This window comes from Neorhizobium sp. P1_A6 (assembly GCF_056406795.1).
Map to the genome: position 1 here is coordinate 1 of NZ_JBFTZM010000003.1, position 114,507 is coordinate 114,507.

The following is a 114,507-nucleotide window of genomic DNA, read 5'->3' on the forward strand; positions in this document are numbered from 1 at the left end:
GTCCCGGGCGTCCCGGGCAGCGGCTCGGCGTCGAGCTTCTTTTCAAGATTGAAGAGTTTTCCCTCGGCGCGGCGGCGGTCCATCCGGCCCTCGTGGACGGTCGCCGCGCCGGCGGAATCATAACCGCGGTATTCGAGCCTTCGCAACGCATCGACGAGACGCGCCGCCACCGGCGAATTTCCGACGATCCCGACAATTCCGCACATGAACGACCCTCTTCGCTTCGTGGAACCCGCGCGAACTCCTAGCCGATTGCAGGTTTTGCGCAATCGGCCCGCCGGTCACTTTCGATGTCGGAAAGTAACGCGCAAATGTTAATGGCCGGGCTACTTTTGCGCCTTCCTGGCGAGCTTGAGGGCGAGTGCCCGCTCGCGGAGGATTTTTGCGCGGTCCGGCTTCATCTCCTGGCGGGCACGGCCGAGGGCGAGCGCATCGGCCGGGACATTTTCGGTGATGACGCTTCCCGAAGCGACATAGGCGCCGGCGCCGATCGAGACGGGTGCGACGAGCGACGAGTTCGAACCAACAAAAGCGTTGGCGCCGATGCGGGTCTCGTGCTTGTTGACGCCGTCGTAGTTGCAGGTGATCGTGCCGGCGCCGATATTGGCATGGGCGCCGACAAAGGCATCGCCGATATAGGTCAGGTGGTTGACCTTGGCGCCTTCGTCGATCCTGGCATTCTTGACCTCGCAGAAATTCCCGACCTTGGAGCCGGCGGCAAGATCGGCACCGGGGCGAAGCCGCGCGAAAGGTCCGACGGTCGCGCCGCCTGCCACATGGGCGCCTTCGATATGCGAAAAGGCGTGGATCACGGCCCCGCCGTCGATCCGAACGCCCGGACCAAACACAACGTTGGGCTCGATCAACACGTCCTGACCGATCTGCGTATCATATGAAAGGAACACGGTTTCCGGCGCAATCATGCTGACGCCCGAGATCATCAGTTCGTGGCGGCGGCGTTCCTGCCAGAGCCTTTCGAGCATGGCCAGTTCGGCGCGGTTGTTGCAGCCGGCGACTTCCGTTTCCGGCGCATCGACCGCCACGACCTTGCCGCCCGTGGCACGGGCGATCTCGACGATGTCCGTCAGATAATATTCGCCCTTGACGTTCTGATTGGTGATGCTCTCGAGCAGCGCAAGCGCCTTGCGCCCGTTGATCGCCATCAGGCCGCTATTACACCAGGTGACCTTGCGCTCTTCTTCCGTCGCATCCTTCTCTTCGCGGATGGCGATCAGCTCGCCGCCTTCGACCAGCAGGCGGCCGTAACCGGTCGGCTTGTCCGTATGAAAACCAATCACCACGACATCCGCGCCGGCGGCAAGCTTTTCCCGCGCCTCGGCGAAGGGCGCGGAAGTGATCAGCGGCACGTCGCCATAGGCGACCAGGATGTCGTCGTAACCGCGGACAATCGCTTGTTTCGCCGTCAGGACCGCATGGCCGGTGCCGCGGCGCTCCGCCTGCAGAAAAGCCTCGACGGAAACGCCTTCGACCGCGCCGGCCCTGGCCACTCCGTCTGCGTCGCGGCCGACGACCAGAGCCGCCTCGGTCACGCCGGTCGATGCCACCGCCGCCATCACATGCGCGATCATCGGACGGCCGGCAATTGGATGCAGCACCTTCGACATCGACGATTTCATGCGTGTGCTGTCGCCGGCGGCGAGGATGACGGCAAGGCAGGAACGGCTCATGGGGATTCTCCTTCTCAGGCGATTTGCCGCTTCATACCAGCAAGATGATTGACGGGCGATAAAAGCCTTATGTGCGCCGGAAACAAAAAGGGCGCCCCGAAAAGCGCCCTCCATTCTGTGAACTCGACCACTGCCCGTCGCTTAGCTCCGGACGTTCGTCGCTCGAAACGATCCGCTGATCGTTTCGTCGGCCGGGCCGACCAATCCTCGTTACTTCGGCAGTTTGTCGTCCACGCCTTCGACGTAGAAGTTCATGCCGAGCAAGGTGCCGTCATCCGACTTCTCGCCGGCCTTCAGCCATGCGCTGCCGTCCTGCTTGTTGATCGGGCCGGTGAACGGATGCAGTTCGCCCGACTTGATCTTGGCTTCGGTCTCCTCGGCCATGGCCTTCACGTCATCCGGCATGTTGGTATAGGGCGCCATGGTCAGGATGCCGTCCTTCAGGCCGTCCCAGATCTGCTCCGACTTCCAGGTGCCGTCGAGCAGCGCCTTGGTGCGCTTGATGTAATACGCACCCCAGGTGTCGACGATGGCGGTCAGCTGCGTCTTCGGGCCGGCCGCGATCATGTCGGAGGCCTGGCCGAAGGCGAGGATGCCGCGCTCGGAGGCGACCTGCATCGGAGCGGTCGTGTCGGTGTGCTGGGTCAGGATATCAACGCCCTGGTCGATCAGCGCCTTGGCGGCATCGGCTTCCTTGCCCGGGTCGAACCAGGTATTGGCCCAGACGACCTTCAGCTTGAAGTTCGGGTTGATCGACTTCGCGCCGAGTTCGAAGGCGTTGATGCCCATTACCACTTCCGGGATCGGGAAGGAGGCGATGTAACCGGCAACGCCCTTCTTCGACATCTTCGCGGCGATCTGGCCCTGGATGTATCGGCCTTCATAGAAGCGCGAATTGTAGGTGGCGAGATTCGGAGCGGCCTTGAAGCCGGTCGCATGCTCGAACTTCACATCCGGGAATTTCGCGGCGACCTTGACGGTGGCGTCCATGAAACCGAAGGAGGTGGTGAAGACCAGAGAGCAACCGGAGCGAGCCATGCGCTCGATGGCGCGTTCCGCATCCGGGCCTTCCGGAACGTTTTCGAGGAAGGGCGTTTCAACCTTGGTGCCGAGTGCCTTGTCGAGCTGCTGGCGGCCAAGTTCATGCGCCTGGGTCCAGCCACCATCCGTCTTTGAACCGACGTAGATGAAGCAGACCTTCTTCTTCTCCTGGGCTTGGGCGCCTGTCGAAAAACCGCCCATCAGGGCGGCCGATGCGGCAAGGGCGATAATCAGTTTCTTCATTTCCTGACCTCTATTGGCTTGAAGACGTTTTGTTTTTGGTTCCGCGGTCACCGGTCGGGGACAAAGGGTTTCCCGAGCGAAGCCGGCGTATTGATGAGCGTCGTGCGACGATTATGCGAAATGATGATCAGCACGACAATAGTCGCCGCATAAGGAAGTGCGGACAGGAACTGAGACGGGATGACGATGCCGAGGTTCTGCGCCAGGATCTGGGCATGCAACTGGCCGATGCCGACTGCGCCGAACAGGTAACCGCCGGCCAGAACCCGCCACGGCCGCCAGGAGGCGAAGACGACGAGCGCGAGCGCGATCCAACCGCGGCCGGCGGACATGTTCTCCACCCATTGCGGCGTGTAGACGAGCGAAAGCTGCGCGCCTGCCAGCCCGGCACAGGCACCACCGAACATGACCGCCAGATAACGGGTGCGGATGACGTTGATGCCGAGTGCATGGGCGGAGGCATGGCTGTCGCCGATCGCCCGCAGCTTAAGACCGGTCCGGCTCCTGAACAGGAACCAGTTGATGCCGATCACGAGCACAACCGAGAGATAGAAGGTGAGGTCCTGCGCGAACAGGACGCGGCCGAAGAACGGGATGTCGGAGAGAAGCGGGAAGACGATCGGCTGCAGCTTGATGCCGGGCTGGCCGACGAAAGCCTCGCCAATCTGGCCGGAAAGCCCGAGCCCCAGGATGGTGAGCGCAAGCCCGGTCGCGACCTGATTGGCCACCAGCGTCAGCGTCAGTAATCCGAAGAGCAGCGAGAACACCCCTCCGCCCAAAATGCCGGCGAGGAGGCCGACATAGGGGGAACCAGTCAGTTGCGCGGCAACGAAAGCGCAGGCGGCGCCCATGATCATCATGCCTTCGACGCCGAGGTTCAGCACGCCGGAGCGTTCGGTCACCAGCTCGCCGAGAGCTGCCAGAACCAGCGGGGTCGATGCGGTGATGACGGTAAGAAGGATCGCCTCGAACATCAGCCCTTCACCTCCGCCGTTTTCGCGCCCGCAAAGATCAGCCGGATCTTGTAGTGGATCAGCGTATCGCAGGAGAGCACGAAGAAGAGCAGCAACCCTTGAAAGACGCGGCTGACCTTGTCCGAAATGCCGATCGACAGCTGCGCCGCTTCTCCACCGAGATAGGTGAGCGCCAGCACGAGCCCGGAAGCAATGATCCCAAGAGGATTGAGCCGCCCCAGGAAGGCGACGATGATCGCCGTGAAGCCGTAGCCCGGCGAGATAACCGGCTGCAGGTGGCCGATCGAGCCGGAGACCTCCGAAATGCCGGCAAGGCCCGCGAGCGCGCCCGACAGCAGCATCGAGAACCACACCATCCGGCGGGCGGAGAAGCCTGCGAACCGCCCTGCCCGCTCCGACTGGCCGAGCACCGAGACCTCGAAGCCCTTCAGCATGAAGCGCATCATGAACCATAACGCCACGGCGGCGACGATGGCGAAGACGAAGGCCCAGTGGGCGCGGCCGGACGACGACAGAATTTCCGGCACGACGGCCTCGATCTGGAACGTCTTCGTGATCGGGAAATTGTTGCCCTGCGGATCACGCCATGGTCCGCGTACCAGCCAATCGAGATAAAGCTGGGCGATATAGACCAGCATCAGGCTGGTCAGGATTTCGTTGGTGTTGAACCTCGTCTTCAAAAGTGCCGGGATGCCTGCATAAAGCGCCCCACCGACCATGCCGAGGATCAGCATCAGCGGCAGGATCATCGGCGAGTGCCAGGCCGGATACATGACCGGCAGGATCGATCCGGTAATCGCGCCTATTGTGAACTGGCCTTCGGCGCCGATATTCCAATTGTTGGACCGGTAACAGACAGCAAGCCCGACAGCGATGAGGATCAGCGGGGCTGCTTTCACAGCCAGTTCGTGCAGCGACCACACCTCCAGCAACGGCTCGACGAAATATATGTAGAGCGCGCTCAGCGGGTTCTTGCCGAGCAGCCAGAACATGATCGCGCCGAAAAGCAGCGTCAGCACCAAGGCGAGCAGCGGCGAGAGGATCGAGAACAGCGTCGAGACGCGGGCGCGCTTCTGGAGCTCAATGCGCATGCGCCGCCTCCGGATTGGAGTGGCTTTCGTGGATACCGCCCATCAGCAGACCGATACGTTCCAACGTCAGCGTGCCGGCCGGATGGGGCTCGGAAAGACGACCTTCCGAGATCACCGCGATATTCGTCGCCACCTCAAAGATCTCATCGAGATCCTGGCTGATCACCACCACCGCCGAGCCCGACTTGGCGAGATCGATCAGCGCCTGGCGGATGCGGCTTGCCGCACCGGCATCGACACCCCAGGTCGGCTGGTTGACGACGAGCACCGATGGCTGGCGGTCAAGCTCGCGCCCGACGATGAATTTCTGAAGATTGCCGCCGGAGAGCGAGCCCGCCTGCGGATCTTCGCCGCTCTTGCGGACATCCATCGCCTCGCAGATGCGGCGGGTGGCGGAGCGGATCGCATCGAAGCGGATGACGGAAAAGGCACCGCCGGACAGAAAGGCCTTTTTGTCCGACTGGCTGCGGGCAAGCAGGAGATTGTCCGAAAGCACCATAGCGGAGACGGCGGCGTGGCCGTGGCGTTCTTCCGGCACGAAGCCGGCGCCAAGCAGGCGGCGGCCGTTGATGCCGGTGCGGCCAATCGCCTTGCCCCGGATGCGGATCGCCTCGTCTTCGGCGACCGGATATTCGCCCGAGAGCGCATCGAAGAGTTCGCCCTGTCCGTTGCCCGCAACACCGGCGATCGCCAGCACTTCGCCGGCTCGGACCTTCATGGCGACGTTCTTCAGCGAGACCGCAAAAGGCGTGCGCGCCGGCACCGACAGATTGCTGACCTCGATGCGGATATCGCCGAGTGCTGCTGCGCTGTCGCGATGGACTTCGGCGACGTCGGAGCCGACCATCATGCGGGCGAGCGAGGCCGGCGTCTCCTTTTTCGGATCGCAGGCGCCCGTGACCTTGCCATGGCGCAGAACCGTGGCGCGGTCGCAGATGCGGCGCACTTCCTCCAGCCTGTGGCTGATATAGAGCACCGACCGACCCTCGGCCTTCAGCTTGAACAGGGTCTCGAACAGCCGGTCCGCTTCCTGCGGCGTCAAGACCGATGTGGGCTCGTCGAGGATGATCAGCTTGGGGTTTTGAAGCAGAGCCCGGACGATCTCGATGCGCTGGCGCTCGCCGACGGAAAGGTCCGCCACATGCGCCTTGGGATCGAGCGGCAGGCCGTATGCCTTGGAAAGCGATGCCGCCTCGTCCGAGATCCTGGCGAGCGAAATCTTCGGGTCGAGCGACAGCGCGATGTTTTCCGCCACCGTCAGCGCCTCGAACAGCGAGAAATGCTGGAAGACCATGCCGATGCCGAGCTGACGGGCCTCGCCCGGCGAAGCGATCGTCACCGGCGTGCCCTGCCAGAGGATCTGGCCGGCGCTCGGCTGCAGCACGCCAAACAGCATTTTTACCAGCGTCGACTTGCCGGCGCCGTTTTCGCCGAGCAATGCGTGGATTTCGCCGGGCGCGATATCCAGATCGATCGCGTTGCAGGCCGCGAAGCTGCCGAAAAGCTTGGTCAAACCTCGAACCGACAGAAGCGGACCGGTCGCGGGACCCTCGGATAACGTCACTGAACCCCCTCGTTCACCGCGGGCCGACCTTCTTCGAGGTTTTTCAGGGCGACGCGGCGTATTGATTTTCCCGACATCCGGCGATCACTCCGGACATTCGACTGATATTGATACCGTATTTGTTGCTTCGCACAACACTAAAGAAAGGGGGTTGCAGGAAGGTCCAACTATTTTCCGAGACTGGGGAAAAGCTGCAGCACGCTGCCGATGCAATAGAGATAGATACCGCTCAGGACGACGCCGTAAACGACCCAGGCGGGCGTCTCGAAATGCAGGAGCAGCGAATAGCCGCCGAGGGCGCACCAGATGAGGCAGACAGCCAGATTGAGCGGACGGAGCCGTTTGACGCGCACTGGGTGCAGGAAGTTGATCGGCAGGAAGGTGAGAATGACAGAGACCGAGACGAGGACCAGAGCCGCCGTTGCGCTCGCGTCGACGACGAACAGTGTGAAGACCACCATGTTCCAGACGACCGGAAAACCGGAGAAAAAGTACTCGTCCGTCTTCATGCCCATGTCGGCATAATAAACCGCGCTCGAGACGACGATCGCGCCTGCGGCAACGAAGGACCAAGGTTCGCCGATCATGCCGCTCTGATAAAGTGCAAACGCCGGAAGCAGCACGTAGGTCACGTAGTCGATGATGTTGTCGAGCGTATCGCCCGACCAGTTGGGCAGGACTTCCTTGACCCGGACCTTGCGAGCGATCGGCCCGTCGATGCCATCGACGAGAAGCGCAAGGCCGAGCCACCAGAACATGTCGACGAAACGATGCTCGGCTGCAGCGACGACGCCGAGGAAAGCAAGGAACGAGCCGGACGCCGTCAGCAGATGAACCGAGAAGGCGCGGATTTCAGCATACGGGACTTTTTTGTAATTGAAGATTCGTCTGATCACGCGTCAGTCCCGTCTTTCCCTCATCCGGCGAGATATGCGGCCAATCACCGCGCATTGCAACCGGCTTGGGGGCGCCGCCAGACATAAAGCATTGCTTTTTCTATGCTGCGCTGCCGTGCCCCATGGATATGCTCGCCCCGAAGCTCTAGATAATCCACCGTACATTTGCAGCGCAGGACGACGGACATGCAGCATTTCGAGATTGCGGTGGTGGGCGGAGGACTTTCCGGATCGGTTGCCGCCCTGGCGCTCGCGCGCGCCGGCCGCAAGGTGGCGCTGATCGCACCGCCATCCGAAAAGACCGATGAACGCACGACCGCGCTGATGGATCAGTCCATCCGTTTTCTCGAACGGCTTGGCGTCTGGGAGGACATTGCGGCTTCAGCCGCCCCGCTTTCGATGATGCAGATCATCGACGGCACCAAACGGCTGCTGCGCGCACCGACGGCGCAGTTCCGGGCGCAGGATGTCGGACTCTACGCCTTCGGCTACAACATTCCCAACCGCGCGCTGTCGGAAACGCTGGATGCCGCCGTTGCCGCCGAACCCAATATCAGCAGGATCGCGCAAAACGTCGAGACGTTCGACTTCTCGGCCGAACGAGCCATGCTGACGCTGTCGGACGGCGCCTCGATCGGTGCCGACTTCGTGGCTGCCGCCGATGGACGCAATTCGAAAGCCCGTGAGACCGCCGGCATCGGCGTGCGTCGCTGGTCCTATCCACAGTCGGCGGTGGTGTTGAATTTCGCCCACAGCGTGCCACACGGCAATATCTCGACCGAATTCCATACCGAAAGCGGGCCGTTCACGCAGGTTCCCCTGCCGGGCCTGCGTTCCAGCCTCGTTTGGGTGGTGAAGCCGGATGAAGCTCGCCGACTTGTCGAACTTCCGACCGGGGAACTGTCGCGGCTGGTCGAAAACCGCATGCAATCGGTGCTCGGCAAGGTGACTGTCGAAGGCACTGCGCAGGCCTGGCCGCTCTCCAGCCTGATGGCAGAGCGGTTCGGCAAGGGTCGGCTGGCGCTGATCGGCGAGGCCGCGCATGCCTTTCCGCCGATCGGAGCGCAGGGCCTCAACCTGTCGCTGCGCGATATCATCGCCGTTTCGGAACTGCTCGTCGCAACCAGCGACCGCGCGATTGCAGCCGATGCCGGCGATCGCTTCAGCCGGCGCCGCGGGCCGGACATCGTCAGCCGCACGGTCGGCGTCGATCTTCTCAACCGTTCGCTGCTGTCGGATTTCCTGCCGGTGCAGATGCTGCGGGCCGCCGGCCTGCACATCCTTACCTATGCACCGCCGCTGCGCAATCTGCTGATGCGCGAAGGGATCGAGCCCGGCCGGGGCCTGCGCGCTGTCGTCGATGCCTTACGGAAAGAGATCCGGCGGTAACGTTCCGGAATTGATGAGGTATAACAATACCGGCAAGGTCCCCACTGACGCAACGGTGATGATCAGGATGCTGGCCGACGCCCTCTCCTGCCAGACGCCGTATTGCTGGCTGATGACGAAGACATTGGTCGCTGTCGGCAGCGCCGAAAGCAGCGTCGCGGAATAGATCCACACCGGATCGAAATTGCCGATCAGTGACAGGACCATATAGGTCGTCATCGGCAGCAGGATCAGCTTGAAGACCGCGATATAACCGATCTCCACCGGCACACGTTTGATCGGCCTCAGCGCCAGCGTCACTCCCATGGCAAATAGCGCGCACGGTGCTGCAGCCTGCGCGAGATAATCGACGAGCCGCTGGAAGGCTGCCGGCGGCTGCACCGCAAATGCCGCGAAGCAGAAGCCCAGCGCCGTTGAGATGATGAACGGATGCATCACCACTTTCCGGACAATATCGGCAACCACATGGGCGGCTGGGCGTTTGTCGCCGCCGGCCATTGCCATCATCGCCGGTGCGACGATGAAATGCGCGGCGTTCTCGAAACAGACGATCAGCGCCACCGGCACCGCCGCCGCCTCGCCGAAAGCAAGTAGCGCCAGGCCAGGCCCCATATAACCGATATTGCCGTAGGCGCCGGCAAACGACTGGATGGTGCAATCGGCAAAGGAATTGCGGCGGATGAAGAAGCCGATCAGAAAGAGAACCAGGAAGACCAGGTAGGTCGCGCCGATCTCGCCGAAAATGAAGTCGGCCCGGGTCAGCTGCTCGACCGGCGTGCGGGACACGAGCTTGAAGAAGAGCGCCGGCAGGGCCGCGTAGATGATGAACGTATTCATCCAGCCGAGCGCTTCAGCCGGCTGTTTCGTCACCCTTGCGGCAAGATAACCGATGAAGATCAGCCCGAAGAAGGGCAACAGCAATGCAATGATATCGGTCATCGGTACCCTGCCCGCTGACCGGGCCGTATTGGAAGACGGTTTTCCGTTAGCCGATTTGCGTCAGGATTGGAAAGGTCTGCTGGAACCAGATTGCGGCGGACGTGACGAAACCGAAGATGAAGGCAAGCCCGGTGAGGATCAGGAAGACTCCCATGACCTTCTCGACCATGCCGAGATGGCGGCGGAAGCGGGTGAGGAACCGCATGAAGGCACCGGAGAAACCGGCGGCGATCCAGAACGGTACGGCAAGGCCGAGCGAATAGATGGCGAGCAGCGCCGCCCCCTCGCCGACCGTATCGCGCGATGCGGCGACCCCAAGGATGGCGCCAAGCACCGGACCGATGCAGGGCGTCCAGCCGAACGCGAAGGCGAGTCCCATGACATAGGCGCCGGACAGTGTCGCCGGCTGCCCGCCGCCCTGGAAACGCGCTTCGCGGGCGAGAATACCAATCCGGAAGACGCCGAGAAAATTCAGGCCCATGACGATGATGATCAGGCCACCGAGTTTGGACAGGAGATCGAGATGCTGGCGCAGGAGCACGCCGATCGTCGAGGCGCCGGCTCCGAGCGCTACGAACACAGTCGCAAACCCGAGGGTGAAGAACAGCGCCGACTTCAGCACCGCGCGACGCGTGCCGCTCCGCGATTCGATGACCGCCGCACCCCCGCCGCCGCGGAACTGCTCGACCGAAATGCCCGCCATGTAACAAAGATAAGGCGGCACGAGGGGCAGCACGCAGGGAGAAAGAAACGATAGGGCGCCGGCAAGAAGCGCGCTCAACAGGGATATTTCGGCAATCGACACGTGCGGCTCCGGCTGGCGGGCCTTTTGCGAGCCCGCGTCTTGCGCTTGAGGTAATGGCCCGACGCGGCGAATGCCAATCACCTTTTCGCATTGCCGTGAAAAAGCGGCAGATAGCCGCATTTTTGCTGTTTTTGCGGGTTGACCGCAAGAGGTCACCTGCCTATGTTCCGCGCACTTTCAAGGACGCGCTCATCCGCGGCCGCGGGAGAGCGTAGCTCAGCCGGTAGAGCAACTGACTTTTAATCAGTAGGTCTCGGGTTCGAACCCCGACGCTCTCACCACAATATACATAGCATTATCAATAGGTTGTGGTAGTTTCCTCAGAAATTGCATGCTGTTGATTTTCGCCCTTAGGGTCAGCATAGGGTCAGCAGCTTAAAAACCGTGCATTGTCCACAGGCCTTTTCAAGAGCCTAGCAACGAGCGAATCTCGGGCTTTTCAGTGGTATTGAACGCGGGCCAACCTACGCCGTCCAGGCAGAAACAAAGCCGGGCATCTCGGCGGTGTCCTCGATGCCGAGCATTTCCTGACCCTTTTCGGGGGTCAGAGTGCCTTCGAGGATACGACGCGCGACGTCCCCAGGACGAAACCGAATTTCGACATCATGTTCGCGAACTAGGCGATAGAGGTAGCCGTAGGATCTAGCGCCTGTGCGGCGGCGGGCTTCTTGGCCCGATATCTCGCCGCGCTGCCATGCGTCCAAGACGTCCGCGATCTCACTCATAGCCGAGCCGCCTGAAATCCTCGCGGAGAGGCTCGCAGGTGTCCCCCGAACGGTGAGCTGTCAGCCTCTCACCGTTCTGGAACGCGATGAGCAGAGCGTGGACGGCAACCACGAATGCCTCGTGTTCGGCATCCTCCTCGTGGACCCGACGGACAGCAGTCTCGAGCGGGACAAGACGGCCCCGGCCGAGTGACGCCCAAATGTAGTGAGCGGCCGCCTTGGCAATATCCGAGTCTTGCAATTGAGACATGTTAGCTACCCTCGCGCTTTGCAGATCTCGAGAAAGCGGGACCGCGCCGCCTCGTCGAGACCCTCGATGGCAGCGCCATTGCGGAACACTCGCACGCGCTCGACGACGAGTTCGACATACGACACCTGGGTCCAAGCATCGTCGTCGACGCCCGCGAACACGACGTGGCGGAAGTCGACGATGCGGCGACCAATAAGACACTCCGCTACGTAGCGCGCGGCGTCGGCATTGATCTGCTCGGCGCGCTGACGGCCCAGCTCCTCTTTCTCGGCCTCCCCGCATGCGTACTGTGCGTGCGCCAACGCGCCCATAATCGCCTGCTGCCCACGGCCGCGAGCTGTGGGCGCATGGACTTCGAAGCCGACCGTCGGGCGGCCGCTGGCGCGAAATCGACGCTGGACCGATCGGATGCCGCGGACATGAAGATCGACCGCAGGCGTGTCCGGAAACAGGGAGCCTTCCTTGATGCGACGAAGCTCTGACAGGCAGCGCTTGATCGATGCCAGCCAGATGTCTGGCATCGTCTCTTCGATTCCCGTCGACGATGTCATGATCTCCGGGTAGTCCGTGCGCAGCTGCGCGATGTCTTCAGGCCTCATGACGACGCACCTCCAGGCCCAGGTCACTCTGGCAGCCAGGGCAAAGCACCGTCTGCCCCTTCGGCCCGTCCACCGGCCATGCCGGGCGTCCGTCCCTCGAGCAGGTCCACGCCGAAAGCGTTCGGGCATCCGTGACGATTCCGAGGACGCTGTCGATGATGTCCTCGGGATAGACGGCTGTGTCGTATCCGACGTCGAGCCACATCAGGCCACGGTTGCGGGAGATCGCTCCGACGCGCAGACCCGGATGCAGCTCTTTGAGGGCGTGGATCGCGCGATCGGCGATCCCGAAGTGACCGACAGCGATGTCTACGACCGCGCCAGGAACGAAGACTTCGCGATACTTGTTGACGAGAACACGGCTCATGAGATTGTCCATCAGTGCAGGCTCCCCTTAACGGCGTGCAGGGTGACATCGATGATGCCGCGCAGCTGACGCATGCCTTCTGAGCCGATGAAAGCCGGAAGACCGGCCGTGGAAAATACGAGGTCTCCTTCGGCGTCCTGTCCGATGGCAACGATGATGAAGAATGCCCGGATTTCCGACGGCAAATCCGCGATATCCTGAAGCGCTTTGTGGATTGCGGGCATCCATTCCGTCGGAACGGAAACCCGTGCGTCAGGCGCGATGATGCTGCCATACATCTGGTTGAGTTCGTCTCCGGTCATCGTTAGCCCTCCAGGTCCATCCGAGCGGTCAGCTCTTTAAAGGTCCGCGGGGCATAGCCCACGCCGAACGCGTCCACGCCCACGTCGCGGCTGAGACCGACACCCGTGAGCTTTCCATGTGAGTGGCCGTAGAAATGGACAGACCCCTTGTGAGAGCCGGGCCAGACGCGATGAGAGTAGTGCGAAAGAAAGACGCGATGGCCTTCGTCGGTCGTCTCGAGAGCAGTCGTTGGTGTCCCCAACCAGTCGAGACGCGCCAGCGTCGGGTGCAGAGCGTTGGGTTTCTTGTAATCGTGATTCCCGAGGATCAGGATCTTGGAACCCATGAGACGGCTGAAAATGGAGCGGACGCGGTCCTCGTCGCCGAGGTTCATCGCGAAGTCGCCGAGGTGGTAGACGATGTCGTCGGGACGGACGACGGCGTTCCAGTTGCGGATGAGCGCCTCGTCCATCTCGTCGGCGGACTTGTATGGACGGTTGCACGAGGTGAGCATCAGCCCGTGGCCGAAATGCGTGTCGGACGTGTAGAACTTGCGGCGGAAGTAGGACATGCGGTCTCCTGCGTATAACGGATAGCGGCGTCGGCCCTTGCGAGCGTTCAGACAGCTATGGCTATTCGCAGTGCGTTCATGTTCTTGGTCCTCAATTCGACGCAACCATGCCGCGTATGAATTTCGCTGTCAACGCGACATCCGGGTGTTCAGTTAATGGAGTGCGATCGAAGGTCAGAACGGGATGTCCGCATCATCGATGTCTTCCGCTTCGACGAGCGCGGGCGCTTCGACGTCTCCGTATTCCAAGGACTGGTAGTCGGCAGCCATGGTGACGTCGTCGTCAGGAACAGACTCTTCCTCGACGGTCTCGGGTTCGATGATGTCAGGCGCGGCCGGTGCGGCGGCCCTAGTCGGAACGAACGGCGGCCGTTCAAGGCCATGGCGGACCCGCAGACCGTTCGGGGCAAAGACAAGCCTGTCGATCCACCAGTCGAACATGTCCTCGACGCCCTTGTCATGCAGCGCCTTCAGGAACGTTGAGCCGTCCATGCCGCCGACACTCGCGTCGTGATGCGTCGCGCCCCATACATCAGTCCGCCATTCGTGCGAAATAAGCTTCGCGGGCTTTTCGATGAGCGTGGCCGCCCGGCGCAGGAGGGTAACCGACGGATACTGATGATCTTCGAGCGGAAGGACGTCGCGCTTGTAGATGGCTTCGTACTCGTCGTCCGGGATTTCTGCAGGGCTGACTTCAGCTACGCGCCTCGCCGAGCCGCCGACGGTGATCATGTATTCGGCGCTGTATTCGTCCGGTGCAATGACATCGAACTGAAAGCGGCGGTGCAGCTTGGACAGTCCGTTGATCTCGTCGATCGCCAATGCCACGGCCCTCGTCAGATGAAGCTTGCGAAACCCCTTCGTCGGGAACGACAGGTGCGCTGCCAGCTTCGCGACATCGACGTTCCAGCTGGGCCTGGCGACGTCGTTCATGCCTGCGAGATAGCAGAGGCGGATGAAGAGCGTGACGGCGTATCGGGACCGTAGGCGTGGCAATGCGTTGATATCGACCAGCGCGTAGTCCTTGGACTTCATCACTGCGCGGCGCAGAACGTCGGGAAGCTCGAAATGAACGAGATTGCGCGCTTTTACGGGTACGTCGCGGTCAGTCTCGGCGATATCGATGAGCTTTGAGGTCTGCTTCCTCGTGCCGTCCTGATTGCAGTCATAGCGGACGTCTGCCCCGCCGAGCCTGTCCAGCGAGGCCTGGATACGAGAAAGGTGACGGACGCCGAGGAACTTCGCGATAGCGCCGAGAGTCACAGCATGACGCTCACGATGGATGCCTTGCTGACGGGCGTTCGCAAAGAGGAACCAGTAGACTGCCAGGTCCGTACCGGTCAGGTGTTCGAAGTTGACGAGACGCATGGTCTTCACGATTACCCTGGGGATTTCAATCCGAGGGCTGTTCTTTTCGTTCGTGTAGACGGCTTCTTCTGCCCACTTGCCCGCGGCAATCCCTTCACGCTCCGAGCCGACAACGGCAAGCGACGGCGGCCGCTTGTTGATGTACACGCGCTTCGGTGTCTTCAGGATCGGAACGAAGATTTCTGCTCTCATACTTCAAGGATTGCTGCCGGCGACGCCTGACACAAGTGATTTGTGACGGTGAGCAACTATAAAATTCCGCCTAAACCCGCACTGGCACTGTAACATCGGCGATCCGCATACCGGGGTAATACATATTTGAGACTACAAATTTTTACTACTTGGTTTTATAGGGGTTAGAAGACGACAGCGCGATACCTTTGCTAGAGAAGTCTTGGGTTCTCCGGGCCTCCGCGTAACTGGTTTCTGTCAGTCTACGAAAGAAAGGACGGGGCGCTACGCTTGTCTAGGGTTTAGAGTGCCCATCGGTGAAGCCTGGTGCAAGCGGCAATCGCCGAGCCGCCCAAGATGCGTCAGCGTCCATGAGGCAACGTGCTGGCCCTGATTCCTCAGGGTTCTGGATTGCGGAGCCCTTCGGGTTTCGTTCGCGAATGCGGCCATGAGCCCTTGGTGCCGTGTCGGGTTTTGGGCTGAGCCCTGCTAGTGCGCCAGCCTGTTTTTATATCGCGTTCTACAAGTATAACAAGAAATCAGAAAAGACTTGCGCCAGGATCGGCCGACAGGCACGGTTCTACATGTAGATCACGAAATCATGTTCCACATGTAGAACGGGTACAAAGATGAGTTTGACGATTGAACTGCTCAGGGAGCTGATTTCCGACGATAGCCCGCTCAAGGCGAAGAAGCCTACTTCGGTGCCCGTGCGCGATCTTCCGGATGAGGAACGGAAGGCTTACAAGGCGGCAAGGCAAGCCGAGCGGCGGGCGAAGCTGAAAGAACGCGCCGATGGTGGGAGCGTCAAGTTCGACATGATCAGTGCCCGCGAGGCCCTGGCAGATGCAGCTATCATGTTGCTGGCGTCCGGCGCTGACGGCTCGGCGGCTATCGAGAAGTATTTAGAGAGGGTCTTTTCGGACCAGGCAGGCGCTCCCCTAACGATCAAGGCACGAGCGAAAGCTGGCCTGCTGAAGCCGAAGCTTCTGAAGTTCGCCCGCACGTCTTCTTAATTTGCCAATGGGACATCGGTGTCCCATTTCCACTTTGTTTCGATTACGGCGACCACCACCACGGTCGCCGTTTTGTCGCTTGCACCGAAACGTCGTTTCGTAAGCTCGGGAAACGTCGTTTCGGGAGTATTGAGCGATGGCAAGGGATTTCTATCGGACGACAGAGCGCCAGCGGACATCTGCCCAGCGCACTCGCAAACGTAGGCTGGACGTCGGCAAGCCTCAGCCCGTGGCAATCGATGAGGCGCTGTCGGCAGCGGTCCGGGCGGCGCTGAAGTCCATGAAGCGCGACGGAGACCGCCAGGTCCTGACGTCGACGTTCCTGAACTCGCTGTTCGACAGCGCGCTCGATCATCTCGTTGAGGTTCGGGGCYTTGACCGCCAGCAGTCATGGACGGCTCTGACAGCTCGGCTCGTTAAGCGCCGTCGGTACTCGTCCTTGCTTGCTGATAAAGGATGATGCGCGGGTCATCTTCTCGCTTCGACCATATCTGGCGGGCTTCCCTGCCTCGCGTTTGCGTGCGTTTTTCCTGTTTCCCCCCATTACTCATCAAATATGAATCCCCGAATCGTAGAAACACGGCGTTTCGATTTCGACCGGCGGACGCCGTGTCGCGATCCGCCGAGGTATCCTCGCACATCCGTATATCCTTGATACTCCAGTTCAACGCGACGAAGTGTGCCGCCTGGATGGGCATCGCCGCGCGGCTCTTGATGCGGTCGGTATTTCGAAAGAGCTCCAGCGTACCAACGAATGGGACGCGCGCGATCGCACTCAAAAGGTGTTGTTCGGCCCCAAATATCAAACCGTCGGCGTCTACGAATCCATCATCCATGTTGACGCGCAGGAGGAGAAGGTGGCCGCCTGAGCCCGTCGTTAACCGTGAAATCACAAGTGCCGCCTCCGGGCGGCTTTTTCTATGCATGGCCCCGGACATCATCGGTCCACCAGGATAATCGACGGCGAACGGGAGAGCGGCGATGCGGATGACCGATGCGGAGAAGATGGGAATGCACGTCCTTGCGCGCCGTCTCGACATCGGCCCGCGGCTGGACTCCCTTCGCAATGCCTCATCGATCGACGAACTCTTTTTCGCATCCGTCGGCCGGATTTTCCTCAAGGACGTCCGCATCCGCGACGCCAGGATCGGTCACCCCGGGCCGAACAGCTTCAGCACGTTCGAAAAGCTGTCTTGGTACTGGCACTCAGCCGTTGACGACTATGCCGGCCGCTACGAGCAGTCTCTCATTCACATCGTTGACTGGCTTTGGTCCGCGTCCGTGGAAAACCACGCGTGGCTCAAGAACCGGGACGATCATGGGCGTCCAAAGAAGCTCATGAAGTGCGGCACGGTCAAGCGCCTGCTGCACGAAGCAGACAAGGCCGAGCGCCGCCTGCAGCGCCAGCCGCTGCCTCACTATCTCACACTGACGTCCGCCGACGAGCGCCACGAGATGGACCTCGGCGCCGAGTATTCGCTGGTCCGCCTCCTCTCACCTGCTGCCTTCGACGTCGAAGGCGCGGAGATGGCGCATTGCATCGGGCGCGGGTCATACGACGAAGACCTGCTGGTCGGCGGGCATGAGTTCTACAGTGTCCGTGACGCGGACGGTGGCCGCCGTGCGACGATCCAGATTGTGCCGAAGGAAATCGACGGCCAGGTCTACGGCCAGATCAGGCAATTCGTTGGTTTCGCCAATGAGGTCCCGGAGCCGCAAATCGTCGACCTCGTGAACGGCGTCATGACGGACCTACGCTGGATCGAGAAGCCGCGGACGAAGAGCGAAGTCGCGTCCGACGCCGATATCCGCGACGCCTTCGTCCGCGGACTCGCCCTATGATGAGCTACGAGAATAAGCCTCTCGCCCCTGGTGCCAAATGCATACACGCGACGCCCACTATAGAACCGAGTTGACGCTGCTTGTTGGCTTCTGAGCGACAGAAACGATGTCTCGCTGTGTAATTAAGCGAGCACTGTGCTGGCGCGAGAAGGATATCCAGAGCCAACTCATCGCAACTGCTAGGCGACTCCGCGTACCGATCAAGAAATAGATATGGGCGACGCCCCAGATCCACCAGGCAAGCCATCCTCGAATTTTAAGGTTACCAAATTCGATTACCGCTGAGTTGCGTCCAATCGTGGCCAGATTTCCAAGATGGCGATACCTGAACTCATCACGGGAAGCTTTGCCTAGCAACTCCGCTCGAATGCGCCGAGCTACGTAATATCCCTGCTGCTTCGCAGCCGGCGCGATTGCCGGAACATTTGCACCGTCTTTCCATACAACGGCTGCAGTATCGCCGATCACGTAGATGTTCGTTGCGCCGTCAATTGTTAGATCAGATTTCACGATCACACGCCCGGCGCGATCGTTTGGAACCCCTAACCACTGCGCTGCATCAGATGCTTTCACACCCGCTGCCCAAATGATTGTTTCGCAAGCGATAAAGCTTGAACCGACATTTATGCCGGTTGAGGTGCAAGCCGTGACCGGGTGGCCTTTGTGGATTTCGACGCCCAGCTTGCTCAGGGATTTCTCAGCGTAGAAAGACAGATCCTCCGAAAACGTGGGAAGAAGTCTTGACCCCGCCTCAATAAGCAAGACTCTAGCTGCTCGACTATCGATAGCCCGGAATTCATCGACTAGCGTTCGCTGGGCAAGCTCCGCGATCATACCGGCTAGCTCAACACCTGTTGGGCCAGCCCCGACAATGCAGAGTGTGAGCAGTGCATTGCGGCGCTCTTCGTCACGTTCGACCTCTGCTTTTTCGAAAGCCATGAGGATTCGACGCCGAATAGTCGTTGCATCTTCAAGTGTCTTTAGCCCTGGAGCGGGCATTTCCCATTCATCGTGACCGAAGTACATGTGCCGCGCACCAGTCGCCAAAACGAGGGTATCGAAGGCAAGAACAGTCCCGTCTGCTAATGATACGACCTGCTGATTGCGATCGATCCCAACAACCTCGCCAAGCAACGTGCGTACATTGGGACTTCCTCGGAACATCTGCCGAATTGGCCATGCGATCTCTGAAGTTGCTAGGACCGACGTGGCAACTTGGTATAAAAGCGGCTGAAAAAGATGATGATTTCGCCGATCGACTATCGTCACGTCGACTTCCAGGCCACGGAGCTGCTTGGCGACCTGAAGGCCGCCGAAGCCGGCCCCCACTATTACGATGTTGCGCCTGATCATTACGAACTCGCTTTATGAGGGATAAGATCGCCCTATTTTCTCAGTCACTCGTCAAGGAACGAGTCCCCGAGATTGCTTGGCGTCGGTAATGCGCTGCACTCCAATTGTGATCGCCCCCCATCTCTTGCATCTACCTGCGCGACAGAGCTTCCAGCTCACGAATTGAAAGCTGTCGAGGGTCAACCGTGATGCCGCCTTTGGCTCCCCCGTAGGGAAGTCCGGCAAGCGCGCATTTCCAACTCATCCAAACGGCCAAGGCCGCGACTTCGCCGCTGTCGAGATGGATAGGACAAGAGATCGTTATCGCCCTTTTCGGATAGAGAAGGCGATTGCGCTGACCGTCTGGGAGATCCAGACGGTCAGCAGTACGATTGAACTGGATCCTCGCCATCTCAAAGACAGGCCCCGGATAGATGTCTGTCATTTTGAAATCCAGTTGGATGACTTCTTATGCAGTAGGCGGTGCGGGATGGATGAAGGGCCAGGGGCTTGCTTCGGATCCCTTCTCGATTGGCACTTCAATGAGAACGGGAGCGTTCAGTTCCAGAGCCTCGCTGACAGCCGATTTCAGTTCACCTGGGGACGACACGCGATATGTTTTCACGCCAAAACTCTCGCCGAGTTTTACGAAATCAGGATTGGTGAGATCTGAGCCAATGTACCGGCCGGAATAGGCTTGCTTCTGATCGCGCAATACGTTTCCGTAGGCATTGTTGTTGAACACGATTGCGACGACCGCGATGTTATGCTGCACGGCTGTGGCCAACTCCTGCACACCGAACATGAAACCACCATCGCCGGACACTGAAACGACTGCCTTATCCGGATTGCCGACCTTGACTCCAAGCGCGGTATTGAAGCCGAATCCGAGGTTGTCCTGATAGCCACAAGTCACATACTGTCGGGGGCCGTAGACGGGGAAAGCAAACCGGGCGGTGAAGCCCATCTGACTAACTTCTTCGACAAAGAAACCATCGCGCGGCAGTGCCTCCCGGATCGCATTCAAATAATCGACCTGAGGCTGAACGGCTGAGAACCGTTCTTTCGCGTTGCGATTCAGGGCCGCGAACTCATCAGTTCGCGCCGCTCTGTCCGATGGTCCCACAGCTTTGGTCAAAGCTGCGGTGCCCGCCTTTGCGTCCGCGACAATTCCGACGTCCGGCTTCAACCGGACCATTTCCGTTGGATCGATATCGATCCGGATAACCTTGAGTCCCTTGGGAAGCCACTTCCACCGCATGAATTCGAGTTCAAGACGGCTACCGATACCGATGAGCACATCGGTATCTTTCCAGTAATCGAACGCAGCGACAAAATTCAGATAGTTGGGATGCTCGTCGCTTACGACGCCCTTTCCCGATCGATGGGACGTCACCGGCGCTTTAAGCGCTTTGGCCAATTCAGCAACTTCCGCCCCCGCATCAACAGCGCCTCCGCCTACCATAATCAGAGGGTTTTTGGCATTTGCCAGGATAGCAGCCGCAGCCTGAATACTGTCAGGATTGACTTGGGGGTCCGCGGCGCGTCTGGTTTCAGGAAGATCGAGCTCCGGGCCTGTCATTCCAAAGACATCCCAAGGCGCCTCGACCGCTCCGGGTCCCTGACGTCCGGAGAGCATTTTTCCGATCACCTCGGCCATGACCGTTCCGGTCTGGGACTGATGATCAATCCGCTCTGCGACCTTCGTGATCCCACGCATGGTCGCCAGCTGGTCGGGCAGCTCGTGGAGCTGGCCACGGCCCTGGCCGATCAAGTGCGACATGATATTGCCCGTCAAACACAGGACCGGGGAATTCGCTCCATAGGCAGTGCATAGGGCGGCGCCGGAATTGAGAACACCTGGGCCGGGCACAACCGTATAGGCGCCGATGCGTCCAGTGGACTTCGCGTAACCGTATGCCATGTAGCCCGCACCCTGCTCGTGGCGGGTATGGATAAAACGGATCTCGTTGCGCTTTTCATAGAGAGCATCGTTGAAGTCGTACATATGGGCGCCGGGGATGCCGAAGACAGTGTCCACACCGTTTTCGAGGAGTGAACGAGCGATGGCCTGCCCTGTGGTCTCTTTGTTTTTCATGATGATGTCCAAACCTGTTTTTTTAGGAATGCTCAGGCCGCCGAGCGGGCGCTCAGCGTGCCTTCCGCCGACAGAGCCTTGACGATCGCGCACGCATCAGAAGGCTGCATCCCCGCCAAATTCATGCGACCGGAATCGGCCATGTAGATCCCGTGTTTGTGGCGCAATCCGACTGCCGTGTCTTTCGACATCGCCAGGTTCGAGAAGAGCCCTCGCTGGTTTGCGATAAAGCTCAGTTCCTGATGGGCCGCTGCAAGGGCGGCGCGGTTACCATTGACCCGAGCACACATTTCAACCAGCTCCTGCTTCCAGATTTGGGTAAGCTCCATGCTCTCCAGAATCACGCGTACGATGGCAGCGCCGTGGTCCGGGGGCATCGACCAGTTGACACGTGCCAACGACGCCATGTTGCCATCGGCGATTTTGAGCTGCTCCGCATTGCGGCTCACAAGGTAAAGGGCACCAACACGCTCGCGATAAAGACCAAAATTCTTGTCACACGAGTAGGCAACAAGCGCTTCGTCTACTGCCTCGAGGATAAGGCGGGTCGGCTCCGCGTCCGCTTCGAGGCCATCGCCCAGGCCTTGGTAGGCAAGATCGATAAAGGGAAGGAGCTTGCGCTCTACGAGCGTTGCTGCGATCTGCTTCCACTGGTCGATATCAAAATCAATGCCAGTTGGGTTGTGGCAGCAGCCGTGTAGCAGGATCACATCACCAGCCTCGGCCGCGTCGAGAGCCTCCAGAACACGATCGAAGTCAATTTGCTGCTTGGCAAGGTCGACGAAACGATAGTCTTTGACGGTCAAGCGCGCCGACTCGAAAATTGGAGCATGATTGGGCCAGCTGGGTGTACCAAGCCAGACCTTCGCACCGGGTCTGGCTGAGGCGATGAGTTCAGCGCCCAGTCGCAGAGCACCGCTTCCACCTGGCGTCTGAATGCCTACAACCTTGCCGGCATCATGATTTGCGCCGAAAATAATCGGTTTCAGGAGGTTGACGAAATTCAGGTCCCCTTCAGGCCCGAGATACCGCTTGCTGTCCTGGGTCTCCAGGAGCTGCTTTTCAGCGAGCTTGACGGCCCGCATAACCGGGGTCCGCCCTTGTTCATCTCTGTAGACGCCGACGCCGAGGTCGACTTTGTAGCCTCTGGGATCGGCTTGAAACGCCTTGATGAGCGCAAGTAGGCTGTCGGCTGGTTGCGCGGTGAGTTTCTCAAACATGTTGTCTACCTCCTAAGAACGTGGCCTAAGCGTACAGGCGCCTCAGTGAGGTAAGTTTGCAATTTTCAGCATACAGAGATATTATCTTACATGAAAATCACCAATTTTCCGCAAATTATGCAGATATTTTGACATGACCTCAAAGTTACATACCCTAGATCAATTCGATATCCGTCTTCTCGCGGCTATTCAAAGCAATGCTGAGCTGACACAGACTGAACTGTCGCAAGTCGTCAATCTGTCAGCAGCTCAATGCTCGCGGCGGCTTGACCGGCTGAGAAGCGAGGGTCTGATCCAGAACGTTGTAGCGATTTTGAACCCGGAAAAACTCGGCTTTTCCGTTGTTGCGCACACGCTGGTTAGCCTTCGGTCCCACACAGAGGAAGGGAATGCTCAACTGCACCGCTTCATCGAAACGGCGCCAGAGATCCTGGAATGCTACTCCCAGACGGGCGATGCGGATTTCCTGATGAAGATTGTGGCCAGCGATCTTGACCACCTCAGCATCTTTTTGGAGCGTATGATCAAGGTGACGGGTGGACTGGCGTCGGTCACCTCCAGCATCGTGCTACGGACCCTTAAGAAGAGTACCGAACTCCCGTTGCAGATTATTCAGACCTAGCGGGATCAACTACAACGCCAAAAGCAGGCTATCGGCTACCTTCGATATCGCGGCTCGGTCGACGATTGCAATGACAGAACCTGAGGCTATGACCATTCCTCCAACTGAAGCTGTCAGACGAATATAGCGACTTCTCCACCAAACCGACGCTTCAAGCTCGAATTTGGTGAACGCACTCGCTACAAAAATCATCCCAACGACCGCGGGAGCGGTCGCTACGGATAAAGCATCCGGACGATAGGCCAGGATGAGCGAGCATATCGTAAAGGTGACCGACCCGAGGACCGCCAGAAAGTAACATACCCACCAGTCTTGCCGGGCGCGTACACGGTCTGCCCTGGTTTTTCCCAGATATGACATCAGTATACGCAGCCTGAGCTCGCAGTACCGGGGCTGGAAGCGGTACGACCGAATTCCTCAATCAGCCGTGTCGTGGCGTTCGCAAATAAAGTGACATCATTTCCAATGGCAACGAATGTTGCACCGAGATCGACGTAGCGCCTGGCAAGCGACAGATCGGCGGTCAAGATTCCTGCAGCTTTTCCATGGGACTGGATGCGCAGGAGAGCCTTCTCAACTTCTTCTTGGACTTCCGGGGCTCCCGGCTTACCAAGATAGCCCATGTCAGCTGCGAGATCAGCCGGGCCGATGAACACGCCGTCGACGCCGTCGATCGATGCGATTTCATCTAGCGCGGCCAAACCTGCGCGGCTTTCGATCTGAAGCAAGAGACAGATTTCGTCGTTTGCCGTCTGGAGGTAGTCCGGAATCCGGTTGAAGCGTGAGGCACGAGCCAGCGCTGCACCAACGCCCCGGACCCCGCGCGGGGGATAAGACACGGCCTTTACCAAATTCTCGGCGACCTCTTTGCTGTCAACCATCGGGATCAGGAGTGTTTGCGCGCCGATGTCGAGCAGCTGTTTTATGATGTATGTCTCGCCAATTGGCGGCCTGATAACCGCGTGACTGGCTGAACCTTTCATCGCCTGTAGCTGGGCGACCAGGAGCGGGATGTCGTTTGGCGCATGTTCGGCATCGAGAAGGAGCCAGTCGAAGCCGGCGTCCGCTGATATTTCGACCGTGTAAGGATTTGCTAGAGCTTGCCAAAATCCGGTTTGAAGCCGCTTTTCCTGAAGCGCCCTTTTGAAGGTGTTGGTTGGAGCTGGCATGGTTTTCCCCTATTCGAAATACAGGCTTACAGTTCCGTAGGGCCCGAAATCGCCTACGATCGTGTCTCCATGACGTGCCTCAATCGGTCGAATGAACGAGCCGGCGAGGACCACCTGCCCTGCTTCTATTCCGTCTCCATATTGCGACAGCCGATTGGCAAGCCACGCAACACCACGAGCAGGTTGATTGAGGACGCCCGCGCCAAGCCCAGTCTCTTCGACCTCCGCGTTGCGAGACACTATGGCACCCATCCAACGCATATCCAGTTGATCCGGGCGCACAGCGCGGCCGCCCGTTACGATGCCGGCGTTCGCAGCATTGTCAGAGATCGTATCGAGGACGTTACGGGTTTTTTTCGTCTGGGGATCCACCCGAAGAATCCGCGTGTCGAGAATTTCGAGGGCTGGAGTGACATAATCGGTGGCATTGAGTACATCGACGACGGTCACGTTCGGCCCCTTTAGAGGCGCTTTCATGATAAAGGCGATTTCAGCTTCGATCCTCGGCTGAATAAACCGGTCTTTTGGGACGACCGAACTGTCCTCAAAGACCATGTCGTCCAGCAATACCCCAGAGTCTGGAATGTTGATGTTGAGGGCATATTGCATCGCCTTCGATGTGAGACCAATTTTCCAGCCCACCACCTGACGTCCGTCGGATACTTTCTTTTTTACCCACGCAGACTGGATCGCATAAGCGTCATCCATCACCATGTCCGGATGCTGCAGTGACAAAAGTCCGGTCTGAACGCGAGTCCGTTCGGCTTCGTCCAGCGCGGCAACAGCTGTTTCTATGTCTGCGGTGGAAAGCATCTCAGATCCTCTCGTCGGCAATGGTGTTGCGCAACAGACCGATACCGTCGGCCTCGACCTCAACGATATCGCCCGGCTTCAACCAAATTGGCGGATCGAAGCGTGCTCCAGCGCCAGTAGGTGTTCCGCAGACGATTACGTCGCCTGGCACAAGTGTCGTAAAGGTTGAGACGTAATTGATGATCTTGCGGAATGAGAAAATCATTCGACTGGTCCGATCACTCTGGCGGACCTCGCCGTTGACCCGCGTCTCCAGCTTGATGTCCGCCAGCTGACTTTCGTCAGTATAAGGAACTATCCATGGCCCAATCGAGCCCGAGGCATCGAAATTCTTGCCTTGAGTAACGTTGAATTTGGCGTGGCGGACCCAATCCCGCAGCGTCCCTTCGTTGCAGAGCGACAGAGCCGCTATGTGTGAGAGAGCCTCGCTTTCTGGAATGCGTCGGCCTTCTTTTCCGATGACGACAACTATTTCCCCCTCATAATCGAGTTGAGGGCTCTCCGGTGGCCGGATCAGCGGCTGATCGTGACTCGTGAAGGATCGCGGGAAGCGGATAAACAGCGACGGATTGGTGGGCGCTGTCTGCCCATCTTTGTATTCCTCGTTACGGTCCGGAAAATTGACGCCGACGCAGATGATCTTTTCCGGCGACGGGATTGGAATGTCCAATGTAACCGCAGCCAGGGGATAGTCGACGGGGGCCGATTGACCTTTCTCGGCCAACATGTCCAAAGCACCTGCGGCGATAACTTCGCGCAGGGTCGGAAAACGCGGGCGGAACCTGACGGACAGGTCCACCACGCCATCTTCGCGGATTAGGCCGTAACCCTGGCGACCGGAATTGGAAAAAGATGCAAAACGGGGACGCATACGGACTTTCCTTTATTATTCTTTTGTTGTGATGCCACCAAGGCATACGTATTTGAGCTCGAGGTAGTCATCGATGCCGTATTTGGAGCCTTCACGGCCTAGCCCGGAGGACTTTACGCCGCCGAACGGTGCTTCAGCAGTGGATATCAGGCCGGTATTCACGCCAACCATTCCATATTCGAGGGCCTCGGCAACTCGAAACACCCGCGACAGATCCTTCGCGTAGAAATAGGAGGCGAGACCGAATTCCGTGTCATTCGCCTTTTCAACCACATCAGTCTCATTCTCGAAGCGAAAGAGCGGCGCGATAGGCCCAAAGGTTTCTTCGGATGCCACGGCCATGTCTTGCGTGACGCCTGTGAGAACAGTCGCTTCGTAGAAGGTGCCGCCAAGTTCATGCGCTTTTCCGCCTTGAATGACGGTTGCGCCCTTCGATACGGCATCCTGAACGTGCTCTTCGACTTTCTTGAGAGCCGCTTCATCGATCAAGGGTCCGAGCGCAACACCCTCCTCGAACCCGTTTCCGGTCCGAAGCTTACTAACGGCTTTGGCCAGCTTTTCAGCGAACGCGTCATAGACCGTATCCTGGACGTACAGGCGATTGGCGCAAACGCAGGTCTGACCATTGTTCCTGAACTTCGCGATCAAGGCGCCTTCGACGGCTGCGTCGAGATCTGCATCATCGAACACGATGAAGGGCGCATTGCCGCCCAGCTCCAGACCAAGTTTTTTGATCGTGGGAGCAGACTGACGGTAAAGTTCGGCACCAACTTCCGTCGACCCAGTGAATGTGAGTTTACGTACGATGGGATTTGAGGTCATCTCGGCGCCGATTTCGCGAGATGAACCGGTGATCACGCTGAACAATCCTGCCGGCAATCCTGCCCGCTCCCCCAGTACCGCCAAAGCGATCGCGGAAAATGGCGTCTGAGCAGCGGGTTTCAATACCATTGCACATCCGGCTGCGAGCGCCGGGCCAGCTTTTCGTGTAATCATCGCGTTCGGAAAATTCCAAGGGGTAATGGCTGCAACGACGCCAATCGGCTGCTTCATCACCAGAATGCGTTTGTCTCGCTGATGGCCGGATATAATGTCGCCGTTGATGCGTCTGGCTTCTTCGGCGAACCACTCGATGAAACTTGCCCCATAGGCGATCTCACCCTTTGCTTCGAGAAGCGGCTTTCCCTGTTCGAGTGTGAGAATGTGCGCCAAGTCATCCTGGTTGGACATCATCAACTCAAACCACTTGCGCAGGATTACGCTACGCTCCTTCGCGGTTCGCGCTGCCCATTCCTTCTGCGTATCTTCGGCATGCGCGATCGCCGCACGTGCTTCTGCCGCCCCCAGTTTGGGAACGGAGCCGATCTTCTCACCAGTTGCGGGGTTTGTGACCGCGATGGCATCCGTATCGTTTGCTTCGATCCAGTCGCCACCAATGTAAGCGGCCTGGCGGAATAACGTTGGGTCTTTCAGGTGCATCGCTTGGTCACTCCGTGTGGGCTAAGAGAAAAGGGACACAGGACTTGCCAATGTCCCTCGCCGTCTGTGTTCGCAACGAGATCAGGGCGCGATGATCGGTTGAGCCTTTAGAAGCGGCTCCTGGGTTGGAAGGTCGGTGAACAAACTGCCGTGTTCGAACCAAGACCTCGGCGCAGGTGCCCCCCACAGTGTCTGACGCTGTGGATCCTTCAGGTCCCATTTGATCGGCTCGAGATCGGGATCGACAGTCTGGTAGTCCGAGCAGTAAATCTCGATGCGGTGGCCGTCCGGATCAAGGATGTAGAGGAAAAATGCATTAGAGATGCCGTGACGGCCTGGACCCCGTTCGATGTTTGCGAGGTATCCAGTGGTCGACATAAGATCGAGGAGATCGATGATGTTCAAAGGTGTTGGAACCCAGAATGCTGTGTGATGCAGTCGCGGGCCGACGCCGTTTGTGAACGCCATGTCATGGACGCCACCCTTTCGATGCAACCAGGCGGCAAACAGTTTTTTGCTTTCTGCATCCTCGGTGTATTCCGTAACACGGAAACCAATATCGTTGTAAAAGGCGACGGATGCATCGACGTCTGGCGTGAAGCAGTTGAAGTGGTCGATCCGGAGTGGTTTGACCCCGTGATAAAGCGCGTACTTTTGATGGATGGGGGTCAGGCGATCCATCTTGAAATAGAATTCGAGCGGGATGCCGAAGTTGTCATGGGTGCGCAGGGTGCGTCCCTGGAAAGGGCGCTCCACCCATGCCGTCTTCTGACCTTTTGTATCGAAATAGGCCTTGGCTTTGTCGAGATCTTCCTCGGAATAGACCTTCAAGGCGAGGTAACTGATTGCCGAAGTATCGCTCTTCTTGAGCACCATGCAGTGATGGCCGCGTTCTTCCATGGCACGCAGGTAGACAGTATCAGAATCTTCGTCTGTGACCTGAAGGCCGAGCATGTCCACATAGAAGGCACGGCTGGCAGCGAGATCCTTAACAAGGAATTCGACATGGCTAAGCCGAACCGTGTTGAACGCTGGATAGAGATTGAATTGCGGGAGCGGCATGGTTTCCTCCTCGGGGCCGAAACAGCCCGTGTTCGGCGCTTTGTTGTTACGAAGCGGCCGCGTCTTTTGTTGACGCGGCCAGAGTGTCGCGAAATCCCGTCAGCCGCCCAATTTCTGGATCGCATGGGCAGTCGTGGCGAAAGCGATGTTCTTGGTTTCCATGTAGAAATCGAACGACCAGTCTCCGCCGTCTCGTCCGATACCGGAATTCTTGACGCCGCCGAATGGGGTCGGCAGGTGGCGGACGTTCTCTGAATTGACCCAGATCATGCCAGCCTCGAGCTGGTCGGTCAGCCTGAAAGCGCGCGTGACATCGGAAGTCCAAAGATAACCGGTCAAACCGTATTGGACATCGTTGGCAATCTTCAAAGCATCCGCTTCGTCCTTGAACGGGATTGCGGTCAGAACCGGACCAAAGATCTCTTCCTGGGCGATCCGCATTCCATTGTCGGCACTGGTAAAGAGCGTAGGAGCGACGTAGCATCCGCCTCCCGGTCCATCGACCTTATAGCCACCGGCGGCGACAGTTGCGCCTTCGGCTTTGCCGATCTCGACGTATTCCAACACTTTGCGTTCATGGACAGGGTGAATCAGAGGTCCGACGACCGTCTGCGGATCGAGCGGGTGACCGACCTTGATACGTTTGGCCCTCTCGGCGACCATTTCAGTGAACTTACTGTAGATGCTGTCCTCGACCAGCAATCGGGATGAGGACGTGCAGCGTTCGCCGTTGAGCGAATAGATCATGAATACGGCAGCATCCGCCGCTCGCTCCAGATCAGCGTCAGCGAAAACAATGACCGGGTTTTTGCCACCGAGCTCGAAGTGGACGCGCTTGAGCGTGTCGGCACCCTGCTTCATGATCATTGAGCCCGTCCGGCTTTCGCCAACAAAACCGATCGCCTTGATCAATGGATGTTCTGTCAGCGCTTTACCGGCGTCCTCTCCCAAACCATTGACGAGGTTCCAAACACCTTTGGGAAGGCCGGCGCTTTCGGCAATCTCGACCAGCAGGCGTGCTGTAAGCGGCGAGAATTCCGCCGGCTTGTGGACGATCGTGCAACCGGCCGCCAGGGCCGGTGCAATCTTCCAGGTGGATAGCATGAATGGCGTGTTCCAAGGCGTGATCACACCGACCGGGCCTATGGGGTTCCGCGTTGTTACGTTTACCTGGCCTGGAATACGGATCGATTTGCCGTCTCTTGCTTCTGGTGCTCGGTCTGCGAAGAAACGAAAGTTCTCTGCGCCACGTAGTGCCGCCTTCGCCATGAATTTCAGGGACTGTCCGGTGTCCATGCACTCGACGAAGGCGATCTCCTCGGCGCGGGCAACGATCGCGTCAGCGATCTTGTGCAGGAGCGCCTTGCGAGCGTCACCAGGCATTGCCGCCCAGGCGGGAAATGCCTCGGATGCGGCTTTGGCGGCACGATCGATGTCTGCCGCTTTGCCATGGGCGACCTGCGCCAGAGGCTGCAAGTCGACGGGCGAGATTGTTTCGAACGTGGCACCATCTAAAGCAGGGACAGCCTCTCCGGCAATGTGGTTGAGGACGCCGCCGGCGCGAAACCGGGCAAGATAGGCATCGGCCTTTTTCTTGTTGTCTTCAAAATTCGTCATGAGATCTCCATCTCGAATGCAGCAGCATTCGCTCAGCCAATGTTCAATGGTGTTTTCTAAGTCCCCGCCCGAAGGCGCGCATGCATCGCATTGTCTTTCCAGCTTAGGGCTGGATCTATCTCGCGCACCTCAAGGGAGAGGGCAAAATGTGGCTCGCTGAAAAGGTCCAGCAGCTCGGCCTTGACGACTGCCGCGATCGCGTTGCCAACACGCTTCTTTTCTTCTGAAGATCTGCCCGCGCCAATACGAAAGCTCATGTCGATGAAAGAATTGCGCTCGTCGAGGTCAGCGATCGCGTAGTCATCGCTAAGCAAAACTCGGACACGAACCGCGCCACGTTCGAACAGCCCACTGTCGAGGATCGCTTTATGAATGACCTCACACAGCGATTTGAAATCGACGCGCGGTTTCAGGTTCGCGGACCCTTCAATGACGAAATGTGGCATTTATCGCTCCTCCGATACTTAACACGTTAACAATTATTGAGCCTTTGTCAACCCACCGTCGGGTGATCTCGGCCTGATCGAATATTGACGGGCCGGTAAATTCTCACTTAGACACCTCATATGGATCAGGATAAAAATCACCCTCGCCTTCTGCGTAGCACCCGTCAGGCGCTTCCAATCGCACTATTGAAGGCGCGAGAAGCAGTGATGGGTCATTTTCGACCGATGCTTGCGCAGCACAATGTGACGGAGCAGCAATGGCGTGTGCTGCGGCTTTTGAGGGAGCGGGGGCAGATCGATGCCACCGAATTGGCGCAAGGTGCCGCGCTCCTTGCCCCCAGCCTGACAAGGATGATCAAGACGCTTGAGGACCGTAAGCTCATCAGGACGACGAAGGATACTGCAGATGGCCGACGTCTGCTTGTCCGGATTGATGACGCAGGCGCTAAGCTCCTCGAAGAAGTGCGGCCCGAAAGTCTTAAAATTTATGAAGAGCTTGAGCTTCGCATTGGCCACGACAAGATCGAAGCCCTGATTGCACTGCTTAACGAGGTCACGGACAAGGCGACGACGCGTTAGTCGAGTTTGCGCCCTTGCTTTCCCTCGCTGATTTACTTAACATGTTTAATAATTCAGCGACGGAAATAGGAGGAGTTTTCCCATGGTGGACCACCAATACAGGCTCGTTATCAACGGCCAGTCGATCGCAACCCAAGAAACATTCGAGGTGCTAAATCCCTCAGATGGTCAAGTCGTGGGGGCAGCGCCAAAGGCAACCGTGGCCCAGTTGGACCAGGCGGTTTCCGCGGCGCAAACAGCTTACGAAAAGTGGAGCAAAGCTGACGACGCGACGCGCCGGAAGGCCTGTGTCGCAATCGCTGACACCTTGCACGATCATGCGGAGGAGCTGGCCCAGCTTCTCACCCTGGAACAGGGAAAACCCTTGAATGGAATGGGCTCCCGGTATGAGCTCGGAGGGGCCGAAGCTTGGGCGCGATACACTGCCGGTCTGGAGCTGCCGGTCAAGGTTTTGCAGGATGACAATCAGGGCCGGGTGGAACTGCACCGCAAACCGGTGGGCGTTGTAGGATCAATTACGCCCTGGAACTGGCCGTTGATGATTGCGATCTGGCACATTGTACCGGCCATACGAACCGGGAACACCGTTGTGATCAAGCCCTCCCCGCTCACCCCGCTGTCGACCATCCGGATGATCGAACTGCTCAACACAGTTCTACCCGCAGGTGTGTTGAATTGCGTGACGGGTGAAAACGACATCGGGGCCGCGATGTCCTCCCACCCTGGTATTGCCAAGATCGTTTTCACGGGCTCGACCGAGACCGGCAAAAAAATCATGGCAGGCGCTGCGGCGACATTGAAACGCCTGACTCTTGAACTCGGTGGTAATGATGCCGGCATTGTCCTGCCCGATTGCGATCCCCGCCAGATTGCCGAGGGACTGTTCTGGGGCGCTTTCATCAATGGCGGGCAAACCTGTGCGGCATTGAAGAGACTTTATGTTCACGAGGACATCTACGAGGACGTTTGCCGCGAGCTGACAAGCTTTGCAGCGACAGTCAAAGTCGGTGATGGACTTTCGGAAGATAGTGTCCTGGGTCCGGTCCAGAACCGCATGCAGTACCAGAAGGTCAAAGACCTGGTGAACGACGCGAAGGGGCGTGGCGGGCGCATTCTCATTGGAGGGGATTCTGACGACAACGCTCCTGGGAATTTCTATCCCGTGACGCTGGTCGCGGACCTTAATAACGGTGATCGTCTGGTGGACGAGGAACAGTTTGGGCCGGCTCTCCCGATCATCAAGTATTCTGATCTCGACGAAGTCATCAGGCGCGCGAATGACAACCCGAACGGTCTTGGTGGTTCCGTCTGGGGCAGAGACATTGCAAAAGCAAAGAAAGTGGCAAGCCAGCTGGAATGTGGATCCGTATGGATCAACAAGCATGGGGCTATCCAGCCGAACGTGCCGTTCGGTGGCGTGAAGGGCTCCGGTCTGGGCGTAGAATTTGCTGAAGAGGGCCTGGCGGAATACACGACGATCCAGGTCATTTTTCAGTAAGAGCCTGGAGCGCGAGAAAAGAAAGGGACGCCGGGTTCGCCGGCGTCCCTTTTCTTATGTTGTTCCGGGATCGAAGGCTCCGAATTCTACCGACAGAGTGACCGTGTGCGCCCTAAGACTTCAAGCGATCTCAGATAGGAACCGTTGAGCACGTTCGGTCTTTGGGTTGTCGAGGAAATCGTTCGAAAGCCCCTCCTCGATGATTTCACCGCTTTCGAGGAACACGATGTGGTTCCCGACTGCCCGCGCAAAACCCATCTCGTGCGTGACCACGACCATGGTCATGCCTTCCTTGGCGAGATCTTGCATCACCGCCAAAACGCTTCCTCGCAGCTCGGGATCAAGGGCTGACGTGGGTTCGTCGAACAACATCGCCAGCGGTTTGGTGGCGATGGCGCGGGCAATGGCAACCCGCTGCTTTTGACCGCCCGACAATTGCCCGGGGTAATGTCCTTCTCTGTCGTCCAAACCGACTTTTGCGATCTCCTCGCGCGCGATTTCACGCGCTTCGTCTTTCGACATCCCCTTGCTGTGCACCAAGCCACACATCACGTTCTCTAAAACGGTCATGTGCGGGAAGAGATTGAAGTGCTGAAAGACCATGCCCGTCTCGCGACGAAGCCGCTGAAAATCACGGCTGTAACGGCGCTCTCGTGAGCGTGCCGAAAAATAGGCTTTGGCATCCCATTCTACAGAGCCGACCCGTAGTTGTCCCTCGTCGGGAATATTGAGCAGGTTCAAACACCTCAAAAGTGTGCTTTTGCCTGAGCCACTTGGTCCGAGCAAGACGACGACATCGCCTTCAAGAACGTCAAGCGATACCGAATTCAGCCCCCTCACATTGGGAAGGTCGCGACTGGGGAACCACTTGCTCGCATTCCGCAGTGAGATGACTGTTTTTCTTTCTTCTGAATTTTCCATGTTCCGCTCCTCGAAGAAGCGGGGCGGCCACTCGGCCGCCCCGACACGAATCTCACGCGTCCACTTTGAGAGGGCTGCCGCCCGGACCAACCGCAAGGTAAGGAAGGCCTGCGGCGATCGCATCTTTGCCGACATACTCGCGGAATACGGAGTTGAGGATCCCGCCTGCTGCATTGAAAAGCAACCAGTTGGTCACGAACATGTACATCTTCATGTCTCCCGTCGGCATGAAGAAGGTATTGTGATCGACATAAGCCGGTTCCTTGCCGATTATCTGAAGCGCGACACCCTGTTTCTTGGTGTTCACGATAGTGAACAGCGACTGCAAGGTTGCGTTCGCACGTCCTGACATGACCTGACCGATGGCGCCCGTCTGGTCAGGGAATACCGACACGTTTGCCTTCGGGTAGAGCGCCCGGATCTTCGCTTCCTGCGAGCTTCCCTGAAGAGCGGCGAACTTGAACTCCGGCGAGTTCATCTGTTCGAAAGTCAAGTCTGACGCGTCGCGTCCAACGACGTAGACCGGTTGAAACGTCACGGCACAGCCGGCAAACCAGCCACGCAGCGAACGTGATGGCAAGATCGTTCCCGTTGTCATGATATCGGCACGGCCGGATTCGACGGCTGCAAACATCTGACCGAAATCCATGTCTGCGAATTCTACCTGGATATCAGGCGAGACATCTTTCATCATTCGACGGATGAGAGCGATCTCGTAGCCGTCCGGCTCACCCTTGTCATTGATGTACAGGTTTGGCGGATATTTGAGGCTCGCCGCGACCACGATTTTTTTGGTGCGGATCGCTTTGTCCAGGACGGATTCCTTCGCGGCATCCTGCGCGGCGGCCGGTGTCGTTGCACCAAGTGCAACAGCAGCTGCGCCGCCCACGAACAAACCTGCTGTCAGTAGCGAACGGCGGTTTGCCTGCATTCCATTATCTTGCTTCGTATCCATGAGCATTCCCCTTGTTGTTTCCACGATGAAATTTTCGGCCTGGAACCCACGATCCGTGGGGTACAGCTTGTGTTAGGCGGTAAGACCGCCATCGACTGTCAGCTGCGCGCCATTCACGTAGCTGGCATCCTCACTCGCCAAGAAAAGCGTGGCTTTGGCGATTTCTTCGTATGTCCCAAGGCGACCGAGAGGGACCGTCGGCGCAAAGCGCTGGTCACGTGCTGCGACCTGTTCGGCCGACATTCGGGTCAATCTGTCTGCCATGACACTTTCAAGGACGCCGGGGCAGATCGCATTTGCGCGAATCCCTTTTGCTCCGTAGTCCCGCGCGATGGTGCGCGTCAGCATGATCAATCCGGCTTTGGAAACCCCGTATACCGCCTCGGCTGTCGAGGCCCGTTGACCCGCGATAGAGGCCGTGTTGACGATCACACCCTTGCCCGCCTCCACCATGTGCGGGATCGCTTCCCGGCAGAAGAGATAAGCTGACTTCAGATTTATGTCCAAAGCCTGCTGCCACATCGCGGGATCGGTCTGCGAGATCGTGCCTGTAGGATTGATGCCGGCATTGTTGATCAAGATGTCCAGGGATGAGAAGCGTGACCGGGCCAGTGCGACTGCTTGCTGTGAGGTTTCCTCGCGGGAAACATCGCCCACGAGTTCGGCGACGTCCGCTCCCTCTCCGCGTAGAAGCAGCACCAAGTTTTCCAGCTGATCTTTTGCGCGATCAACGAGAACAAGCCTCGCGCCTTCATTCGCCAGTGCCTGCGCAACGGCGCGCCCGAGCCCACTTGCGACCCCGGTTACGAGGGCCGTTTTTCCTGAAAACCGCATGTCTGACTTCCCATTATTTGCTTTTTTGCGACCGCTTGGGACCGCTTTTTGACATCTATGACCTGAATCTATCTGTCTTGCAATATGAAATCATATATGATGTTGACGAAGCTCGCGCTCGGGTTTATCGATTGAGTCAGTACCGGAGAAGAAGCCGAGTAAAGAAAAAGGGAACGTCATGAACCTCGATTTCTCGATCATCCTGGCGCAATGGCCCCGGTTCCTATGGGGATTAGGGTATGATCTCTATTTCGCATTCGCGGGATTCGCGCTGGGCTGCGTTATCGGGTTCATCTCCTATCTTGGCTCGGCCTCCCGCTCAAAAATCGCCCGCGCAGTGTCTTACACCTACGTGCAGATCGTTCGGGGCCTGCCGATGTATCTGCTGCTGTTGTGGATTTACTTCGGGCTCGCAACAAAATTCGGCCTGGCACTGACGGGGCCTCAAGCGATAGTCATCGCCATCGCCATCATGAGCTCGGCGTTTGCTTCCGAGATTTTCAGGACCGGCTATAATTCGATTGACGTCGGCCAGATTGAAGCCGGCAAGGCGCTCGGTCTTTCCGACCTCCGGATCAATCGCACTATCCTTTTTCCACAGGTCATTCGGGTCGTGATCCCGCCCCTGCTGAACGTCTTCGTGATCTGCTTCAAAGCGGCGACTTACGCGGCAGTGGTTGCTGTCCCGGAACTCGTCTTCACGGCCCAGGACATCAGTCTCAACCAATATAGGCCGTTCGAAGCCTATATCTCGGTCGCCGTCCTACTCATCGCGACGATGCTGGTTTTATCTTTGCTGGTCAAAGTCGTCGAAGACCGTCTCAATGACGGCAAAGGGGCTTGAAGCTCATGAATAGCTGGTACGTTGTCCTCAACCACCTGCCCGACATGCTCTACGGGCTTCGTTACACATTCCTGATCGCAATCGTCTCGCTCGCACTTGCAATGGTCTTCGGAGGGCTAGTGGTATCCCTTCTCAGGAGCAAATCTGCAGCCATCCGAGCGGTAGGATTTCTCTACATCCAGGTCTTCCGCTCACTATCGCCATATGTTTACGTTCTGCTCGTCTATTTTGCCCTCGCCGGAGCAACAGGCTGGAAAATGGATCCGATCACAGCCGCTATCATATCCCTGACGCTTCTGAATACCGCTTATGTTGCAGAAATCTATCGGTCCGTGTTGCTCACCATTGATGGCGGGCAATGGGAAGCGGCCGCCGCAATGGGTCTGTCACCCTGGAAAACAAACTCGATCATTATCTGGCCGCAGGCGCTACGGACTGCAATTCCACTCCTTCTGAACCAATTCATCGTCATCTTGAAGGATTCCGCGATCGTGGGCGTGATTGGTGTCAAGGACATCCTCTATGTGGCGAATGCCCAGGCATCGATCACCTACAAGCAGTTCGAGTATCTGACGGCGGTTGGGGTGATCTTCATCCTGATTGTCTTCGTCCTGTCGCGGTTGAGTATGAGCCTTGAGCGGCGACTGGCCTGGAAGCACTAGCACTTGCCGAAACCACCCGAAGTCATTAGGTCGAAAAGGAAATCAAATCTGATTTTCAATTTGATCACCGTTGGAGAGTGACGCATGGCAAAGGTGGTGGCACCCGTCACAGAAGCTAGAAGCAAACAGCAACTTGCTTACGATTATCTCAAGGCTGGGATAGATCGCGGCCTCTATGCACCCAAACAGCGGCTTGTAATTGACACACTCGCGAAGGAGCTATCGATCAGCCCTGTACCGGTGCGCGAGGCGATCCGTCGGTTGGAAGCAGAAGGCCTGATCATATTCAGTAAAAACTCCGGCGCAATCGTGGCTGGAGCCGATCCGGATCTCTGGGCTGAGCAGATGGAACTTCTGGCATTGCTTGAGGGCTACGTAACCGGCGCCGCCGCGCCGAGGATTACTGCCAGCGACATCAAGCAGCTTCAGAAAATCAACGAGGGCATGGAACAGGCGCTAGCTTCCTTCGACCTTTCGGGATGGACTCAGGGCAACCTGGACTTCCACTCCGTGATAAATCGGAGGTGCCCTAACGAAACAATCGTCGAGCAGATCGCGCAATTAAGATCGCGAATTGCGATGATCAATCGCTTCATCCAGCCGCGGACGGAAGCGACCATCTTGCATACTCTTGGAAAGGATAGCGGGAAGTCGACGCTTCAAGGGCACGAGTGGATCATTGCGGCCTATATCGCCAAAAAATCTCCCGCCGAGATCGAAGCGCATGTTCGCACGAATATCATTCTGCTCACTACAGAAACGCACCGCAATCTGGTCAACAACCATGATCGGCGAGTAAGCAGATCGCAGGGATAGTCATATGCAACCGTCGGAATATGATGTCGTCGTCCTTGGTAGCGGTGGTGCAGGTCTACTCACGGCGCTTTCAGCTGCAATTCAGGGCCTGTCAGTCGGTGTTTTCGAAAAGTCCCATCTAATCGGTGGCACCACCGCGATCTCCGGTGGCGGCATCTGGATTCCAAAAAACCACGTGATGCAAAAGTCCGGTTTTGAGGACCTGGAGACAGACGGTATCACCTATCTGACGCGACTGACCCTTGGCGAGATCGACAACAGCCTTCTGGTCGATTTTCTAAAAACCGGGCCTGAAATGTTGTTGTTTCTGGAGAAACACTCGGAGCTGCGCTTCTTCAGTGTAGATCGCCCGGACTACCATCCCGGCTGGCCCGGCGCACGTTCCGGCCGATCGGTCGAACCGCTACCTTTCGCGCCAGCAATGGACGAGACTCTATTTCAGACGCTTCGGTATTCGCACCTGCGTCAGCCGGTGACATCGTCCGAGAGCCGCAAAGGTCTGCCATCAGAGATCATCGAAGACCGTCAGAAGCGTCGAATGCGCACGCAAGGAGCAGCCCTGGTCGCTGGGCTGGCGCAGGCTTGCGCCAAACATGGTGTTCAATTTCACCTTAATGAAGCCGCCGCGGGTCTATCGTTCGACGGAGAGCGCTGTGTAGGAGTCGAAACCGTTTCGGGTTCAACATCTGCCCGGCTCGGTGTTGTCCTCTCCACAGGCGGGTTCGAGTGGAATTCGTCCCTCGTCTCGGCTTACCTGCCTGGATTTTCAAGTGCACCGACCACACCGCCTGGTAATGAGGGAGACGGCCTGCGATTTGGTCTTCGGGCCGGCGCGGCAGTGGCCAATATGACTGAAGCATGGTGGACCGCTGCATATCGAATTCCGGGGGATGCCCTTGATGGAGAACCACTAACACGCAACATGGTGCGTGAACTGGCATTGCCAGGCTCCATTATGGTCAACCGGAAAGGTGAGCGTTTCGTGAACGAAGCGAGCTCATACAATGACCTCGGTATGGCGTTCAACGCTTTTGATCCCGGCTCGTTTTCTTACCCAAACAGGCCTGCCTGGCTTATTTTCGATCACGCCTTCAAGTCGCGTTATCCCGTCGCGTCCGTTTCCCCGCAACAAACCGCACCGGAATGGATGATCAGTGCGGGTTCGGCGGCCGAACTCGCTCAGAAGCTTGGCGTTTCGGTTGAAGGCCTAACCGCAACAGTCGAACGATTCAATCAGTATGCTCGCGGGGGCCATGATCCAGATTTCGCACGCGGTGAGGACGTTCATGGTCTTTATTATGGAGATTCTGGCCATGCGCCAAATCCATGCCTGGGGAAGCTCAATGTTGCTCCCCTCTACGCAGTTGAAGTTCTACCAGGAAACAATGGCACAAAGGGCGGGTTGAAGACGAAATCTCGCGGTAGCGTTGTTCGTGATGACGGATCCGCGATTGAAGGACTTTTTGCGTGCGGGAATGTTGCAGCAAGTATATTCGGAAAAGGATATCCCGGCCACGGTGGCTCGCTCGGTCCCATTCTAACGGCGGCATACATTGTCGGTTTGGAAATCAGCGCCAATCAGCGGCGATGATTAATCCGTTTTGGAACATTCAATCCTCAAGTCCCGGAATTGGGTAAGGATGGACCGACACCAGCGTGCCATCAAAAATGGTGTCGGGCTTGGCATCCCGTGCCTGCCCAGCGCATCGGCAATGAAGCCGTCCACTTTCACACGCTCGACAAAATCAGACAACTGCACCTCGGCGGCGCGATCATGCGACCGGGCCACGGATTGGTCACTGCGGAACCCGGGCGGCACATCTCAAATTAAATGCCAAGAACCGCTCGAACGGGCGCATTCTCACGATTAGCCGCCAAGCGACACAAAGACTCAAACAGGAACAATCATGGCAAAGCTCCAGCGCTCGACCATTCGGCAGGGATGGCATCAAAAACACGGAGCATGTCTGAAGTAACGTTCGGCATCAAGAACGAAAGCTGCCATGGGGTCAGATGGCCGAAACGATCGAGCACTGTAGATGACAAATCCAATCCGAAAATCGTCCTGAACGCCGCCGAGAGCCGGGCGTCCTTAACAACCTCGTTTAGCGTTAATCTGACGCAACGGTGGTAGCTTGGACTGTCATCGTTGCGCTGTGACAGCCGCTCGCCATTCTTGACCTGCGCCCATTGCCGGTCGATCAGCAGATGCTCGGGACCGACGGCGCCCACCAGGGGCAGGCCAAGTCGTTCGAACTGCGAGGCCGGCGTGTGATTGGCGCGCATGGCTGCGACGAGGAGGTTCGCCATGCGCGTTTCGACCTCTTCATCGCGAAGAGGTTTCTGTTGTTCGGGATCGGTTTGGAGATCGAAGAGCAGCGTTCCAAATATATACGGATTGCCAAGCGCCTTGGCCGGAAGCCGCATGACCTGCACCTGCTTGGTGAAGTGAAACGGTCCGGCAAGCGAGATATCCTTGAGTTCGCCCGGTGCGAAGCGGTGGTCCATATGGGTCGGCATCAGCGTATATTGCTCGAGCGGCTGGTTTTCGGGGGTCACGCAGGCCCGCATATAGACGTAACGCCCGTCGGTAATGCAGACATGCCCGCCATGACTGCCGAACAGGCCGGCTTCACGGACCTGCTCGTCGGTAGAAATGACGCCGGACAGAGGCCTGCCCTGCATATCCTCCGTCGGGGTTACCCCGAAGAAATCGAGAAGCGTCGGACCGAAATCGATCGTCTGGACCAGGCTCGAACGCCGCTCGTCCTTAACATGCAGGCGCGGATCCCAGACGAACAGCGGCGTGTGGATGTTTTCCTCGTACCAGGGCTGCACGTTCTTGCCCCACCACCCGCGCTCGCCGAGCAGCAATCCGTGGTCGGTGCAGACGATCAGCATCGTATCGTCCCACAGTCCATATTCGTCCATCGCATCCAGCACGCGGCCGAGGCTGTCGTCGCACATGCTGAGTAGCGCTGCATATTCCATCCGCGCATGTTCGACTTCCCCCGGCTTTTCGGTCACGGCCCGGTAGTCCGGCCAGTCGAAATGCGGGCCGTCGTAATCGTGCGGATACCGTTCCTTGTGGCGGTCGTAGCTGAAGAAGGGTTCGTGCGGATCGAAACATTCAACCTGCAGGAACCAGCGATCCTCGGCGTGATTAGCCTTGATGAACTCGACGCCCGCATCGAAGGTCTTCGTCTGCGGATGATCGGCGATGTCGGTCATGTACTGGCGGTTTACCCAGTCCTGCCGCCAGAGACTGCCGGACCGCCAGCTTGCGGTCGCAGGGATCAGCGGCTCGCCGACATGGCCTTTCCAACGATCGCCTTCCTGGCCGCGGCAGAATTCGTAGCTGCTGTAGCGATTGTGATAGGTGGCGCCGCCATCCTCCCAATAATGCTGATGATCGGTGACGAGATGGGTATAGACCCCGCTGGTTCGCAGCATTTCCGGCATCGAATCGTCGAAGGGCTCCAGCGGCCCCCAGGAGCGGTGCAGGAAATTGTATCGGCCGGTATGGAGTTCGCGGCGGGCCGGCATGCAGGGCATGCTGCCGCCATAACAATTGTCGAAGGTGACAGTGCGCTCCTGCAGGCGGCGGAAATTGGGAAGGTGAATCCAGTCGGCACCATAGGCAGGCAGGAACCGGCGATTGAGGGTGTCGAACATGATCATGATCGCTTTCAAATCGGTACGTCCTGTCCTTATGCGCTATGAAAATCGGCGGGAAACGGTTCGAAAGCCGAGATTGCAGTTTGAGGAGCCCGGCGTATTGGAACTGCGCGCCGCCACCCGGTAACGGTGGCAGTAAGAGGCGTGACAGAGATAGGAGCCGCCGCCCCAGGGGAACCGTTTGCCCGCGAGACCGCCTCTAGCGGCATATTCCCACTCCGCTTCGGTCGGCAGACGGCGCCCGGCCCATTCGCAATAGGCAAGCGCATCGGCATGGCTGACATGCACGACCGGGTGATCCATCAGGCCCTCGATACCGGACAGCGGCCCGAACGGATGGCGCCAGTCCGCACCCCGCACGGTGAGCCACCAGGGCGTGCCGTGATATCCGAGAATATCAGGTCGGTCGGCTGCGGCGGCGAGGCGGAAAACGCTCGAATTGCCGTAGCGCTCCGCCTCCGTCAGATATCCCCTCGCCTTTGCGAAGGCCGAAAACTGCGCGACCGTCATGCATGTCGTGTCCATGGCGAACGGGCCAAGCGACACCCCGTGAACGGGCGCCTCGCCATCCGGCGCATAATCTTCACCGAAATGATCGCCCATCAGGAAAGTACCGCCAGGCGGCTCCGCTTCCCGGTGGATCGGGCGCGCGCCGGACGTCTGCGGCTTTATCCCGGCCGGCACGACCTCGCCTTCCCGCTCGTGTGAAGCGGCGCAGCAGCAGGTATTTCCGGCGAGAACGGCATCGGTCATCGGCGTTTTTCCTGGCTCGGCTCGTCCAGCGAAATGTACATATCCGGGTCTCGCATATAGGGGCGGAGGATGTTGAAGAACTGGATCATTGATGCCTCGCGGCTGACAGCCGTCGGATCCAGAAGCCACTGGAGTCGCACGCCATCAGCTACCGCAATGATCCAACGTGCAAATGTCTCGAGAGTCATTCCGGTTGGAAGCTTACTCTGATCGAAAACCGCCGCCAACTCACTGGTCATAGAAGCCGCCACCTCTCGATACCGCTCGACAAACCAGTCGTGGGCCGGATGGTCCTGAACGATGCTTTCGGCCGATAGAATCGCAAAAAGCTGTACAAGAATTGGTGTTCGTTCGTTGGTGTGAAGCGTTCGTAGAAATGTGCTTAAATAGTCGAAGCCCCGCTCCAAACTTTCCGATTTGGCCTTCTGGTTTCGCTCCTCGCGCTCCTGCAGCACGGCCAGAAGCAATGCGGCCTTCGACGGAAAATGATGCAGCATGCCAGCCTGCGTCATGCCGACGTCAGCGGCAATATCGGCAATGCTGGCGGAGTTGAAGCCTCGCTCGGAGAAAAGCCGCAGCGCCGAATCCAGGATCGCCCGCCGCCTGCTGTCTCCCCTTGGGCTTTTGCGCGTCGCTTTCTTCTCCATGCTCAACCTCATCTCCCCGTCCGGATCTGCAAAGACGTGCCCGCAAAATGACAGGCAGCCTTCTGTCCGCTACCAGTTTCCTGGAGGCTTGGTGAACTGGTGGAACAGATTTCCCGCTCCGGAAAATACGCCGGCCCGATCGGACAGCGGGTGCGGAAACGGCAGCCGCTCGGCGGATTGGCGGGGCTCGGCATATCGCCGGCAAGTACGATCTTCTCCTGCGGCGCGTCGAGCACCAGTTCCGGCGTCGAGGAAATCAGCGCCGCCGTATAGGGATGCTGCGGAGAGCCGTAGACCTGTTCGGCCGTGCCAAGCTCGACGATCTTGCCAAGATACATCACCGCGACATTATCGCTGATATGGCGCACCACCGAAAGGTCGTGGGCGATGAACAGGTAACCGAGCCCGAGTTCGTCGCGCAGTTCCTCCAGGAGGTTGATGATCTGCGCCTGGATCGAGACGTCGAGCGCCGAGACCGGCTCGTCGCAGATCAGAAGCTTCGGCTCGGTGGCGAGCGCTCGCGCAATGCCGACGCGCTGGCGCTGGCCGCCGGAAAGCTCGTAAGGGTAACGTTCGAGGAAATCCTCGTTCAGCCCGACCCGCAGCAGCAATTCGACCGAGCGCTGCCGTGCTTTCTCGCCGTGGACGCCGGCGACGCCCAGAGCTTCACCGAGCGACTGGGCGATACTGCGGCGCGGATTGAGCGAGGCGAACGGGTCCTGGAAGACATATTGGATGGTTCGGGTGATCGTGTCGCGATCCTCCTGATCCATCGCACTGACATCGCGGCCCGCGACCGTGATCTTCCCCGCGGCAATCGGATTGATGCCGACAATGGTGCGCGACAGCGTGGACTTGCCGCAACCGGATTCGCCGACAAGGCCCAGCGTTTCTCCGGGACGGATCTCGAGCGATACGCCGTCCACCGCAAAGATCGGTTTGGCCTTGGAAAAGAACGAACCCGAACCGCGGTTGACGTCTGTCCTGAGGTCGTCGATCCTCAGGACAGGCTCGGCCGAAAGGGTCCGCCGGGTCTTGAGCGCAAGACCTTCTTCTTCCGGTACGACGGGGATGCCAGTGGCCGCGCTCACCCAGCAGGCGGCGGAATGACCGGGCGCCAATGCCTCCAGCTTCGGCACGTCCGTGCGGCAGCGATCGACCGCGAAGTGACAGCGCGGATGGAAGGCGCAGCCGGAGGGAAGCCGCGCCGGCGTCGGCGGCGAGCCGGGAATGGCGCGCAGCTGGCTGCCGGTATCGCTGTCGATGCGAGGCACGGAATGCAGCAGCGCCGCGGTGTAGGGATGGCGCGGCGCGGAAAAGACATTGGCTACCGTACCTCGCTCCACGACCCGGCCGCCATACATGACGACGAGATCGTCGCATAGTTCGGCCACCACGCCCATGTCGTGGGTGATCATGATGATCGACAGGCCGAGTTCGTCCTTCAGCTCACAAAGAAGCCGCAGGATCTGCGCCTGGATCGTCACGTCGAGCGCCGTGGTCGGTTCGTCGGCGATCAGCAGCGAAGGTTTGTTGGCAAGCGCGATGGCGATCACCACACGCTGGCGCATGCCGCCGGAAAACTGGTGCGGGTACTGGTCGAAATTGTGCTCCACATCCGGAATACCGACCTGCCGCAGCAGCTCGAGGGCCCGTTCGCGCGCCGCCGCCCGGCCTGCGCCATGGACCACAAGCGCCTCGGCGATCTGTTCACCGACGGTCATCACCGGGTTCAGGGCCGCCTGCGGGTCCTGGAAGACCATGGCGATATCCTTGCCGCGAATCTTGCGCATCTCGGTTTCCGGCAGGCCGACGAGATCGCGGCCGTTGAACATCACCTTGCCGGTATCGATCCGGCCGGGATGGCGCAGCATGCCGAGGACCGAGCGTACGGTGACCGACTTGCCGGAACCGGATTCGCCAACGATGCCGAGCACGCGGCGCGGTTTCACCTCGAAGGAGACGTTGTCGATGATGCGGATATTCGTATGCCGGCCGGCGAAGGAGGCGGACAGTCCCTCGACATTCAACAGCGGCGCAACGGACTGGACTGAAATGTCGGTCATTTGCGGTTCACCGTATCGTTCAAGGCGTCGGCCAGCATGCTGAAGGCAAGCGCGACGAGGATGAGGATGACGGTCGGACCGAGCACATAAGTCGGCGCACGGCTGACATAACGCATGCCGTTGTTGAGCAGCGTTCCGAGTGACGGTTCCGGCGGCTGCAATCCAAGCCCGACGATGCTGAGCGCCGCCTCGATGAAGATCGCCGAAACGACAAAGACGGCGCCTTGTACGATGATCGGGTCGATGGCGTTCGGCAAGATGTGGCGGACCATGATCTGCCATTTACCGACGCCCAGCGTGCGAGCCGCGATGACGTATTCCCGCTGTTGCTGGGCGAGCAGCGTGGCGCGGGCAAGGCGTCCGAAGCTTGGCAGACCGGAAATGACGATCGCCACCAACAGCGCCGTCCAACCGGCGCCGAGCACCAGCACGACGCAGATGCCGAGGATGAGCCCCGGGAAGCCCACGATGATATCGAGGCAACGCTGCACGAAATTGCCGAGTCTTGGCGAAACTGCCCCGATCAACCCAAGCAGCGTGCCTGCCACCATACTGACAGGCACCGCACAATAAACAAGCGTCAGGTCCGACCTTAGCCCGTAGATGCTGCGCACAAAAAGATCGCGGCCGAGTTCGTCGGTGCCGAAGAAATGCACGAGCGACGGTGCCCGCAACGATTCCCGGGACTGGATGTCGTAGCCGAGAGGAAAGATAAACGGAGCCAGAAAGGCAAGCGCCGAGATGAGAATGATCACCGTCAGCGCCACAATGCCGCGCGTCGTGGTGAACGCCTGCATGTAGCCGGCGATCGACGGATTGAACCAATGGCGATGGATCAATTCCGATTGCGGTGCGGCCATGGTCAACTCTCCAGCCGGATGCGCGGATCGAGCGCCGCGATAGTGATTTCGGACAAAAGCTGTATCAGCACTGCAACCAGAACCGCCCCGAGGATCAGCGCCTGCAGCACCAGATAGTCACGGTTTTGGACGCTGGAGACCGCAAGCTGGCCAAGCCCGTTCCGGGCAAAGATTGCCTCGATGACGATCGCGCCGCCCAAGAGCTCGCCGGCCCGAAGCCCGATTGCGACGATCGCCGGGCCGAGGCTGTTGCGCAAAAGATGGCGGCGCATTAGCCGGCCCGGCGGCACACCCTTTGCCTTGGCAAGATCGATGAAGTCTTCACCGCGCACCGAATTGATCGCTGTGGTCAAAAGCCTGGCGACAACCGCCGCCTGCGGCAACGCGAGTGCGAAGGCCGGCAGGATGAGGAATTGCAGCCCCTTCAACGGGTCGCGCAGCAGGCCGATCTCGCCGCTGACGGGCAGGATCGGAAAGGCGATGCCGAGCAGCAGGATCAGCAGCAGACCGGTGAGGAAAGGCGGCGTCGCCAGACAGATGGTGTTGAGAATGTCGAGCCCTGCCCTGGCGGACTGATGGCGCAACGTTGCCGACAGGATGCCGAGCGTGAAGCCGATGATGATCATCAGCATCAGCGCCAGCGCCGCAAGCTCGACCGTGCTTTCCAGCCTGCTCATGATCAGCGTCGAGACCGGGCGGCGCATGGCAAATGAGCGTCCGAGATCGCCATGCAGGAGGTTCCACATCCAATGGAAATACTGCTCGTGGAGCGGCCCGTTGAGGCCGATCTGTTCGCGCACCGCGGCGAGCTGTTCGGGGCTTGCATCCGATCCCGCCAGTGCCACGGCGGGATCGCCGGGCGCCATCCGTGGCAGAATAAAGGCGATGAGAGAACTCGCAATCGCCACCACCACCACCGACGGGAGTTTCTTGAGGAGGAAGGTCAGCATCTCACTCGGCCAGATAAGCTTCGCCGTAGAGCATCTGCGAGCGGAGCGTCGCCTTCACGCCCTTTAGCGTGTCGGAGAGGATGGTCTGGCCCGGTGTCTGCAACAGCGACAGGCTGAAGGCCTCATCGAGCATGTAGTCGGAGAGCGCCTTGACTGCCTTGTCGGTTGCATCAGGCGAGTTGGCCGCCGTCACCGCGTTACGCAGCGTGACATACTGGTCGGACCAGAAGCCAGACGGGTTTCCCTGACGGAGCGAGGGAAGCGAGGAAAGCAGCGTCGCTGTGCTGAAACCGACCTGGCCGTGGATCAGCAGGAATGCGGGGCCGAGATCCCCGGCGACCTGCCGTTTGTCGAAATCCGCAACGTCGAGGACCACTGCTTCCGGCGCAAGCCCGATTTCCTTGAGATTGTTCTGAACGATCTCGAAAATGCTGCGATTCGCCGGGATGGAGGGCACGATGATTGGCACCTTGGCACCCGTGGTGCCGCCCTTTTCGATCAGCGCCTTGGCCTTCGTCGGATCATAGCTGTAGCGGTTCGCCTGCTCCTCACCATAACCCGGCGAGCCGACACCCCAGAAGAGATCGGTCGGAGTACCGATACCGCCAAATACCTGTTCGTTGATACGCTGGCGGTCGATCGCATAACCGAGTGCCTGGCGCACTTCCTTCTTATCGAACGGCGCCTTGGTAACATTGACGCCAAACGGATAGATAGCCCCGCCTGAATTCAGGAACTGGTATTGCGGGTTGCCCTCGAATTCGACGAGGTCGTTCTGCGAAAGTCCCGTCGCCATGACGGAACGGCCGCTGCGTAACGCCGAAACCGATGCGGTGCTATCGGTGATGATCGCGAATTCGATCGAGTCGAGATAAGGCAGGTTCCTGTCGCGGTAACCGGTATAGCGCTCCAGCATGATCGAGGCGCCCGGCGTCCATTTGGCGAACTTGAACGGGCCGGTGCCGATCACCTGGGAGCCGTCCTCGCGCTTGGTATAGGTTTCCTTGTCGATGACGTTAGCCTCTTCGAAGAGGTCAAAGATGTTGGCGAGCGGCTTCTTGAACTTGATCGTCAGCGTCGTCGGACTGGTGACGTCGATGCTCTGGAACTCCTTGGCGATGAAGCCGACCTGGGCGGCGGTTTCCGGCAGGGCCATGGTCTCCAGCGTGAACTTCACGTCGTCGGCCGTCATCCTGCGGCCGGTATGGAAGGTCACGTCGTCGCGCAGCACGATTTCCATCGAGAGTCCGTCGGCGGCCACTTTCCAGGACTTGGCGAGCAGAGGTTTGACTTCGAAGGTCTTGGGGTCGGTCTGGGTCAGCGTTTCGAAGACGTTCTTCACCCAAGGCGAATTGCCGGCACGCAGTGTCAGGATGTTGCGTGGCTGGGCATCCGCCGTCTGCGAGACAGTGATCGCCCCCCCGCGAACCGGCTTGCTATCTTGGGCTTTCGCCGGAACGGCGGCACAGAGACCAAAGGCCAGAACGGCCCAGAAAATCATCCCGCCGATGGGGCGGGCATGGCGAATTGCAGGCAAAATCCTGTTGGTCATCAATCTTCCTCCCGAGTGCGACCGAACAGGCGCGACGCGCCTGCCTCCTCCGGTCATCATGCGCCTAATTATACCGAGCGCTCGCTAGATTTAGCGTCGCTGGGTTTTCTCCGTTTGTCAAGCTCGCCATGTGCCGGCGGATTTCGTAGTGACCAACAGTTGGCAGCTGGCCTGTCCGCCAGACGAGTAGCTCCCGGCTGTCTAATCGCAGGATTGATACGGCTGGCCTTCAACCAAGAGCGATGGGCATCCCCGAAAGAAAGCTAGACACTGCTACTTTAGGTGACCTAGCGGGGGCTTCGCTGGTGAACTACGTTCGGCGGCATGACAACTAAATCAAGAATTGCTGGTCGCCGAGCGGGGATTGGTGCTGGTGGGATAGTCCTGCTAGGCGCCGTCGTCGCCGGCTCTTATTTCGTGTCTATCGAGCGAAGCAGGCCGGGCAACTGCCGCCCGTTCCTGACGCAGCTATCGTGTCGCCTAACCGCTGAAGTTAGCGTAAAAGGCTAACGCCTGCGGCTTTATCCCGACGAACGTCGAGACAAGAACATCGCCGATTCCTCGTTTAGTGAGCGGTGGCTATAAAAGGGCGCACCTCAGGATCGGGTACTCGGGCCGCGACCGACCCGGCAATAGAGCCGGCGAATATTCCATTGTCCGCCGAACGCTCCCCAAATCGCGATACAGTCCGAAATTCGGACCGACAGGAGATTTTTCCCCAAGCTTCGCAATCGCGGTTGATCGAGACGACTGCATATCCGGGCAAGGCGGATACTTCCGCACTGCGATAGTCTTTGACCTTTCGCAAAAGCCGGTGCCGGCTATAATCTCGCTCACGGCTGAAATTCTCGGCGCGAGGCAGGCCGTGTCGGCGACGAAAATTCCGAGAATGGAATTCCGGTTCCCATGCCCATACCTCACACGCCTACAGGTGGAATGACACCCTTGGTGAACAGGAAGCAGCCATAGAAGCGGGTTTCCCCAGTCGAGATCACGCAATAGGCCTTCTTGGCCAGATCGTAGAAATCGAAGCGCGCGATGCCGTACATGGGTGAAGGCCTGCCTTCCGCTTGGTCGATCTCCGCCTGCACTTCGCTTTGCACCGTCGGAATTTCGCCCGGCGCGCCCATGACTTCCATGCGGCCGGCAGAATTCTGGAGCGGCGTGTCGAGCGGCAGCACCGAGAGAATGGCACGGATTGCCTGCTGTGCCGGGAGGTTGGCCATGCTGAGCGGCCGCCCGACCACCGTCTGCCTGGCGACGCTGTCGCTCGGGAAGTTGGTGTCGGAGACGACCAGCATGTCCCCGTGCCCCATGGAGCGAAGCGCGTGCAGCACGTCGGCGTTCAACGCCGGATGAATGTTCTTAAGCATGATGTCCTCCTCATTGGCATTTACTTGACGGCGCCTGCAGTCGGCCTCTTGGCGATATAGCGGTCCAGAAATATGCCGACGAGGACCAGAGGCATGATTGCACTCATTCGGAACCTTCTGGGCTGGACCGTTCAGGAGCTGTTCGTTCCGCCATCACCAGGCCGCCCGGTATATCGAGAGGGCGTCCGCCTCGCCGACCTCGCGGGGGTTGTTGACGAGAAGCCGGGTCTGTTTCATGGCGTCCCGCGCCATTCCGGCCAGGTGTTCTTCTCCTATACCCACCTCTCGCAGCCGCGGCTGAAGCCCGAGCTTAAGCGACAACCCGGCAAGTCGCTCGATGAAAGCGGCGCATCGTCCCTGGTCACCCTGTTCCAAAGCGAGGTCCGGAAAGACGTCGGCCGCGATCTCCGCGTATATCGACGCAGCGTCCGGCGCGTTGAACCGCAGGACGTGCGGGAGCACGAGCGCGTTTGAAAGGCCGTGAGGAATGTGGAAGGTTCCGCCGATCGGATAGGCCAACGCATGAACCGCCGCCACGGGGGAGTTCGCGAAGGCCTGTCCAGCCAGCATCGAGCCGAGAAGCATTGCGCCGCGGGCGGCACGATCCGTTCCGTCAAAGACCGCCTTTTCGATATTCGCGCCCAGAAGCTGCAGAGCCTGACGCGCAAGCATCTTTGAAAGAGGGTTGTTGTTCGCGCTCTTCGACGCATATGCCTCGATCGCATGGACCATGGCATCGATGCCGGTGGCAGCCGTTATGTGAGCGGGAAGGCCTAAGGTCAGATCGGGATCGAGGATCGCGATGTCGGGCAGGATGATCGGCGACGACACGCCACGCTTCTCGTCGCCGCCGACAGTGATAATGGAAACCGGGGTGACTTCCGATCCTGTTCCGGCCGTGGTGGGAACAAGAACCAGGGGCAGCCGCGGACCCTTCGCGTTCCCCACGCCCCACGCATCGTCGAGGGGCTCACCTGAACCGCAAAGCAATGCGACGACTTTGGCCACGTCAAGTGAAGAACCGCCGCCGAAGCCGATGACCCCGGAGACATTATCAGCCTTGGCGGCGCCTGCCGCGGCCATCACGGTCGCGAGCGATGGGTCGGCTTCGACTCCATCGAACACAGTGGTCTCGATGCCGGAGACAGCGAGAGACGCGAGAGCAGGTTCACAGAGGCCAAGCCGTCGCAATCCGGGGTCTGTCACGAAGAGAATACGGCGGCCGAGCTTCTGCTTTACGAGATCGCCGATCGCAGTTGCAGCGCCAGGTCGAAAGACGATCTGTGCAGTCGTACTGAAGACAAACGGGCTCATGCATTTTTCCTTTGCCGATTTGCGCCTACGCCACGGGATGCCGTCGCCACGTTTGTCCTGTAGGATTTTCCCGCAACCCGCATGGCGCTGATCGTGACCCCATCCGATCTGCATTTCACCTCAGTAGATCAAGGCTTTACCGGATCGATCATAGGGGTCGACCTTCGGTGCTGATTCACAGCGCTGATCGTCGATACTCTGAGACATCGGAGCTGAACACGCAGCCCGCATCGTTAATTACTCCAGTCAGCCAAGATAGCTTAGACCCTGTCGGATCGTCCAGAATGCGGAGGTCATCCAACACATCTCGTACCAAACAAATTGCGCTTTCGGGTCGCGAACACCGCAGCGAGTAACGCCGCCATCAGCAACGAAATGACCGGCCGTACCATCCGGTAGCGAGGCGACCCGAGATACATACCCTGCCCCTCTTGGTATGAGATGTAGATTTGATGCCGGCGAGATTATCCCATAGCATCTTCAAAGTAATTGTTCCTCAGGGATTTCTCAATGTTGTCTAACGTTGTCCTCCGATTGATTGACGATGCCCTCGAAAACCATCTACCAACGGTCTCAGACGAATTCGCGCGTCATGAAGGTCTGATTTTCCAGCGTGGACTAATGAGTCTGTTGGCAATGATTGCAGAAACCGCTGCCTTGGGCAGGGTACCGATAGACTTAGACGGTTCAAATTTCGGAAGCCGCATCGGCGACCGGATCGCCAACGACAGATGGCGGCAGGTTGCCGACGCAGGCCTGACCGGGCTGAGGAGCTCGCATCACAATACCCTATCGGCTTCATCGTAGGAACGCTCCGTCGTTCCCCCGTTGCTCACTTCGGGCGCGCTTTCATTTGCGCCGGTGCCAAAAGCTCTCCAGAATTGGGTATTCACCAAGGACAAATCGAGTGCCGACATACCTAATCGACATGACAATGATGGCGACCTTTCGGGTCACTGCTGAAGATGAAGTCATAGCGCTGCAGGAGCTCATGCGCATTACATGCGATCTACAGCTTGACCTCCACGTCGGCTGTCAAACGCCTATCGAATTCGTCAATGTTACCTGCCGAGACAACGATCCGGAAGTCGTTGATGTGTTCTGAGTGGTGCTGATGCCCCGACCACCAATAGCCGAGCACATGACCCGGCCTGCCGAGGCCGGTCCCATCGAACCAACCCCTCGGATCGCTGTCGAGTAGACATGTTGCTTGTGAAGCGCCCCCAAAGAGTTGCCGTTTAACACCCAACGCTCTTCGCATCGCGTGCGCGGCGGCCCGCCGCCAAACTTGTCGCCGTCCGGGCCGCGCCCCTGCGGCTGTCGATCCGCCGGATGCAAAATCATCACGCCAAATGTGGATACAGAATGCTCCCCGTTCCCTTCGAGTTCTTCTATTTCCGGCGAAAAAGCTCGCCTTCTCTCTCAAGCAACGTTCGAGTTCTACATTTATTGAATAAATGAAGACCTCGTCACCTTCCAACATGGAATACTAAAGAACTTAGTTCTACAATTAATAATTTTAAGAAAAATGGTTTCTCAATACTCCGTGATATTGAAATTTCGTTTCAATTATGCTATCTTTGAGGCGTCGTAAAGATCAGCGGGTTGACCGAACCGTAAGTGCAATAAGCTTCGTGTAGCGCACATAATACTTCGGACAGACGACGGTCTTCAAAGTAAACCCATGGGCAATCGGGCCGCTTGGCGCGACCGGCGAAGCTATGCCCGGATGAAAGAAGGACGAGATGGAAACTTTCGAACTGGACGGACGATCAATTGAAAACCCAGTTTTCTGCGCGCATCGACGCGCAAAAAACTGGACTGCAATTATGGTCGGAAAAAACGCAGCAAACGCACAGCGTACATTTCTGCCGACGCGCGGGCGCATTGTCGATCTGTCCAGAGCCGTGTCGGGCGATCTTCTCAAGTTTGCCGGCGACTCAATTTCCGCAAGCGGCATCCGTCGCTCTAATCGCACGTGGTGGCTCGTGCGCGACATCAACGACAATGAGATGACCGTCGACGTGTTTGAGACGCTCGCGAGCGCGATGCGTGATGCACCGCAGGCCGCCGCAAAGGCCAGCGCCAATGGCTGATCGCGTATACGTCAGTCTGAACGTCCTGGCTCATTCGTTCCACTATGTCGCGGATGCGATCAACGCATGGGGCGATGTCGACGGCGCTGTGTTCAATTATCAGCATGGCGACCTCGTCATCGATCATCGGCAGGCGGATCTGTTCGTCATGTCTTCTGCTGAGAGAGCAGCGCCGCACGTCGCTTTTCACGTGTTCGATCTTCGCAATCCTTCGGACTTCATCGCGATCTTTGGCGGTGACGATTGGTGACCGAACCTTTCACCATCTATCTCGCACTTCGCACGATCTATAATCATAACGATGGAGTACAGCGTGAAATTCGTTGAACTGTTTGCCGGCGCTGGGGGAATCTCACTGGGGCTCCTGAGAGCCGGGCTGCTCCAGTCTGCAGCATACGATTGCTGGCCGGTCGCGGTCGAAAATCATCGCAGGAACGTCAGCGAGCATATTTCGGAGGCTGATCTCAGCAATCCGCTAAAGGTCATCGCCGAGCTGCTCGTCCTTCAGCCCGACGTGGTTGTCGGGGGGCCGCCTTGCCAGGATTTTTCGGGCGCCGGCCTTCGGAAAGCCGGTGATAACGCAAATCTGACTCTGGCATTCGCCTCGATCGTGGTCGCGGCGAGGCCGTCGTGGTTCCTGATGGAGAACGTGATCCAGGCAAAGAATTTCGATATTTTCCGGTTGGCTGTGGAGATGTACAAAAAGGCTGGATACGGCCTTTCCGTCGTCGAGGTGGACGCGAGCAGGTTTGGCATTGCGCAGCGTCGGCGACGGTTAATCGTCATCGGCCGCCATGGAGAGCGAGACGGCTTTCTTGATAGCGCCGTCACCGCGGCAGCGTCGGCTGAACGCATGACAGTTCGAGAGTTCTTCACCAACGTGAACATCACTCGTCATCCAGAAGATCAACGGCTGCTGGATGTCGGCTACTTCTATGCCCGGCCCCTGCACGCCGGGCGTGGTGTGCGCAGTATAGATGAGCCGATGTCGACAATTACGCGGACGTCATGGGAACGCCCGACGGCGCGGTATACGAACAATCCGCATCCCGACGACCCGATCCCCGCGACGGAAGCTGTGGTCCTGTCAATGCGTCAACTGTCGATGCTGCAGGGATTTCCGGAAGACTATGAGTGGCGTGCAACGGCAAAACGCGACATCTATCAGATGGTGGCCAATGCGGTCCCCGCCCCGCTCGCGGAGGCTTTGGGTCAGGTGATCCTGGCACGCGAGTTTGGGCATGAGATTCCGCGCGCTGAAGGTCGCTTCGTCCGATGGCTCAGGCGTCACGGCAAGAGCCCCGCAACGGCTCGCCAGATACGCTCAAATGTAAACACGGCGCGGCGTCTCCTGAAGGGGCGGATCCACGCCGAGCTCGCGATCGAGCTTGCCGTCCTGGAAACGAGCCTGGAGTTCCAAGCGCTCTCCGGCTCACGCAGGTCAGCGCTTCGACGCGCGCTGATCTTGCACGCGGAATATCTCGACTACAATGCAGAAAAGACCGTCCGAAAAGGCCGGATGCGCCGGGATCCCGCAGCGCCCGCTGTGGTGGGTCCAGACGTCTATAGGCACGCCGTCTAGCGGCGCCATTCTCCCCACATTGAATATCGAACCCAACCCGCGACCTGCGGCGGCATTCACTGTCGACCGCTGCAGGATACCGCAACCCAATGAGGTCTCAAATGTCAGCAATCCGTGCAATTCCATCCAGGAACGTCAGCATCTATCTGGTCGGCCGAGATATTGTCGAAGAGCCGGTCGCTCTCGATGGACGGCTTGTTCCTACGGTGCATCATGCGATCGATATCGCTCTGCGGAGAATGTCCGAACGATCCGACGCGGCGTTTTACGCCGATCGGACCGACGGTCTGACCGGGCGGATCGTTGAATATAAGGATGTGAAAGCGAAGCATGTTCCGCGCGGCGGCGTACTGCATAGTGTTTACCAGGTCGATGGTGACAAACACTTTTCGATGGACGACGCGATAGGGTTGTCTTCTAATCCCGCCGCCGATTTGTTGTTCCAAGTCATCGTTTTCGACGCGATTCGCGAGTTCGCAGACGATCTCGAAGCCGTGCATTCGGCGCTTGAAGAGGAGGCCAATCTGGTCGTCATCGATGAGGCGATCGATCGTGCTTACGAGAGCGCTCTGGCCTGCCAGGATTACGGAAACTATGTTCTTCCCGACTTCGAAAAGGATATTGGCGACCTGTTAAAGCGAGCCGGGTTGCGCCGCGATCAGGATGGTCATCTTGAACCGCGGGTGGATATTCGGGTCATCTCGACACGCCTCGCCAACGTGAAACCTGGCCGGAAATCGTTGCGTTTCGAGTATTCGATTGATGATCGTGAAACATGGCTTCCGGGCCGTGAGTACGTGGACGTAGAAGACGACGGCTCAATGTCTCTGCTCGAAGACCGAGAATGGGTGACGGAACGCTCCCGTCTGAGCGTCCGGCAGATTGAGGCGATCGATGCCGTCGTGTGGGTGGCACTGAAACGTATGGAAGGCCGACCTCCATTTGCTGAGCCGGGACAATAATCACCGGCATCTCACGTTTTAACTGAAAAACAGCACGCCCCTCGGAGCTCCGACGGCGCCGACTGCAAACACAGCATCGGACTCAGTAATGATGCCCGCGAAGGGGACAGCACGCCGCTAGGCTGTCCCCTCTCAAGCCCGTTAGTGAACGAGCACCATTCCGCAGCAGCCGCAAGCCTGCATGGACAACCTGAGACCGAGAGCTGAGCTTTTGTGCAAGCCTGGTCAACGTCCGGTTTTGCTAAAGCGGTAGCTGCTCGGGGGGACGCCAAATTTCTCTTTGAAGCGGCGGCTGAAGTGCGACAGGTCGCGGAAACCGAGCCTGAAGGCGATATCCGATACGGAATTGTGCGACCAGTCGGGCGAGCCTAGCGCTTCCGCAGCGCGATCGAGCCGCTCGGTGATTATGAAGGTGCGAAACGTGGTTCCGGCCCGAGCAAGAACGTAGTGCAGGGACCGTTCCGAGATGCCGATCCGGTTGGCTACCATGCCTGGAGCAAGTTCGGGATCCTCGATATGGGCGGTCAGAAAGCCGAGCACCCGGCACCGCAGCTGTTGGTCCCGAACCGAGCCGGGATCTTGACTGGGCCGGACTCCGACCAACTCTGAGATGATCTGACCCAGAGCGACCTCTTCGTTGGTGCCGATCTCCATTTCGGTCGTGGAGAGCTCCATCAGCAGATGTGACAGTATGCGGGTGGCGATTTTTTCACCCGGCAAATGAAGTGCCACCCCAGGGGATAGCCATGGACATGATTTTTCCAGGGCGCTGCGGGGAACCAGCGCGATGATCCGTTCCACAGGGTCAGAGAATTGCAGACTCATCGGTCGGGCGGCGCTGACTATGCCCACGTCCCCCGGCCGTAGCTGGAACCTGTGATCACCCTGGGTCACGCTCGTCACGCCCGACACCTGATAGCTGACCAGATATCGTTCATCCGGCTTGGCACGCAGAAGCCTGTGGGACCGCTCGATAGCATGCCCCTGCGACTTGAACCTGACAAAGTTACCCGCGAGATGGCTCTTCAGGCTCAACTCGGCTGAAAAGCGCGACACGTCGGCCGCCGCATGTGCATCGACATGCAGCAATGTATCGCAAACGATGTCTTTCCAGTAGTCGAACCGTTCTGCGGATCCGATCGACGTGGTGGACCATGTGCCCGGGTGCACCTAAGAAATTCCCTTCCCAAAAGCTGGCCAATCAGGCGCTTCCAACGGACTTGCGCTTCCGGCAAGGAGATCGTGCGTGCGCAACCAAGCCTTGTCAACTGCGTTTAGCTAGAAATACTTCAGGTTCAAAGTAATTCGCACTGACCGCGCGGGGCGGCGCAATCGCGACCCGTAGGGCCGTTGGGTTCAAGAAGACCGGGACGATTACGGGGTCTCGTTGAAACGACGCCGGCGCGCCACCCGAGCCGCATGCGGCTCTTGCGCGTCGGCAGCGCGACGGCGCCCTGCAGAAGCGGCGGGATGTCGAGATAGAGCGGGAAGGAGCCGAACAGCCAGCGCGTGCCTTCCGAAAATATCAGGATCAGCGCGAAGGTGGCGAGCACCTGGTCGAGGTGATCGCGGTCGTAGAGCCTGCGGATCACCACGAGTTCGACGATCGCCCCGGCGGCCGCGGCCGCGACGAGGCTGGCGATCAATCCGATCCAGAACTATCCGGTCCACGCCGCCACGGTGGCGCAGGCGAATGCGCCGACCATGTAGAGCGAGCCGTGAGCGAGATTGATCAGGCCCATGACGCCGAAGATCAGCGTCAGCCCGGCAGCCATGAGAAACAACATGACGCCGAGCTGCAGGCCATTGAGCAACTGCTCGAGAGCAAGTGCCAAAGTCACCGGCGGACCTTAGATCTTGCAGTCTTTGGCGTAGGCATCGCCGTGATCGGCAAAGATCTTCTCCACCGTCTTGTTGGTGATGACGCCGTTCTGCTTCACCACTTCCGTCAGGTAGATGTCCTGGATCGGATGCTGGTTGGTGTTGAACTTGAACTTTCCACGCGGGGACTGGATGTCGGCCTTGCGAAGTTCGGCGCCAAAGGCATCGGCGTTCTTGACGCTTGCCTTGGAAGCGGCCGACAGGATGAGCTGGGCTGCGTCATAGCCCCCGACGGCATAGAGCGAAGGAAGGCGGTTATATTCCTTCTGGAAGTCGGCCACAAACTTCTTGTTAGCCGGGTTGTCCAGATCCTGCACCCATTGGCCGGACGCCTTTGCGCCGAGAGCGGCATCGCCAATTGCCGGCAGGACGTCCTGGCTGAAGGAGAAGCCCGGGCCCATGACCGGGATTTTGACGCCCGACTGGGCGAACTGCTTCATGAAGGCGATGCCCATGCCGCCGGGCAGGAAGGTGAAGATGCCATCGGCGCCGGAAGCGCGCATCTGGGCGATTTCGGCAGCGTAGTCGGTCTGGCCGACCTGGGTGTAGACTTCGGCGGCGAGCTGGCCCTTGTAATAACGCTTGAAGCCGGTCAGCGAATCCTTGCCGGCCGGATAGTTCGGGGCGAGGATGAACATCTTCTTGTAGCCCTTGTTGGCATATTCGCCCATGGCTTCATGAAGGTTGTCGTTCTGGTAGGCGGCGTTGAAATAGAGCGCATTGCAGTTCTTGCCGGCAAGTGCGGCCGGGGCTGCGTTGGTCGAAACGTAGAACTTGCCTTGCGCGACTGCTCCCGGAACGACGGCCATCAGCAGGTTCGACCAGACGATGCCGGTCAGGATGTCGACCTGATTGCTCTGGATCATCTTGTCGGCGATCTGAACGGCCAGTTCCGGCTTCTGCGCGTCGTCCTCGGTGACGACGGTGATGTCCTTGTTGCCGGAACTCTTGATCGCCAGCATGAAGCCGTCGCGCGTGTCGATGCCGAGGCCGGCCCCGCCGCCCGACAGCGTGGTGATCATGCCGATCTTCAAAGGCTCGGCGAAAGCCATGCCGGCGGTGCTCATGCTCAGCGCCAAAGTGGCTGCAGCAAGCATTTTCTTCATGTGACGAACTCCCGTTTGTTGTTGTGTCGTTCCCAGATTCCGGCGGTGGACGAGGTTTCCACCGAAGGTTTTTTACCTTCCACATTTGCGTGGAACTTCCGATCGCACAGGCACGCCAAATTCCGCCTGTTGTGCAGTATGGTTACGCGGGCAAATCCTGCTTCAGCCTGAAGCGCTGGATCTTGCCGGACTCTGTCTTCGGCAGCGCATCGGTGAAGCATTTTCAGTTCCCCAAAGCGTTCTTCTGTCGTTGCGGCTTTTTGCTCGGAAAGCCCGTTAATCAATAGGGCCTGACTCCTAAGGAGTGAGGCGCCCACCGTTCAGGTGCAGCACCTGGCCTGTCATGTAGCGGCTGCCCTGCCCGGCCAGAAAAAGCATCGGGCCGACCACATCCTGCGCATTGGCCACCCGACCGAGCGGGATGCTGGCGACGTACTTCGCGCTGATGTCGTCGAACCAGGAGCGGGCGCCCTTGTCCTCGACGCGCCCCGTACCACCGGATAGGAAGTCAGTATCGACCGCTCCCGGCGCTACGGAATTGGCGCGGACAGTTGGTGCCAGTTCGGCCGCGAAAGCCTTGGTCAGGGAGATAAGCCCGCCCTTGGAGGCAGCATAGGCCGACATGCCGGGCATTACCTGGTAGGCGAGGCTTGAGGCCACCGTGACGATCGCAGAGTCACGCCCCTGCTTTAGAAGCGGTGATAGCCCGTTCACAAGCAGGTATGCCGACGTCAAATTTACCGACATCAGCTCGTTCCACTTGTCTATCGGCACTTCGCTCAGCGGACGTCGCGGGATAATGGGAAACCCACTCAGGAAAAAGAGGCATTCCAAGCCGTCGTGCCGAGCAGTCACGGTATTGACGGCCCGCTCTATGCTCTCCGGGTCACGACCGTCGAACGCGACATAGGAAACGCCTTTGATCGCTTCGGCACTCTCGATCGCCGACGGTGTGTCGAGCACCGTAACGTCCATGCGATGATCGACGCATGCCTTCACCAGAATCTTGCCAATGCCGCCGCAGCCCCCCGCGACCACCACGCGCGATCCTGCCTCAGGCAGCATGGTCAAATTCAAACCGCTCATTACCGTCTCCGTTCTTACTCGCCGATGCCGTAGCGACCGGGGGCTATGATGCCCTTGGGATCGAATACGTTCTTGATCCCGGAGCATGCGTCCCGGAAGCTGTCGGTGGTTTGGTCCATGTGGAACTTCTGGTAGTCGATCGGCGCGCGACCGACGAAGACGCCACGCCGCACCAACTCTTCCGACAATTCGCGGTAGCACGCGTCGGCGCGTCGGCACTCGTCCTCGTCTTCGCGGTTGAAGGTGATCACGTGCAGGCCGCGCATGAAGCGGGCCGCACAAACATTCATCACCATGTAGTCCATGCCGTGCTTCTCGTAGATTGCGCGACCGACCTTTTGGAATTCGTTGGCAACTTGACCGTCGGTCGGAGTGCCTGGAAGGAACCAGGTATTGCCGCCGCCCGGGCGCCACCGGAGCAGACCCAATTCGCTGGCGCTCGGGACGCCCGAGAACGCGTTGATCGCCACCTTGAGTGGATTGATGTACTCGGCATCTTCGTGGGAGATGTACCCTGCCTTCCCCGACCTGCCGAACAGGTCGCGCACACGCTGGATCTGTGGTTCCATCGCCTCCATGCTGGGGCCGTAGAATGCTCCAGACACGGTCCATGAGCCGAGACCAAACTTCTGCCGCAACCTCCGGCGGGCCGCATCGGAAATCGACTTCTGACCGCCGCTTTGGGTGAACTCCTCGCTGACCACTTCGGCACCGCAGGTATAGAGATCATTGGCCACACGGAAAAGCGTCGGGACGTAATTAGACATCTTCAGCATGCGGCAGACGTCGGTGATTTCCTCGAGCGCGTCGTCATCCTCATAGGTAAAATGAAACGACCGGATAGCGGGCGGGCGCGGCATCAGCCACATTCCCATGCGGGTGACGATGCCGTAATTCGACTGTGCAAAAAGACCGTCGATGATCGGGCCGTAGGAATACTTGGACGTGTGCCAATTCAGCAGGTTACCCGTCGCGAGTGCCCCGTCGCCGGTGCGAAGGATCTCGCCGTTGCCGAGCACCACCTCCATGCCGCACGACATGCCGAAATGGTCGAAATAGGGAGCGTAGCCTGCCCCCTTGTCCAAGGCGTTGCCCATGACGCCGCCTTGGGGCGGGCCGGAGGTCACGTCGATCATGTACTTGTTGCCCTGGCGAACTAACTCGTCGTACATTGACTGGTAGCTCACGCCTGGCTCGACGACCGCATAGCCCAGCTTGTCGTTGACCTCGATGATCCGGTTCATATGCCGGCCGAGATCGACGACTACCTGACCCGCATGGACAGGGGATCGGCTGCCCAAGCCGATATTGTTACCCGTCGAGACGGGATAGAGCGCTACGTCGAATTTGTTGGCGGCGCGGACGATGATCTGAACTTCATCGGTCGACCGCGGGTAGACGACGCCAAGTGGCGAGCGGGAGCCGCTCGGCATGGTGTTCTCGCCGTAACGGCTGATGGTCTCCTCGGTACGGTTTACCGCGTCCCCTCCGAGCTTCGCTGCGATATTGGCGAAGAATTCCTCGATCTTCCTCATGTCTCCTGCCATCTTTTTTCCTTGCAACATTGTTGATCACCAGAATCCGTCTGAGATGGGCGCGGGGGTTGCCGCTTGCTGCGGAACATCCTTGGGGATTTCGACAAGCGATGCCGGATCGGGCAGATCGACGCCGACCACAGCGGGCGGCATGGGACCGCCGGTCGCCCAGTCCACCAATTCCACAGAGTGAACCACCGGCTTGCCCAGGTACTTCTGGATTTGCGTCATGCACCCGATGTTTCCGGTGGCGACCAAGTGGTGCGTGGTACTCGCGATGTGGTCGGCTTTGCGCTGGCCTAATTTGGCCGCCATCTCGGGCTGCAGCATGTTGTATGTGCCGGCGGAACCGCAGCAGAAGTGGCCCTCAGGCACGTCCTGAACCGTGAAGCCGGCCTTCCGCAAAATTTGACGAGGCTGCGACTTCACCTTTTGCCCATGCTGCATGGAACAAGGGTCGTGGTAGGCCACGACATAGGGCAACGGACTTTCGGTTACGTTGAGGCCGATCTTGCAAAGGAATTCAGTGATGTCGCACGTCTTGGCTGCGACCTCCTTCGCCTCGGCGGCATTGCTGTCGCGCTGGAACAGGTGCCCGTAATCCTTGATCGTGGTGCCGCAGCCGGAACTGTTCACGATGATGGCATCGAGACCGCCCACTGCCAATTCCTGCTGCCATGCCGTGACGTTGCGCGTGGCGCTTGCCTTGGCCTGTTCGTCCCGGCCCATATGGAGTGCGAGCGAACCGCAGCAACCCGCGCCTTTGGCGACGACCACGTCGCAACCGTGACGCTGCAGGATGCGGATTGTCGCAGCATTGATGTTTCCGTTGAGGACCTGCTGAGCGCACCCGGCAAGAATTGCCACCCGGTAGCGCCGTTCGCCTTCCGCCTTGAACAGTTGGGGCGCGAGTATGTCTTCGGCTGCTGCGTCGGGAACGAGGTCCAGCAATGGCCTGAGCTGCTTGGGCGCCAGTCTCCCGAACCGGCGACCGATCCTGCCCAGCTTCAAGGCGGCCGAGAAGCGCTTCGGGTACGGGATCGTCGCGGCCAGGGCGGAACGCAGTAGGCGATCGATGATCGGACGGTCGTAGTGTTCCTCAACGTGAACGCGTGCCTTGTCGATGAGGTGCACATAGTCGACCTCTGCCGCGCAGGTGGTCATGCAGGACAGGCATGAGAGGCAGCTGTCGATGTGCTGGACGGTGCTGGGTTTGGGGACGCCGCCGTCCTCCAGCATTTCGCGGATGAGGTCGATGCGGCCGCGCGGCGACTCGTTCTCATCGCGGGTGACCACGTATGTCGGACAAGTGTTGGTGCAAAAGCCGTAATGCACGCAGGTCTTGAGGATTTCGTTGGCCTCGGCGAGCTCCGGATCCTTGAGCTGCTCGGCAGTGAAGTTCGTTTTCATGCTGCGGGTCCGCCAGCGCGGGCCAGTACGGTCTTGAATTCCTCGGCATCGAACGCGCGCATGGTCTGGATGCGGCCAAAACCTTTCTCATTGAACCATAGAGAAAAGGCGCTGATGGTTTCCGGATCGAGAGCGTCGATCACCGTGACGAAGTCGTATTGCCCCTGCGTAAAAGCGTTGAACTCTACCTTCAGGCCAAGCTCGCTGCACTTTTCCATGGAGCTCAGACGCCGCTCTTCCGCCTTGGAAAGCACCCACTCGGAGCCGTGGTTCCCGATAAGCACGAAACGCATTTCTTCCTCCTTAGGACAGTCCCATGTGATTGCGGACCATCCTGCTGAATGGGTGCTCGGGATTGACCGCCCCGCGCTTGACGAACGGAAGGACGATGAAGCGGAACCAGGCCTTGTCGGCGGAGCACCAGTAACCACCGTGATAGAAAACCAGCACTGGTGCCGGCGTTCGGTGGGCGGCATGGAAGATATGCAACGTTTCGTCTTTCCCTTCGCCGGACGGCACGTCCAGCGCACAGGAACAGGCGTCGACCAAAGCAGCGCTGTCGCTTTGCCGTCGCTTTACGAATTTCATGAAAGCCGGAACCCCGAACCGGGCTAGATACTGTCCGTCCAATTGAGCCGCATCGTAGACCCTATGCGCATCACGGCCAAATGCTGCACCACGAGGCGCAGATTTTGACGAGGGCGTCGGCGTGTCTGGAGAAAGGCTCATTTCAGGCAACTTCTGTCGTAAACAACTCTATGTTTGAAATATCCTAGCAGTGAGCTGAACCTTGGGGTTAGGCTGAGGCCGCACGTTCTCTTTGTCGCCAGCGCAAATCAGCGCGGTTCAAACGGAGCGTTCCGTCGAACGCTTGCTGAATAAGTTACCGGCCCCTGATCGTAGCTTGGTCGGAGGGGTCGGATGCTCAGAAAACGCACGAACAGCCCGCGATCAAATTCGCGCATTCTTCACATCGTCCGGGCCGGTTCCCGGTAGATCGTGGAAACCACGCAGTTTCGCCGACGACACGTCCCCTTCGAGGACGATGTTTGCCCTAAGCGGCGTGAAGCCCCTTGTTGCCCAACAGGTGGGCTGTTCTCACCCATTCACTGGCAGTTCGAGGGACCCTGATCGTCGACTCAACTCGCGAATAGAAGACTTTGTTCGGAAGACAAGGCGTCACCAGGTCAATGATGCAGGCCTGGGTAGTCAGCTGGATTGTTGTGAGGCTTGTGTCTGACGGCGCGCCAGAGTTGCCTCCCCTCTTCACAGCTTTTCACGTCCACTTCGTTCACAATTCCAGATTCCAGCAGCCCTCCCCGCCACCTTAGTGAACCCACCGGCTCTAAAGTTCACATCAGGGAGATAGCCATCAAATACTCTGAGTTCCGATAACATTCATTATCGGAACCTAAAAAAGTCAGCGATCGAGGACTTTGAAATCCAGTTAGTTCATGTGCCGCCTCGATAAAAACCGCCTTCCCGTCGTCAGCCTTATCGTCCTCGTTCCCGCGCAAGGCAATACAGCCTCGCAGACCACGAGCACGGTATTGATCTCAATCCCGAATGTAGCTCGGCCGCCAGCAGCGAACGAAGCCCCTGCTCATGGCGGTCTCGGTGATCTGCAGCTGCTGTCGCAAGTGGCTGCAATCGTTCAGCAGGGTTTGACGGCCGCGCGTGCATCGCCTTGGTGCCAAGTCAGCACCGTTTCCACGTCCTCATCAAGGTCGGGCTCGACAGGTGCAGGTGCTGATTTCATTTCGAGCCTGGGCAGTCAAAGTTTCACCGTCCACGCCAAGCGCGCATACGGCGGATTGTGCGGAATGTAGATTGCCGCCTCTCACGGCGGTTGTCGCGTTCCTATTATGTTCTCATCGCGGTTAGGGTCAACCGTCAAACTTCATTCGTATCTTGTCCTCTCCTCAAGGATCGTATTTCCTGCGACCCTTCGGCGACTGAAAAAAGAGCGGTGCCATGATGATGATGTGGGGTTTGTTCGTGATCGGTGTTTTCGCTGCTGCAATTTCCGGCCAGGTGATCGATCTTACTGCAGTCAACTGGCGGGTTCTGGAAATCGTCACGATAATGACCGGAGCTACGGCCTTGGTGTCGGCCATTGGGGACGTCCGCCGCGCCGTTGCCAGTAACGAGCTTGCCAGCCGCAGGCCACGCGTGTGGTCACAAGTCCTCGTCTTGCAATCTATCGCGCCACGGTATTTGGATATCATTGACCTCCGGATCAGGTCAGAGGTAAGCAACCTTCCCCAATACGTTGCAGTGAGACCGTGGTTTCAGCACGCCAGCGACAGCTCTTTGAGACAGGGTGACGAACCAACCCTGCTGCGACGGGCTCAACCCGCATTTCCTGCTGGCATCGACGATCTGGAAATAGTGGCGCTGCAGCGAGAAGTTCAGAACGTTCTCGATGGGCATGATAAAGCGGTGGCCGACTTCGAACAGAAGAAGCAACGAACTGCGAAAGGTGGGTTGGAGGAGGCTCTTATGTGGGCGTCCCCGCTTCTGCTGACTGTCGCGATTTCACTTTCGCTGTTCAAGGCACTGTATCAGTAGTGACCAATCGGAGAGCGAGTATCGACTGTGGACGGCCGATGGAAAACTCCGCCACGCTGCCTACAAGGGGTTGCGCCCAGCACAGGATAATGTCCGACTTGATGGAGGAACATGACCGTCGCGAAAACGGTCAACGCGACCGCTACAACGATCTGAACTCACCTTTACTTTCACAACCTTCTAATTTCAGTCCCAGTATGACCAAGGATTAAACGCTCTCCAAAATCGCCTGACCATGTTATCGGGGTCCTGATCGGTGGCATAGGCATATTCATCGTCGGTTAGGTTCAAGGTGTCCAACACCTCATCGAACGCTCGGCCTCTCTTGTAAGCCTTACGAAACATCTTCAATAGCCGCCTGTTCAGGTCCCACCGAGCCTCGTCATATGGAAGGCACTGTGACAGACGGTTTTCTGCATCTGAGGGAAGTTCTGCTCGCAATATTCGGTGTCGAAGTCGATCAGAAATAGCGAGCAAAACGTCTTGGTAATTTTCGATTCCATACTTGATAGACAAAGCAAGTAAGTAGGCCAGCAACCGGCTTTCGTTGTCATTCGACATACTCGATCGCTTAGCTTTAAATGCCTCAAACCAGGCGCGCACGACCCTTTCTGGTTCGGTCGGAAACCCAAAGAGGCTCGTAGCCGCTGCAAGATCATCACCTGTTGAAACAGTCGCTATCTCGTCAACGAAGGCCGAAATGTGTTTCGGGAAGAATGAACTCCAGCTGCCGTGCAGTCCTGACCGGTTGCTTAGGTGCACGGCATCTTGCAGCGCCTGCGCCAACTGAGACAAAGCGACGTCACCAGCCGCATCGACATATGGGCGCTGCATGATCGCGAGCATGATTTCTGAACGCTGATCAGGCGTGAGCTCCAGTGCCCACAGGTCCAAGAGATCGTCGGACGCAAAACGCTCAATAAGAGCGGGCGTCAGTAGATCAGCCCTCCTCGTCGCCGCCATTAGCGCAAAATCAAGCGGAGTTTTGGGGTCTTCTACCGCTTCGCCATCCACGATTGGCAGGATGGCATCGAACACAAGGTCGAACATGTCGCCGAGCTGCTCGCGCGAGGTCATCAAAACGACCATAAGCTCGATGAGGTGTTGCTGATCAACCCGAGAAAAGACGGATGACAGTTCGCCCGGTTCGTTGCCGACTCCAAAATCCTGATGCTTTGACAGGAGACGCATCAGGTCAACGGCATTTACGCTGGGAACCTGAGAGAGCTTGTCTGACGACAGGCCAAGGACATCTCTCTTCAGCGTCTCTGCCTGACCTGGAGGAAAGCGGGTCAGCACGCGATCTGCCACGCTGTAAAGACCCTTCTTAGATCGAGTGGCAATGTGCAGTTGGACAAGCTCAGGCAGGGTTTCTTTTTCGGACTGAACGTCCTTTCCGTATCTCCACAGAAACCTTCTTAAAGGCGTTACACTTTCCGATGTCGCGTCCTCTACGGCTTCGTTCAGCCATGCGGCTGGGCCGCCACCGCGCGCCGGCGATGATCCCCGTTTGAACTGAATGAATTGCCCTTTCAATTCGGAAGTCGTTGCGATCGATCTGAAAACAAACTGTCGCCGCAAGCGGGGCCATTGCTGGGACCAGGCAGCGAAGATCGCCTGTTCGATCGAGCCGCGCTCTTCCTGGTCTGCGTCAAGTTGCGCATCGCCGTAACACGCTGACAGGACCATCTCGGTTTCCTGGCGACCCGCCCTGCGCCCGCGCAAACGCCGATTGATCGTTACCGGTTTCGAAAAAGTGCTGTCGGACGCGTAGCCGTCAGGCCGTCGATGGAGGTCAGATAACACGGTCAGGTCGATCTGTGTCGCCATCAGGGTTTGATCCAATAATAGCACGTGGCTCCACACGCAGCCTGGCCGAGGCATTTCGGGGGCGAGCCAAGTGCGGATCAGGGCATAGAGTTTGCTGTCCGGTAAGGAAAAGCCAGTTAGATAGCTGGAAGTGCCTGAAATTTGCGCTCCGGGAGCAAGGTCAGAGGCAGCCGCAAGCTCGTAAATATCGACGGACGACAACGAAACCGTGGATGTCAGAAGACGATGGCCGTTGGAATAACCAAAGACCCCCTGACCCACTTCATTTGTTTCGTTGCTGCTCATTCACCATCCAGGCTACTTAACCATCTGATCGGGTGCGTTAGGTCGTGCTTTCCCGCACCATAACCGACGACTTCGACCCTTTCGCTAGCTTTTGCAAGCTGCAAGAGACGCTTTTGCTCTTTCAAACCATTGGGGTCGTCCAGAGCGGGCGGATTGTCCTTGTCAGGCAGGTCGCCTCCTTGAGCTGAGACGCCGTAAATTCTGAACTCGATGCCGCTATTACGAAGGTATTGGTCGAGCAATCCCATCCGTTCTTTGATCCACCGAGGTGGATCATTGTGATCGGGCCCTTTATCCCAGGCGGAAATAACGACAGCGATCCGTTCGATCCTTACGGAGAGCGGCGGCTGCTGGATACTATCGAGGAAATCAACAATTTGGACCTGCCGAGGTGTTCTGGCCGGGTCGAACGGAACGTCGTCACCGCCGTCGTCTGCGATCTCGTCCTCATTGACATCTTCCCCTAGCTGCATCGCCAGATCGATCAACGTAAGATCGTCCAACGGGTCATTCGCACTGACGAACAGCATCAGGTTCGTCACCCCGTCAAAAGCCGACGCAGCCGTTGTGCTGAGGCTTCTTGTTGCGAAAGCTCGCTCGAACGTTTCCCCCGACAGATCGGCAAAACGCAACGCGATGCCCCAACCAGTGCCTGGGTCCTTGAGGTTCATCGTTACGTTTTCGTGCTGGAGCGTCTTCGTCCGAGGAACCTGCCAGCCGTCTTCCCATCGTTTGGCCAAGGTCTCCAAGTAGCGATGATCACCGATGTGCTTACCTTTCGAAAGCACCGTGGGGAATTCACCGGCATCTACGACATACCAGAGTGCCGCCGCGTAGGTCGTCTTGCCAGAAGACTGCAACCCGACAGCCATGTGTCGCAATTCATCAGCCATTCTTAGCTCCAAATTTTTGACAGACGGTCAATGTGCCTCAGTGCATCATCAACAGGCCTGGGCGTGACATCTGCGTCCGGAGGGTCGGACGCCCAACGCGCCACAAGTTCATCCATTCCAACAAACCCGATCTTCACCGCTGCACGCGGTAGAGCGCAAATCCGGTGAATATTGAATTTGAAGCCGACGTTACCGAAGTCGTTGACCAGCCCCTCCTCATATTCCGTCAACTCCGCTAGCAGATCGCGGTCATCTAACACGCGGGTCACACGATCGATCTTGGTAACGATTACCTCGATACTCGCCATCTTCGGAATGACATTGTTGTCGATGAGCGCACGGATCGTCTGTTTGAAAATCCGCCGGTAACCGTGCCGCGTGTCGATGTTCGTTAAGCGTGCGGCATCCAGCAGAAAGCAGACCCTATCCGCGAGCGCCAGTTCAGTCAGGCGGTTCGTAAGGGATGTGTCAGTCCTTGCGGTCTCAAAGGTCTCGCCGGATCGGTCCGAGATGATTATTTCGGCGACGCTATCGCCCCGGCGAACCTTCAAGTGAAAGTAGCCAACGGAATCACCAATGCTCGTTCGGGGTGTTACTGGAACGGCGCGATCTGGGTGGATCAATGCGAGGTGATTGCGTTCGGCAAAAGAATACAAGGTCTGACTGCTGACGAACTCGTATTCGCCAACAGGTCCTTTGCAGAAAAGTCCGTACAACGCGGCAAGGAGCGTTGTCTTGCCGGTTCTCTGCTCGCCGATCAGGACGACCGTCTGAGCCCTGCTTCTGTTTCTATACCCAGTGATGCCGCGTTCAGGGATTAGGGTGTTGGGTCGGAGTATCAGACCGTCGTCGTCGGGCGATACTTGCTTAGAAACCTCTTCGAGTTCGCCGGGGTCGAGATCGTCAGTCTCTGCTGCCCCGTAAAGTTGGCCGCCACCGGCCGGTCCATTGCCATTTTCAGCCATCAAACCCAACCAAGCTTGCTGAGCATGCGCTCGTGATAGGCCTGTATCGCAAGATCGTAACCGGAAAGCTTGACGTCCAGCGGAAGCCCAGTACGGCGTTTGAATTGGGCTGCAACCACCGTCGGGCCGCTGAGCAGAACTTCCCCCGCCGCTCCGTGTATCGGCGCGACAGCGTAGCGGGATACTGGTTTCGATATCAGCCCGTGGAATTCGTCGGACAGTTCCTTGATGGCGTCGCTGAGTTTGAATTTCTCCTCGGAAAGCTCGCCCAAAGCTTTGCGAATGATACCATAGGTGCCATACGGTCCCGGCGCAGCGCTGACCATTTCACCGATATCCATCCCGATCACTATAGGCCGGAGGGCTGAAGGCACATCGGCGATGGGACGATCAAGCGTGAAGCTTTGGCCGCCCAGGTGCCACCACAGCAGGTCTATCTCCTCAGCAAGGCGGCGATTTTCGCTCCAAGTGGCTTCAATGGAGGTATTGACTGTAGTAACCACCTGCTTGATCTGATTTCGATAATCGACGACGGTGGCTTCAAAGACTTGAACATCTTCAGTTGCGTCATTTTCGTCGACGAGTTTCTTAATCAGATCGGCCATGTTCGAGGCTTTGCCGGAAGAGACTTCCGGTCGGTTCAAAGATGAACCGCGACGTCGGACCAAATTGGCTAATGTCTGCCGAGAAGCATAAGAAAGGCCATGATTGTCAACGGTCTGTCGCTTTCCGGCGAACGCTGCAGCGTGGACTAGTACTGGCGTTCCGTTAAAGTTGGCATATAGCCTTTGCTTCAGGAGGAGCGTCGCCATGCGTGCGGCTTCTTCCACGTCGATCTCGATCCTGAATGCCGGATCATCTGCGCTGAGGATTCCACCGAACCAGGAGGCTGCGTCACTTTCCGAAGGCAGCGGAAGCCGATATGCGAAATAGGCTAGATCAACGACGCGGCTTATCGAATTTTGAACATCCCCTTTCGCCTTTTCAAACGAAGCCGTTCTGGTGGCGATCAGCTCACGGTCGTCCGTCGGCTGCAGATTGCGGTATTCAGCGACGAAGTCGAACGCTGCCATTAATTTTTCACTCCCGTATATTTTTCGATCTCTGCGTTGAGTTTAGATAGTTCGCCGCGCTCGTCTGCTCGGCGGACGGCTGCGATGGCGAACGCGTAATCTGCCAGGCGTTGATCTCCATCCTGGTGCAAATTGAGTTCGGTGATGATCTTTCGCTGATCGAATTCGCGCAATGACAGGATTTTGATCGCTACCGAGCGAACGGTTGGAGCTGGCTCTACCATGACGCCTTTCCCATCATTTCCAGGCGCGGCAACGCCCTCGTTGACGAAAGGAGCAACCGGCGGCTCTGGTGGGGGCGACCATGGGCGAAGATCGTGCTGGAGTATCCATGGATCATTTCCTTCTTCATCAGGAGCTGCAATATAGCGTGCTCCCAACAACTGTCGTACCCATAGTTTTATCTGAAGCACACGTGTGTCCGACGGTCCCGAAACCGAAAGATCAATGAAGTTATATCCCGGCTGCCACCCCTTCTCATCTCGATCAGGATGAAGAGCTCCAGCCTTGAGGCGCGTAAACTTCCTATACTCGTCGACACGCAACGAATGCTCGTGTCCGAAGAGATGCAGCTTCGCGACCGCGTCGATCCGGTTCTGAAATTCCGCCTTGTTTCGCAACCAGTTAAAGGGATGGTGGCACATTACGAGATGCGTGACGCCATCCTCGCGCTTTATGATTTCAGCGGCTGAAGGATCAACGAACATCTTGTTGACGTCATCGTCGGCGTCGCAAACGAGGACCGAATTGAAGCCCCACACCCGCAATGTCGATTTATCGTTGAGGAAGAAATCTCGACGCGCGTAAGGATTTTGCTCGGTTGCCTTTTGATAGAAGCCGATCTCGCATAAAAATTTCGCGGCGAACCGGTTGTAGTTCTCGATCGGCTTGAACAGCATCTCGGAAGACGCTTCGCTATCGACATACCGCTTTATCGCGGCATTGGACGCGCCGACATCCGTGCCCCGAAGCGCTTTCCGGGCGTCCTCGTGGATTGGCTCGGCCGCAGCCTTGCGATCGACATCGTGGTTGCCGGGGATGACAAAGATGTTCTCGAATTTGCAACCGGCGGCAGGGCAGAGTTCTTCCTCTAGCCACTTCGAGGCAAATTCATATTCGAGTTGCTGACCGTGGTAAGCTATGTCGCCAGATATCAGGATGGCGTCGACCTTCTGGCCGATTTTCGCACGCATCGTCTTGACGTCATCAATCGTGTCGTCCCGCAGGCCAAGATTTTGATCATAAGGCTTCTCGATATCTCGATTACTAAAGTGAATGTCAGACAGATGCAGGATTAGCATGGGACGACTCTGATTTCGACAAGCAGAAGATGCAATCTCTGGGCGACTTTCGCAAGCCACCTAAACCTTCTGAAACAAGCGAAAGTGCCGCGCCTGATTTGCTGCGTCACCCGCTGTGACGGGTAACGGACCAGATGGTTTCGCCTCAGGTCACCGCCGTGTGGATAGTCATCGTGACGTGTGAAGCCATGCGGGCGACCGCAACTCCGCCGGAGGCATCGGTCCGCGCACTCCGAAGGCATATTGGCCTCTACAAGGATATGGCTGAAGCCGCCCTGGCAAGAGGTGACGGCAAGGACGGCAAGATCTGTATTTTCGAGCGGGACATCCTAAAGCGCGCGCCTTCGGCAAGTACGTCAAAAGGACGTCGGGCGGCGGCGAGCCCGCTATGATTTTACCTGTTCGCAACTCCGCAAGGTTTACCTATCGATGAACACATCAGTCGCGCCCACTTCATGAGCGGGATGAGAGTCGACTAGGTCGAGCTCGTCCGGGAGGGAGAGAGCTTGTTTGATGTTCATTATGCCCAGTGGAACCGGCCCATCGGCAGCCGGGCGGCGCAAACTTGCCCGAAGGATTAGACCGAGAAGAGGCTCTCAATAAAGCAGCATGCCTCTATGATCTGAAAGGGATCCATCGTCAGTCATTCAGGCGGATAAAGTTCCGGGAGTTCCTGACCTCAAGTAGCGCGGCGACGAACTGTCGGACGAGTCTTGCCTTCTGCATATCCGGCCGAAACAGAAGGTAGCTCTTGAAGTAGACCGCAGGCTCGAAGGGCCGGAGCACGAGGCCTCGCTGAGCGAAGCCGTCCACCGCCAGCGGGTTGACTATGCCGACGCCGACTCCCTCGAGGGCAAGCGTGCAGGCGGTGATGGCAAAGGGCGTCTCAATCGCAAGATTGGGCTTGGAACCTGCCTCCTCGCAGAGCCTGTCGAATTGGAGTCTCGCCCGGTCCTCGGGCGACAGGGCGACATAATCAACTCCATGAAAATCCGCAGGATGGATCACCTTCTTCTCCGCGAGAGGATGTCCTGGTGGAATCGCACAGAGTGCCGGGAAGCTTCCAAACACCTGATGCTCGACACCCGACAGATCGACCTCGTCAGCGGCGAGCCCCAGGTCGAATTCCCCGTCCACGACGTGGTTTCGGACAGACGCTGAACTCATGATGCTGAGGGTAACAATCGCGGAGGGAAATGCGTCCCTGAACTTGCGGACAGCTCGCGGTACAATGGTCGAGCCGGCCGCAGCGAGGCTGGCGACGCGGATGTGTCCGGAGCCGAAGTCCCGAATACGCGCCGCCGTAGATCGAAGCCGGTCGAGACCTCGGAAGCTCGCTTCCACGTCTCGATAAAAGATCTCGGCTTCAGGGGTCGGAATCAGCCGCCCCTTCACGCGGTCAAACAGCGGAAACCCAACCGTTGTCTCGAGTTCGCCGATCAACCGACTGACGGCAGGTTGGGTAACTCCCATCAGTTCTGCTGCTCGCGACGCCGTGCCCGACATGATGACCGCCCTGAAGGCTTCGATCTGCCTGAAGTTCACCCTGCCATCCTATAAGGTTTGCGTATGGACCTAGACGCTGCGGTCAATTGTCCTTCTACCATTGCCGTGCCAGATTTTCCTCGGAAATCGAACGAGGACATACAATGCGTGACCGGACGCTCTGCGTAAAACGACCTGAAGTCTCCCATGAAGGTTTTGTCAGCCTGGCCACCCCGACCTACAGGGCCTCCACCATCGTCTTCGACAGCGCCAAGGCCTATGCCGACCGCTCGAAACGCGGTCCCGACGGCTATACCTACGGCCTTCATGGGACACCGACCTCCCGTACGCTCGAAGCGTCTATCACGGCACTTGAGCAGGGGCTGCGGACAGTTCTCGTACCTTCCGGTCAAGCTGCCATCACGGTCGTCTTCCTCTCGGTGCTGATGCCCGGCGACACCGTACTAATCCCAGACAGCGCCTATCCGCCCGTCGCAAGTTTCTGCGAGAACTATCTGAAGCCGCGCGGCATCTCTTACCGGGTCTACGATCCGATGATCGGTGGAAAGATCGCCGACATCATCGACGACAGCGTTAAGCTCATCTGGACCGAGTCGCCGGGCTCGACGACCATGGAGGTTCAGGACATCCCAGCCATCGTCGAGGTGGCGAAGGCTCGAAGGGTGCTGACTGGCTGCGACAACACCTGGGCCACGCCCCTCTATTTCAAACCCCTCGCCCATGGCATGGATTTCTCCTCCATGGCGCTGACGAAATATGTCGGTGGCCATTCCGACCTCCTTATGGGTTCGATCGCCGTCAAGGACATCGCGCTCTACAAGAAGCTGAAGGACACCATGCGCATGATTGGCATGGGCGTCTCGCCTGACGACTGCGCCCTCGCGCTACGAGGAATGGAAACCATGGGCGTCCGTCTCGCTCACTCCGGCCGGGTAGCACGCGATTTCGCTGAGAGAATGCAAAGCCGGCTGCCTCAGGGCCTGGTGTTGCACCCGGCATTGTCCGGGACCGCCGGACACGAGGTCTTCAAGCGGGATTTTGGCGGTTCAAGTGGAGTGTTCAGCGTCGTTATCCCTCCTCATGCCGAAGGTGCCTTGTCTGACCTTCTGACGGCCGCCAAAACGTTCTCGATCGGGGCCTCGTGGGGCGGCACTCACAGTCTTCTGGCACCGATGACAATCACTCGAGCGGCAGATCCCAGGGCTCACGCCGGCACCATCCTGCGGATCAATGTCGGGCTTGAGGACGAGAACGACCTCTGGATGGACCTCGAACCTATTGTTGAGGTGATTTCTGCCGCCCCGCCGATGGCAAAGACTGCCTGAACAGCATCACCAACTCAATCAATAACAAAGGGAACAAGGACATGATCAACTGGAAGATTAGTATTGCAGTGCTTGCCATCGCACTCTCCGCAACGACGGCCCTTGCGGGACCAACGCTCGACAAGGTGAAGGCACGCGGGCATGTTGTCTGCGGCGCAAGCCAGGGCACCGTCGGTTTCGGAGCGCCAGACGACAAGGGGTACTGGCGCGGCCTCGACGTGGAAACCTGCCGGGCTGTGGCCGTCGCGATCTTCGGGGACAAGGACAAGGTTGAGTTCGTGCCGCTCAGCGGACAGCAACGGATTCCGGCGCTACAGACGGGCGAAATCGACGTTCTTCCGCGGACGCTGACATGGACCCTGCAGCGCGACGCCAACGGCGTCAACTTCACGACACCGAACTACTACGAGTTCACCGGCTTCATGGTGACGAAGTCGTCAGGCGTCACGAAGGTCGAGGAAATGACAGGCGCGTCTGTATGCGTCCAGACCGGCTCGACGACGGAAGTCGTGGTCAACGATGTCTCATCCAAGCTGAAGCTTGAGCTGAAGCCGGTCGTCTTCGACAACGTCGCGGCCACCCGCCAAGCCTTCTTCTCAGGTCGCTGTGACGCACTAATCACTGATGCTTCGGCACTCGCCTCGGTCCGTGCTACGCAATCGAAGAACCCGGACGACTATATGATCTTTCCGGCCACGAAATACATGGATGCCCTCACTCCCGCAGTCCGGCACGGCGACGACAACTGGTTCGACATCGTAAATTGGTCGATCCAGGCGCTTCTCAATGGGGAGCTTTATGGGATCACGCAGGCCAACGTCGACGAGATGCTGGAATCGGACGATCCCCGCACCAAGCGCTTCCTCGGCGTCGAGCCAGGCAATGGCAAGGCGCTCGGTCTGGACGACAAGTTTGCCTATAACATCGTCAAGCAGCTTGGAAACTACGGCGAGATGTTCGACCGCAACGTCGGCAAACAAAGCCCGTTGAAACTCGACCGTGGCCCAAACAGGCTCTTCACTGATGGGGGCCTGATGTTCCCAATGGCCTTCCAATAGGCAGGAGCTCGAGATGCTGACGGTTTTGCTTGATAACAGACGCTTCAGGAGTTGGGCGGGACAGATCGTCCTGCTCGGCGGCTTCACGGCCCTTGTCCTGTGGCTGGTGACCAACACGATCGAGAACCTGCAAGCACGCGGCATCAAGGTCGGCTTCGACTTTCTAGGTCGTCAGGCGAACTTCCCGATCTCGGAAAGCGTGTTTCCGTACGATCCTTCCGACAGCTTTCTCTGGGCATATGTGACGGGGCTTGGAAACACGATCGTCATCTCGCTCATCGCCCTCTTCTTCTCCACTCTTCTGGGTCTCATTGTCGGATTGGCGAGACGCTCCAAGCATCCACTGACGGCCTACCTGTCGGGGGTGTTTGTCACGACCGCCCGCAACATGCCACTCATCGTGCATCTGTTGTTCTGGTACGCCCTCGCAACCACCATGCTCCCGGCTCCCCGGCAGGCATTCAACCCGCTGCCCGGCGTCTACCTCTCGCTGCGTGGCTTGTATCTTCCGTCGGTGCACCTATCAGGATCCAGCGTGGCGATGCTGCTCGCCCTCGCTGTCGTCATCCTGTTGGCGTACGTGCTGAGGAAATACCTGCAAGAGGTGCTCATACGGCTTGGGTATCGCCTTTCGGTCGCACCCTTATTCGCCGTGCTTCTGATCGCGGGAGTCTTCATCGTCGTGAAAACTAATGGCGACGTCAGCGTTCCCGAGATGAAAGGCTTCAACTTCACCGGCGGCTTCCGCTTGAGCCCTGAGTTTGCGGCCCTGATGATCGGGCTCGTCATCTACACTTCCGCCTTCATAGGCGAGATCATCAGAGGCGGCATAGACGCCGTGTCGGTCGGGCAGTGGGAGGCGGGACGCGCGGTAGGTCTCTCCGAGCGGCATGTGCTGACCAAGGTCATTATCCCGCAGGCGCTGCGCATCATCATTCCGCCGATGACCTCCCAGTACCTCTCGACGATCAAGAACACGACGTTGGCGCTGGCCGTCGGGTATCCGGAGCTCGGGCTCGTCGTGGGTACGGTCATCAACCAGACTGGGCAGGCGCTGGAGAGCATCGCGATCCTTCTGGCTGTCTTCCTGACACTGAGTATCTCCGTCTCCCTGTTCATGAACTGGTACAATGCGCGTGTAGCGCTTGTGGAGGCTCGATGACCATCGCCGAGACAAATCCGTTTGAAATCACCTCGCCGAAGTATTCGCCGCCACCGAAGAACAACCGACGGTCCGTGATGGCGCTATTGTTCGGCGACCTGACTGCAAGCTGCCTCACCGTCCTCACAGGCTTCCTGCTCGTGTCGCTGGTTCCCGCCATCAACTGGGCGGTCATAAACGCCACATGGGTTACCGCTGATCCTCCTGCGTGCCGCGAAGGCGGAGCCTGCTGGGCGTTCATCGCGGCGAAGTTCCGGTTCATCATCTTCGGGACGTATCCGCCCGACGAGCAGTGGCGTCCCATGCTGGTGATGGCGCTCATACTCGTGATGGTTCTGGGATCGCTTTCGCCGCGGCTTTGGGGCGCGAAGCTTGTCTACGTCTGGGCGACAGCGATCGCTGCCATGCTAGTCCTGATGTGGGGCGGCATGTTCGGTTTGAGCAACGTGCCGAGCTCCGCATGGGGCGGACTTCCCGTTACACTTTTGTTGGCGCTTCTCTCCCTCGGCCTGGGATTTCCTTTTGCCGTAGCCCTGGCGCTCGGCAGACGCTCAACACTGCCGGTCCCCCGCCTTCTTTCGCTGCTGACGATCGAGCTAGTCAGAGGGCTCCCTCTAGTCGGGCTACTGTTCGTCGCCTCCATACTGTTGCCGCTGCTGCTGCCGGCCGGATGGTCGATTGACAAGCTTGGTCGGACGCTTGCCGCCCTCACCGTCTTCGCTGCTGCCTACCTGGCGGAAGTCATACGCGGCGGTCTCCAGGGGGTCCCACCCGGACAGGCAGAGGCCGCTAGGGCGCTCGGTATCTCGTCGTGGAAAATCGCCTGGCACATCGTCCTGCCGCAGGCATTGCAGAAGGTAATCCCGCCGCTCACGAATACTGCGATTGTCATGGTGAAGAACACCAGTCTTGTTCTGATCGTAGGTGTCTTCGACATGCTGAGCGCAGGAAGGGTCGCGGCCACCGATCCGCAGTGGCCTGCTCCCTACGTTGAAAGCTACATCTTCGTGGCGGGCGTCTACTTCCTCATATGCTTCGGCATCTCGAACTATTCCCGCTGGCTGGAGGGCCGGGTTCAATCAAGGAGCTATCGATGACCGCAGGCGCTGGAATAGCGATCCAGATATCGGCACTGGACAAGTGGTACGGGCCCTTCCAGGTGCTGAAGAACATCCGACTCGACGTTGCAGCGCGGGAGCGCATCGTCGTGTGCGGTCCTTCCGGTTCAGGCAAATCGACGCTGATCCGCTGTATCAATTTGCTGGAGGAGCATCAGAGTGGACGCATCGCCGTAAACGGCATTCCGCTCGACCACAGCGTCAAGAACATCGACGCCATCCGCCGCGACGTGGGCATGGTCTTCCAGCACTTCAACTTATTCCCGCACCTGACGGTGAAGGAGAACTGCTCGCTGCCGCAGATCCTGTCGCGCGGTACACCTCGAAAGGAGGCGGAGGAGCGCGCAATGAGCGTCCTTGCCAAGGTGCGAATACCCGAACAAGCCGCGAAATTTCCTGGTCAGCTGTCGGGAGGACAGCAGCAGCGCGTCGCAATCGCTCGGGCTCTGTGTATGACACCTAAGATCATGCTCTTCGATGAGCCTACCTCCGCCCTCGATCCGGAAATGGTCAAGGAGGTGCTCGACACCATGGTGGCCCTGGCCGACGACGGCATGACCATGATCGTCGTCACCCACGAAATGGGATTTGCCAGGAAGGTGGCGGATCGGATCGTGTTTATGGACGGCGGCGAGATCGTCGAGATCGGCAAGCCAGATGTCTTCTTCGATGCGCCCGCACAGGTGCGGACGCAGAACTTCCTGCGCAACATCATGCAATAAGACCTGTTGATTTGCGCTGAGAGTTGGCCCGAGTTCGGGCATCCTTTAATTCAGCGTCTCCGAGAGCCATAACGGTCCTCAAAGCCGCGGCAAGTGAAGCGACGCCTCGCGCTTCGGGAAACTTGTTCAGGCGCGCCGGCAGCGACAGCGCGCCATAAAATGGCTATGAGTGTCTTCGTGCGTTGAGCGTGAGCGGCGAGGAACCCTGTGGAGACGCAATGCGGGTCAGAGGGCCAAGCGATATCACCTGGGCGGCTTTTTGGCGTCCAATGAGGCGAATTGGAGCCCGTGAATCGCTGCCACCCCGTCCTCAATCTTGACTCACCTTAGCAAACGCTGTTCCGCCCACCTCATCCATTGGCCGTATGCATCATGCGTGCACGTGTCTCGGTGACCGACTTCCAGAGTCAACGCTTCCGCATCGTACTCATCTTCATAGAGTTCTGGGGCCGCCTGATCGGTCGAGTGGAATACGTGAAGCCGGTAGCTATGCGAACCTTCTAACACCGTGTAGCGCCCAATTCGCATGATAAGCAGACAGGTGTCCTTCCGAGTGCGCGCAACCTGTTTGCTTGTCATTGTATAAACGGGGTCGCCGGTTTTCTGAAACATGGCTTCGGCGTCTGCTCGAGCGGATGGGGAAAGGGCTACCCACGCCTCGTCAATAAGCCCCTTGTCGTAGAGGCCTTTCCAAAAACTATGACGCGGCGGCCACATGTGATTGAGGGTGGACTGGGTGATGATTGAGAGCAACGCATCCATGCTTTGCCCCGCGAGCCAACGGATGACCACCCTACGGTGGGGCAGTGAAACCAGAGGCCAGAATTCGGCCCGTTGGTTTCGGGGATCGCCATAGGTCTGAACCAAGCTGTCGAGAAGTGTCGTTTGCACATCACTGTCTGGCTTCACCTTCAGCCACGGCTGCAGTAGCTTTTCGACACATTTGGCAGCGGGCTCACCTTCAAGAGGGGGGCGGCCAACTGGAAGCATCCAAGCTAATATATTCTGGACTTGTTCGACGGTCTTCGGCTCGGGCAGCGCGTCCAGCCACGCGATATGCGAAAGCCGCATCAGTTCCCCCGAATGTGGCGCAGCAATGCCGTGCGATAGAAGCCATTGGAACGCGTCTTTCTCCGCAACCATCCTCATGGCGATCAATTCGGGCGCTGTCGCCGGATTCAGCAGGTCCGGTAGCGCACGGAAGCATCTTACCCAGTTCGGAGGCAAAGAACGGGCCTGATCCTGCACCACCTTGGCGATCCACGCGGTCTCGGCCGCACCGCGCTCCCAAAATTCCAAATAGACTTCGCAGAGCGCTTGGAGAAATACTGGATTCGTCGTGACATCCAGTTCACCGCGAAGAAAGTCGCGGACACAGTTCGAGATTTTGACTTGGCGCGAAAACGCAGCCTTGATTGCCAAGGCAACGTCGCCGATTTTGATATCGTCGAAATTCCACCGCTCCACGCCGCTCTCCAGACGGGAAATAACCTCATCCAGCGACAGCGTGGGAGTTTTCTCATAGCCAGGAAAAGCAACGCTGACGGCGAATGCCGCGGAATCGAATTTCTCGGTATTCCATATATCTCGGGTTTTTACTCTCTGCCGGGACCGGAGGGCATCCAGAAGTGACATCTCATTGGCTCCCGGCTAGCGCTCTTTTGATGCCTTCGATGTCCGCCTCCCTTGATGGGACAATCATGATGAAGCGCAGGTCAATCCGCCGATTGGCGTCCTGGCCTGACTTTGTCTGGTTGTCCTGCATCGGCCTGCCCTTCCCAAAGCCAGCGACGGACAAAACCGGCTGAGAGTTTCGATTGAGAAATTGAACGAGATCGGGCTTCTGCTGGGTCATTAGAGCGTAGATTGAAGCTGCCCGTTTGGCGCTCAGATCCATATTCAATGTGTCAGTGCCCACATTGTCGGTATGGCCCTCAACCTGCAGGGCGTCGATGAGCGCGTAAGCGGGGTTGCATTCCACTCGGAAATTCCTTCGCGGTCCCACGGCGTAGCAGGAAAGCGTGGCGTCCAGGATTCCGGCAATCTGGCGCATACGGCTCTCGCCAGCAGCAGTCGCCGTCGCACTTCCTGAGTCAAATAGCCCATCCCCGCGAAACTGCAGAGCATCGAAATTCGCGCTGACCATTACGTTGACGCCGGGAATCTGCTCGTTGATGCGGTCCTTCAGATTAGCCAAGAGGTTTCGTCGGGTCTCAGCGACGGCCGTATTGTAGGCTTCCATGGCGTTGGGTAGATCAGGCCGGTTCAGCAAGCGACGCAGTCGTTCCAGTTCGTCCTTCATTCCATGGACATGTCCGACAACTGAAAGATCTGGCGCATCGACGATCTTCGCGACCGCCCTCACCTCATCCTCCAATTTATCCTTCTCTCGCTTGAGTTGATCGTATTCAGTTCTCGGCACAGTATCCTGGACACTGAATTGGCTCGCGAAAAATGCGAGAAGGATCATCAGGATGAAAAGGAAACTGATGGTCATGTCGGCCATCGAGACGAAGACCGACTCCTCTTCCTCCTCTGTCTTATGGGCGCGATTGGAGCCCCTCACGAAGTCGGCCTCTGGCTTTCAGGCTGAAATGCCTTCGCATTTTCGATGACCGCCTGCAGGGTCGCCAAGGCGTCCGCGTACTTCCCGTGGACCTGGTTCGAATGGTTCTCGACCTCACTAATCGAACGAGCGATCTCACCAGAGAATGAACGGAACGCCTTCTCCAACTGGCCATCATAGGAGGCGGCTCTGGCCTCAAACGTCTTTATCTGTTCCCTAATCGTATTGAGCGCGATCACGGCAACGTCTTTTTCGGAGGTGATTGCAGTTCGTGCCGCGTCGACCATCTCGGAACTCGCATTCGCGATCTGTCTGGTGGCCGAAGCCGTTTCCGATGCAGTCCTCGCCATTGGTGCGGCGGCATCGGCAAGCTCACTCCCAGCGTTCGAAAGCTTTCCCGAGACGACCTCAAGTCTCTGCGCAGCACCATCGAGACCGACGGCCGTCCGTTCGGCCGCCGTCGAGAACTTTGCAGCCGCCGAACTTATCTCGTTCGCCAGCCCCGCCAGCTTCGATGATGCCGATTCCAGGCGGTCGCTCGTTATAGTCATCGCCGCGACAAGCCCGTCAGACAACGAGGTGGCCAGCTTGCTCACCATCTGATCCACCTGGCTGGCGCTTGATCCGACTGCCTTCTGCAGGGGCTCCGATATCGCGGTAATAAGTTCGTCGTTGAGCCGTCTGGACTGGTCGCGGTGCTCGATAATCACGGCAAGCTGCTTCTCCGCGATGTCTTCGAGGCTAACAAACCGCATCCGACGCTCAATTTCGTGCGTCAACCTCCGGATCGCATGATCCAGAGAGCGGGTTGCGAGGCGCAGCATGACGGTAAACATAATCGAGCATACCAGACCTGTCAGCGACATGATGAACTTGGCCGAAGCGACCGTCAGTAGCTGCGTCAGGGCCATCATGACATTGGCCTGGTCCCCACCAGCCTTGAGGCTTTCACCCGTCTCCTGGAGCGCGGCAATCAAGCCGAGGAATGTGGCCGCGAGTCCGATTGATACAAACAGCCCGGGCCAAAAGCGCCACCCCGCGACACCGAAACCCAAGTCTTCCAGATTGAAGAACACCGACGGGCGGATAGCGTTCTGGATGGTGCCGGTTTCAGATTTCGGCTCAAGCGTCGTTTCCTGAAACTCTTTCCAGGTCTCCGCGAGATGCTGCGCGTCACGTCCTTTCCAGGTCGCCATTTGCGCTGAGATCTCCCCGACATTTCTACGAAGTGCCTCCGCGTCCGGGTAACGCCGCACCAAACTGGTGGCGTCGATTATCAGCGTTCTGCGATGGAACACTGAGCGCAGAAATGCCAGCGCCAGCACTCCGAGCAAAATAACGAGTGAAAGGCTGAAAAGCCCCGGTGACTGGGGAAGCCGTAACAACGACGCGGCGGAAAGTACCGTGTCGCGTGTCGCGATCCCCCAGTGCACCAAGCTCGATGAAATACTGTCCAAAACCCCACCCCATCATTCCGTCAGGCACGTCGCCCTCACGACTCCCCTTAGTCGTAACAGCTCCCGATTTCATATTAAGTATCAGCTAAATCAACCGCCTGTCGCGTCTCATTACCGGAAACCCGTTCGAGCAATTCACGGGCAACAACTGGTAAGGACGCCACGTCCAGACGCTCCGTTAGCGTCACCCTCGTCATCAACTCCACGGACAGGTGGTGGTCGAATTTTGCGATGTTCGGCTTTGCGACGCGAGCCGCGATCGCCTCCCCGGTTGGTGCGTCTCCATCTACGAGTTCGCTAAGAAAAGTCTCCACACCGGGAAGTGCGATCTCCTGGATTTCTATAGAGTGGCCGAAACTGGCAGCTTCGAAGTTTCGAGCGAGAAACGCAAGCAGCAGCGTCTGCAGCTTCTTGGTTCCGACCCAGGGGAATATCAGCGCACCGTTCCCGTACGGGATGATCGAACGGGCATCAAGTTCCAACTCCTGGAAAGCCTGCCGGGCATCCGCCAGAAGGGTCACCGCTGCAGTATCCAGATATGGGTACGACGAGTTCGAGCCAAGAATTTTCCTCATAGTCGCAACGACATGGTCGTGCACCCCTCCGCCATCGCCCGCGAAATAGGGGGGCTTCCCTCCGCGTGTCGGCTTGACCGTAATGGTTCGGGTGACGTCATCGATCTCCAGAATCTTCCAACGCCGACCCGAGAAGATAATGGTCTCTCCAGGGGCGACCGGCGAGGAAACAGGATAGGTGCCGAGAACCCGAGCCTCATGGAGTATCCGATATTCCCGTTCTGTCGCGAAGACGGGATAGAACTCGTGAGATTCCGTTATCCGCTCCCCCATTTCACCGATCATCAGCAGCCCTTCGGGCGACTGCTCGATCAACCGGTTCTCCTGCGATGCCATGCATCTCAAGAGGTCGGCAAAGGTAGGACGGTCCACGGTTTTGAATGGCCCGCGCTCACAAAGAAGCTTCCAAGCGCCCGCCGCACGGATACCGCCTGTCTGGATGATGAGCGCAAGGATCTGGTGGATCAAGGTTGAGAGGTGGAGACCCCATTGAGCGGGCGGTTCGCACCACCCCTCCCTAAGGCATTCTATCATGGCAATTGACTGGATGAGATCGAGGTTCAAGCGATCAAGCGGATGGCCGCCTTTGTCCGGCGTCGGCTCGATTACGAATATTCTGAGAATAGCGGCCTTTCCTGCCCGACGGCCGGAGCGACCAAGCCGCTGCCTGATGGATGCGACCGAGTATCCCGGCCCAATCTGCCCGACGCTCGCTACATCTCCAATATCGATACCGAGTTCCAGTGTCGTCGTCGCGATCGCGGTCGTAGGACGGGGATCGTCGCGAAGCCGGAGTTCAACATCCTCCCGCTCAGATTTGGACAGGCTGCCGTGGTGCGGGAAGAACTCATTGGGGAGATGGGCATCCTCGCACATCCGCCTCAGTTTGTCCGCGTAGATTTCCACGTTCCGGCGCGAGCCTGCAAACAACAAATTGCTGTCACCACGCAGAAATCGGAACAGATCGGCGGACAAAGCCGCGGGAATCCCAAATTCGTCGTGTAGTTCTTCCGCCGGATCGGCATCACCCGCACCAGTGGCCGGAGCGCCGTCCTCGCCTTCGCCGTCCGCGAACTTGGCGGCTTCGGGCTCCTCGCCCTTCAAGTAGTAGCCACGGATCTGGAGTTTGACACCATTCCCCTCATCCAGGCCGTGAACCTGCTTCACTTTCTCGCCCTCGCCGGGCCTCAACGCCTCGGCGGCAAGTGCCATGTCGCCCAACGTTGCCGAAAGGCCAATCCTGTCGATCCGCTCCCTTCCAGTGGCGATTTCGATCCTGTTTAGGATGGACGTGAGCTGCACGCCCCTTTCGGATCCGATGAAAGCATGGAGTTCGTCAATGACAATGGCATCGAGAGCGGAGAACAGGAACTTTGCTTCCGATCCCCGTCGGACCAGCAAAGCCTCGAGCGATTCAGGCGTAATCAAAACGATTCCCGATGGCCGCCTCCGGGCACGCGCCTTCGCATCAGCGGAGACGTCGCCATGCCATTTGTTCAGCAATACGCCCGCGTTTTCGCAGAGGCTTTGCAAGCGGCGATACTGGTCATTGATTAGCGCTTTGAGGGGGCTCACATAAAGGACGGAGAAGCCATCCTGAGCTTGATCCCGGCTGGCAATTCTCGTGAGCAAAGGAAGCAATGCCGCCTCCGTTTTTCCAGCCGCGGTCTTCGCCGAAATGACGACATCCCCGCCCGACAGGATGGCAGGGATGCCCTTTTCCTGCACGTCCCTGAGTGACGGCCACTTCTGCTGCCAAATCCATTTTCGGACCGGCTCGCTCAGCAGTTCAAAGGCTGAGCGTTGCAAGTTCGTCATCCGGATCGTCACTATCGGCGGCAACGTCAAGGTCCGAGGAGCCCTGACGATCCTCGGCTATATCAACTTGACCAAGCAGGTCTTGCCATTTGGTGCCAGGGTTTTGATCCAGAATGGCTAGCAGGTCGACGAACGCTTTCACGGTATTTCGAGGCGTTCGGAAGTACGAGTCGCCGATCTTGTTGGAGCAATGGTCCATGAAAGCCGTCAAGGCATCGTCCGGCACCAGCCATTTCTCCTGAACCCCGCCAGCGAATACATCGCGAAGCCTCTCAAGCAAATGATACAGCTCTTCCGGTGTCAGGCTTGGCAAATTGACGACCGGCCCGGAATAATCCGCAAGTCCACTTCCGGCGAAACTGTTTTCCGCCAGACGCGACTGCAGGGCCTCGTACGAATAGAGACCTCTCCGGGTATCGAGCAGGAATTCCGGTGTCCCGCCAAGAACGAAACCGATGCCCTCCGTGGTGCCTTGGAGAACATCGTTCAGGATGCGAAGGATTTGCTCGTAGTTCTGTTTACGTGCCTGCGAATTCTGGAGTTTGTACAAATTGACGAGTTCGTCGAGACATATAAGCAACCCGCCGAACCCAGCGATCCTGACGAATCTGGCCAGCAACCTCAGTCCGTCATAGAACGAGCTGTCGTCGATGATCGTCCGTACGCCGAGGTCCGCCTTGGCTTCGGTGCGTGTGCTGTACTCTCCACGCAACCACCTCAAGGCGTTATCCTGGAGCGTGGTGTTGCCGTCTTCATATCCACGTGCGTACGCCGCGACGACAGTCGCAAAGTCATATCCAGCCACCATTTCCCGGATGTCGCCAAGCCCATCCTTGATAGCCTGCTCTACCGGAACACCGGACTTCGCTGCCCGCTCCGTTGCCTTCTGGATATAACTTTCCAGGATATTTCGTAGGGCACCGCCGTCGGGAGCCGTTCGTGTCGCCAAACTGCGCGCAAGCTCGGCGTATAGCGACCGGGCCTGGCCTCCAGTAGCGTGAATGCGGCGGTCTGGCGCGAGGTCGGCCTGGCAGACGGCGAGTTTGCTCTGAAGTGCGATCTGACGGACCAGAAAGAGAAAGAACGTCTTCCCCGCACCGTAAGAACCAATCACGAAGCGGATACTGGACCCGCCTTCCCCTATCCGCTCGATATCGCGGATCAGGGCCTCAATCTCTCGCTGCCTTCCGACCTGGACGTGCTGCAGCCCGAGTCGAGGAACGACCCCGGCCCTTAAGGCGCTGATTATCGTGTCACGATCCCGGGGTTTGATCGGCGATGCCTTGGTGTTCATGCGAATGCACTTTCTACGTTTTGTTCCGGCGTCGGGTTCGGCATTATTGGAGGCAGGAGGTAGCTGTTGATGACGAAGGGCCCGTCGCCCTCGATGAAGAGTTCATCGAAGCGGTCCATCGCCCATTCGTTGAGAGCATCCCGAGCGGCACCTGGCATCAGACCAGCGGTCCGGATTAAGCTGTCGAAATCACTAACGGTCCAGGTTTCCTGCATACGAAGCTCAGTTACGAGCGAATGGTAGCGCTGTTGCAACCCATCGAACATCTCGTCACCAACCGGAATGACCTCTTCGAGGACGGGCGTCAGTTCCACCACCTCGGCCTCCTCAACGAAGATGTCGGCGAGCACGCTGGCAGTTGCCCGCGTTTCGTTACGGATCGCGTGGAGCCTGCTGAGGTCGATACGGGTTCCGGAAGGTTTCCTGGGCTCGGGAGGGATGGCCAGCCCAATTGGCCCCTCAGGAGCTTCTATAGCGAAGCTCGGCTCATCATCTTTTCGGGTGCTGCCGCCCTCATGCAGCAGTGTATACAGAGACTGTTGATCCAACCCCATCCGCTTGAACAACCCTTCGAGAGCCTTAACCTCGGCCGCGTGTACGGTCCCGTCAGCCCCTGCTATCGCAACAAGCTCGGCGGCAAGCGCCCCTCTTACCGATGGCGAGACATCCTTCAAGCGTTTTGACCACTCATTGAGCCTGGTTGGGTCGTCCTCGGTCAGCCGTACTTCGGCCGACAGACGAACTCGCTCATCGGCGGACAGGTTGTGTGATGCCTCGATCCGGGCAATCACCGCCTGCTTTTCTGTCCGATCGAAGCTGCCATCAGCGTGGCCGACTACCATGCCCAACATGACCGAAAGTTGAACCGATCTGTACGCCTCGGAAGGGATTGGGATTTCACCGACTGCTCGCTCACTCTTGAAGACGACAACCTGGTCATCGGCCCCTGCCTGCCGCAACGCATAGGCTGGATCGGCCGTATTGCCGTATCCAAACGCCGAAAGGAGTTGCGACAGCTCTCTCAGTTTAGATTTTCCGACCGACGTACCCAGATCGACATCTACGATCTCAGCAAGATTCCGAACGCTGACCGCCTGCTGGTTCGAAGCAAGGTTGAAAATTCGATCCAGCGGCTTCCCGGGGATAGTATCCACGGCTTTCACTCGAAGGACCGGCGGAAGCTTCGAGACCGCTGACAGGGTCGTTTTTAGACCCGGAGACCGTCCGAGTGCACGGCTATACTCGTCGAGTTCATCAGAACATCTTTCGAATATCGTTCTCGCCGTCCCGATTGGCTCCGCGCGATCGGTTATATCGGGTACCGATCCATCGAGTGCGGCGACATCAACAGTGAATGAACCGCTGCAGGACCGATAAGTCGATTTCAGCGTTTTGAACCGACCGCCTCCGACCCGGATGCCGGTCGGGTGGAGAGTGCTCACCTGATCCACGAACATAGCTTCCAACAGCTCGGGCGCGCGTCGCGCGGGGGTGCGGACTCGGGTCTCTGGATGGGTTCGGGCATATCTTAGGAGCAGTTTGGGCTCGATAGGCTTCCCGTCACGAACCCTCAGGCCGAGCGCCATCTTGATTGAGTTTGGAACTTCAAACCCGTTCCCCTCCACATCCGGGATGGCGTCGACGTCCTGGGGTTTGGCTTTCAGCTCGTAGGCCGAGAGAAGCTCATGGGCATAACGGCTGAATGAGTTGTTGAAGCCATAGATATCGACGAGACGCCTTACCTCGCCGAGAACTTCGGCGGCGTCCGGCACATTGTCTTCCAGCATCAACCGGCGTTCGATGCCGTAAAAATACAGAAACACATAGCCAATATACGCCCCCGGATCTGACCGCGAACCCGCCAGCCACTCAAGGTAAGATCTACGGGCCTCTCCAGTTATCTGGGAGTAGGACGGCCAGTAACCCATCGTCGACCCGTGTGGGTCTCCCGCCTGCGACACGCTCAACTTAGGATTGATGAGACAGTTCTCGTTTTCGTACGAAGCGCCTTGTTTGCTTAGCTTCGTTCCTGCGTAGACCATTCCGCCGGTTATCGTGATGCCGCCGACCGTCATAGTGGAGCCAGCGGGTACCCAGCCTGAATGGTTGTTGGAGACTGCCTGAACGTTTTTCGGGGCGCGACGAAAACTACCGAAAAGCGGGCGACCCGCCTGGGCAAGCTGCTTTGCATCTTCAGTCGTAACGGTCGACTGGAGTTGCGGTGACGTCGCCAAGTCCTGGCCGATCTCTAGCTGGTTAGTGTCGCGAACGTCCACCGAAACCTCGTCGTTTGTCGCCGCAAGATTGTTTGTTCTGACGAATTCCAGCACAGCGGCGTTATGAGCAGTCAGGGACTGTCGGAACGGTGGCTCCGGCGAGGCCAGTAACATCTTCGGGATTATGACGGAGTCGACAGCAGACTTCGGAATCGGTTTTAGCGATTGATATTCGGCCTCATCAACGATTTGGGTTTGTAACTGAGAGCGTTTCTTCCGCTTTCGGTAGGCAAAAGCCAATAAGCCCAGCCCCAGAACAACGACACCGACGGCAAGGCCGCCGCCTCCAGATGTTGTGGCGGGCTTCGGTGATGAATCGACCGACACCGGTGCCGCTCGGCTCGTTGGAGCCGCGCTCGGTTCCTGGGTATTCGTCGTCAACGCTGGGCGCTTGTCTTCGATTGTTGGAGGAGTTGACTGGGCCTGCGGTACAGCCGCCGGTCGCGGCGAATTATCGGCTTTCGGGACGACTGGCGCGGGCGACGGCGGTGTCGGAAATAGCTCCCGCGTTACCCGCTCATCGACTACACCGGTAACGGGTAGCCCACGAGATTGTTGAAACGACCTAAGAGCCGCGATTGACTTCTTCCCCCAGACACCGTCGACGGTGCCTGGTCCATACCCTTTCTCGAAAAGAGCCTGCTGGATATCGCGGACGGAACGACTCGCGCCTTGCGCCATGCTTGAGATCGGCTGTGATCCAGCAAGTAGCACGGTGGCGACAAACAGTATCAACCTGAATCTCAAGGCACCCTCACAGCATTATGCCGTCAACTATACACCGATAGGTTTCACCGCCAAGGCCATATGAGAATGAAACAGTTTTGCAGATGGATGCGAGTCCAGCAACCTGAAGCAGGTATAGGGGGAGCCGCGCATGGTGGCTCCGGGGACGCCCGTAACGCGGTCGGCAGGATGTTGCGCGTTTTTAAGTTTCACGCTCACTTCTCACCATCTCATGCTTTATCCCTTTGACAATGCAAACATTTATTTCTCGCGAACCTCTTTATGAGCTTGTCTGGATTACACCTGTCAAGACGCCAGCGGCTGCACATAACCTGTCGGACGTAGGTTTCGCCAAGACCTGTAAGCAGCACAATATACCCTGCCTCCATCGTCGCGGGGGCTCACTTCTGGGCTGATGTAGGCAACATTCCAAGTGTATTGACCTTTGCTGCCACAAGCAGCCCGCCGAGTGTTCCTGATCGAGGGATGACCATTCTGTAGGACGCCCGCTCCCCTGTGTCAGAGGGCAATTCTGCCCAATAGGATCTATGATCGCAACTCAATAGTCGGCCCGACTCGGACTCGAGGAAGGGATTGAGATCCCCTCGCCTCGTCACGTGCCAACACTGATATCACGGATAGAAGCCCTCGACGGATGTTGACGTCCGAGTGGGCTGGAAGAGCCTGGAGCCGACCATGACTTACCTGACATTCGACACCATCGCTCGCGTCGACGAAATCGTCACCGATGTCTTGGCGATGGACCTGATTCACAGTTCACCGGAATTCCTGGCCGCGATTCTCGCGATTGCTGGCGAACCCCTTGATGCTAGACCGGTGGCGATCCGCCGCTCAGTTGCCGATACATCGTTGGGAGAAACGGACATCGAGATGGTGGTACAAAGTTCCGGCGGACGGTCTGCAATCCTCATAGAGAACAAAGTCCGAGCGCCCCTGATGGACTGGCAGTTTGCCCGCTACCGCATGCGCGGTAGAGCGGGCATCCTGAACGGGCAGTGGCACCGCTTCAAAGTGGTTCTGATGTCGCCGCGGAATTACTATGAAGCGCTGGCTGCCGAGCATTTCTCGCAGATCGACGCGAACCTGTCCTACGAGGTCATTGTCGATTCCTCGCGGGCCGACCCGAGTTCGCCTTCAAGCGCCATGTCTTCGAAAGCGCGATTGCGGACTACAGGAAGGGGTATGTGAAGTCGCCAGACACCGCGATGATGGAGTTCTACCAGAACTACTGGGCGGTCGCCTCCTCCGAATTCCCGCAACTGCGTCTGATCAAGCCGGATGTCGTCTGGAAGGACGACAGCTGGATTTACTTCCCTCCTCTGTATGGCGGCAACAGCGTTCGCCTGATCCACAAGTTCAAGGGTATCGGCTGTGAGCTTGCTGTGGCCACCAGGAATGCGGAGCAGCTGGCCGAGACCTTAGGTCCATACCTGCAACCCGACATGATTGTCCGTCCGACGAAGCCTATGGCCTTCGTCAACGTGAAGACGCCTGCGATCAATCATATTCTCGATTTCGAAACGGTCAGAGGCAGCGTTCTAACCAGCCTCCGAGCGCTCGAGCGTCTGCGAGAATTCGCCATGGGTAAGCACGTCAGGAAACTCATCATGGCCGCATTGTAAGTCATCCGGCCGCCCCCCGGAAAACGGCGAGCCCAGCTAACCTCCGGTTCTCGGATATGATTCAAGGCGCTGGTGGCAACGAAAATCGCCATTGCCGACCTATTTTCCCACGACCAGGGAATGACCCTGGTCGACAAGGTCGCCGTCAACAGATCGCCTCGCCAGAATCCTACCTATCCGGCCGTAATCGTCTTCTTTTCATGAAGGCTAGCTTCACCTTCCCGCAAAGGCGCTGCAGAAATTCGCGGTTTCTCGTCCGAGACTGACCTCGATCGGCACGACGAGATTTGTTGTTTTCGGCCGACGAAGCAACTCTTCCGAGACAGCAAGGGAGACTTAAATGATTGCTAGATTCTTTGCAGCGCTTTCAAGGTTCTTGGCGTCGGTCGGGAAGGACCTATCCAACTCGATCCCTGAAATCCTGTATTTCGGGGAGCAGGTAATCCGCTGGCCGTTCTCCGTCGTGTTCGGGAACGGCGCTCCGAGGCCGCACTTCGAACCGCAGGTGACGAAGTCTGATGTCGTCGAGGACTTTCTTCACGCAAGACGCTCGGCGGCCGCCGTTGATACCCTCGATCGGGACGGCATCGACTCTGTCCTGAGGTTCTGCTCCACTCATCGCGAAGACCGGCCGACGACGCCGCTGCCTAAGAACCTCGATCCTGCCGTCCGTGTCGCGCTGCGGACCATGGATGACGCCGCCCTGAGGGCGATAGCGACCGCTCCGATCGGCAAGGTGCGGAAGTTCATCGACGGGGTACCGCATGCAATCCAAGGCGTCCCGGAAATCATGAAGAACAATGACGCTCCCGAGGCCGAGCAACTGCCGCCTCCGGCGATGACGGAGCATCAGAGGATACTCTGGAAAATCAAGGCTCAGCTCGAGAAGACAAAGTCGAGCGAACCGTTCCGAGCCGTCAAGCCGTAGCTGATAAGGCCGCCCACGGAGGCGGCCTTACTTTTTGGACGTCGTGTTGTCTATCACAAGCCTCGGACGCCGGATCAGCGCCAGCATCTCCGGGTGTCGCTCGGGATGCTCGTAGGCGAGGTCGCCGTATTCCCGCCGCAGGAGCTGCCATTCGCGCTCCGTCAAGGTCATTGAGCGCGCGCCATCAGAACGTCGATGACTTCCTGCTGCTGCAAGCACGCCTCACGGAGTTGGGCCGCTTCGGCTTCGAGTTCGGCGACCATTACGACCGCCTTGCGAGCCAGGTTTTCCATCTCGCGGGCATGAGCCGTCGCGTTCGAGAGAGCATCGCCGTAGCGGCGCGTGTAGACCGCGTCGTTCACGGCGTCGAGACCAGCCATTAGGCCTTGGAACGCCGACATTGCACCGCCCGCGATCATGGCCATACCCGCCATATTGCCCATTGCTGCCGCGCCTGCCGGATTTCCGAAATTCGCCATGTGCCTGCCCTCGTTGTCGTCGGCGAAAAGGTATGCCGGGCTCGCTAGGCTCCGGCAAGTCGACGCTCTGAAAATGGCGATCGGAATATTAACGGACCTCCTGTACCAGGCTGCGCGTTATCCCGAGGAAGGAGGTAGCCATGAAACACCCCAAGTTCACTCGATGGTGGCACGAGCACATTCACGTCGAGACGAGACCGCAGGTTGGCCGAAGTGCGCCGCCAGCAGCTGAAAAATGCGCCGATATGGGAAGTCTATGCCGAGCTCGCGAATCTAACTGCAATCGTCGTCGTGGCAGTTGTAGGGCTGCTGGCGGGCTAGTCGCGCGGCAGCCTTCCCAAGATTATCCGTTTCCCGGTTTTGTTGCCGCAAGCCCGACGGCGCAGGCGCTTGGCGACGCAGATAAGATGGTGCTCGATCTCCGCGCTGAAGGTCCAACCTGTCGAGCCAAGCCTCGCGCTCACATTGGTAGCAGCGGCCTCCGATATATTCCTAATCCATCATCGCTCTGACGTCACGCGCAACGTCCTCCAGCTCGCCAACATAAATCGGCTGGCCACGTCCTCCGCGATTGAGATCGATGCCTCGTCGACACTCCATTATGTTCTTATTTCGTTCCATTTCAGTCCGCGAGTCATCCGTGGTAGCTTCGCGCTAAAGTGGAGGACGTTCGTGGGTCCAATTGTGTTATTCGACAAGTCGTTTGTGGAGATGCTCAGCGTAGACCAAGCGGTGCTGTTCGACCTGATGTTCTCGACGATCATATCGCCAATCTTCTACGTCGAGGTCCTGGCTGACCTGGAAAAGGACGACCCGAAGACGCGGACCCGGGAAAAGGTCGTGTCTGATTTGGCCCGCAAGACCCCCGTCATGCATTCGTATCCGAATATCTCCCACAGCGCTCTCTGCCTAAACGAGCTTCTGGGCATACCAGTTCAGATGAGATGCCAGCCTGTCATCGAAGGTGGTATCCCCGTAATGCACCGGGGAAAAATCACAGTGGTAAGCGAGCAGACACCCGAATCGAAGGCATTTGATCGGTGGCAGCGCGAGCGCTTTTACGACGTCGAACGGGACTTCGCCGTTACATGGCGAGCGGGCCTGAAGGACCTCGACAACGGCGCGCTGGCGACGATCACGAAGAGGGCGCTGCAGATCGACGAGTCGCCGAAGAGCCTGGAGCATGCGCTGGAGATCGCGAAGGATGTACTGCGTCGGGACGGCCAGCACTTCCTGAACCTGAAGCTGGGATACTCCTTCCTCGGTCTTGACCCAGCTATGTGGAGAGCCGTGGAGGCAAGATGGAAGACGTCGGGGCACAAGGCGCTGCCAGACTACGCACCGTATTTCTCTCATTGCCTGCTCGTCGACATCTTCTTCAATCTCGCGATGACGAAAAAGATGATTTCGCCCGATCGTCCGAGCAACAGGACGGACGTCGCATATCTCTATTATCTGCCGTTCGCCAAACTTTTCGTTTCGAACGACAGGCTGCACCTCCGAGTTGCTCCGCTGTTCTTCCAGGAAGGTCAGATAATGGTGAAGGGCTCGGACTTGAAGGACGATCTGATCGCGCTCGACGAGCATTTCTCCACAGCCTCCGAGGAGGACCGGAAACAAGGGATGTTCAAACTCGCCTCCCAGCCGCCCGACGCCGACAAGTTCCTGACCACAAAGCTCTGGAGGGAGTGCGGCCGGTCGACGACTCCGAAGCCAGCGCTGGTCAAGAATGAGGCTCTCACGAAGGAAATTCTCGGACGACTTCACGAGATCACAGCGCTTTCAAAACAACCTCAGCAGCGCGCATTCAGCCGCGCCGAACTCGAAGATTCAGATCAGCGCCTGATCAGACGGATGATCCCTAAGCAATGGGGCAAATGGCAGATCATGCCATCGGACCTGAAGACCGAGGACTAAGCGAACACTTATTTAAGCTATGGGCTGGCTCCAAAGAGGGCCTTTTCATCTCAGTCGTCGGGGTCGTGGTCGTCCCTTGGATCATACGAGGCCTCCATCTCCGCCCGCATCTCGTCGAAATACTCTTCCGAGTGCTCTGCCATCATTTTCTCGTATTCGAACGCGTCCTCGAGTTCCCACGGGGAATAGTCGCCGTCGAACTTTGGGTCGTACGACCGCAGGAGCAGCTCCTGATACGCCTTCAAGACCTTAAACTTCTCCCGCAGCAGAGGGTTCATGTTGTAGATCACCTGGGAAACGCTCTCAGCCCCCTCATTCCGGTGTGTCACTAGCTCGACCGATTTTTCGGAGGCAAACCCGAAGCTGGTCCAGTCGCCTAGATGCGTCGTGAATGCCCGACGAAGGTCGTGGCTGCCCGCGAAGGTCTTCGGCAGCGGGCCGCCCTCGGCCCTCGCGCGGTCTGTCACGTCGGAAATCGTGCTGTCCGACAGATGGCCGTCGCGATTGTCCTTTCCCTTGCCTTTCTTCAATTGCGGAAACAGGAACTTGTTGTCCTCGCGCGTCCTCCTCAACTGTTCGTGGACAACCGACGATGCCAGCTCAGGAAGCGGAATGGCGCGGAAGGCACCCATTTTATCAGGCCCGAGCGCCCAGACGTATGCCCACGGCTTCCGGGGTGTCCGCACGAACTGTTTCTTGAAGCTTCGCAGGACCGTCGCGATACGCTGACCGGTCAGCGTCTGGAGCTGAAGCGCGGCCTTTGAGCAGTCCTTGGTAATGCGATCCTCGTGCATCCAGTGATACGCAAACCTATAGAGGACCTTCGGGCTTGCTAACCTCGCCTTGACCAAGGTGTCGGGATCTATATCCTTTGCATCCTGTGTCGGCATCGTCGGACGGTCGACCAACTTGGCAATGTTGGCCGAGAGCCCGGATCGCTTTCTCTCCTTGGCGGCCCACGAGAAACACGTACGGATCGCGCTGTAAGTCAAAATGGCTTGAGAGTAGTTCGTGCTTTTGGTCGCATCCTTCTTGTCCCGCCCTCGTTCGATGATACGATCGATGACATCTTTCAGGTCGTCAGGCGTGATCGATTTGATTGGCATTTTCAGGAGCGGTTTAAAGTCCTGGTAGATAGGTCCGCCTTCCGTGACACCGAGCGATGACACAGCATTCGTGTAGCTCCGATGGCTGAGGGTCTTCTTGACGTGTTCGAGATACGCGTCGCGGAGCATCTCCCAGCTCCATTCGCCATCCTTCAAGCCCGCCTTGTTCTCAGCCTTTTCGACATCGTGTTCGCCGCCTACGACCTCGGCAATCAAGTGCTTGGGGTCGTTACCCTCCTTCTTGCAGTGCTTGATCTTCGGGATGAGCGCTCGGAGGGTCGGCAGCTGTTCTGGGGAGAAATACGCGACCGGCGCGATCGAAATCTTGAAGTCGGCGGTCATGCACCAGAAAAACGCCGTCCCCGATTTCACCCGGATCGCTAGGCCTGGCGCGTCCGTGTCCCGATACTCCACGCTCTCCCGCTTCTTCGCCGCGTTCTTCGCGGCGACCATCACATTCCCGTCGATCCTGACCCGAGCCAACTGCCCCTCCTGACCCTGCTTTTTTCGAGGGTCAGCATAGGGTCAGCCGTCGGAAAAGCCAAATCGTTGACACGAGCCTTGCAGTTTTCCTGCGAGGTCGGTTAACAATTGCGGAAAACAAAGTAATTTCAGTATGTTGCTGTTTCTATAATCTGAGATTGACGTCGGCCGATCGGGAAAGCAGGGTGCCAAAAACCAAAAACGACTAACTTTTAATCAGTAGGTCTCGGGTTCGAACCCCGACGCTCTCACCATTTAGATCAAAGCAGCCCAATCAGCCGATTGCCCTAATTAGCCAATGCCAATGTGATCGCTATAGTCTGACGCGTGGGTGAGGCTGCGGGCGCCACCGGTTCCGCCTTGGCGGATAGAATCGGTGTGATCGGCCTGTCAAAATGTGGGTGGACGAAATCCAGCCGGTCTGTCACAAGCCGATCAGGACGCGACTGCCGTTAGTTTTAGAACGGGGTCGGGCGACCGATTGACGTCACGTCGCTGCCACGAGATCACGTCGGCCGTCCATTCTCAAATCCGACACGCGGAATTGCAGGGCGAAAAGCCACTCCTTATCGATTACAATTTGCTCATGTTGAGAGCGAACACCAATCATTACCACCTATTCACCTTCGCAGCGGTAGCCGGCGGACAGATGAAAACTCGGATAACCGCGCCAAGCATTTGAAATCTCTATGTATGCTGGATGGAGAAAATCTCCGGAGCCTAAGATTAGGCCCGAAATTCGGCGGACGAGGCATTCCGAACCTTATTTATTGTTAAGCTGACCTTCGACGTCTCCTGGCGTATTTTCATCTTCAGGACTGAGTGATGCCGACGGCCGGAAATGCCGTGACGGCAGAGCCAGTTTCAGATCGTTTGCTGAAGGTGGTGCCCATATGCGCTCGCTTGTCCCGATAAACCAGCATTCCCCGGCACCACCGGCGCCCTGCCCGGTGATGCACCTCACCGGCCCGCCCGAGGATCGACTTCGATCGCCCGGCGTTCACTCCGCTTCACCTATGTCCCGGTGATCAGGCTTTCTGAAGTAGCGGCTTTCCTCGCCGACTCTTCAGCATCGTGAATCTTCGAAACCAACCGATCGGCCGTGCGCGCTCCATCACGCGGCTTCGATCTTCTTTGCCCTGATGCGCCCGCCTCCCGGCGCCAAGGCTGCAGATTGAAAGGAAGACCTCCATGTCCAATATCCTTCGCAAACACCGAATCGTTGCCCTTCTCGGCGCCGCCATCGTTGCGGTGCCGCTCTCCGTGCCGGTCATTCTCGGCACCAACGCGGCCCATGCGGCAACCATGGCAACCTCCGTCACCGGCTCCGTTTCCGGCATCGTCGCTCCGGGCGGCTCGTTCGCCCCGATCGTTTCGGCCGACAAGCCGGCGGTCGTCACCATCATCACCACGATGAAGGCCCAGAACGTCGCTTCGGACGACAGCTCGCCCTTCGGCGACAATTCCCCGTTTGACGAGCAGTTCCGACAGTTCTTCGGCCAGCAGGGCATTCCCGTGCCGCGCCAGATGCCGCAGCAGCGCCAGGCTCCGCGGGCGGAGGCTCTCGGCTCCGGTTTCGTTGTTACGGCGGACGGCTACATCGTCACCAACAACCACGTGATCGACAATGCGATCGACATCAAGGTGACGCTTGACGACGGCACGGAAGTGCCTGCCAAGCTGATCGGCACCGATCCGAAATCCGACCTCGCGGTCATCAAGATCAACGCGCCGAAGCCCTTGGCCACCATCGCCTGGGGCGATTCGGACAAGCTCAATGCCGGCGACCAGATCCTGGCGATCGGTAATCCGTTCGGCATCGGCACGACGGTGACGGCCGGTATCGTTTCGGCGCGCGGCCGCGATCTGCACAGCGGACCCTATGATGACTTCATCCAGATCGACGCGCCGATCAACCATGGCAATTCCGGCGGTCCGCTGGTCGATCTCGAAGGCAAGGTCGTCGGTATCAACACGGCGATCTATTCGCCGAACGGCGGCAGCGTCGGTGTCGGCTTTGCCATCCCGTCCGACCAGGCCCAGAAGGTCGTCGCCAAGCTAATGAAGGACGGCTCCATCGAGCATGGCTTCATCGGCGTACAGATTCAGCCGGTGACGGCGGATGTGGCGAGCGCCATCGGCCTCGACAAGCCGGAAGGCGCGTTGGTTGCCAATGTCAACGACGGCACGCCGGCTGCCAAGGCCGGTATCCAGACCGGCGACGTCATCACCGCGCTCGGCGGCCAGGCGGTCAAATCTCCGCGGGACCTGTCGCGCATGGTGGCCGACCTGACGCCCGGTGCCAAGGAAGGCCTGACCGTTTGGCGTCAGGGTCAAAACCGCAACCTCAGCATCACGGTCGGCGGCAACGAGCCAGACCAGCAGCAGGCTTCCGCTGACAACGGCGACAAGTCCATGCAGGGTGCCCAGCGCGTTCCGACCATCGGCATCGGTCTTGCCGACATCACGCCGGACATCCGCCAGGCCCTCAACCTGCCCCGTCGGGAAAACGGCGCAGTGATTGAAAGCGTCGCCCCCGACAAACCGGCTGCCGATGCCGGCCTGCAGCCGGGAGACGTCATCATCTCGATCAATCAGCAGCCGGTGAAGTCGGCCAAGGATGCAAAGACGGCGGTTGCCGAAGCCGGCAAGTCCGGGCGCAAGTCAGTTCTACTTCTCATCCAGCGTGGCGAAAACCAGACCTTCGTCGCGGTTCCCTTCTCGATCGGCTGAGGCCCGACTCACCCTCCATTTTTTCGGCGCCGCGCGGTTTTCCGGACCGGGCGGCGTCTCTTTGCTTTGCCCACTTTCCTCCCCGCCGGAACCTTGATGAGCATAAGACGTTTGTTCGGCCGAAGGAGCATTGCATGCGCATCATATTCATCGTCATGATCGTTTCGGTGCTCAGCATCCTGGCGTTCAAATATGCGGATCAATCGCTAGGTAGCGGCGATATTCTTGCCACTCCCGCGGAACTCTCGGCTCAGAACTGATCCGATCGCGTCAAGCGGCGTAAAGACCATGCTGGACGATCTTTCCTGGTGGGCAACGGCGCTCAAGACGGCCCGCGAGAAAGCTTGATTGCCTGTCACGCGACATTGATCCGAAGGTTCCGGTTTTGCCCGGAACCTTCCCGTTTTCAGGGTGTTGTCAGGCAATAGAGGAGTCGTTGCCATGAGCGCCCAGAATGTCCTGATTGCCTTGGGATCTGCGATTGCGGGTGGCCTTGTCGTCGCCCTCCTGATGCATCCTGCCGGACCGACCGTGACCGCGAAGTCGGACCGCCTTAGCGGCCCACCGGCAGAGACCGCCTTCATGCCCGAACGCTTCGGCGTCCCCGGTTCGACACAATGACGTAGACGCCTGAAGTTGGGATCTGACATGCGAAAAAGCCGGCGTCTCTTTCGAGGCGCCGGCTTTTTCATGTCTACCAATCAATGAACACCCTTGCCGCTCTCTTCCTCTTCGAATGTCACTGCGACATCGCCATCGGCCGAGAGGCGAACCCTGTTGCCTTCGATATCGGCGACGAGTTCAAGCGGAATGAAGTGATGGTGGCCTTTATGGCCACCCTCACCGCTGTCCTTCCTGGTCAGCTTGATACGGCTGCCTTCGACGCGGTCGACCGTTCCAACATGGACGCCATCCGCACCGATGACTTCAGCGTGTTCCTTGATTCTTGCAGCATCGATCATGGGAAATCTCCTTTTCAGCGCTCCGACAACGCGTGAATGAAGATATCGATGCATGCCTCTTCAAAAAGGCAGGACCTTTCGAAAACACGCCGCTGGCAAAGGTTATTGGTGCAGGGTGTAAGTACCCATTTTGCAGAAGTCCTGCGTGTCTTCCATGTCTTCGAGCTTGGAATCCTCCGAGAATTCGAAGCGCATGTCGTATTTGCAGGTACGGCGGCCATCGCGGATGGTGATCTTGATGCTCTGGCCGGGCTCCAGCACGTCGTTGCCGAAAACGTCTTCTTCCCAGTTGTCCACACCTTCCGGTGAAGTGTAAAAGCGCTCAAGTGTACCCTTTGTCTTGTTGATCAGCGTGAACACAAGATCGTCTGCAGCATGCGAAGCACCTGCGGACATCAGAATAGCTGCGAAAGCGCCGGCTAATGTTGAGAATTTCTTAACCACAATACTACCCCTCTACCCATTAATTGGGTTGGTTATTGCTACCACGCTACCGTTAAAGGCTGATGAAATGGCCGGTATTCTTCGATACACGTGTATTACCGATATTTAAGTTTTACCATTTCCGGTTTTATGTCATTGAGAGAGCATAAGAATTTCGCCCCGCGACCATGCTTCGGGCGGATTTGCGCCCCATGACGGCACAGCGAGAGATTTAGCCCTGGTTGTATCGCTACCCAGCAAAGGACAGGCCGTTGAACGTGCAGAACACCCCCGACCCGGCAGCAAAGACCAGCGGCACGCCCGATCTCGCCGCGATTCTGGCCACCTCGGGAAGCCAACGCAAAAAGCGTCGCTGGATCTGGCCGACGGTCTTTGTCGTTCTCGTTGCGGTGGCGGCGGGCGCCTATGGCTATTCGGGCAGTGGAGGCCCGCGCTACGATTACATGACGCAGCCGGCCAAGCGCGGCGGCCTCTCGGTCATCGTCACGGCGACAGGCTCGGTCCAGCCGACCGATCAGGTGGACATATCGAGCGAGCTGTCCGGCACCGTCCGCAAGGTTAATGTCAGCTACAACAGCACTGTCAAACAGGGCGACGTGCTCGCCGAACTCGACACCAACAAGCAGGAAGCGGATGTCCAGAGCGCCCGCGCTCAACTCGCCTCGGCAAAAGCCAACGTGCTGAAGGCCGAAGCAGAAGCAGCGTCGGCCAAGAATTCGTTCGACCGCTTGACCGGCCTCGTCAGCAACCGCATTTCCACCCAGCAGGAACTGGACGCGGCGAAATTCACCTATGATTCGGCGCTCGCCACCAAGGCCGTCAACGAGGCGTCTGTTCTTTCCGCCGAAGCCAATCTGCGGCTGTCGGAACTCAACCTCGTGAAGCTCAAGATCGTCTCGCCGATCGACGGCATCGTGCTGACCCGCGCCGTGGATCCGGGGGCGACCGTCGCGTCTTCGCTCAATGCGCCGGTGCTCTTCACCATTGCCGGCGACCTAAAGCGCATGGAGCTGCAGGTCGCCGTTGATGAGGCGGATGTCGGCCATGTGCAGGAGGGTCAGGCGGCAAAATTCTCTGTCGACGCCTATCCCGATCGCAACTTTCCGGCCACCATCCAGACCGTGCGCTTCGCCTCCGAAACCGTCTCCAATGTCGTCACCTACAAGGCGATCCTGACGTTCGACAATGCCGACCTGCTGCTGCGTCCCGGCATGACGGCAACGGCCGATATTACCGTGCAATCGGTCACCGACGCGCTCCTCGTGCCGAATGCGGCGCTGCGCTACTCGCCGCCGACGACGGCGCGCAGCCGCGGCAATTTCCTCACCCGGCTTTTTGCGCCGCCGCGTCCGCGCGGCAATCGCGGCGGCGACGATGCTTCGGGAGCGGGTCGTGCCGTCTGGGTTCTGCGCGCAGGCGCGCCGACGCGGGTACAGGTCGAGACCGGCCCCACCGACGGCCAGTTCACGGTGCTGAAATCCGGCGAGGTCAAGCAAGGCGATCTGCTGATCACGGACGCCGTCGCCCGGGCGAGCTGAGGAGGGTTTTGATGACGCTTCCTCCCATCATCGCCTTCAGACAGGTTTCGAAATTCTACGGGCACGGCGAAGCGACGATCCGTGCCCTCGATCATATCGACCTGTCGATCACGGCGGGCGAGTTCGTGTCGATCATGGGTCCGTCCGGTTCCGGCAAGTCGACCGCGATGAACATCATCGGCGGGCTCGACGTGCCTTCATCCGGCGAATATCTGTTCCAGGGCATTCCGACGAGCGGCTTCGACCGCGCGCAGCAGACGCTGCTGCGGCGTCACATGCTCGGCTTCGTGTTCCAGGGGTTCAACCTGCTCGCCCGCACATCCGCCGTCGAAAATGTCGAACTGCCGCTGGTCTATCGGGGCATGGATCACCGCGAACGGCGCAGCCGCGCGATGATCGCGCTGGAACAGGTGGGTCTCAAGGGCCGCGAAGGCCATACAACGCAGGAACTGTCGGGCGGTCAGCAGCAGCGTGTGGCGATCGCACGCGCCATCGTCACCGATCCCGCCGTGCTGCTCGCCGACGAACCGACCGGCAATCTCGACACCAGGACCAGCGCCGAGATCATGGAGCTGATCACCCGGCTCAATCGAGATAACGGCATCACCGTGATCATGGTCACCCACGAAGAGGACATCGCCGCCTATGGCAAACGGCTCCTGCGCTTCGTCGACGGACGCCTCGCCTCCGACCAGGCGCAGGTGAAGGAGCATGATCATGTTCTTTGAAACAGCGAAACTGGCCTGGCGAGCGATCAGCCGCAACATGCTGCGCTCCTTCCTCACCGTGCTCGGCGTGGTGATCGGCGTCGCGGCTGTCATCGCCATGGTGACGGTCGGCAACGGCACGACGGCGAAGGTCCAGGCCGAGCTTTCTCGCCTCGGCACCAACACGCTGTTCGTCCGCCCGGGCCAATGGGGGCCGGGACGCGCCAGCAGCGAGGCCAAGCGCTTCAACGACAAGGATGTCCTGGCGATCCAGGAACAGGTGGCCGGACTTCGCGCCGTGGCGCCCGTGAACCGCGGCACGGCGACCGTGATTGCCGGCGGCGCCAACCATTCGTCCAGCGTGATCGGCACCAACAACGATTATCTGATCGCCCAGGACTGGGATCTGTCGCTCGGCCGGTCATTCCTCGCCAACGAGGACCGTGGCAGCCAGGCTGCCTGCATCATCGGCGAAACTGTTCGCAAGGAACTTTTTGGCGCAGCCAACCCGATCGGGCAGAACATCCGCGTCAGCAATGTCGCCTGCCCGGTTGTCGGCGTGCTCGCCGTCAAGGGCCAGTCCGGCATGGGCGACGACCAGGACGACACGGTCATCATGCCGTTGAAACTCCACCAGCGGCGGATCGGCGGGACGACGACGATCAGCAGCATCATCCTGTCGGCGCAGGATGGTGTGGCAACCGAAAAAGTCCAGTCGGATGTCGAAAGCCTGCTGCGCGAACGGCGCAGGATTGCGGTTGGCCGCGATGACGATTTCTCGGTCAACGATATGTCGCAGATCGCCGCGGCGATGACCGGCACGACGGTGCTGCTGACCGGGCTGCTCGGTGCCGTCGCGGCCGTGAGCCTGCTGGTCGGCGGCATCGGCATCATGAACATCATGCTGGTTTCGGTCACCGAACGCACCCGCGAGATCGGCATTCGCCTCGCGATCGGCGCGCTCGAGCGACAGGTACTGACCCAATTCCTCGTCGAGGCGGTGATGCTGTCGATCTTCGGCGGCGTCAGCGGCATCATTGCCGGCCTTGCGCTTGCTTATGGCGTCGTGAGCTTCCTCGGCGTGCCCTTCGTCGCCAGCCCAACGATCATCCTGCTCGCCTTCGCCTTCTCGGCGGCGATCGGCATGGTATTCGGCTATTTTCCGGCCCGGCGTGCGGCGCAGCTCAATCCGATCGAAGCCCTCCGCCACGAATGACCAAAGCGCCTCTGGCCGTCAAGAACGCCGACGAACAACTGAATACCGCAGACTGATATATCAGCTCGGCTTGCCATTCCAAATGCGACATGTCACCGTCTGATATATCAGAGAGGATCACCATGGCATCCGAAGCAGAACCGCTCAGCAGACAGGCCTATCACCGGCTTGAAACCCTGATCGTTACCATGGAGCTGCCGCCCGGTGCGCTGGTTACGGAAAAGCAGCTCATCGGCCTTGCGGGACAAGGCCGCACGCCAGTGCGCGAAGCGATCCAGAAACTCGAATGGCAGGGATTGATGCGGGTGCGCCCGCGCGTCGGTCTGCAGGTCACCGAGATCATCGAGAGCGACCACGAGAGCATTATGCAGGTGCGGCGCCAGCTCGAACCCGTTGCAGCAGCGTTGGTGGCGGAACATGCCGACGAGGAGCAACGTACCGCCCTCCTCGACTGCGCCAAGGCAATGGGTGCCGCAGCGGCGACCGGTGACATTCACGGCTTCCTGGATGCCGACAAGCGTTTTGACGAGACCCTCGAGGAGGCCTGTCCCAACCGGTTCCTGACCTCGGCGCTGGCGCCGCTCCAGACCCATTCGCGGCGGCGGTGGTTTTCGACGGCCTCTATCGAACGGCTGGATCAGGCGGTGACCCAGCATGTCGCCGTCATCCGCGCCATCCGGGCGAGCGACGTCGAAGCGGCGCGAAGAGCGATGGAGACACTCCTCGCCTATCTGACGAATTCATGAGGTAATCAGGCGTGGACTTCGGCTTCGCGCTGCTTTGCGAGCGCAGCGAGATCCGCAGGCTTCAGTTCGACCGACTCGCCGCAGCCGCAGGCAGACGTCTGGTTCGGATTGACGAAGGTGAAGCCTGAGCGCATCTGCGTGACTTCGAAATCCATCTGGGTGCCGAGGAGATAAAGCACGGCGGAAGGTTCGATCCAGACGCTCGCGCCGTCGTGCTCGATCATATCGTCCTTCGCATTCGGCTCGGTGACGAGATCGACCGTGTATTCCATGCCGGCGCAGCCGCCCTTCTTGATCCCGACGCGCAGGCCCTTTGCCTCCGTTCCGGAATTGGCGACGAGCTGCTTGACGCGGGTCGCGGCGGCATCGGTCATGGTCATAATGGCGAAGCCCATGGGCTCATTCTCCTTCCGCACACGGATTCAAGGTCCGGTGTTTCACGATTCAAATGTAGTACCGACCGATTAATCGATCAATACCAGCCGACGGCAACTTGCGCTTCTTCGGACATGCGCTCCGGCGTCCACGGCGGATCGAAGGTCATCTCGACTTCGACGCCGGACACGCCTTCTACGGCGCCGACGGCGTTTTCCACCCAGCCCGGCATTTCGCCGGCGACCGGGCAGCCGGGTGCCGTCAGCGTCATCAGGATCTTCACCATGCGGTCGTCCTCGATGTCGATCTTGTAGATCAGACCGAGTTCGAAGATGTCGGCGGGGATTTCCGGATCATAGACCGTTTTCAGCGCTCCGATCACGTCGTCGCTCAATCGCGCCAACTCATCGGCCGGAATAGCGGATTGGATCAGTCCTTCGCGGGCGTCCCACTTCAATTCCGTTTCATCGGCGGCCATGGCAATAGTCCTCAAGCAAAGAAATTTCGCGCGTAGTCGAGCGCATCGGCCAGCGCATCCACTTCGGCACGGGTATTATACATGCCGAACGATGCCCTGCATGTGGAGGTGACGCCGAAGCGCTTCAAGAGCGGCATGGCGCAATGGGTGCCGGCGCGGACCGCCACGCCCTTGCGGTCGATCACCATCGAGACGTCATGGGCATGGATGCCCGCAAGCTCGAAAGAGAAGATGCCGCCCTTGCCGGGCGCATTGCCGATGATCCGCAGCGAGTTGATGGCCCGCAGGCGTTCGGCAGCGTAGGCGGCCAGATCCGCCTCGTGGCGGGCAATCGCGGCGCGGCCGATCTTGTCCATATAGTCCAGCGCGTAACCGAGCCCGATCGCCTGGACGATCGGCGGCGTACCCGCCTCGAAACGATGCGGCGGATCGTTGTAAGTAACGATATCCTCGGTGACGTCGACGATCATCTCGCCGCCGCCCTGGAACGGCCGCATCTCCCTTAGCCGATCCGATTTGCCGTAAAGCACACCGATGCCGGACGGGCCATAAAGCTTGTGGCCGGTCATCACGTACCAGTCGCAATCGATGTCGCGGACATCGACCGGCATGTGCACGGCGCCCTGGCTGCCGTCGATCAGGACCGGAATGCCGCGCTCGTGGGCGATGCGGCAGACTTCCTTGACCGGAACCACGGTGCCGAGCGCGTTCGACATATGGGTGATGGCGACGAGCTTGGTCTTTTCGGTGAGAGACGTTTCGAAATCCTCGATATGGAAGGCACCCTCGTCGTCGACCGGCACCCAGACGAGCTTGGCGCCCTGCCGCTCGCGGATGAAATGCCAAGGCACGATGTTGGAATGGTGCTCCATGATCGTCACGACGATCTCGTCGTCGGCACCGATATTCGGCATGCCCCAGCCGTAGGCGACCGTGTTGATCGCCTCGGTCGAGTTCTTGGTGAAGACGATCTCGTCCACCGAACCGGCATTCAGGAACCGGCGCACCTTTTCGCGCGACGCCTCATAGGCTTCGGTCGCGGCATTCGAGAGGAAATGCAGGCCGCGATGGACGTTCGCATATTCGCTCGAATAGGCGTGGCTGATCGCGTCGATCACCACCTGCGGCTTCTGGGCCGAGGCGCCGTTGTCGAGATAGACCAGCGGCTTGCCGTGCACCATCGTCGACAGGATCGGAAAATCCCGGCGGATCGCTTCCACATCGTAGGTCGTCGAGGGTGCACTCTGGTCCATGTCAGGCCCCTTCTCAGGCGTGTTTTTCAAGCCAGGCCGAGATGACGCCTTCCAGCGCCTCGACCAGCTTTTCTTCCTCGAGTTCCTCGACGATCTCGGCAACGAAGGCGTTGACCAGCATGGCCCGCGCCTTGTTTTCCGGAACGCCGCGCGCCATCAGGTAAAAGAGATGGCTGCTCTCGATATCGGCAACCGTCGCGCCATGGCCGCAGACCACGTCGTCGGCGAAGATTTCGAGCTCGGGCTTGGCCGAGAACCCGCCATCGTCGGTCAACAGAAGCGTGTTGCAGGACATCTTGGCGTCTGTCTTCTGTGCGTCCGGAGCGACCCGGATCATGCCCTGGAAGACGCCGTTGGCGCGGTCGAACACGACGTTGCGGATGATTTCCGTCGAGTTGGTGTTCGGCACGTTGTGGCCGAGAACCAGCGTGACGTCGGTGTGGCTTTCCGCGCCGAGCAGGTTGACGCCGCGCAGCGTCAGTTCGGCACCCTCGCCGGCCACGTCGATGCGCAGTTCCTGGCGCACCAGCTTGCCGCCGGCATTGRTGACGAACAGGCGCAGCTTGGCATCAGTGCCGAGCTTTACGCGGATCTGGCCGAGATGGGTGTCCTCTGCAGCCTGCTGCTGCAGGATGATCCAGGTGATGTCAGCGCCGTCCTCCAGCGCGATGTCACTGATCGAGGACACCAGCGCTGAACCTTCAGCCACCGACCGGTGACGCTCGATGATCGTCGCCTTGGAAGCGGCGCCGAAGGAGACCGGGAAGCGCGTATGAACTTGGCCGGCGCCGTGCAGCGCCTGCAGTTCGATCGGCGCATCCAGTTCCGTATTGGCCGGAACGGTGACCGCGTAACCATCACGCACGAAGCTGCCGTTGATGCGGCCGATCGCGTCGTCCCTGTCTAGCGCCGTCAGACCGGCAGCGGCCGAACCGTCGGCGAGACTGTCCTTGAAAAGCGTGATCTCGACGCCGTCAACGGCGGCCTTCGCATCCGCATCACCCTGCAGGATCGAAAGCACCTTCGAGCCCTCGACCAGCGGCGCGATCGGATCAATGGCGGAAACCAGCGTCATTTCGGGGACGCTACGCAGCAGGTTCTTGAGGTCGGTATAATGCCAGGCCTCGATGCGGCGGGTCGGCAGGCCGGACTTCTTGAGATCGTCCAGAAGCCTGTCGCGCGTGCCGATCACGGCGCCATTGCCCGGCAGTTCGCCGATCTGCGTGCCGAAGGCTTCGACCAACGCGGTTTCTGCAGCCGTGAGGCGGCTTGTCGTCTGCATGTTCATGACAACATCCTTCCCTTCGGGCCGCTTAAGCCGCTTCTCCGATGATATCGGCATAGCCATTCTCTTCCAGCTCAAGCGCAAGCGCCTTGTCGCCGGAGCGGATAATCTGGCCCTTGTAGAGCACGTGGACCGTGTCCGGCACGATGTAGTCGAGCAGGCGCTGGTAATGGGTGATGACGATCGTGGCACGGTCCGGCGACTTCAGAGCGTTGACGCCATCGGCAACGATCTTCAGCGCGTCGATGTCGAGGCCGCTATCGGTTTCATCGAGGATACAAAGTTTTGGCTCGAGCAGCGCCATCTGCAGGATTTCGGCGCGCTTCTTTTCGCCGCCGGAAAAACCGACGTTGAGCGGACGGCGCAGCATGGCCTGGTCGATCTTCAGCTTTTCGGCAGCTTCCTTGACGCGGCGGATGAAGTCCGGCGTCGTCAGTTCCGCTTCGCCGCGCGCCTTGCGCTGCTCGTTCATCGCAACCTTCAGGAACTGCATGGTGGCGACGCCCGGGATTTCGAGCGGATACTGGAAGGCGAGGAAGATGCCCTTGGACGCACGCTCGGCCGGGTCGAGTTCCAGGATGCTCTCGCCGTTATAGAGGATATCGCCCTCGGTGACTTCGTAATCCTGGCGGCCTGCGAGGATATAGGACAGTGTCGACTTGCCGGAGCCGTTCGGGCCCATGACGGCAGCAACTTCACCGGCTTTCACGGTGAGGTTCAGGCCGCGGATGATCTCGGTGCCGTCTTCGGCGATACGGGCGTGCAGGTTCTTGATCTCAAGCATGTTTCTTATCCTTCCGGATTTATTCGGTGACGCGTCAGTGCGCGATATTCGGACAGCGGGCCATCAGCCCACGGAGCCTTCGAGCGAGATGCCGATCAGCTTCTGGGCCTCGACGGCGAATTCCATCGGCAACTGCTGGATGACGTCCTTGACGAAGCCGTTGACGATCAGGGCGATGGCTTCCTCTTCGGGAATRCCGCGCTGCATGACGTAGAACTTCTGGTCCTCGGAAATCTTCGAGGTCGTCGCTTCGTGCTCGATTTGTGCCGATGCGTTCTTCACGTCGATATAGGGCACGGTGTGGGCACCGCACTGGTCGCCGATCAGGAGCGAGTCGCAATTGGTGAAGTTGCGTGCATTTGAAGCCCGGCGGTTGATCGATACCTGGCCGCGATAGGTGTTGTTCGAATTGCCGGCGGAAATGCCCTTGGAGATGATGCGGCTCGACGTGTTCTTGCCGAGATGGATCATCTTGGTGCCGCTGTCGATCTGCTGATAACCGTTGGAAACGGCGATCGAATAGAACTCGCCGCGGCTATCGTCGCCACGAAGAATGCAGCTCGGATATTTCCAGGTGATCGCCGAACCGGTCTCGACCTGCGTCCACGAGATCTTCGAGCGGGCGCCGCGGCAATCGCCGCGCTTGGTGACGAAGTTGTAGATGCCGCCCTTGCCCTGGGCGTCGCCCGGGTACCAGTTCTGCACCGTCGAATACTTGATCTCCGCGTCGTCGAGAGCGATGAGCTCGACCACGGCGGCGTGAAGCTGGTTCTCGTCGCGCTGCGGCGCCGTGCACCCTTCGAGGTAGGAAACGTAAGCGCCTTCCTCGGCGATGATCAGCGTGCGCTCGAACTGGCCGGTGTTCTTTTCATTGATGCGGAAATAGGTGGACAGCTCCATCGGGCACCGCACGCCCTTCGGCACGAAGACGAAGGAACCGTCGGTGAACACGGCGGCGTTCAGGGTCGCATAGAAATTGTCCGAGGTCGGAACGACCGAGCCCAGATATTTCTTGATCAGCTCAGGATGTTCGCGGATCGCCTCGGAGATCGACATGAAGATCACGCCGGCCTTCTGCAGTTCCTTCTTGAAGGTCGTCACGACCGAAACCGAGTCGAAGACGGCGTCGACGGCGACCCGCGGCGTCTCGACGCCAGCCAGAATCTCCTGTTCGCGCAGCGGAATGCCGAGCTTCTCGTAGACCCTCAACAGTTCCGGGTCGACGTCTTCGAGCGACTTCGGGCCGGCGCTGCTTTTCGGAGCTGCGTAATAATAGAGATCGTTGAAGTCGATCTTCGGATATTCGACGCGCGCCCAGGTGGGCTCTTCCATGGTCAGCCAGCGACGATAGGCGTCAAGACGCCATTCCAGCATCCATTCCGGCTCCTGCTTCTTGGCGGAGATGAAACGGATGATATCTTCCGAAAGACCCTTTGGCGCCTTGTCCACTTCGATGACGGTTTCAAAACCGTATTTGTACTGGTCCACATCGATTAGGCGAACCTGATCGATTGTTTCCTGCACGGCAGCCATGTTCATACTCCAAATCTTGCCGGTTCAAATTCCGGCAATTCTTGTCATCAATCCGGGGGGACAGTTGCCTCCCTTATGTAGGCGCCAGAAGGCGGTTTTCACACCTTTTGGCAAGCGGAAATTTGCGCATGCGCAATTTTGGAAGCGGTCACGCCGCCTCGCCCGCCGGTTTTCGCCGGCCGGCAATCTTGGCGAAGGCGGCCAGCGCCCGCGCGATATCATCTTCCGTCGTGTCGACGCCGAGTGAAATCCGCAAAGCACCGAGCTTCGGGTCATGCCCCATCGCCGTCAGAACATGGCTTTCGCCGACCTTTCCCGCCGAACAGGCGGAGCCGGCGGACAGCGCGATACCTTCGAGATCGAAAGCGATCTGCCCGGTTTCCGATTTCAGCCCCGGCAAAGTGAAAAAGCAGGTATTCGCCACACGCAGAACTCCCTCGCCATGGATGATCGCATCCGGGGCAGTCTGGCGCATTCCCGCTTCCAGCCGGTTGCGCAACTCTTCGATCCCGGCATTGCGGTCATGAAGGTTTTCACGCACGGCCTGGGCCGCCGCACCGAACCCGACGACGGCATGGAAATTTTCCGTGCCGGACCGATGGCCCTTTTCCTGGCCGCCGCCGCGGATCAGCGGTTTCGGCATCAGCACTTCGCCGCGCGAAACGAGTGCGCCGACGCCCTTCGGACCGCCGATCTTGTGCGACGACAGGATCAGGAAATCCGCATCCAGTGCATTGATGTCCACTGGAATACGGCCGACCGCCTGCACGGCGTCCACCACCATCAGGCCGCCATGGGCATGGGCGATCGCCGCAACGTCTGCCACGGGCTGAACAATGCCGGTCTCGTTATTGACCAGCATGACAGCGACCATCGGCATGCCGACGCTCCGGTCGTGTTCGGCCAGCAGTGCCTCAAGTGCGGAAAGATCGACGATACCCGCCGGCGTCACCGGCACTTCGGTCACCTGGGCCGGATCGAAACGACCGCCTTCGCGGATCGCCGGATGCTCGATCGCTGAAACATAGACACGGCTCATCGCCAAAGGCGCCCGGCCCATCCGGAAATCCGGGGTCAGGACGTGATTGGCGGCTTCCGTCGCGCCGCTGACGAAGGTCACATGCGCCGGCTCTGCACCGACCAGCGCCGCCACCTGCCGGCGCGCCTTGTCGATTGCGGCGCGTGCCGCCCTGCCCTCGCCGTGAACCGACGAGGCGTTTCCCGGCAATTGCAACGCATCCAGCATGGCGGCGCGGGCCGGCGCGCTCAAGGGCGCGGTCGCGTTCCAGTCCAGATATGTGCGGTTCAGCGCCATTGCCTGATCGGCTTCCGTTTCTAGATAGATGTTGAATTACATATGGGCGGACGGGGAACCCGCATTTTCCTTGAAATTTCCGTCGGCCTTGCCGTAAGAGACATCGCATCGGGCGCGCATCCAGCATGCAGCCCAAAGTTTCGAATGGTTCTAAACTGAGTTTAGAAAAGCTGAGCGTCTTCGTCAAGTCAAACTCGACGTGATACTCGTTTGGAGCCTGAACATATTGACCGGAGTACCGATGCCCGAAGTCATTTTCAACGGCCCAGCCGGCCGCCTTGAAGGTCGTTACCAGCCATCCAAGGAAAAGAGCGCCCCGATCGCCATCGTCCTGCACCCGCACCCGCAGTTTGGCGGCACGATGAACAACCAGATCGTCTACCAGCTCTTCTACATGTTCCAGAAGCGCGGTTTTACGACACTCCGGTTCAATTTCCGCAGCATCGGTCGCAGCCAGGGCGAATTCGACCACGGCGCCGGAGAGCTTTCGGATGCCGCCTCGGCGCTCGACTGGGTGCAGAGCCTGCATCCCGATTCGAAGAGCTGTTGGGTCGCGGGTTATTCCTTCGGCGCCTGGATCGGTATGCAGCTCCTGATGCGCCGTCCTGAGATCGAGGGTTTCATGTCGATCGCGCCGCAGCCGAACATCTACGACTTCTCGTTCCTTGCGCCCTGCCCGTCGTCCGGCCTGATCATCAACGGCGACAGCGACAAGGTGGCCCCCGAAAAGGACGTCAACGGGCTCGTGGAAAAGTTGAAGACGCAGAAGGGCATTCTGATCACCCATCGGATAGTCGAGGGCGCCAATCACTTCTTCAACGGCCAGGTGGACACGCTGATGGGCGAATGCGAGGATTATCTCGACCGCCGCCTCAACGGCGAATTGGTGCCTGAACCGGCAGCCAAGCGCATTCGCTGATCGCTTTCAAAAACTGTTGGCGAAAACGGCTGCTTCGGCGGCCGTTTTCATTTGACGGCTTTGATGGATTTCGGCTGCGGAGAGCCGATATGCCGCGCCTGCCTGACGCGGTTGCGGCCGGAGCGCTTGGCCTCGTAGAGAGCAGCATCGGCGTCTCGCATGGCTCCCGCAAGATCGCCTCCCGGCGCAAGTTCCGCCACGCCGAAACTTGCAGTCACGGCAAAGGAGGACGGGAGCGCGCTGACCGTTATTCCCATCGTTCCGCCCCGGAGCGCCTGCGCAAACAGCGTCGCCATGTCGAGCGTCGTACTGGGGATGAAGATCGCGAACTCCTCGCCGCCGATGCGGCCGACCACGGCATTCTTGGCGGCGCTCGTCTGCAACAGATCGCTGAAGGCCTGGATCACCAGATCACCACCGTGATGGCCGTAGGTGTCGTTGATGCGCTTGAAATGATCGAGATCGCAGATGATCACCGCGTGCCCGGCCTTCGGCGCCAGCGCCATCGCCGCCTTGACGCCATTCTCGAAGCCGCGGCGATTGGCGAGACCGGAAAGCGCGTCCTTCTCCGAATTGCTGCGCTCGTCCGCCATGATCTCCAGGACCAGAACCGACAGCAGCGTCAATCCGACCGCGACCATCAGCACGGCAGTCGAGCTTTGTGAGATCAGCGCGTAATTGGTGCCGATATAATCCTTGGCGGTCGTGCCCGCCCCCGCGATCACGGCAAGGCTCGCCTTTGCGAAAAAATGCAGGCCGGTCGCCAGCAGCAGATAACCAAGCGCCCGGTCGATCGCCAGCCGGCGGGTCGATGAAAAGATGGCCGCCGCGCTCGAAAGGAGCGCCAATGCAAACGGTGTCTGGTAGGAAAAGGCATGTGCAGCCGTTCCGCGGGGCAGGTCGTAGATCAGCAGGTCGAGGCAGATGCCCGTCACCAGGAAACAGCCCGCCCAGACGGGCGCGACCTTCCGGCCGTAGAGAGTGCCGATACCGACCCTGAGCAAGGTCATGCCACCGAGCACCGATGCGAAGGCGCAGATTGCCCAGAATTTCGTGAGATACGCATAGGCGACCAGCAATTCACAGACTGACGAGAGCGAGGCGACGGTAAAAGCGGCGGCAAACCAGAGCGCAGCCGTCCGCGAGCGGCTGCGCGTGGAAACCACAACAAAAACCGCACCGAAACACATGGCGATGATAAAATTCACCGCGAGGAAAAAGGCAGCCCCGTTCATCAGCCCATCAATGCAGGAGACCTGCACACCACCCGGTTATCGCGTCCCGGGCCGGATGTTAAAAGCCCATGGAACAAGAAACCGTTAATGCATAACCTGTCCTTCTTGCACCTGCTATTGCGTCCCGCGGAAATTGCAAGGTTCCTCGTTGGCAGCCGCCCATTTGTCACGCTGATCACACCCAACATCACTTTTGAAGTGATTACCGGCAAAAACAGTGCTAGAGGCGCGGCCACATATCCCAGAACCCACCCTGCCCAGAGTTAGATCATGTCCAGGTTCAAGTCCGATTTCCTCCGCACGCTCGACGAGCGCGGTTTCATCCACCAGGTTTCCGACGAGACCGGGCTCGACGAACTGTTTTCGAAGGAAATCGTCACCGGCTATATCGGCTTCGACCCAACGGCGCCGAGCCTGCACGCCGGCAGCCTGATCCAGATCATGATGCTGCACTGGATGCAGCAGACCGGCCACCGGCCGATCTCGCTGATGGGCGGCGGCACCGGCATGGTCGGCGATCCTTCGTTCAAGGACGAAGCGCGCCAACTGATGACCGTCGACACGATCGAAGGCAACATCGCCTCGATAAAGCGCGTCTTCGCGAACTACCTCGCTTATGGCGAAGGTCCGAAGGACGCACTGATGATCAACAATGCCGACTGGCTGCGCAGCCTCAACTATCTCGAATTCCTGCGCGACGTCGGCCGGCACTTCTCGGTCAACCGGATGCTGTCGTTCGAGAGCGTCAAGACGCGCCTCGATCGTGAGCAGTCGCTATCCTTCCTGGAATTCAACTACATGATCCTCCAGGCCTATGACTTTGTGGAACTCGCCAAGCGGACCGGCTGCCGGCTGCAGATGGGCGGCTCGGATCAGTGGGGGAATATCGTCAACGGTATCGACCTCGGTCACCGTATGGGGACGCAGCAGCTTTTTGCGCTGACTTCGCCGCTCCTGACCACGTCCTCCGGTGCCAAGATGGGCAAATCGGCGACGGGCGCCATCTGGCTCAACCCGGACATGCTGTCGGCCTATGATTTCTGGCAATACTGGCGCAATACCGAGGATGCGGACGTTCCGCGCTTCCTGAAGCTCTATACGACGCTGCCGATGGACGAGATTGCGAAGCTCTCAGCCCTCGGCGGCTCGGAGATCAACGAGGTCAAGAAGATCCTCGCAACCGAGATCACGGCCATCCTGCACGGTCGCACAGCTGCGGAAGAAGCAGCGGAGACCGCCCGCAAGACGTTCGAGGAAGGTGCGCTTTCAGAAAACCTGCCGTCGGTCGAGGTTCCCACTGCCGATCTCGAAGCCGGGATCGGCCTCCTGTCGCTGATCGTGCGCGCCGGCCTTGCCGGCTCGAACGGCGAAGCACGCCGTCACGTTCAGGGCGGCGC

General features: G+C 58.7%; 103 protein-coding genes, 1 tRNA gene and 4 pseudogenes (1 of these 108 only partly in view). 34 read left to right on the plus strand and 74 right to left on the minus strand.

The annotated features are described in order from the left end of the window. The 7 genes and pseudogenes from AC1D3C_RS06900 to pcsA form a co-directional block, all read right to left on the minus strand. Nucleotides 1-206: pseudogene (locus AC1D3C_RS06900) on the minus strand (glutamine--fructose-6-phosphate transaminase (isomerizing)); the annotation flags it as partial. Between the two features lie 120 nt (nt 207-326). Further along, nucleotides 327-1,688, minus strand: coding sequence for a bifunctional UDP-N-acetylglucosamine diphosphorylase/glucosamine-1-phosphate N-acetyltransferase GlmU (gene glmU, locus AC1D3C_RS06905; RefSeq protein ID WP_477482377.1), 1,362 nt, complete (start codon nt 1,686-1,688; stop codon nt 327-329). 210 nt (nt 1,689-1,898) lie between these two features. Continuing rightward, nucleotides 1,899-2,972, minus strand: a complete 1,074-nt coding sequence (locus AC1D3C_RS06910; protein ID WP_038586820.1) for a BMP family ABC transporter substrate-binding protein — start codon at nt 2,970-2,972, stop codon at nt 1,899-1,901. 47 nt (nt 2,973-3,019) lie between these two features. Next, on the minus strand, nt 3,020-3,946 hold the full coding sequence (locus AC1D3C_RS06915; RefSeq protein ID WP_477482378.1) for an ABC transporter permease: 927 nt from the start codon (nt 3,944-3,946) through the stop codon (nt 3,020-3,022). Beyond that, a complete protein-coding gene (locus AC1D3C_RS06920) occupies nt 3,946-5,037 on the minus strand; it encodes an ABC transporter permease (RefSeq protein WP_477482379.1) in 1,092 nt (363 codons plus the stop codon). Before AC1D3C_RS06920 ends, AC1D3C_RS06915 begins: the two co-directional genes overlap by 1 nt. Beyond that, nucleotides 5,027-6,601, minus strand: coding sequence for an ABC transporter ATP-binding protein (locus AC1D3C_RS06925; RefSeq protein ID WP_477482380.1), 1,575 nt, complete (start codon nt 6,599-6,601; stop codon nt 5,027-5,029). The genes AC1D3C_RS06920 and AC1D3C_RS06925 overlap by 11 nt, the downstream gene beginning before the upstream one ends. Nucleotides 6,602-6,768: 167 nt before the next feature. After that, nucleotides 6,769-7,497, minus strand: a complete 729-nt coding sequence (gene pcsA, locus AC1D3C_RS06930) for a phosphatidylcholine synthase (RefSeq protein WP_477482381.1) — start codon at nt 7,495-7,497, stop codon at nt 6,769-6,771. A gap of 186 nt (nt 7,498-7,683) precedes the next feature. Between pcsA and AC1D3C_RS06935 the strand changes: the two genes are divergently transcribed. Then, a complete protein-coding gene (locus AC1D3C_RS06935) occupies nt 7,684-8,886 on the plus strand; it encodes a UbiH/UbiF family hydroxylase (protein WP_477482382.1) in 1,203 nt (400 codons plus the stop codon). On the opposite strand, the gene AC1D3C_RS06940 is transcribed toward AC1D3C_RS06935, so the two are convergent. Beyond that, the gene (locus tag AC1D3C_RS06940; protein WP_477482383.1) at nt 8,863-9,825 is read right to left on the minus strand and encodes an AEC family transporter; all 963 of its coding nucleotides are present in this window, start codon (nt 9,823-9,825) and stop codon (nt 8,863-8,865) included. The two genes, AC1D3C_RS06935 and AC1D3C_RS06940, sit on opposite strands and share 24 nt — an antisense overlap. A 46-nt stretch (nt 9,826-9,871) precedes the next feature. After that, nucleotides 9,872-10,630 carry a cytochrome c biogenesis CcdA family protein gene (locus tag AC1D3C_RS06945; RefSeq protein ID WP_247136313.1) on the minus strand — a complete coding sequence of 253 codons (759 nt, stop codon included), beginning with the start codon at nt 10,628-10,630 and terminating at the stop codon, nt 9,872-9,874. A gap of 205 nt (nt 10,631-10,835) precedes the next feature. Between AC1D3C_RS06945 and AC1D3C_RS06950 the strand changes: the two genes are divergently transcribed. Next, a tRNA-Lys gene (locus AC1D3C_RS06950) sits at nt 10,836-10,911 on the plus strand. 183 nt (nt 10,912-11,094) lie between these two features. On the opposite strand, the gene AC1D3C_RS06955 is transcribed toward AC1D3C_RS06950, so the two are convergent. From AC1D3C_RS06955 to AC1D3C_RS06985, 7 genes are all read right to left on the minus strand, one after another. Next, nucleotides 11,095-11,355, minus strand: a complete 261-nt coding sequence (locus AC1D3C_RS06955; RefSeq protein WP_477482384.1) for a hypothetical protein — start codon at nt 11,353-11,355, stop codon at nt 11,095-11,097. Next, the gene (locus AC1D3C_RS06960) at nt 11,348-11,605 is read right to left on the minus strand and encodes a hypothetical protein (RefSeq protein WP_477482385.1); all 258 of its coding nucleotides are present in this window, start codon (nt 11,603-11,605) and stop codon (nt 11,348-11,350) included. The genes AC1D3C_RS06955 and AC1D3C_RS06960 overlap by 8 nt, the downstream gene beginning before the upstream one ends. 5 nt (nt 11,606-11,610) lie before the next feature. After that, nucleotides 11,611-12,204 carry a hypothetical protein gene (locus tag AC1D3C_RS06965; protein ID WP_477482386.1) on the minus strand — a complete coding sequence of 198 codons (594 nt, stop codon included), beginning with the start codon at nt 12,202-12,204 and terminating at the stop codon, nt 11,611-11,613. Continuing rightward, nucleotides 12,194-12,583: a hypothetical protein gene (locus tag AC1D3C_RS06970; RefSeq protein ID WP_477482387.1), complete on the minus strand. Its 390-nt coding sequence runs from the start codon at nt 12,581-12,583 to the stop codon at nt 12,194-12,196. The genes AC1D3C_RS06965 and AC1D3C_RS06970 overlap by 11 nt, the downstream gene beginning before the upstream one ends. Further along, nucleotides 12,583-12,873, minus strand: a complete 291-nt coding sequence (locus AC1D3C_RS06975) for a hypothetical protein (protein ID WP_477482388.1) — start codon at nt 12,871-12,873, stop codon at nt 12,583-12,585. The genes AC1D3C_RS06970 and AC1D3C_RS06975 overlap by 1 nt, the downstream gene beginning before the upstream one ends. A 2-nt stretch (nt 12,874-12,875) precedes the next feature. Continuing rightward, nucleotides 12,876-13,424: a metallophosphoesterase gene (locus AC1D3C_RS06980; RefSeq protein WP_477482389.1), complete on the minus strand. Its 549-nt coding sequence runs from the start codon at nt 13,422-13,424 to the stop codon at nt 12,876-12,878. A gap of 174 nt (nt 13,425-13,598) precedes the next feature. Next, on the minus strand, nt 13,599-14,984 hold the full coding sequence (locus AC1D3C_RS06985; protein WP_477482390.1) for a hypothetical protein: 1,386 nt from the start codon (nt 14,982-14,984) through the stop codon (nt 13,599-13,601). A 608-nt stretch (nt 14,985-15,592) separates the two neighbouring features. Between AC1D3C_RS06985 and AC1D3C_RS06990 the strand changes: the two genes are divergently transcribed. Continuing rightward, nucleotides 15,593-15,979 carry a hypothetical protein gene (locus AC1D3C_RS06990; RefSeq protein WP_477482391.1) on the plus strand — a complete coding sequence of 129 codons (387 nt, stop codon included), beginning with the start codon at nt 15,593-15,595 and terminating at the stop codon, nt 15,977-15,979. 416 nt (nt 15,980-16,395) lie between these two features. Here the strand turns inward: AC1D3C_RS06990 and AC1D3C_RS06995 are convergent, their stop codons facing one another. Beyond that, on the minus strand, nt 16,396-16,905 hold the full coding sequence (locus AC1D3C_RS06995) for a hypothetical protein (protein ID WP_477482392.1): 510 nt from the start codon (nt 16,903-16,905) through the stop codon (nt 16,396-16,398). A gap of 55 nt (nt 16,906-16,960) precedes the next feature. On the opposite strand from AC1D3C_RS06995, the gene AC1D3C_RS07000 reads away from it, so the two are divergent. Beyond that, nucleotides 16,961-17,821 carry a hypothetical protein gene (locus tag AC1D3C_RS07000; RefSeq protein ID WP_477482393.1) on the plus strand — a complete coding sequence of 287 codons (861 nt, stop codon included), beginning with the start codon at nt 16,961-16,963 and terminating at the stop codon, nt 17,819-17,821. 57 nt (nt 17,822-17,878) lie between these two features. Here the strand turns inward: AC1D3C_RS07000 and AC1D3C_RS07005 are convergent, their stop codons facing one another. From AC1D3C_RS07005 to AC1D3C_RS07020, 4 genes and pseudogenes are all read right to left on the minus strand, one after another. After that, nucleotides 17,879-19,174 (minus strand): NAD(P)/FAD-dependent oxidoreductase, encoded by a 1,296-nt coding sequence (locus tag AC1D3C_RS07005; protein ID WP_477482394.1) that lies wholly within the window; start codon nt 19,172-19,174, stop codon nt 17,879-17,881. 133 nt (nt 19,175-19,307) lie between these two features. Next, nucleotides 19,308-19,598 (minus strand): annotated as a pseudogene (locus AC1D3C_RS07010) (Glu/Leu/Phe/Val dehydrogenase dimerization domain-containing protein); the annotation flags it as partial. A 24-nt stretch (nt 19,599-19,622) separates the two neighbouring features. Further along, complete coding sequence (locus AC1D3C_RS07015; protein ID WP_477482395.1) at nt 19,623-21,251, minus strand: thiamine pyrophosphate-dependent enzyme; 1,629 nt, start codon at nt 21,249-21,251, stop codon at nt 19,623-19,625. 32 nt (nt 21,252-21,283) lie between these two features. Next, entirely contained in the window at nt 21,284-22,471 is a 1,188-nt protein-coding gene (locus AC1D3C_RS07020; protein WP_477482396.1) for an amino acid aminotransferase, read from the minus strand. Nucleotides 22,472-22,604: 133 nt separating this feature from the next. Between AC1D3C_RS07020 and AC1D3C_RS07025 the strand changes: the two genes are divergently transcribed. Then, complete coding sequence (locus AC1D3C_RS07025) at nt 22,605-23,093, plus strand: Lrp/AsnC family transcriptional regulator (RefSeq protein ID WP_040124767.1); 489 nt, start codon at nt 22,605-22,607, stop codon at nt 23,091-23,093. Between the two features lie 359 nt (nt 23,094-23,452). On the opposite strand, the gene hpaI is transcribed toward AC1D3C_RS07025, so the two are convergent. The 7 genes from hpaI to AC1D3C_RS07060 all read right to left on the minus strand — a co-directional run bounded on the left by hpaI (nt 23,453) and on the right by AC1D3C_RS07060 (nt 30,550). Then, nucleotides 23,453-24,262, minus strand: coding sequence for a 4-hydroxy-2-oxoheptanedioate aldolase (hpaI, locus tag AC1D3C_RS07030; protein ID WP_477482397.1), 810 nt, complete (start codon nt 24,260-24,262; stop codon nt 23,453-23,455). A gap of 9 nt (nt 24,263-24,271) precedes the next feature. Then, the gene (gene hpaH / locus AC1D3C_RS07035; protein WP_477482398.1) at nt 24,272-25,075 is read right to left on the minus strand and encodes a 2-oxo-hept-4-ene-1,7-dioate hydratase; all 804 of its coding nucleotides are present in this window, start codon (nt 25,073-25,075) and stop codon (nt 24,272-24,274) included. A 1-nt stretch (nt 25,076) separates the two neighbouring features. Then, entirely contained in the window at nt 25,077-25,946 is an 870-nt protein-coding gene (locus tag AC1D3C_RS07040; RefSeq protein WP_477482399.1) for a fumarylacetoacetate hydrolase family protein, read from the minus strand. A gap of 15 nt (nt 25,947-25,961) precedes the next feature. Beyond that, nucleotides 25,962-27,425 carry an NADP-dependent succinate-semialdehyde dehydrogenase gene (gabD, locus tag AC1D3C_RS07045; RefSeq protein WP_477482400.1) on the minus strand — a complete coding sequence of 488 codons (1,464 nt, stop codon included), beginning with the start codon at nt 27,423-27,425 and terminating at the stop codon, nt 25,962-25,964. Between the two features lie 81 nt (nt 27,426-27,506). Next, nucleotides 27,507-28,487: a 3,4-dihydroxyphenylacetate 2,3-dioxygenase gene (hpaD, locus tag AC1D3C_RS07050; RefSeq protein WP_105439354.1), complete on the minus strand. Its 981-nt coding sequence runs from the start codon at nt 28,485-28,487 to the stop codon at nt 27,507-27,509. Nucleotides 28,488-28,586: 99 nt separating this feature from the next. Further along, the gene (gene hpaE, locus AC1D3C_RS07055) at nt 28,587-30,104 is read right to left on the minus strand and encodes a 5-carboxymethyl-2-hydroxymuconate semialdehyde dehydrogenase (RefSeq protein WP_105439355.1); all 1,518 of its coding nucleotides are present in this window, start codon (nt 30,102-30,104) and stop codon (nt 28,587-28,589) included. 56 nt (nt 30,105-30,160) lie between these two features. Then, nucleotides 30,161-30,550: a 5-carboxymethyl-2-hydroxymuconate Delta-isomerase gene (locus tag AC1D3C_RS07060; protein ID WP_105426884.1), complete on the minus strand. Its 390-nt coding sequence runs from the start codon at nt 30,548-30,550 to the stop codon at nt 30,161-30,163. A gap of 120 nt (nt 30,551-30,670) precedes the next feature. On the opposite strand from AC1D3C_RS07060, the gene hpaR reads away from it, so the two are divergent. Together hpaR and AC1D3C_RS07070 are read left to right on the plus strand one after the other, a co-directional pair. Then, nucleotides 30,671-31,129: a homoprotocatechuate degradation operon regulator HpaR gene (hpaR, locus tag AC1D3C_RS07065; RefSeq protein ID WP_477482401.1), complete on the plus strand. Its 459-nt coding sequence runs from the start codon at nt 30,671-30,673 to the stop codon at nt 31,127-31,129. Nucleotides 31,130-31,211: 82 nt separating this feature from the next. Continuing rightward, a complete protein-coding gene (locus tag AC1D3C_RS07070) occupies nt 31,212-32,627 on the plus strand; it encodes an aldehyde dehydrogenase family protein (protein WP_477482402.1) in 1,416 nt (471 codons plus the stop codon). Between the two features lie 120 nt (nt 32,628-32,747). Here the strand turns inward: AC1D3C_RS07070 and AC1D3C_RS07075 are convergent, their stop codons facing one another. The 3 genes from AC1D3C_RS07075 to AC1D3C_RS07085 all read right to left on the minus strand — a co-directional run bounded on the left by AC1D3C_RS07075 (nt 32,748) and on the right by AC1D3C_RS07085 (nt 35,337). Next, nucleotides 32,748-33,548: an amino acid ABC transporter ATP-binding protein gene (locus AC1D3C_RS07075; protein WP_477482403.1), complete on the minus strand. Its 801-nt coding sequence runs from the start codon at nt 33,546-33,548 to the stop codon at nt 32,748-32,750. Between the two features lie 52 nt (nt 33,549-33,600). After that, nucleotides 33,601-34,503 carry a substrate-binding periplasmic protein gene (locus AC1D3C_RS07080; protein ID WP_172723944.1) on the minus strand — a complete coding sequence of 301 codons (903 nt, stop codon included), beginning with the start codon at nt 34,501-34,503 and terminating at the stop codon, nt 33,601-33,603. Nucleotides 34,504-34,575: 72 nt separating this feature from the next. Then, nucleotides 34,576-35,337: an SDR family oxidoreductase gene (locus AC1D3C_RS07085; RefSeq protein ID WP_105426882.1), complete on the minus strand. Its 762-nt coding sequence runs from the start codon at nt 35,335-35,337 to the stop codon at nt 34,576-34,578. A gap of 178 nt (nt 35,338-35,515) precedes the next feature. On the opposite strand from AC1D3C_RS07085, the gene AC1D3C_RS07090 reads away from it, so the two are divergent. The 4 genes from AC1D3C_RS07090 (at nt 35,516) to AC1D3C_RS07105 (ending at nt 39,250) form a co-directional block, all read left to right on the plus strand. Then, a complete protein-coding gene (locus tag AC1D3C_RS07090) occupies nt 35,516-36,181 on the plus strand; it encodes an amino acid ABC transporter permease (protein ID WP_105404653.1) in 666 nt (221 codons plus the stop codon). 5 nt (nt 36,182-36,186) lie between these two features. Further along, nucleotides 36,187-36,843, plus strand: a complete 657-nt coding sequence (locus AC1D3C_RS07095; RefSeq protein ID WP_172724408.1) for an amino acid ABC transporter permease — start codon at nt 36,187-36,189, stop codon at nt 36,841-36,843. An 84-nt stretch (nt 36,844-36,927) separates the two neighbouring features. After that, nucleotides 36,928-37,659: a GntR family transcriptional regulator gene (locus AC1D3C_RS07100; RefSeq protein ID WP_051900455.1), complete on the plus strand. Its 732-nt coding sequence runs from the start codon at nt 36,928-36,930 to the stop codon at nt 37,657-37,659. Between the two features lie 4 nt (nt 37,660-37,663). Further along, nucleotides 37,664-39,250, plus strand: a complete 1,587-nt coding sequence (locus AC1D3C_RS07105) for an FAD-dependent oxidoreductase (protein ID WP_477482404.1) — start codon at nt 37,664-37,666, stop codon at nt 39,248-39,250. 314 nt (nt 39,251-39,564) lie between these two features. Here AC1D3C_RS07105 and AC1D3C_RS07110 read toward each other — a convergent pair whose 3' ends face one another. From AC1D3C_RS07110 to AC1D3C_RS07150, 9 genes are all read right to left on the minus strand, one after another. Continuing rightward, nucleotides 39,565-41,352, minus strand: a complete 1,788-nt coding sequence (locus AC1D3C_RS07110; RefSeq protein ID WP_477482405.1) for a sulfatase — start codon at nt 41,350-41,352, stop codon at nt 39,565-39,567. Between the two features lie 24 nt (nt 41,353-41,376). Then, on the minus strand, nt 41,377-42,090 hold the full coding sequence (locus AC1D3C_RS07115) for an SUMF1/EgtB/PvdO family nonheme iron enzyme (protein WP_477482406.1): 714 nt from the start codon (nt 42,088-42,090) through the stop codon (nt 41,377-41,379). After that, nucleotides 42,087-42,737 (minus strand): TetR/AcrR family transcriptional regulator, encoded by a 651-nt coding sequence (locus AC1D3C_RS07120; protein WP_477482678.1) that lies wholly within the window; start codon nt 42,735-42,737, stop codon nt 42,087-42,089. The genes AC1D3C_RS07115 and AC1D3C_RS07120 overlap by 4 nt, the downstream gene beginning before the upstream one ends. A gap of 8 nt (nt 42,738-42,745) precedes the next feature. Further along, nucleotides 42,746-44,803 (minus strand): dipeptide ABC transporter ATP-binding protein, encoded by a 2,058-nt coding sequence (locus AC1D3C_RS07125; RefSeq protein WP_477482407.1) that lies wholly within the window; start codon nt 44,801-44,803, stop codon nt 42,746-42,748. Further along, complete coding sequence (locus AC1D3C_RS07130; RefSeq protein WP_477482408.1) at nt 44,800-45,663, minus strand: ABC transporter permease; 864 nt, start codon at nt 45,661-45,663, stop codon at nt 44,800-44,802. The genes AC1D3C_RS07125 and AC1D3C_RS07130 overlap by 4 nt, the downstream gene beginning before the upstream one ends. Before the next feature lie 2 nt (nt 45,664-45,665). After that, nucleotides 45,666-46,613: an ABC transporter permease gene (locus AC1D3C_RS07135; RefSeq protein ID WP_040124732.1), complete on the minus strand. Its 948-nt coding sequence runs from the start codon at nt 46,611-46,613 to the stop codon at nt 45,666-45,668. Between the two features lies 1 nt (nt 46,614). Further along, nucleotides 46,615-48,165 (minus strand): ABC transporter substrate-binding protein, encoded by a 1,551-nt coding sequence (locus tag AC1D3C_RS07140; protein WP_477482409.1) that lies wholly within the window; start codon nt 48,163-48,165, stop codon nt 46,615-46,617. Nucleotides 48,166-49,082: 917 nt separating this feature from the next. Beyond that, entirely contained in the window at nt 49,083-49,538 is a 456-nt protein-coding gene (locus AC1D3C_RS07145) for an RbsD/FucU family protein (protein WP_477482410.1), read from the minus strand. A gap of 153 nt (nt 49,539-49,691) precedes the next feature. Continuing rightward, the gene (locus AC1D3C_RS07150; RefSeq protein WP_477482679.1) at nt 49,692-50,852 is read right to left on the minus strand and encodes an iron-containing alcohol dehydrogenase; all 1,161 of its coding nucleotides are present in this window, start codon (nt 50,850-50,852) and stop codon (nt 49,692-49,694) included. A 1,745-nt stretch (nt 50,853-52,597) separates the two neighbouring features. Between AC1D3C_RS07150 and AC1D3C_RS07155 the strand changes: the two genes are divergently transcribed. The 4 genes from AC1D3C_RS07155 (at nt 52,598) to AC1D3C_RS07170 (ending at nt 55,492) form a co-directional block, all read left to right on the plus strand. Further along, a complete protein-coding gene (locus tag AC1D3C_RS07155) occupies nt 52,598-52,948 on the plus strand; it encodes a hypothetical protein (protein WP_477482411.1) in 351 nt (116 codons plus the stop codon). Further along, on the plus strand, nt 52,941-53,198 hold the full coding sequence (locus AC1D3C_RS07160; protein WP_477482412.1) for a hypothetical protein: 258 nt from the start codon (nt 52,941-52,943) through the stop codon (nt 53,196-53,198). Before AC1D3C_RS07155 ends, AC1D3C_RS07160 begins: the two co-directional genes overlap by 8 nt. Nucleotides 53,199-53,261: 63 nt before the next feature. Further along, a complete protein-coding gene (locus AC1D3C_RS07165; RefSeq protein ID WP_477482413.1) occupies nt 53,262-54,530 on the plus strand; it encodes a DNA cytosine methyltransferase in 1,269 nt (422 codons plus the stop codon). 101 nt (nt 54,531-54,631) lie between these two features. Then, a complete protein-coding gene (locus AC1D3C_RS07170; RefSeq protein WP_477482414.1) occupies nt 54,632-55,492 on the plus strand; it encodes a hypothetical protein in 861 nt (286 codons plus the stop codon). A gap of 225 nt (nt 55,493-55,717) precedes the next feature. Here AC1D3C_RS07170 and AC1D3C_RS07175 read toward each other — a convergent pair whose 3' ends face one another. From AC1D3C_RS07175 to AC1D3C_RS07210, 8 genes and pseudogenes are all read right to left on the minus strand, one after another. Continuing rightward, nucleotides 55,718-56,662 carry a helix-turn-helix domain-containing protein gene (locus tag AC1D3C_RS07175; protein ID WP_477482415.1) on the minus strand — a complete coding sequence of 315 codons (945 nt, stop codon included), beginning with the start codon at nt 56,660-56,662 and terminating at the stop codon, nt 55,718-55,720. 266 nt (nt 56,663-56,928) lie between these two features. Continuing rightward, nucleotides 56,929-57,333, minus strand: a pseudogene (locus tag AC1D3C_RS07180) (branched-chain amino acid ABC transporter permease); the annotation flags it as partial. Nucleotides 57,334-57,342: 9 nt separating this feature from the next. Further along, the gene (locus AC1D3C_RS07185) at nt 57,343-58,479 is read right to left on the minus strand and encodes an ABC transporter substrate-binding protein (protein ID WP_477482416.1); all 1,137 of its coding nucleotides are present in this window, start codon (nt 58,477-58,479) and stop codon (nt 57,343-57,345) included. A gap of 297 nt (nt 58,480-58,776) precedes the next feature. Beyond that, entirely contained in the window at nt 58,777-59,565 is a 789-nt protein-coding gene (locus AC1D3C_RS07190; RefSeq protein ID WP_477482417.1) for an SDR family NAD(P)-dependent oxidoreductase, read from the minus strand. 14 nt (nt 59,566-59,579) lie between these two features. After that, nucleotides 59,580-61,112 carry an FAD-binding oxidoreductase gene (locus AC1D3C_RS07195; RefSeq protein WP_477482418.1) on the minus strand — a complete coding sequence of 511 codons (1,533 nt, stop codon included), beginning with the start codon at nt 61,110-61,112 and terminating at the stop codon, nt 59,580-59,582. A 24-nt stretch (nt 61,113-61,136) separates the two neighbouring features. Beyond that, a complete protein-coding gene (glcF, locus tag AC1D3C_RS07200; protein WP_477482419.1) occupies nt 61,137-62,510 on the minus strand; it encodes a glycolate oxidase subunit GlcF in 1,374 nt (457 codons plus the stop codon). Beyond that, the gene (locus AC1D3C_RS07205) at nt 62,507-62,803 is read right to left on the minus strand and encodes a GYD domain-containing protein (protein ID WP_477482420.1); all 297 of its coding nucleotides are present in this window, start codon (nt 62,801-62,803) and stop codon (nt 62,507-62,509) included. Before AC1D3C_RS07205 ends, glcF begins: the two co-directional genes overlap by 4 nt. 10 nt (nt 62,804-62,813) lie before the next feature. Beyond that, entirely contained in the window at nt 62,814-63,098 is a 285-nt protein-coding gene (locus tag AC1D3C_RS07210) for a hypothetical protein (protein WP_477482421.1), read from the minus strand. Nucleotides 63,099-64,484: 1,386 nt separating this feature from the next. On the opposite strand from AC1D3C_RS07210, the gene AC1D3C_RS07215 reads away from it, so the two are divergent. Then, complete coding sequence (locus AC1D3C_RS07215; RefSeq protein ID WP_477482422.1) at nt 64,485-65,081, plus strand: hypothetical protein; 597 nt, start codon at nt 64,485-64,487, stop codon at nt 65,079-65,081. Between the two features lie 186 nt (nt 65,082-65,267). On the opposite strand, the gene AC1D3C_RS07220 is transcribed toward AC1D3C_RS07215, so the two are convergent. From AC1D3C_RS07220 to AC1D3C_RS07245, 6 genes are all read right to left on the minus strand, one after another. Further along, a complete protein-coding gene (locus tag AC1D3C_RS07220) occupies nt 65,268-67,196 on the minus strand; it encodes a GAP1-N1 domain-containing protein (protein ID WP_477482423.1) in 1,929 nt (642 codons plus the stop codon). Then, a complete protein-coding gene (locus AC1D3C_RS07225; protein ID WP_477482424.1) occupies nt 67,193-68,089 on the minus strand; it encodes a TRAFAC clade GTPase domain-containing protein in 897 nt (298 codons plus the stop codon). Before AC1D3C_RS07225 ends, AC1D3C_RS07220 begins: the two co-directional genes overlap by 4 nt. Nucleotides 68,090-68,091: 2 nt before the next feature. Continuing rightward, nucleotides 68,092-69,054 carry a TRAFAC clade GTPase domain-containing protein gene (locus AC1D3C_RS07230; RefSeq protein WP_477482425.1) on the minus strand — a complete coding sequence of 321 codons (963 nt, stop codon included), beginning with the start codon at nt 69,052-69,054 and terminating at the stop codon, nt 68,092-68,094. Further along, nucleotides 69,054-70,127, minus strand: coding sequence for a GTPase-associated system all-helical protein GASH (locus AC1D3C_RS07235; protein WP_477482426.1), 1,074 nt, complete (start codon nt 70,125-70,127; stop codon nt 69,054-69,056). The genes AC1D3C_RS07230 and AC1D3C_RS07235 overlap by 1 nt, the downstream gene beginning before the upstream one ends. Next, nucleotides 70,127-71,428 carry a metallophosphoesterase gene (locus tag AC1D3C_RS07240; RefSeq protein WP_477482427.1) on the minus strand — a complete coding sequence of 434 codons (1,302 nt, stop codon included), beginning with the start codon at nt 71,426-71,428 and terminating at the stop codon, nt 70,127-70,129. Before AC1D3C_RS07240 ends, AC1D3C_RS07235 begins: the two co-directional genes overlap by 1 nt. Before the next feature lie 639 nt (nt 71,429-72,067). Next, nucleotides 72,068-72,973: a LysR substrate-binding domain-containing protein gene (locus AC1D3C_RS07245; RefSeq protein WP_477482428.1), complete on the minus strand. Its 906-nt coding sequence runs from the start codon at nt 72,971-72,973 to the stop codon at nt 72,068-72,070. A gap of 104 nt (nt 72,974-73,077) precedes the next feature. On the opposite strand from AC1D3C_RS07245, the gene AC1D3C_RS07250 reads away from it, so the two are divergent. The 5 genes from AC1D3C_RS07250 to AC1D3C_RS07270 are packed head-to-tail and all read left to right on the plus strand — an operon-like array spanning nt 73,078 to nt 78,319. Further along, nucleotides 73,078-74,259, plus strand: a complete 1,182-nt coding sequence (locus tag AC1D3C_RS07250) for a trans-sulfuration enzyme family protein (protein ID WP_477482429.1) — start codon at nt 73,078-73,080, stop codon at nt 74,257-74,259. A gap of 41 nt (nt 74,260-74,300) precedes the next feature. Further along, on the plus strand, nt 74,301-75,317 hold the full coding sequence (locus tag AC1D3C_RS07255) for an amino acid ABC transporter substrate-binding protein (RefSeq protein WP_477482430.1): 1,017 nt from the start codon (nt 74,301-74,303) through the stop codon (nt 75,315-75,317). A gap of 13 nt (nt 75,318-75,330) precedes the next feature. Then, complete coding sequence (locus AC1D3C_RS07260) at nt 75,331-76,479, plus strand: amino acid ABC transporter permease (RefSeq protein WP_477482431.1); 1,149 nt, start codon at nt 75,331-75,333, stop codon at nt 76,477-76,479. After that, complete coding sequence (locus AC1D3C_RS07265) at nt 76,476-77,576, plus strand: amino acid ABC transporter permease (protein WP_477482432.1); 1,101 nt, start codon at nt 76,476-76,478, stop codon at nt 77,574-77,576. Before AC1D3C_RS07260 ends, AC1D3C_RS07265 begins: the two co-directional genes overlap by 4 nt. Then, the gene (locus AC1D3C_RS07270; RefSeq protein ID WP_477482433.1) at nt 77,573-78,319 is read left to right on the plus strand and encodes an amino acid ABC transporter ATP-binding protein; all 747 of its coding nucleotides are present in this window, start codon (nt 77,573-77,575) and stop codon (nt 78,317-78,319) included. The genes AC1D3C_RS07265 and AC1D3C_RS07270 overlap by 4 nt, the downstream gene beginning before the upstream one ends. A gap of 321 nt (nt 78,320-78,640) precedes the next feature. Here AC1D3C_RS07270 and AC1D3C_RS07275 read toward each other — a convergent pair whose 3' ends face one another. The 7 genes and pseudogenes from AC1D3C_RS07275 to AC1D3C_RS07305 form a co-directional block, all read right to left on the minus strand. Beyond that, nucleotides 78,641-79,954 (minus strand): EH signature domain-containing protein, encoded by a 1,314-nt coding sequence (locus AC1D3C_RS07275; RefSeq protein WP_477482434.1) that lies wholly within the window; start codon nt 79,952-79,954, stop codon nt 78,641-78,643. Between the two features lies 1 nt (nt 79,955). Beyond that, nucleotides 79,956-80,825, minus strand: coding sequence for an OmpA family protein (locus tag AC1D3C_RS07280; RefSeq protein ID WP_477482435.1), 870 nt, complete (start codon nt 80,823-80,825; stop codon nt 79,956-79,958). Nucleotides 80,826-80,881: 56 nt separating this feature from the next. Next, a complete protein-coding gene (locus tag AC1D3C_RS07285; RefSeq protein WP_477482436.1) occupies nt 80,882-82,342 on the minus strand; it encodes a methyl-accepting chemotaxis protein in 1,461 nt (486 codons plus the stop codon). Between the two features lie 74 nt (nt 82,343-82,416). Further along, the gene (locus AC1D3C_RS07290) at nt 82,417-84,735 is read right to left on the minus strand and encodes a DEAD/DEAH box helicase (RefSeq protein WP_477482437.1); all 2,319 of its coding nucleotides are present in this window, start codon (nt 84,733-84,735) and stop codon (nt 82,417-82,419) included. After that, the gene (locus AC1D3C_RS07295) at nt 84,707-86,029 is read right to left on the minus strand and encodes an ATP-binding protein (RefSeq protein ID WP_477482438.1); all 1,323 of its coding nucleotides are present in this window, start codon (nt 86,027-86,029) and stop codon (nt 84,707-84,709) included. Before AC1D3C_RS07295 ends, AC1D3C_RS07290 begins: the two co-directional genes overlap by 29 nt. Next, nucleotides 86,026-88,686 carry a TerB N-terminal domain-containing protein gene (locus AC1D3C_RS07300; protein ID WP_477482680.1) on the minus strand — a complete coding sequence of 887 codons (2,661 nt, stop codon included), beginning with the start codon at nt 88,684-88,686 and terminating at the stop codon, nt 86,026-86,028. The genes AC1D3C_RS07295 and AC1D3C_RS07300 overlap by 4 nt, the downstream gene beginning before the upstream one ends. A gap of 141 nt (nt 88,687-88,827) precedes the next feature. Beyond that, a pseudogene (locus tag AC1D3C_RS07305) lies at nt 88,828-88,986 on the minus strand (peptidoglycan-binding domain-containing protein); the annotation flags it as partial. A gap of 741 nt (nt 88,987-89,727) precedes the next feature. Here AC1D3C_RS07305 and AC1D3C_RS07310 point away from each other — a divergent pair. The 3 genes from AC1D3C_RS07310 to AC1D3C_RS07320 all read left to right on the plus strand — a co-directional run bounded on the left by AC1D3C_RS07310 (nt 89,728) and on the right by AC1D3C_RS07320 (nt 91,602). Beyond that, nucleotides 89,728-90,240 carry a hypothetical protein gene (locus AC1D3C_RS07310; RefSeq protein WP_477482439.1) on the plus strand — a complete coding sequence of 171 codons (513 nt, stop codon included), beginning with the start codon at nt 89,728-89,730 and terminating at the stop codon, nt 90,238-90,240. Continuing rightward, on the plus strand, nt 90,237-90,674 hold the full coding sequence (locus AC1D3C_RS07315) for a hypothetical protein (RefSeq protein WP_477482440.1): 438 nt from the start codon (nt 90,237-90,239) through the stop codon (nt 90,672-90,674). Before AC1D3C_RS07310 ends, AC1D3C_RS07315 begins: the two co-directional genes overlap by 4 nt. Before the next feature lie 340 nt (nt 90,675-91,014). Beyond that, entirely contained in the window at nt 91,015-91,602 is a 588-nt protein-coding gene (locus tag AC1D3C_RS07320) for a hypothetical protein (RefSeq protein WP_477482441.1), read from the plus strand. Nucleotides 91,603-91,629: 27 nt separating this feature from the next. Here AC1D3C_RS07320 and AC1D3C_RS07325 read toward each other — a convergent pair whose 3' ends face one another. Continuing rightward, nucleotides 91,630-91,773, minus strand: a complete 144-nt coding sequence (locus AC1D3C_RS07325; protein WP_247136849.1) for a hypothetical protein — start codon at nt 91,771-91,773, stop codon at nt 91,630-91,632. Then, entirely contained in the window at nt 91,770-92,081 is a 312-nt protein-coding gene (locus AC1D3C_RS07330) for a hypothetical protein (RefSeq protein ID WP_477482442.1), read from the minus strand. The genes AC1D3C_RS07325 and AC1D3C_RS07330 overlap by 4 nt, the downstream gene beginning before the upstream one ends. Nucleotides 92,082-92,471: 390 nt before the next feature. On the opposite strand from AC1D3C_RS07330, the gene AC1D3C_RS07335 reads away from it, so the two are divergent. Continuing rightward, nucleotides 92,472-93,998, plus strand: coding sequence for a hypothetical protein (locus AC1D3C_RS07335; protein WP_477482443.1), 1,527 nt, complete (start codon nt 92,472-92,474; stop codon nt 93,996-93,998). A gap of 50 nt (nt 93,999-94,048) precedes the next feature. On the opposite strand, the gene AC1D3C_RS07340 is transcribed toward AC1D3C_RS07335, so the two are convergent. Continuing rightward, nucleotides 94,049-95,587 carry a tyrosine-type recombinase/integrase gene (locus AC1D3C_RS07340; protein ID WP_477482444.1) on the minus strand — a complete coding sequence of 513 codons (1,539 nt, stop codon included), beginning with the start codon at nt 95,585-95,587 and terminating at the stop codon, nt 94,049-94,051. 1,191 nt (nt 95,588-96,778) lie between these two features. Between AC1D3C_RS07340 and AC1D3C_RS07345 the strand changes: the two genes are divergently transcribed. The 3 genes from AC1D3C_RS07345 (at nt 96,779) to AC1D3C_RS07355 (ending at nt 98,941) form a co-directional block, all read left to right on the plus strand. Beyond that, nucleotides 96,779-98,320 carry a DegQ family serine endoprotease gene (locus AC1D3C_RS07345; protein ID WP_477482445.1) on the plus strand — a complete coding sequence of 514 codons (1,542 nt, stop codon included), beginning with the start codon at nt 96,779-96,781 and terminating at the stop codon, nt 98,318-98,320. A gap of 134 nt (nt 98,321-98,454) precedes the next feature. Further along, the gene (locus AC1D3C_RS07350) at nt 98,455-98,580 is read left to right on the plus strand and encodes a hypothetical protein (RefSeq protein ID WP_477482446.1); all 126 of its coding nucleotides are present in this window, start codon (nt 98,455-98,457) and stop codon (nt 98,578-98,580) included. A 181-nt stretch (nt 98,581-98,761) separates the two neighbouring features. Further along, nucleotides 98,762-98,941 carry a hypothetical protein gene (locus tag AC1D3C_RS07355; protein WP_038542948.1) on the plus strand — a complete coding sequence of 60 codons (180 nt, stop codon included), beginning with the start codon at nt 98,762-98,764 and terminating at the stop codon, nt 98,939-98,941. Between the two features lie 80 nt (nt 98,942-99,021). Here the strand turns inward: AC1D3C_RS07355 and AC1D3C_RS07360 are convergent, their stop codons facing one another. Continuing rightward, nucleotides 99,022-99,282, minus strand: a complete 261-nt coding sequence (locus tag AC1D3C_RS07360) for a DUF2171 domain-containing protein (RefSeq protein WP_038542946.1) — start codon at nt 99,280-99,282, stop codon at nt 99,022-99,024. Nucleotides 99,283-99,384: 102 nt separating this feature from the next. Further along, nucleotides 99,385-99,678 (minus strand): hypothetical protein, encoded by a 294-nt coding sequence (locus AC1D3C_RS07365; RefSeq protein WP_247033066.1) that lies wholly within the window; start codon nt 99,676-99,678, stop codon nt 99,385-99,387. A gap of 299 nt (nt 99,679-99,977) precedes the next feature. Here AC1D3C_RS07365 and AC1D3C_RS07370 point away from each other — a divergent pair, with 299 nt between their 5' ends. From AC1D3C_RS07370 to AC1D3C_RS07385, 4 genes are all read left to right on the plus strand, one after another. Then, nucleotides 99,978-101,264, plus strand: coding sequence for an efflux RND transporter periplasmic adaptor subunit (locus AC1D3C_RS07370; RefSeq protein ID WP_477482447.1), 1,287 nt, complete (start codon nt 99,978-99,980; stop codon nt 101,262-101,264). A gap of 11 nt (nt 101,265-101,275) precedes the next feature. Continuing rightward, nucleotides 101,276-101,992: an ABC transporter ATP-binding protein gene (locus AC1D3C_RS07375; protein ID WP_477482448.1), complete on the plus strand. Its 717-nt coding sequence runs from the start codon at nt 101,276-101,278 to the stop codon at nt 101,990-101,992. Then, nucleotides 101,982-103,187: an ABC transporter permease gene (locus tag AC1D3C_RS07380; RefSeq protein ID WP_477482449.1), complete on the plus strand. Its 1,206-nt coding sequence runs from the start codon at nt 101,982-101,984 to the stop codon at nt 103,185-103,187. The genes AC1D3C_RS07375 and AC1D3C_RS07380 overlap by 11 nt, the downstream gene beginning before the upstream one ends. 122 nt (nt 103,188-103,309) lie before the next feature. After that, nucleotides 103,310-103,933, plus strand: coding sequence for a GntR family transcriptional regulator (locus tag AC1D3C_RS07385; protein WP_477482450.1), 624 nt, complete (start codon nt 103,310-103,312; stop codon nt 103,931-103,933). A gap of 5 nt (nt 103,934-103,938) precedes the next feature. Here AC1D3C_RS07385 and sufA read toward each other — a convergent pair whose 3' ends face one another. The 7 genes from sufA to AC1D3C_RS07420 form a co-directional block, all read right to left on the minus strand. Next, the gene (gene sufA, locus AC1D3C_RS07390; protein ID WP_038542936.1) at nt 103,939-104,328 is read right to left on the minus strand and encodes a Fe-S cluster assembly scaffold SufA; all 390 of its coding nucleotides are present in this window, start codon (nt 104,326-104,328) and stop codon (nt 103,939-103,941) included. Between the two features lie 77 nt (nt 104,329-104,405). Further along, nucleotides 104,406-104,786, minus strand: coding sequence for an SUF system Fe-S cluster assembly protein (locus AC1D3C_RS07395; RefSeq protein ID WP_038542934.1), 381 nt, complete (start codon nt 104,784-104,786; stop codon nt 104,406-104,408). Between the two features lie 11 nt (nt 104,787-104,797). Continuing rightward, nucleotides 104,798-106,039 (minus strand): cysteine desulfurase, encoded by a 1,242-nt coding sequence (locus AC1D3C_RS07400; RefSeq protein ID WP_477482451.1) that lies wholly within the window; start codon nt 106,037-106,039, stop codon nt 104,798-104,800. A 13-nt stretch (nt 106,040-106,052) separates the two neighbouring features. Further along, nucleotides 106,053-107,327 (minus strand): Fe-S cluster assembly protein SufD, encoded by a 1,275-nt coding sequence (sufD, locus tag AC1D3C_RS07405; RefSeq protein WP_477482452.1) that lies wholly within the window; start codon nt 107,325-107,327, stop codon nt 106,053-106,055. Between the two features lie 25 nt (nt 107,328-107,352). After that, nucleotides 107,353-108,108: a Fe-S cluster assembly ATPase SufC gene (gene sufC / locus AC1D3C_RS07410; protein WP_038542928.1), complete on the minus strand. Its 756-nt coding sequence runs from the start codon at nt 108,106-108,108 to the stop codon at nt 107,353-107,355. A 63-nt stretch (nt 108,109-108,171) separates the two neighbouring features. Then, complete coding sequence (gene sufB, locus AC1D3C_RS07415; protein ID WP_038549186.1) at nt 108,172-109,641, minus strand: Fe-S cluster assembly protein SufB; 1,470 nt, start codon at nt 109,639-109,641, stop codon at nt 108,172-108,174. A gap of 148 nt (nt 109,642-109,789) precedes the next feature. Then, nucleotides 109,790-110,956: a cysteine desulfurase family protein gene (locus AC1D3C_RS07420; RefSeq protein ID WP_477482453.1), complete on the minus strand. Its 1,167-nt coding sequence runs from the start codon at nt 110,954-110,956 to the stop codon at nt 109,790-109,792. Nucleotides 110,957-111,197: 241 nt separating this feature from the next. Here AC1D3C_RS07420 and AC1D3C_RS07425 point away from each other — a divergent pair, with 241 nt between their 5' ends. Then, nucleotides 111,198-111,875: an alpha/beta hydrolase gene (locus AC1D3C_RS07425; protein WP_038542924.1), complete on the plus strand. Its 678-nt coding sequence runs from the start codon at nt 111,198-111,200 to the stop codon at nt 111,873-111,875. A 47-nt stretch (nt 111,876-111,922) separates the two neighbouring features. On the opposite strand, the gene AC1D3C_RS07430 is transcribed toward AC1D3C_RS07425, so the two are convergent. Continuing rightward, nucleotides 111,923-113,110 carry a GGDEF domain-containing protein gene (locus AC1D3C_RS07430; RefSeq protein WP_477482454.1) on the minus strand — a complete coding sequence of 396 codons (1,188 nt, stop codon included), beginning with the start codon at nt 113,108-113,110 and terminating at the stop codon, nt 111,923-111,925. A gap of 270 nt (nt 113,111-113,380) precedes the next feature. Between AC1D3C_RS07430 and tyrS the strand changes: the two genes are divergently transcribed. Further along, nucleotides 113,381-114,507: the 5' portion of a tyrosine--tRNA ligase gene (tyrS, locus tag AC1D3C_RS07435; protein WP_477482455.1), read on the plus strand. The gene runs 127 nt beyond the window's last position; the window shows 1,127 of its 1,254 coding nt (coding positions 1-1,127); it begins with the start codon at nt 113,381-113,383; its stop codon lies beyond the right edge, outside the window.

Bases quoted from the DNA above. Each gene is read 5' to 3' on its own strand.
- gabD (WP_477482400.1), bottom strand. From the start codon at position 27,425: ATGCACCTGAAAGACCCAACGTTATTCCGCCAGGCCGCTTACATTGGT.
- AC1D3C_RS07125 (WP_477482407.1), bottom strand. From the start codon at position 44,803: ATGACCGACATTTCAGTCCAGTCCGTTGCGCCGCTGTTGAATGTCGAG.
- AC1D3C_RS07215 (WP_477482422.1), top strand. From the start codon at position 64,485: ATGATGATGATGTGGGGTTTGTTCGTGATCGGTGTTTTCGCTGCTGCA.
- AC1D3C_RS06965 (WP_477482386.1), bottom strand. From the start codon at position 12,204: ATGAGGCCTGAAGACATCGCGCAGCTGCGCACGGACTACCCGGAGATC.
- AC1D3C_RS07250 (WP_477482429.1), top strand. From the start codon at position 73,078: ATGCGTGACCGGACGCTCTGCGTAAAACGACCTGAAGTCTCCCATGAA.
- AC1D3C_RS07380 (WP_477482449.1), top strand. From the start codon at position 101,982: ATGTTCTTTGAAACAGCGAAACTGGCCTGGCGAGCGATCAGCCGCAAC.
- glmU (WP_477482377.1), bottom strand. From the start codon at position 1,688: ATGAGCCGTTCCTGCCTTGCCGTCATCCTCGCCGCCGGCGACAGCACA.
- AC1D3C_RS07105 (WP_477482404.1), top strand. From the start codon at position 37,664: ATGCAACCGTCGGAATATGATGTCGTCGTCCTTGGTAGCGGTGGTGCA.
- AC1D3C_RS07185 (WP_477482416.1), bottom strand. From the start codon at position 58,479: ATGAAGAAAATGCTTGCTGCAGCCACTTTGGCGCTGAGCATGAGCACC.
- AC1D3C_RS07095 (WP_172724408.1), top strand. From the start codon at position 36,187: ATGAATAGCTGGTACGTTGTCCTCAACCACCTGCCCGACATGCTCTAC.
- AC1D3C_RS07260 (WP_477482431.1), top strand. From the start codon at position 75,331: ATGCTGACGGTTTTGCTTGATAACAGACGCTTCAGGAGTTGGGCGGGA.
- AC1D3C_RS07155 (WP_477482411.1), top strand. From the start codon at position 52,598: ATGGAAACTTTCGAACTGGACGGACGATCAATTGAAAACCCAGTTTTC.
- AC1D3C_RS07280 (WP_477482435.1), bottom strand. From the start codon at position 80,825: ATGGCCGACATGACCATCAGTTTCCTTTTCATCCTGATGATCCTTCTC.
- AC1D3C_RS07005 (WP_477482394.1), bottom strand. From the start codon at position 19,174: ATGATCAGGCGCAACATCGTAATAGTGGGGGCCGGCTTCGGCGGCCTT.
- AC1D3C_RS07230 (WP_477482425.1), bottom strand. From the start codon at position 69,054: ATGGCTGAAAATGGCAATGGACCGGCCGGTGGCGGCCAACTTTACGGG.
- AC1D3C_RS07190 (WP_477482417.1), bottom strand. From the start codon at position 59,565: ATGAGCGGTTTGAATTTGACCATGCTGCCTGAGGCAGGATCGCGCGTG.
- AC1D3C_RS07135 (WP_040124732.1), bottom strand. From the start codon at position 46,613: ATGCTGACCTTCCTCCTCAAGAAACTCCCGTCGGTGGTGGTGGTGGCG.
- AC1D3C_RS07345 (WP_477482445.1), top strand. From the start codon at position 96,779: ATGTCCAATATCCTTCGCAAACACCGAATCGTTGCCCTTCTCGGCGCC.
- AC1D3C_RS07385 (WP_477482450.1), top strand. From the start codon at position 103,310: ATGGCATCCGAAGCAGAACCGCTCAGCAGACAGGCCTATCACCGGCTT.
- AC1D3C_RS07295 (WP_477482438.1), bottom strand. From the start codon at position 86,029: ATGAACACCAAGGCATCGCCGATCAAACCCCGGGATCGTGACACGATA.
- AC1D3C_RS07145 (WP_477482410.1), bottom strand. From the start codon at position 49,538: ATGCTTAAGAACATTCATCCGGCGTTGAACGCCGACGTGCTGCACGCG.
- AC1D3C_RS07400 (WP_477482451.1), bottom strand. From the start codon at position 106,039: ATGGACCAGAGTGCACCCTCGACGACCTACGATGTGGAAGCGATCCGC.
- AC1D3C_RS07430 (WP_477482454.1), bottom strand. From the start codon at position 113,110: ATGAACGGGGCTGCCTTTTTCCTCGCGGTGAATTTTATCATCGCCATG.
- AC1D3C_RS07225 (WP_477482424.1), bottom strand. From the start codon at position 68,089: ATGGCTGATGAATTGCGACACATGGCTGTCGGGTTGCAGTCTTCTGGC.
- AC1D3C_RS07070 (WP_477482402.1), top strand. From the start codon at position 31,212: ATGGTGGACCACCAATACAGGCTCGTTATCAACGGCCAGTCGATCGCA.
- AC1D3C_RS06955 (WP_477482384.1), bottom strand. From the start codon at position 11,355: ATGAGTGAGATCGCGGACGTCTTGGACGCATGGCAGCGCGGCGAGATA.
- AC1D3C_RS07025 (WP_040124767.1), top strand. From the start codon at position 22,605: ATGACCTCAAAGTTACATACCCTAGATCAATTCGATATCCGTCTTCTC.
- AC1D3C_RS07275 (WP_477482434.1), bottom strand. From the start codon at position 79,954: ATGTCACTTCTGGATGCCCTCCGGTCCCGGCAGAGAGTAAAAACCCGA.
- AC1D3C_RS07395 (WP_038542934.1), bottom strand. From the start codon at position 104,786: ATGGCCGCCGATGAAACGGAATTGAAGTGGGACGCCCGCGAAGGACTG.
- AC1D3C_RS07150 (WP_477482679.1), bottom strand. From the start codon at position 50,852: ATGAGCCCGTTTGTCTTCAGTACGACTGCACAGATCGTCTTTCGACCT.
- AC1D3C_RS07080 (WP_172723944.1), bottom strand. From the start codon at position 34,503: ATGGATACGAAGCAAGATAATGGAATGCAGGCAAACCGCCGTTCGCTA.
- AC1D3C_RS07040 (WP_477482399.1), bottom strand. From the start codon at position 25,946: ATGCGTCCCCGTTTTGCATCTTTTTCCAATTCCGGTCGCCAGGGTTAC.
- AC1D3C_RS07090 (WP_105404653.1), top strand. From the start codon at position 35,516: ATGAACCTCGATTTCTCGATCATCCTGGCGCAATGGCCCCGGTTCCTA.
- AC1D3C_RS07360 (WP_038542946.1), bottom strand. From the start codon at position 99,282: ATGATCGATGCTGCAAGAATCAAGGAACACGCTGAAGTCATCGGTGCG.
- AC1D3C_RS07235 (WP_477482426.1), bottom strand. From the start codon at position 70,127: ATGGCAGCGTTCGACTTCGTCGCTGAATACCGCAATCTGCAGCCGACG.
- AC1D3C_RS06985 (WP_477482390.1), bottom strand. From the start codon at position 14,984: ATGAGAGCAGAAATCTTCGTTCCGATCCTGAAGACACCGAAGCGCGTG.
- AC1D3C_RS06940 (WP_477482383.1), bottom strand. From the start codon at position 9,825: ATGACCGATATCATTGCATTGCTGTTGCCCTTCTTCGGGCTGATCTTC.
- AC1D3C_RS07355 (WP_038542948.1), top strand. From the start codon at position 98,762: ATGAGCGCCCAGAATGTCCTGATTGCCTTGGGATCTGCGATTGCGGGT.
- glcF (WP_477482419.1), bottom strand. From the start codon at position 62,510: ATGAAAACGAACTTCACTGCCGAGCAGCTCAAGGATCCGGAGCTCGCC.
- hpaE (WP_105439355.1), bottom strand. From the start codon at position 30,104: ATGACGAATTTTGAAGACAACAAGAAAAAGGCCGATGCCTATCTTGCC.
- AC1D3C_RS06935 (WP_477482382.1), top strand. From the start codon at position 7,684: ATGCAGCATTTCGAGATTGCGGTGGTGGGCGGAGGACTTTCCGGATCG.
- AC1D3C_RS07085 (WP_105426882.1), bottom strand. From the start codon at position 35,337: ATGCGGTTTTCAGGAAAAACGGCCCTCGTAACCGGGGTCGCAAGTGGG.
- AC1D3C_RS07060 (WP_105426884.1), bottom strand. From the start codon at position 30,550: ATGCCACATTTCGTCATTGAAGGGTCCGCGAACCTGAAACCGCGCGTC.
- AC1D3C_RS07325 (WP_247136849.1), bottom strand. From the start codon at position 91,773: ATGACCTTGACGGAGCGCGAATGGCAGCTCCTGCGGCGGGAATACGGC.
- AC1D3C_RS07420 (WP_477482453.1), bottom strand. From the start codon at position 110,956: ATGGCGCTGAACCGCACATATCTGGACTGGAACGCGACCGCGCCCTTG.
- AC1D3C_RS06990 (WP_477482391.1), top strand. From the start codon at position 15,593: ATGAGTTTGACGATTGAACTGCTCAGGGAGCTGATTTCCGACGATAGC.
- AC1D3C_RS06970 (WP_477482387.1), bottom strand. From the start codon at position 12,583: ATGGACAATCTCATGAGCCGTGTTCTCGTCAACAAGTATCGCGAAGTC.
- AC1D3C_RS07365 (WP_247033066.1), bottom strand. From the start codon at position 99,678: ATGTCCGCAGGTGCTTCGCATGCTGCAGACGATCTTGTGTTCACGCTG.
- AC1D3C_RS07425 (WP_038542924.1), top strand. From the start codon at position 111,198: ATGCCCGAAGTCATTTTCAACGGCCCAGCCGGCCGCCTTGAAGGTCGT.
- AC1D3C_RS07270 (WP_477482433.1), top strand. From the start codon at position 77,573: ATGACCGCAGGCGCTGGAATAGCGATCCAGATATCGGCACTGGACAAG.
- AC1D3C_RS07265 (WP_477482432.1), top strand. From the start codon at position 76,476: ATGACCATCGCCGAGACAAATCCGTTTGAAATCACCTCGCCGAAGTAT.
- AC1D3C_RS07170 (WP_477482414.1), top strand. From the start codon at position 54,632: ATGTCAGCAATCCGTGCAATTCCATCCAGGAACGTCAGCATCTATCTG.
- hpaR (WP_477482401.1), top strand. From the start codon at position 30,671: ATGGATCAGGATAAAAATCACCCTCGCCTTCTGCGTAGCACCCGTCAG.
- AC1D3C_RS07205 (WP_477482420.1), bottom strand. From the start codon at position 62,803: ATGCGTTTCGTGCTTATCGGGAACCACGGCTCCGAGTGGGTGCTTTCC.
- AC1D3C_RS07350 (WP_477482446.1), top strand. From the start codon at position 98,455: ATGCGCATCATATTCATCGTCATGATCGTTTCGGTGCTCAGCATCCTG.
- AC1D3C_RS07195 (WP_477482418.1), bottom strand. From the start codon at position 61,112: ATGGCAGGAGACATGAGGAAGATCGAGGAATTCTTCGCCAATATCGCA.
- AC1D3C_RS07320 (WP_477482441.1), top strand. From the start codon at position 91,015: ATGATTGCTAGATTCTTTGCAGCGCTTTCAAGGTTCTTGGCGTCGGTC.
- AC1D3C_RS07130 (WP_477482408.1), bottom strand. From the start codon at position 45,663: ATGGCCGCACCGCAATCGGAATTGATCCATCGCCATTGGTTCAATCCG.
- hpaI (WP_477482397.1), bottom strand. From the start codon at position 24,262: ATGCCAGCTCCAACCAACACCTTCAAAAGGGCGCTTCAGGAAAAGCGG.
- AC1D3C_RS07120 (WP_477482678.1), bottom strand. From the start codon at position 42,737: ATGGAGAAGAAAGCGACGCGCAAAAGCCCAAGGGGAGACAGCAGGCGG.
- sufC (WP_038542928.1), bottom strand. From the start codon at position 108,108: ATGCTTGAGATCAAGAACCTGCACGCCCGTATCGCCGAAGACGGCACC.
- hpaD (WP_105439354.1), bottom strand. From the start codon at position 28,487: ATGCCGCTCCCGCAATTCAATCTCTATCCAGCGTTCAACACGGTTCGG.
- AC1D3C_RS07075 (WP_477482403.1), bottom strand. From the start codon at position 33,548: ATGGAAAATTCAGAAGAAAGAAAAACAGTCATCTCACTGCGGAATGCG.
- AC1D3C_RS06980 (WP_477482389.1), bottom strand. From the start codon at position 13,424: ATGTCCTACTTCCGCCGCAAGTTCTACACGTCCGACACGCATTTCGGC.
- AC1D3C_RS07020 (WP_477482396.1), bottom strand. From the start codon at position 22,471: ATGTTTGAGAAACTCACCGCGCAACCAGCCGACAGCCTACTTGCGCTC.
- AC1D3C_RS07375 (WP_477482448.1), top strand. From the start codon at position 101,276: ATGACGCTTCCTCCCATCATCGCCTTCAGACAGGTTTCGAAATTCTAC.
- AC1D3C_RS07115 (WP_477482406.1), bottom strand. From the start codon at position 42,090: ATGACCGATGCCGTTCTCGCCGGAAATACCTGCTGCTGCGCCGCTTCA.
- AC1D3C_RS07210 (WP_477482421.1), bottom strand. From the start codon at position 63,098: ATGAAATTCGTAAAGCGACGGCAAAGCGACAGCGCTGCTTTGGTCGAC.
- AC1D3C_RS07330 (WP_477482442.1), bottom strand. From the start codon at position 92,081: ATGGCGAATTTCGGAAATCCGGCAGGCGCGGCAGCAATGGGCAATATG.
- AC1D3C_RS07140 (WP_477482409.1), bottom strand. From the start codon at position 48,165: ATGACCAACAGGATTTTGCCTGCAATTCGCCATGCCCGCCCCATCGGC.
- AC1D3C_RS06910 (WP_038586820.1), bottom strand. From the start codon at position 2,972: ATGAAGAAACTGATTATCGCCCTTGCCGCATCGGCCGCCCTGATGGGC.
- AC1D3C_RS07015 (WP_477482395.1), bottom strand. From the start codon at position 21,251: ATGAAAAACAAAGAGACCACAGGGCAGGCCATCGCTCGTTCACTCCTC.
- AC1D3C_RS07000 (WP_477482393.1), top strand. From the start codon at position 16,961: ATGCGGATGACCGATGCGGAGAAGATGGGAATGCACGTCCTTGCGCGC.
- AC1D3C_RS06920 (WP_477482379.1), bottom strand. From the start codon at position 5,037: ATGCGCATTGAGCTCCAGAAGCGCGCCCGCGTCTCGACGCTGTTCTCG.
- AC1D3C_RS07100 (WP_051900455.1), top strand. From the start codon at position 36,928: ATGGCAAAGGTGGTGGCACCCGTCACAGAAGCTAGAAGCAAACAGCAA.
- AC1D3C_RS07255 (WP_477482430.1), top strand. From the start codon at position 74,301: ATGATCAACTGGAAGATTAGTATTGCAGTGCTTGCCATCGCACTCTCC.
- AC1D3C_RS06960 (WP_477482385.1), bottom strand. From the start codon at position 11,605: ATGTCTCAATTGCAAGACTCGGATATTGCCAAGGCGGCCGCTCACTAC.
- AC1D3C_RS07160 (WP_477482412.1), top strand. From the start codon at position 52,941: ATGGCTGATCGCGTATACGTCAGTCTGAACGTCCTGGCTCATTCGTTC.
- AC1D3C_RS07220 (WP_477482423.1), bottom strand. From the start codon at position 67,196: ATGAGCAGCAACGAAACAAATGAAGTGGGTCAGGGGGTCTTTGGTTAT.
- AC1D3C_RS06915 (WP_477482378.1), bottom strand. From the start codon at position 3,946: ATGTTCGAGGCGATCCTTCTTACCGTCATCACCGCATCGACCCCGCTG.
- AC1D3C_RS06995 (WP_477482392.1), bottom strand. From the start codon at position 16,905: ATGCATAGAAAAAGCCGCCCGGAGGCGGCACTTGTGATTTCACGGTTA.
- AC1D3C_RS07240 (WP_477482427.1), bottom strand. From the start codon at position 71,428: ATGCTAATCCTGCATCTGTCTGACATTCACTTTAGTAATCGAGATATC.
- sufA (WP_038542936.1), bottom strand. From the start codon at position 104,328: ATGGGCTTCGCCATTATGACCATGACCGATGCCGCCGCGACCCGCGTC.
- AC1D3C_RS06975 (WP_477482388.1), bottom strand. From the start codon at position 12,873: ATGACCGGAGACGAACTCAACCAGATGTATGGCAGCATCATCGCGCCT.
- hpaH (WP_477482398.1), bottom strand. From the start codon at position 25,075: ATGCTTTCCACCGCAGACATAGAAACAGCTGTTGCCGCGCTGGACGAA.
- AC1D3C_RS07310 (WP_477482439.1), top strand. From the start codon at position 89,728: ATGACTTACCTGACATTCGACACCATCGCTCGCGTCGACGAAATCGTC.
- AC1D3C_RS07290 (WP_477482437.1), bottom strand. From the start codon at position 84,735: ATGACGAACTTGCAACGCTCAGCCTTTGAACTGCTGAGCGAGCCGGTC.